The organism is Streptomyces sp. NPDC050121 (assembly GCF_044460385.1).
Classification (GTDB): Bacteria; Actinomycetota; Actinomycetes; order Streptomycetales; family Streptomycetaceae; genus Streptomyces; species Streptomyces soliscabiei.
This window is the reverse complement of the sequence record NZ_JBITJV010000001.1, coordinates 56671-170985: the sequence shown is the minus strand read 5'-3', so window position 1 is coordinate 170985 and position 114315 is coordinate 56671. Positions and strand designations below refer to the sequence as shown.

At 72.1% G+C, this 114315-nt stretch carries 89 protein-coding genes and 7 pseudogenes (2 of these 96 cut by a window edge); 43 read left to right on the top strand and 53 right to left on the bottom strand.

From position 1 onward, the window contains the following. The 6 genes from ACIBTS_RS00765 to ACIBTS_RS00740 form a co-directional block, all read right to left on the bottom strand. Positions 1 to 872: the 5' portion of a hypothetical protein gene (locus ACIBTS_RS00765; RefSeq protein WP_399315709.1), read on the bottom strand. 181 nt of this gene lie to the left of the window's left edge; only the first 872 of its 1053 coding nucleotides appear in the window; it begins with the start codon at positions 870 to 872; its stop codon lies beyond the left edge, outside the window. 149 nt (positions 873 to 1021) lie between these two features. After that, positions 1022 to 3754 (bottom strand): hypothetical protein, encoded by a 2733-nt coding sequence (locus ACIBTS_RS00760; protein WP_399315708.1) that lies wholly within the window; start codon positions 3752 to 3754, stop codon positions 1022 to 1024. Beyond that, positions 3751 to 7593, bottom strand: coding sequence for a tubulin-like doman-containing protein (locus ACIBTS_RS00755; RefSeq protein WP_399315707.1), 3843 nt, complete (start codon positions 7591 to 7593; stop codon positions 3751 to 3753). The genes ACIBTS_RS00760 and ACIBTS_RS00755 overlap by 4 nt, the downstream gene beginning before the upstream one ends. 205 nt (positions 7594 to 7798) lie before the next feature. Further along, a complete protein-coding gene (locus ACIBTS_RS00750; RefSeq protein WP_399315706.1) occupies positions 7799 to 10255 on the bottom strand; it encodes a VWA domain-containing protein in 2457 nt (818 codons plus the stop codon). A gap of 92 nt (positions 10256 to 10347) precedes the next feature. Then, complete coding sequence (locus tag ACIBTS_RS00745; protein ID WP_399315705.1) at positions 10348 to 11445, bottom strand: hypothetical protein; 1098 nt, start codon at positions 11443 to 11445, stop codon at positions 10348 to 10350. Beyond that, on the bottom strand, positions 11442 to 14546 hold the full coding sequence (locus tag ACIBTS_RS00740; RefSeq protein WP_399315704.1) for a hypothetical protein: 3105 nt from the start codon (positions 14544 to 14546) through the stop codon (positions 11442 to 11444). Before ACIBTS_RS00740 ends, ACIBTS_RS00745 begins: the two co-directional genes overlap by 4 nt. Positions 14547 to 15201: 655 nt before the next feature. Between ACIBTS_RS00740 and ACIBTS_RS00735 the strand changes: the two are divergent. From ACIBTS_RS00735 to ACIBTS_RS00715, 5 genes and pseudogenes are all read left to right on the top strand, one after another. Continuing rightward, positions 15202 to 16223: pseudogene (locus ACIBTS_RS00735) on the top strand (AMP-binding protein); the annotation flags it as partial. Positions 16224 to 16235: 12 nt separating this feature from the next. Further along, complete coding sequence (locus tag ACIBTS_RS00730; protein WP_399315935.1) at positions 16236 to 19055, top strand: Pls/PosA family non-ribosomal peptide synthetase; 2820 nt, start codon at positions 16236 to 16238, stop codon at positions 19053 to 19055. A 77-nt stretch (positions 19056 to 19132) separates the two neighbouring features. Then, on the top strand, positions 19133 to 20485 hold the full coding sequence (locus ACIBTS_RS00725; RefSeq protein WP_399315703.1) for a M1 family metallopeptidase: 1353 nt from the start codon (positions 19133 to 19135) through the stop codon (positions 20483 to 20485). A 261-nt stretch (positions 20486 to 20746) separates the two neighbouring features. After that, on the top strand, positions 20747 to 21175 hold the full coding sequence (locus ACIBTS_RS00720; protein WP_399315702.1) for a VOC family protein: 429 nt from the start codon (positions 20747 to 20749) through the stop codon (positions 21173 to 21175). A gap of 61 nt (positions 21176 to 21236) precedes the next feature. Next, positions 21237 to 21659 (top strand): YchJ family protein, encoded by a 423-nt coding sequence (locus tag ACIBTS_RS00715; protein WP_399315701.1) that lies wholly within the window; start codon positions 21237 to 21239, stop codon positions 21657 to 21659. Between the two features lie 78 nt (positions 21660 to 21737). Here the strand turns inward: ACIBTS_RS00715 and ACIBTS_RS00710 are convergent, their stop codons facing one another. Then, positions 21738 to 22439, bottom strand: a complete 702-nt coding sequence (locus ACIBTS_RS00710) for a FadR/GntR family transcriptional regulator (protein WP_319335293.1) — start codon at positions 22437 to 22439, stop codon at positions 21738 to 21740. 141 nt (positions 22440 to 22580) lie between these two features. On the opposite strand from ACIBTS_RS00710, the gene ACIBTS_RS00705 reads away from it, so the two are divergent. The 4 genes from ACIBTS_RS00705 (at position 22581) to ACIBTS_RS00690 (ending at position 26392) form a co-directional block, all read left to right on the top strand. Next, positions 22581 to 23102 (top strand): gluconokinase, encoded by a 522-nt coding sequence (locus ACIBTS_RS00705; RefSeq protein WP_399315700.1) that lies wholly within the window; start codon positions 22581 to 22583, stop codon positions 23100 to 23102. 82 nt (positions 23103 to 23184) lie between these two features. Beyond that, entirely contained in the window at positions 23185 to 24582 is a 1398-nt protein-coding gene (locus tag ACIBTS_RS00700) for a GntP family permease (RefSeq protein WP_399315699.1), read from the top strand. A gap of 7 nt (positions 24583 to 24589) precedes the next feature. Next, a complete protein-coding gene (locus ACIBTS_RS00695; RefSeq protein WP_399315698.1) occupies positions 24590 to 25354 on the top strand; it encodes a glucose 1-dehydrogenase in 765 nt (254 codons plus the stop codon). Positions 25355 to 25369: 15 nt separating this feature from the next. Beyond that, entirely contained in the window at positions 25370 to 26392 is a 1023-nt protein-coding gene (locus tag ACIBTS_RS00690) for an L-idonate 5-dehydrogenase (protein WP_399315934.1), read from the top strand. 3 nt (positions 26393 to 26395) lie between these two features. Here ACIBTS_RS00690 and ACIBTS_RS00685 read toward each other — a convergent pair. Beyond that, positions 26396 to 26744 (bottom strand): annotated as a pseudogene (locus ACIBTS_RS00685) (MerR family transcriptional regulator). Between the two features lie 59 nt (positions 26745 to 26803). Here ACIBTS_RS00685 and ACIBTS_RS00680 point away from each other — a divergent pair. After that, positions 26804 to 27700, top strand: a pseudogene (locus ACIBTS_RS00680) (NAD(P)-dependent oxidoreductase); the annotation flags it as partial. Positions 27701 to 27839: 139 nt separating this feature from the next. On the opposite strand, the gene ACIBTS_RS00675 reads toward ACIBTS_RS00680, so the two are convergent. The 3 genes from ACIBTS_RS00675 to ACIBTS_RS00665 all read right to left on the bottom strand — a co-directional run bounded on the left by ACIBTS_RS00675 (position 27840) and on the right by ACIBTS_RS00665 (position 30304). Further along, positions 27840 to 28463 carry a cytochrome b/b6 domain-containing protein gene (locus ACIBTS_RS00675; protein WP_319335314.1) on the bottom strand — a complete coding sequence of 208 codons (624 nt, stop codon included), beginning with the start codon at positions 28461 to 28463 and terminating at the stop codon, positions 27840 to 27842. Beyond that, positions 28447 to 29298 (bottom strand): molybdopterin-dependent oxidoreductase, encoded by an 852-nt coding sequence (locus tag ACIBTS_RS00670; RefSeq protein ID WP_399315697.1) that lies wholly within the window; start codon positions 29296 to 29298, stop codon positions 28447 to 28449. The genes ACIBTS_RS00675 and ACIBTS_RS00670 overlap by 17 nt, the downstream gene beginning before the upstream one ends. 85 nt (positions 29299 to 29383) lie before the next feature. Beyond that, positions 29384 to 30304, bottom strand: coding sequence for a hypothetical protein (locus ACIBTS_RS00665; RefSeq protein WP_319670277.1), 921 nt, complete (start codon positions 30302 to 30304; stop codon positions 29384 to 29386). A gap of 453 nt (positions 30305 to 30757) precedes the next feature. On the opposite strand from ACIBTS_RS00665, the gene ACIBTS_RS00660 reads away from it, so the two are divergent. Genes ACIBTS_RS00660 through ACIBTS_RS00645 form a run of 4 tightly spaced genes read left to right on the top strand, consistent with a single transcriptional unit; the run spans position 30758 to position 32967 of the window. Beyond that, a complete protein-coding gene (locus ACIBTS_RS00660; protein ID WP_399315696.1) occupies positions 30758 to 31651 on the top strand; it encodes a DMT family transporter in 894 nt (297 codons plus the stop codon). A 54-nt stretch (positions 31652 to 31705) separates the two neighbouring features. Continuing rightward, positions 31706 to 32221 carry an NUDIX domain-containing protein gene (locus ACIBTS_RS00655; protein ID WP_319670275.1) on the top strand — a complete coding sequence of 172 codons (516 nt, stop codon included), beginning with the start codon at positions 31706 to 31708 and terminating at the stop codon, positions 32219 to 32221. 30 nt (positions 32222 to 32251) lie between these two features. Beyond that, positions 32252 to 32644: a DUF202 domain-containing protein gene (locus ACIBTS_RS00650; protein ID WP_319670274.1), complete on the top strand. Its 393-nt coding sequence runs from the start codon at positions 32252 to 32254 to the stop codon at positions 32642 to 32644. Then, complete coding sequence (locus ACIBTS_RS00645) at positions 32641 to 32967, top strand: DUF202 domain-containing protein (protein ID WP_399315695.1); 327 nt, start codon at positions 32641 to 32643, stop codon at positions 32965 to 32967. The genes ACIBTS_RS00650 and ACIBTS_RS00645 overlap by 4 nt, the downstream gene beginning before the upstream one ends. 27 nt (positions 32968 to 32994) lie before the next feature. Here ACIBTS_RS00645 and ACIBTS_RS00640 read toward each other — a convergent pair whose 3' ends face one another. After that, entirely contained in the window at positions 32995 to 33972 is a 978-nt protein-coding gene (locus tag ACIBTS_RS00640) for an NADP-dependent oxidoreductase (RefSeq protein ID WP_399315694.1), read from the bottom strand. A 133-nt stretch (positions 33973 to 34105) separates the two neighbouring features. Between ACIBTS_RS00640 and ACIBTS_RS00635 the strand changes: the two genes are divergently transcribed. Both ACIBTS_RS00635 and ACIBTS_RS00630 read left to right on the top strand, forming a co-directional pair. Next, complete coding sequence (locus ACIBTS_RS00635; RefSeq protein WP_399315693.1) at positions 34106 to 35137, top strand: phosphotransferase family protein; 1032 nt, start codon at positions 34106 to 34108, stop codon at positions 35135 to 35137. A gap of 5 nt (positions 35138 to 35142) precedes the next feature. Then, complete coding sequence (locus ACIBTS_RS00630) at positions 35143 to 36357, top strand: acyl-CoA dehydrogenase family protein (protein ID WP_399315692.1); 1215 nt, start codon at positions 35143 to 35145, stop codon at positions 36355 to 36357. Positions 36358 to 36465: 108 nt separating this feature from the next. Here the strand turns inward: ACIBTS_RS00630 and ACIBTS_RS00625 are convergent, their stop codons facing one another. The 6 genes and pseudogenes from ACIBTS_RS00625 to ACIBTS_RS00600 form a co-directional block, all read right to left on the bottom strand. Continuing rightward, the gene (locus ACIBTS_RS00625) at positions 36466 to 36780 is read right to left on the bottom strand and encodes a hypothetical protein (protein WP_319670270.1); all 315 of its coding nucleotides are present in this window, start codon (positions 36778 to 36780) and stop codon (positions 36466 to 36468) included. Next, positions 36777 to 43727 (bottom strand): polymorphic toxin-type HINT domain-containing protein, encoded by a 6951-nt coding sequence (locus ACIBTS_RS00620; protein ID WP_399315691.1) that lies wholly within the window; start codon positions 43725 to 43727, stop codon positions 36777 to 36779. The genes ACIBTS_RS00625 and ACIBTS_RS00620 overlap by 4 nt, the downstream gene beginning before the upstream one ends. A gap of 111 nt (positions 43728 to 43838) precedes the next feature. Then, on the bottom strand, positions 43839 to 48242 hold the full coding sequence (locus ACIBTS_RS00615; protein WP_399315690.1) for a LamG-like jellyroll fold domain-containing protein: 4404 nt from the start codon (positions 48240 to 48242) through the stop codon (positions 43839 to 43841). A 189-nt stretch (positions 48243 to 48431) separates the two neighbouring features. Beyond that, on the bottom strand, positions 48432 to 49025 hold the full coding sequence (locus tag ACIBTS_RS00610; protein WP_399315933.1) for a TetR/AcrR family transcriptional regulator: 594 nt from the start codon (positions 49023 to 49025) through the stop codon (positions 48432 to 48434). Between the two features lie 40 nt (positions 49026 to 49065). Next, positions 49066 to 50185 (bottom strand): annotated as a pseudogene (locus tag ACIBTS_RS00605) (class I adenylate-forming enzyme family protein). 2 nt (positions 50186 to 50187) lie between these two features. Then, positions 50188 to 50952 carry an SDR family oxidoreductase gene (locus ACIBTS_RS00600; RefSeq protein WP_399315689.1) on the bottom strand — a complete coding sequence of 255 codons (765 nt, stop codon included), beginning with the start codon at positions 50950 to 50952 and terminating at the stop codon, positions 50188 to 50190. A gap of 158 nt (positions 50953 to 51110) precedes the next feature. Between ACIBTS_RS00600 and ACIBTS_RS00595 the strand changes: the two genes are divergently transcribed. Continuing rightward, positions 51111 to 52430, top strand: coding sequence for a serine-threonine protein kinase (locus ACIBTS_RS00595; protein ID WP_399315688.1), 1320 nt, complete (start codon positions 51111 to 51113; stop codon positions 52428 to 52430). A 25-nt stretch (positions 52431 to 52455) separates the two neighbouring features. On the opposite strand, the gene ACIBTS_RS00590 is transcribed toward ACIBTS_RS00595, so the two are convergent. Further along, positions 52456 to 55242: a penicillin acylase family protein gene (locus tag ACIBTS_RS00590; protein ID WP_399315687.1), complete on the bottom strand. Its 2787-nt coding sequence runs from the start codon at positions 55240 to 55242 to the stop codon at positions 52456 to 52458. Positions 55243 to 55462: 220 nt separating this feature from the next. Here ACIBTS_RS00590 and ACIBTS_RS00585 point away from each other — a divergent pair, with 220 nt between their 5' ends. Beyond that, positions 55463 to 56065: a hypothetical protein gene (locus tag ACIBTS_RS00585; protein WP_079663296.1), complete on the top strand. Its 603-nt coding sequence runs from the start codon at positions 55463 to 55465 to the stop codon at positions 56063 to 56065. 209 nt (positions 56066 to 56274) lie between these two features. Continuing rightward, positions 56275 to 57342, top strand: a complete 1068-nt coding sequence (locus ACIBTS_RS00580; protein WP_399315686.1) for an RNA ligase (ATP) — start codon at positions 56275 to 56277, stop codon at positions 57340 to 57342. A 73-nt stretch (positions 57343 to 57415) separates the two neighbouring features. On the opposite strand, the pseudogene ACIBTS_RS00575 reads toward ACIBTS_RS00580, so the two are convergent. Beyond that, positions 57416 to 58227 (bottom strand): annotated as a pseudogene (locus ACIBTS_RS00575) (IS200/IS605 family accessory protein TnpB-related protein); the annotation flags it as partial. 131 nt (positions 58228 to 58358) lie between these two features. Next, positions 58359 to 58847: a redox-sensitive transcriptional activator SoxR gene (gene soxR, locus ACIBTS_RS00570; protein ID WP_399315685.1), complete on the bottom strand. Its 489-nt coding sequence runs from the start codon at positions 58845 to 58847 to the stop codon at positions 58359 to 58361. An 86-nt stretch (positions 58848 to 58933) separates the two neighbouring features. Between soxR and ACIBTS_RS00565 the strand changes: the two genes are divergently transcribed. Then, entirely contained in the window at positions 58934 to 59395 is a 462-nt protein-coding gene (locus ACIBTS_RS00565; RefSeq protein ID WP_399315684.1) for a MaoC family dehydratase, read from the top strand. Positions 59396 to 59440: 45 nt separating this feature from the next. Here ACIBTS_RS00565 and ACIBTS_RS00560 read toward each other — a convergent pair whose 3' ends face one another. The 3 genes from ACIBTS_RS00560 to ACIBTS_RS00550 all read right to left on the bottom strand — a co-directional run bounded on the left by ACIBTS_RS00560 (position 59441) and on the right by ACIBTS_RS00550 (position 61611). After that, entirely contained in the window at positions 59441 to 60067 is a 627-nt protein-coding gene (locus ACIBTS_RS00560; RefSeq protein WP_319335364.1) for a TetR/AcrR family transcriptional regulator, read from the bottom strand. 90 nt (positions 60068 to 60157) lie between these two features. Next, on the bottom strand, positions 60158 to 60400 hold the full coding sequence (locus ACIBTS_RS00555; RefSeq protein ID WP_079663292.1) for a YiaA/YiaB family inner membrane protein: 243 nt from the start codon (positions 60398 to 60400) through the stop codon (positions 60158 to 60160). A gap of 59 nt (positions 60401 to 60459) precedes the next feature. Next, positions 60460 to 61611 carry an acyl-CoA dehydrogenase family protein gene (locus ACIBTS_RS00550; RefSeq protein ID WP_399315931.1) on the bottom strand — a complete coding sequence of 384 codons (1152 nt, stop codon included), beginning with the start codon at positions 61609 to 61611 and terminating at the stop codon, positions 60460 to 60462. An 80-nt stretch (positions 61612 to 61691) separates the two neighbouring features. On the opposite strand from ACIBTS_RS00550, the gene ACIBTS_RS00545 reads away from it, so the two are divergent. Together ACIBTS_RS00545 and ACIBTS_RS00540 are read left to right on the top strand one after the other, a co-directional pair. Continuing rightward, the gene (locus tag ACIBTS_RS00545) at positions 61692 to 62333 is read left to right on the top strand and encodes a TetR/AcrR family transcriptional regulator (protein WP_399315683.1); all 642 of its coding nucleotides are present in this window, start codon (positions 61692 to 61694) and stop codon (positions 62331 to 62333) included. A gap of 34 nt (positions 62334 to 62367) precedes the next feature. Next, positions 62368 to 63090: an ArsR/SmtB family transcription factor gene (locus ACIBTS_RS00540; protein ID WP_399315682.1), complete on the top strand. Its 723-nt coding sequence runs from the start codon at positions 62368 to 62370 to the stop codon at positions 63088 to 63090. Between the two features lie 94 nt (positions 63091 to 63184). Here the strand turns inward: ACIBTS_RS00540 and ACIBTS_RS00535 are convergent, their stop codons facing one another. From ACIBTS_RS00535 to ACIBTS_RS00495, 9 genes and pseudogenes are all read right to left on the bottom strand, one after another. Continuing rightward, positions 63185 to 63538 carry a hypothetical protein gene (locus ACIBTS_RS00535; protein WP_399315947.1) on the bottom strand — a complete coding sequence of 118 codons (354 nt, stop codon included), beginning with the start codon at positions 63536 to 63538 and terminating at the stop codon, positions 63185 to 63187. Positions 63539 to 63564: 26 nt separating this feature from the next. After that, positions 63565 to 63708, bottom strand: a pseudogene (locus tag ACIBTS_RS00530) (sugar ABC transporter ATP-binding protein); the annotation flags it as partial. A gap of 192 nt (positions 63709 to 63900) precedes the next feature. Continuing rightward, on the bottom strand, positions 63901 to 64620 hold the full coding sequence (locus ACIBTS_RS00525; protein ID WP_399315681.1) for a class F sortase: 720 nt from the start codon (positions 64618 to 64620) through the stop codon (positions 63901 to 63903). Then, positions 64607 to 65365 (bottom strand): hypothetical protein, encoded by a 759-nt coding sequence (locus ACIBTS_RS00520; protein WP_399315680.1) that lies wholly within the window; start codon positions 65363 to 65365, stop codon positions 64607 to 64609. The genes ACIBTS_RS00525 and ACIBTS_RS00520 overlap by 14 nt, the downstream gene beginning before the upstream one ends. Before the next feature lie 104 nt (positions 65366 to 65469). Further along, positions 65470 to 66762: an MFS transporter gene (locus tag ACIBTS_RS00515; protein ID WP_399315679.1), complete on the bottom strand. Its 1293-nt coding sequence runs from the start codon at positions 66760 to 66762 to the stop codon at positions 65470 to 65472. Between the two features lie 28 nt (positions 66763 to 66790). Continuing rightward, positions 66791 to 68221 (bottom strand): CitMHS family transporter, encoded by a 1431-nt coding sequence (locus ACIBTS_RS00510; RefSeq protein WP_399315678.1) that lies wholly within the window; start codon positions 68219 to 68221, stop codon positions 66791 to 66793. A gap of 124 nt (positions 68222 to 68345) precedes the next feature. Further along, the gene (locus ACIBTS_RS00505) at positions 68346 to 70586 is read right to left on the bottom strand and encodes a molybdopterin oxidoreductase family protein (protein WP_399315677.1); all 2241 of its coding nucleotides are present in this window, start codon (positions 70584 to 70586) and stop codon (positions 68346 to 68348) included. A gap of 83 nt (positions 70587 to 70669) precedes the next feature. Continuing rightward, positions 70670 to 71290: a TetR family transcriptional regulator gene (locus ACIBTS_RS00500; protein ID WP_399315676.1), complete on the bottom strand. Its 621-nt coding sequence runs from the start codon at positions 71288 to 71290 to the stop codon at positions 70670 to 70672. A 64-nt stretch (positions 71291 to 71354) separates the two neighbouring features. Beyond that, on the bottom strand, positions 71355 to 71939 hold the full coding sequence (locus tag ACIBTS_RS00495; RefSeq protein ID WP_399315675.1) for a hypothetical protein: 585 nt from the start codon (positions 71937 to 71939) through the stop codon (positions 71355 to 71357). Positions 71940 to 72122: 183 nt separating this feature from the next. Here ACIBTS_RS00495 and hmgA point away from each other — a divergent pair, with 183 nt between their 5' ends. From hmgA to ACIBTS_RS00475, 4 genes are read left to right on the top strand one after another with little or no spacing between them, the layout of a single operon-like run. Continuing rightward, positions 72123 to 73463: a homogentisate 1,2-dioxygenase gene (gene hmgA / locus ACIBTS_RS00490; protein ID WP_319670251.1), complete on the top strand. Its 1341-nt coding sequence runs from the start codon at positions 72123 to 72125 to the stop codon at positions 73461 to 73463. Positions 73464 to 73489: 26 nt separating this feature from the next. Continuing rightward, entirely contained in the window at positions 73490 to 74239 is a 750-nt protein-coding gene (locus tag ACIBTS_RS00485; RefSeq protein WP_399315674.1) for a GntR family transcriptional regulator, read from the top strand. Positions 74240 to 74265: 26 nt separating this feature from the next. Next, entirely contained in the window at positions 74266 to 75438 is a 1173-nt protein-coding gene (locus ACIBTS_RS00480; RefSeq protein ID WP_399315673.1) for a type ISP restriction/modification enzyme, read from the top strand. 19 nt (positions 75439 to 75457) lie between these two features. Continuing rightward, complete coding sequence (locus tag ACIBTS_RS00475; protein ID WP_399315930.1) at positions 75458 to 76702, top strand: CaiB/BaiF CoA transferase family protein; 1245 nt, start codon at positions 75458 to 75460, stop codon at positions 76700 to 76702. Positions 76703 to 76766: 64 nt separating this feature from the next. On the opposite strand, the gene ACIBTS_RS00470 is transcribed toward ACIBTS_RS00475, so the two are convergent. The 3 genes from ACIBTS_RS00470 to ACIBTS_RS00460 all read right to left on the bottom strand — a co-directional run bounded on the left by ACIBTS_RS00470 (position 76767) and on the right by ACIBTS_RS00460 (position 78562). After that, positions 76767 to 77048 carry a hypothetical protein gene (locus tag ACIBTS_RS00470; RefSeq protein ID WP_079663280.1) on the bottom strand — a complete coding sequence of 94 codons (282 nt, stop codon included), beginning with the start codon at positions 77046 to 77048 and terminating at the stop codon, positions 76767 to 76769. 126 nt (positions 77049 to 77174) lie between these two features. Then, a complete protein-coding gene (locus ACIBTS_RS00465) occupies positions 77175 to 78023 on the bottom strand; it encodes an anti-sigma factor domain-containing protein (protein WP_399315672.1) in 849 nt (282 codons plus the stop codon). Beyond that, complete coding sequence (locus ACIBTS_RS00460; RefSeq protein ID WP_399315671.1) at positions 78020 to 78562, bottom strand: sigma-70 family RNA polymerase sigma factor; 543 nt, start codon at positions 78560 to 78562, stop codon at positions 78020 to 78022. The genes ACIBTS_RS00465 and ACIBTS_RS00460 overlap by 4 nt, the downstream gene beginning before the upstream one ends. A 209-nt stretch (positions 78563 to 78771) precedes the next feature. Between ACIBTS_RS00460 and ACIBTS_RS00455 the strand changes: the two genes are divergently transcribed. The 4 genes from ACIBTS_RS00455 to ACIBTS_RS00440 all read left to right on the top strand — a co-directional run bounded on the left by ACIBTS_RS00455 (position 78772) and on the right by ACIBTS_RS00440 (position 85539). Then, complete coding sequence (locus ACIBTS_RS00455; protein ID WP_319670247.1) at positions 78772 to 80280, top strand: DUF4331 domain-containing protein; 1509 nt, start codon at positions 78772 to 78774, stop codon at positions 80278 to 80280. Positions 80281 to 80428: 148 nt separating this feature from the next. Then, positions 80429 to 82087 carry a tetratricopeptide repeat protein gene (locus ACIBTS_RS00450; RefSeq protein WP_399315670.1) on the top strand — a complete coding sequence of 553 codons (1659 nt, stop codon included), beginning with the start codon at positions 80429 to 80431 and terminating at the stop codon, positions 82085 to 82087. Further along, positions 82084 to 83850 (top strand): nickel transporter, encoded by a 1767-nt coding sequence (locus ACIBTS_RS00445; protein WP_399315669.1) that lies wholly within the window; start codon positions 82084 to 82086, stop codon positions 83848 to 83850. The genes ACIBTS_RS00450 and ACIBTS_RS00445 overlap by 4 nt, the downstream gene beginning before the upstream one ends. 60 nt (positions 83851 to 83910) lie before the next feature. Continuing rightward, on the top strand, positions 83911 to 85539 hold the full coding sequence (locus ACIBTS_RS00440; protein WP_399315668.1) for a serine/threonine-protein kinase: 1629 nt from the start codon (positions 83911 to 83913) through the stop codon (positions 85537 to 85539). A gap of 4 nt (positions 85540 to 85543) precedes the next feature. Here the strand turns inward: ACIBTS_RS00440 and ACIBTS_RS00435 are convergent, their stop codons facing one another. Further along, positions 85544 to 86350 carry an SGNH/GDSL hydrolase family protein gene (locus ACIBTS_RS00435; protein WP_399315667.1) on the bottom strand — a complete coding sequence of 269 codons (807 nt, stop codon included), beginning with the start codon at positions 86348 to 86350 and terminating at the stop codon, positions 85544 to 85546. A gap of 625 nt (positions 86351 to 86975) precedes the next feature. Between ACIBTS_RS00435 and ACIBTS_RS00430 the strand changes: the two genes are divergently transcribed. From ACIBTS_RS00430 to ACIBTS_RS00410, 5 genes are all read left to right on the top strand, one after another. Next, complete coding sequence (locus ACIBTS_RS00430; RefSeq protein WP_399315666.1) at positions 86976 to 87806, top strand: glycosyltransferase family 2 protein; 831 nt, start codon at positions 86976 to 86978, stop codon at positions 87804 to 87806. After that, positions 87803 to 88801: a glycosyltransferase family 2 protein gene (locus ACIBTS_RS00425; protein WP_399315665.1), complete on the top strand. Its 999-nt coding sequence runs from the start codon at positions 87803 to 87805 to the stop codon at positions 88799 to 88801. The genes ACIBTS_RS00430 and ACIBTS_RS00425 overlap by 4 nt, the downstream gene beginning before the upstream one ends. After that, positions 88798 to 89583, top strand: coding sequence for a polysaccharide deacetylase family protein (locus ACIBTS_RS00420; protein WP_399315664.1), 786 nt, complete (start codon positions 88798 to 88800; stop codon positions 89581 to 89583). Before ACIBTS_RS00425 ends, ACIBTS_RS00420 begins: the two co-directional genes overlap by 4 nt. Positions 89584 to 89747: 164 nt before the next feature. Then, positions 89748 to 90857, top strand: coding sequence for a DUF5925 domain-containing protein (locus tag ACIBTS_RS00415; RefSeq protein WP_399315663.1), 1110 nt, complete (start codon positions 89748 to 89750; stop codon positions 90855 to 90857). 16 nt (positions 90858 to 90873) lie between these two features. Continuing rightward, positions 90874 to 91647, top strand: a complete 774-nt coding sequence (locus ACIBTS_RS00410; protein ID WP_399315662.1) for a DUF72 domain-containing protein — start codon at positions 90874 to 90876, stop codon at positions 91645 to 91647. Positions 91648 to 91704: 57 nt separating this feature from the next. On the opposite strand, the gene ACIBTS_RS00405 is transcribed toward ACIBTS_RS00410, so the two are convergent. Next, positions 91705 to 92073, bottom strand: a complete 369-nt coding sequence (locus tag ACIBTS_RS00405) for a GntR family transcriptional regulator (protein ID WP_319670237.1) — start codon at positions 92071 to 92073, stop codon at positions 91705 to 91707. 72 nt (positions 92074 to 92145) lie between these two features. On the opposite strand from ACIBTS_RS00405, the gene ACIBTS_RS00400 reads away from it, so the two are divergent. Beyond that, positions 92146 to 93108, top strand: coding sequence for a GNAT family N-acetyltransferase (locus ACIBTS_RS00400; RefSeq protein WP_399315661.1), 963 nt, complete (start codon positions 92146 to 92148; stop codon positions 93106 to 93108). Beyond that, complete coding sequence (locus ACIBTS_RS00395) at positions 93089 to 93598, top strand: DUF402 domain-containing protein (RefSeq protein ID WP_319670235.1); 510 nt, start codon at positions 93089 to 93091, stop codon at positions 93596 to 93598. The genes ACIBTS_RS00400 and ACIBTS_RS00395 overlap by 20 nt, the downstream gene beginning before the upstream one ends. Before the next feature lie 68 nt (positions 93599 to 93666). Here ACIBTS_RS00395 and ACIBTS_RS00390 read toward each other — a convergent pair whose 3' ends face one another. Continuing rightward, positions 93667 to 94281: a class I SAM-dependent methyltransferase gene (locus tag ACIBTS_RS00390; protein ID WP_399315660.1), complete on the bottom strand. Its 615-nt coding sequence runs from the start codon at positions 94279 to 94281 to the stop codon at positions 93667 to 93669. A gap of 138 nt (positions 94282 to 94419) precedes the next feature. Here ACIBTS_RS00390 and ACIBTS_RS00385 point away from each other — a divergent pair, with 138 nt between their 5' ends. Then, positions 94420 to 94554, top strand: a complete 135-nt coding sequence (locus tag ACIBTS_RS00385; RefSeq protein WP_099937639.1) for a hypothetical protein — start codon at positions 94420 to 94422, stop codon at positions 94552 to 94554. Positions 94555 to 94573: 19 nt separating this feature from the next. Here ACIBTS_RS00385 and ACIBTS_RS00380 read toward each other — a convergent pair whose 3' ends face one another. The 3 genes and pseudogenes from ACIBTS_RS00380 to ACIBTS_RS00370 form a co-directional block, all read right to left on the bottom strand. Continuing rightward, complete coding sequence (locus tag ACIBTS_RS00380) at positions 94574 to 95035, bottom strand: GNAT family N-acetyltransferase (protein WP_399315659.1); 462 nt, start codon at positions 95033 to 95035, stop codon at positions 94574 to 94576. Positions 95036 to 95217: 182 nt separating this feature from the next. After that, entirely contained in the window at positions 95218 to 96093 is an 876-nt protein-coding gene (locus tag ACIBTS_RS00375) for an esterase/lipase family protein (protein ID WP_399315658.1), read from the bottom strand. A gap of 166 nt (positions 96094 to 96259) precedes the next feature. Further along, positions 96260 to 96915, bottom strand: a pseudogene (locus tag ACIBTS_RS00370) (DNA polymerase thumb domain-containing protein); the annotation flags it as partial. Between the two features lie 79 nt (positions 96916 to 96994). Between ACIBTS_RS00370 and ACIBTS_RS00365 the strand changes: the two are divergent. Next, positions 96995 to 97219 (top strand): hypothetical protein, encoded by a 225-nt coding sequence (locus ACIBTS_RS00365; protein ID WP_399315657.1) that lies wholly within the window; start codon positions 96995 to 96997, stop codon positions 97217 to 97219. Positions 97220 to 97374: 155 nt separating this feature from the next. On the opposite strand, the gene ACIBTS_RS00360 is transcribed toward ACIBTS_RS00365, so the two are convergent. The 3 genes from ACIBTS_RS00360 to ACIBTS_RS00350 form a co-directional block, all read right to left on the bottom strand. Beyond that, positions 97375 to 98358: a DNA polymerase thumb domain-containing protein gene (locus ACIBTS_RS00360; RefSeq protein ID WP_399315656.1), complete on the bottom strand. Its 984-nt coding sequence runs from the start codon at positions 98356 to 98358 to the stop codon at positions 97375 to 97377. Continuing rightward, the gene (locus ACIBTS_RS00355) at positions 98355 to 101828 is read right to left on the bottom strand and encodes a DNA polymerase III subunit alpha (protein WP_399315655.1); all 3474 of its coding nucleotides are present in this window, start codon (positions 101826 to 101828) and stop codon (positions 98355 to 98357) included. Before ACIBTS_RS00355 ends, ACIBTS_RS00360 begins: the two co-directional genes overlap by 4 nt. A gap of 242 nt (positions 101829 to 102070) precedes the next feature. Then, positions 102071 to 102604, bottom strand: a complete 534-nt coding sequence (locus tag ACIBTS_RS00350; RefSeq protein WP_399315654.1) for a DUF3732 domain-containing protein — start codon at positions 102602 to 102604, stop codon at positions 102071 to 102073. Between ACIBTS_RS00350 and ACIBTS_RS00345 the strand changes: the two genes are divergently transcribed. From ACIBTS_RS00345 to ACIBTS_RS00330, 4 genes are all read left to right on the top strand, one after another. Next, entirely contained in the window at positions 102575 to 102865 is a 291-nt protein-coding gene (locus ACIBTS_RS00345; RefSeq protein WP_399315653.1) for a class II fructose-bisphosphate aldolase, read from the top strand. The genes ACIBTS_RS00350 and ACIBTS_RS00345 overlap by 30 nt on opposite strands. Before the next feature lie 109 nt (positions 102866 to 102974). Beyond that, the gene (locus ACIBTS_RS00340) at positions 102975 to 103658 is read left to right on the top strand and encodes an aspartate/glutamate racemase family protein (protein ID WP_399315652.1); all 684 of its coding nucleotides are present in this window, start codon (positions 102975 to 102977) and stop codon (positions 103656 to 103658) included. A 209-nt stretch (positions 103659 to 103867) separates the two neighbouring features. After that, positions 103868 to 104680, top strand: coding sequence for a 2-oxo-tetronate isomerase (gene otnI / locus ACIBTS_RS00335; protein ID WP_399315651.1), 813 nt, complete (start codon positions 103868 to 103870; stop codon positions 104678 to 104680). 393 nt (positions 104681 to 105073) lie between these two features. Further along, positions 105074 to 105427: a cupin domain-containing protein gene (locus tag ACIBTS_RS00330; RefSeq protein ID WP_366887723.1), complete on the top strand. Its 354-nt coding sequence runs from the start codon at positions 105074 to 105076 to the stop codon at positions 105425 to 105427. A gap of 174 nt (positions 105428 to 105601) precedes the next feature. Here the strand turns inward: ACIBTS_RS00330 and ACIBTS_RS00325 are convergent, their stop codons facing one another. From ACIBTS_RS00325 to solA, 8 genes are all read right to left on the bottom strand, one after another. Then, positions 105602 to 106585 carry a D-2-hydroxyacid dehydrogenase gene (locus ACIBTS_RS00325; protein ID WP_399315650.1) on the bottom strand — a complete coding sequence of 328 codons (984 nt, stop codon included), beginning with the start codon at positions 106583 to 106585 and terminating at the stop codon, positions 105602 to 105604. 1 nt (position 106586) lies between these two features. Further along, positions 106587 to 108038 carry an NAD-dependent succinate-semialdehyde dehydrogenase gene (locus ACIBTS_RS00320; protein ID WP_399315649.1) on the bottom strand — a complete coding sequence of 484 codons (1452 nt, stop codon included), beginning with the start codon at positions 108036 to 108038 and terminating at the stop codon, positions 106587 to 106589. Positions 108039 to 108079: 41 nt separating this feature from the next. After that, complete coding sequence (locus ACIBTS_RS00315) at positions 108080 to 109360, bottom strand: NAD(P)/FAD-dependent oxidoreductase (RefSeq protein ID WP_399315648.1); 1281 nt, start codon at positions 109358 to 109360, stop codon at positions 108080 to 108082. Positions 109361 to 109620: 260 nt separating this feature from the next. Then, a complete protein-coding gene (locus tag ACIBTS_RS00310) occupies positions 109621 to 110388 on the bottom strand; it encodes an amino acid ABC transporter ATP-binding protein (RefSeq protein WP_399315647.1) in 768 nt (255 codons plus the stop codon). After that, the gene (locus tag ACIBTS_RS00305) at positions 110385 to 111341 is read right to left on the bottom strand and encodes an amino acid ABC transporter permease (protein ID WP_399315646.1); all 957 of its coding nucleotides are present in this window, start codon (positions 111339 to 111341) and stop codon (positions 110385 to 110387) included. Before ACIBTS_RS00305 ends, ACIBTS_RS00310 begins: the two co-directional genes overlap by 4 nt. 7 nt (positions 111342 to 111348) lie before the next feature. Continuing rightward, the gene (locus ACIBTS_RS00300; RefSeq protein WP_399315645.1) at positions 111349 to 112368 is read right to left on the bottom strand and encodes an ABC transporter substrate-binding protein; all 1020 of its coding nucleotides are present in this window, start codon (positions 112366 to 112368) and stop codon (positions 111349 to 111351) included. A 93-nt stretch (positions 112369 to 112461) separates the two neighbouring features. Continuing rightward, positions 112462 to 113142 (bottom strand): haloacid dehalogenase type II, encoded by a 681-nt coding sequence (locus ACIBTS_RS00295; RefSeq protein ID WP_399315644.1) that lies wholly within the window; start codon positions 113140 to 113142, stop codon positions 112462 to 112464. 119 nt (positions 113143 to 113261) lie between these two features. Beyond that, positions 113262 to 114315, bottom strand: the 3' portion of a protein-coding gene (gene solA, locus ACIBTS_RS00290; RefSeq protein ID WP_399315643.1) for an N-methyl-L-tryptophan oxidase. 83 nt of this gene lie beyond the right edge of the window; the window shows 1054 of its 1137 coding nt (coding positions 84-1137); its start codon lies beyond the right edge, outside the window; it ends in the stop codon at positions 113262 to 113264.

The window sequence follows — 114315 nt, the reverse complement described above, 5'->3', positions numbered from 1 at the left end:
GGGATACGGCGCAGCGAGGCGCGTTTGCGGCCCATCGCGGCGTCGAAGTCGCGCCGGTAGGGGTCGAGGGGGTCGGGCTGGGCCGCGGCGGGGAAGTCGGATCCGGCACCGGGCATGAGGAGTTGCAGCAGTGCTCCCGGCTGGGGGCGGTCGGCGGCGCGGGGCGCGAAGACCGGGGCGAGGGTCTGGGCGAGGGAGGGGTGCGCCGGGAGGTCGGAGGACGGGCCGTCGGGGTGTCCGGGGCGTCCGGTGACCAGCTGGTGCATGACCTGGCCCACGCTCCACAGGGCGTCGCGGGCGTCCGTGAGTCCCTCGCCGTGCCGTTGTTCGGGGGAGGCGTAGGGCGGGATGCCGAAGGGCCGGCGCGGGCGGCCCAGGTGGGTGACGGAGCCGAAGTCCCAGAGCTGGATGCCGTGGTCGTCCCAGCGGACGGCGGCCGGGACGAGGCCCTGGTGGACCAGTCCGACGGCCTCCATGAGCCGTACGGCGAGGACGAGATCGCGTTCGATGACGCGCTGCTGGCTGGTGGACACGCCCTGGGCGAGGGCGGCCACCGAGCGTCCGCGGGGCGCCGCGTAGACGATGAAGGGTTCGGTGGCGTTGATGTCGTAGCCGATCGGTACCGGGAAGAGGCCGCTGTAGCGGGTCCCGGAGTAGGCGCGGTGCACGGTCAGGACGGCGGCGGTCTCTGCCTCGATGGTGCTCTGGGCCGCCTCGTTGGCGAGTTCGGCCTCGGGCAGCCGGACCTGGAGGCCGGACCAGTCGTCGCCGAACTGCACGCGTCGGCCGACGGCGGGCGGGCGGACCATGCGCGGCAGGTCGGGGCCGAAGCGGGCCTCGACCCGGCGGAGGGCGCCCTGTGGGGAGATCATGCTCAGTTCGTCGAACTCGCCGTCGGCGCGTGACCGGCCGTCGGGTTCACCGGGTTCTCGGTGTTCTCCGGGCTCTGGGCGTTCTCCGGGCTCTCGGCGTTCTCCGCGTTCTCCGGGGGTGCCGCCGTGCGGTCCCGGGCGTCGGTCGTTCACCATGTGGCTCCCCCACTGTCACCGTGCGACAGGCCGCTGTCGGCCTTGTCGTCGTCCGCGGCCCGGACGCGGATCCGTACCGTCTCGACCGCCCCCGGGCGCAGGGCGGTGAGTTTGATCGCGCCGACGAAACGACCGGACGACATCCATACGGCGTCGTCGGGCGCGGGCGCCGGGGCCGCGCCCAGCGCGGTGCGTACCGCCCGCGGTGCGAAGCGGATGACGTGCATGGCCGTCGGGTCCCGGCTGAGCAGCGGCAGCTGGGCCGCCGAGCACAGCGGCCGCAGCCGGTCGGCGGCCTCGGGCGTCAGCGCGTCCTGCAGGGGCCGCAGGCCGCTGCCGAGCAGGGCCATGGCGTCGCCGCGGTGGCGGCCGTGGCGGGCGAAGGGAGGCACCGCTATCACCCCGCAGCGTTCGAGGTGGCGGCGGGCGGTGCCGAATCCGTCACGGACGGCGTCCGCGAGGGTGTCGGCGGCCCGGTGCGCGGTCGAGGCGGGGGCGGTGGCGCCCCAGAAGCGGCGCAGCGCGTCGACGGTGGCGTCCGCGAGGTCGGCGACCAGCGTGGGCAGGAGTTCGGGGCCGCCGTCGGCGGCGGTGTGCACCAGCCAGTGCGGTGCGTCGCAGGACGCGGGCCGGTCGTCGGCGGGGCCCGCCGCCGGCGGCTCGGGCGGGAACGGGGCCGGTGTGGGGGGTGGCTGCTCGCCGTTGCGGGGCTTGCGCCAGGGCTCCTCGTCCCAGGGGACGTCACCGGTGGGGGCCTCGCTCCAGGGGTCCTCGGGCCAGTCCTCGTCCGACCAGGTGTCGGCGGGCCAGCCGTCGCCGGTCCGGCCGGCGCGGCCGGGGTAGTCCCGGGGCAGGAAGGCGTCGGGGTCGGGCCGGGCGGGGACGGTGGGGTCGTGCGCGGTCCGGCTGCCGTGGGCTTCGGTGGCGCTGCGGCGCAGTACCACCGCCAGAGCGCGGGCGGAGTCGGCGCATCGGGTGCGTTCGTCGGCGGCCCACCACTGCTGGCGCATCGCCTCGGCCAGGACGGAGTCGATGCCGTCGAGTCCCTGGCGCAGCACGGCGAGGCCGGTGCCCTCGCACCATTCGTCCACGGCCCGCACCCAGTCGGAGCAGACCATCAGCAGACAGGCGGAGGCGGCCACCGCCGCGCCGATCACGCCGATCCACGGAGGCGGGTTCAGCAGGTGCCCGAGCAGGAACGCGCCGGTGGCGCCGAGGACGACGGCGACCGTGCGGGGGCCCGCAGCCTGGCGGATCGGCCCGCGCACGGCCGGGTTGGGTCGGCGGCCGGCGGCGAGGGCCCCGCCGACCAGCAGCACCAGGACCGGCACCACGGCCAGGACGGTGCCCGGCCACCGGCCGAGGCCGGCCAGGGCGATGAGCGCGCCGAGCCCGGCGAGCCGGCCGAGCCCTGCGGAGGCGAAGCCGAAGGGGTGGGAGACGCCGACCCGGCCGGGCAGGTCCGTCGGGCAGCGCTGGTCGAGGCGGGTGGCCAGGCCGGCGGCCGGGACCGTGGCGACCTGTTCGGACAGTGAGGTGAGCCGGCCGGCCACCGTGTGCAGGGCCAGGCCCCGGGAGAGCAGGCCGAGGGTGAAGGCGCCGAGTTCCTCCTCGGTGGCCCGGTCGGGCCGTCCGGTGGAGCGGGGCGCGGTGGGCGGGGTGACCCCCAGCCGGTCCAGTAGGGCGGCGGACTCGGCGGGCGGGACGCCGGGCGCCCCGCTCTCGCGCAGGACGCGGGCGACGACCTCGCGGTAGCGCCACAGGCCGCGGGAGGCGTCCTCGACGGACAGGGGCAGGGCCTGCGCGGCGTCCTTGCCGGTCAGCAGGGCGAGCGGCCGGGCGAGGTCGGACCAGGCGGTGTCGGCGGCGTCCAGGGCCCGGGCGCAGGCGTCGCGTTCCGCGGCGACCGGCCCGCCGGGGCGCAGCAGGCGCTCCGGGGAGCGGACCGAGCCGCCCGGCAGCAGTTCGGCGAGGGCCCTGGGCAGGTCCTCGGGTGCGGGGGCGGCGGCGTCGGCGGTGAGCTGTGCGGCGGGGTCGCCGGCGAACCGGGCGAGGGCCGCGCGCCAGGCCCGGTCGCGGGCCTCGGCGGGCAGGTCGTAGGCGAGGACGTGGGCGGAGAGCGCGACGGTGGCGGACGGGCAGCGCAGGGCCTTCTCCAGCACCTCGTCGAACAGCTCGGGCGGGCGCAGCAGTTCGACCAGCAGGGCGACGGCGGCCTCGCCGGCGGCGGAGCGGCGGCTAGCGGGGACCCGGTCCGCGGGCCGGTCCGGGTGCAGGCCGGGGTGGAGGTCCGGGTGCGGTTCGGGCCGCGGGTCGGGGTCCTGTGCTCCGCACTGCGGGTCGGAGACCCAGAGCACCGCGGCCCCGGCCGTGCGCAGCACGGTGGGCAGGCGCAGCCGGCGGCCGGCTCGGGGCGCGCCGGTCAGCTCGCCTGCCGGCGCGCCGGGCGGCGGTTCGGCGGAGGGCACGTCGCCGACCGCGACGCACAGCACCTGCGGTGCGGACTGGGCGGGGTAGCCCATCACGCGTTCGTAGGCCGCGGTGTGGGCGGTGAGGCCGACGGCGGTGTCCAGGATCAGCAGCCGCAGCGGTCCGTAGCCGCCGGGACGGGCGCGGCCGAGCTGTTCCTGCACGGTCCGCCGGGTCGCGGCGGGGTCGGCTGGGTGGCCCGGCGGCGGCCTCAGATCGAGGACGAGCACGCCGTCGTCCGGCGTCACGTCGTTCACCGCGGGTCTCCCTTCCAGGGATCGTGCTCGCCAGCCTCGTTCCATTCGTCCTGGCCGTCGCTGTCGGCGATCCCCCAGGGCACCGAGGTGTCGGCGCCGGGCCAGGGCGCCTCCGTGGGGGGCCGGTCCGGGTAGGGCGGGTAGCCCACGGGCTGCTCGGCGGCGGGGACGGTACGGCCCGCGGTGGGCACCTGCGGCGGCCCGAGGGGGGCGCCGGGCCAGGGGGGCGGCGAGCCGTCGGGCGCGGCGCCCGGGCGCTGGTACGGCGGATCGTCGGCGGTCGCACCGGGCCGGTGGGAGGGGCCGGCCGGTGACCCGCCCGGTCCGTCGGTCCGGGGGGCGGGCCGGCCGTGGTCGTCCGCCGAGGCGGAGGGCCACCAGGGCGAGCCGCTGTCCGTCCCCGCCGGCGGGTTGCCGGCCGCCGAACCCGGCCAGTGGGGTGCGCCGGTCGCCGCATCGGCGGGGGCCGGACGGTGCCAGGGGTCGGGGGGCGTGGGCGCCGGGCCTGGCTGGGGCGCGTGGTCCGGCGGGCCGCTCGGCGGGTTGCCGGCCGCCGGGCCCGGCCAGTGGGGTGCGCCGGTCGCCGCATCGGCGGGGGCCGGACGGTGCCAGGGGTCGGGGGGCGTGGGCGCCGGGCCGGAGCCGGGCTGGGGGGCGGGGTCGGGTGGGGTCTCGCCGGGGTGGTCGCGGACGGGGCTGGCGCCGCCGGTGAGGCGGCCCATGCGGGTCCACTCCTCCAGGGCGCGCAGCGTCGACTGGACGGCGTGGGCCTCGTTGGGGAACGCCAGGTCGAGGGCGCCGGGCAGCGACACGGACCAGAACTCCCGCAGCGGGCGCAGCCATTCGGCGATCCGGCCGCCGTACATCCGCTCCCGTTCGGCCAGCAGGTCGAGTTGGCGCGGCGCCACCTCGTGGACGAGCTTGAGGTAGAGCGGCGAGGGGCGGCTGCCGGAGGTGCCGAGGCCGTTGGGGAGGGTGTTCATCAGGACCCGGCAGTAGTCCTCGACGATGGCGTCCTCCTCCAGCAGCGCCCAGCGCTCGTAGGCGCGCAGCAGGCTCGCCCAGCTGGAGACGCCGTCGCGGTGGTCGTCCAGCCGGAGGGTGAGGCCGGGGGCCTCGGGGCCCATCTCGTCGTGCAGGCGCAGCGTCACGCGCTGCGGGGACGCGGGGTCGCCCTGGACGTCGACCCGCCCGTTCCAGATGACGCACAGCAGGCGCTGGAGGATGTGCCTGCGATCGTCGGGGGTGCAGGCCAGCCAGTCGTCCTGGTGGCCGAGCCGCTGCCGCCAGCGCAGGACGTCGTCGTCCCGGCGGTCCTCCTGGGCTCGGGCCCACTGGCGCATGACCTCGCGGGCGCCGGGCACCTCGGTCAGGCTCATCTCGCTGCGGAACAGCACGACGGTGATGGAGTCGGTGTCGACGGGCCGGAAGACGATGCTGCGGCGGCCCTTGGGCAGGTGGAGGGCCTTCTCCAGGTAGTCCTCCAGGACGGTGCGACGGCCGTGGGTGCTGGGGTAGGTGATGAGGACCTTCAGGGGGCCGTTGCCCTCGGGGGTGAAGCCGGCCGGGAGGAGTCCGGCCAGCTTGTAGGTGAACTGCTCCAGCGCGGGCTTGCTGACGCCTCGGGCGGCCTGGCCCTCGCCGACGGCCGCGGACAGGAGCGTGCCCATGCTGGGCAGCAGCGGCTGGGCCCGCTGCTGGGTGCCGGGCTCGGCGAAGAGCTGCTCGACCCGCTTCTGCAGGACGGTCTTGACCTCCGAGACGGCGGCGGCCGGGTTGCGCCGCCCCGCGGTGAAGGCCGCCTCCCAGCGGTCGGCCGAGACCAGATGGGTCAGCAGGTCGGCCTCGTCGCCGCCGCGGCCGAGCTGGGCGCTCTCCACGAGTCGGTCGATGAGGTCCTCGTAGAAGTCGCGCAGGCTGTTCTGCGGGGGCAGCAGGTAGGAGACGCCGGCCCGGTCGTCGTAGAGCTCCTTCAGCCCGGCGGCCCAGGCCCGGGGTTCCTCCTCCAGGTGTTTGTCGAAGGCGTCGGCGAGCTGGCCGATGTCGTGCCGGAGGTCCTCCGCGGAGCGGCGCCAGCGGGGTTCCTGTTCGTCCCAGGCGCGGTGCCAGATGTCCTTGGCCCGCCACGCGTACCAGCGGTCCTGCTCGTCGAGGGCGGCGCGGACCTCCTCGTCGCCCCAGCGGGCCCGGGACAGTCCGCCGGCCCGGCGGCGGATGCGGGGCACGGACGGGGGCTGTACGTCGACGCCGGCCGGCCGGGACGGTTCCTGACGGCGGTTCTCCAGCATGCCGAGGAAGCCGAGTCCGGCGGCGCCGGGCTGTCCGGGCACGCCCTTGACGACCGCCTCCAGGCTCAACAGGTCGACCTTGCGCAGCAGTTGCTCGGCGGCCACCCGCGGCACGAACGCGTCGGCCAGCGCGGGCACCTGCCGCTTGAGGCGGGTTTCGAGGTCGCCGAGCAGGCGCTGCATCTCCTCCAGCCGGTCGCGCAGCGCCTGCTGGATCTCCGAGGTCCCCTTGGGCACCGGGTCCGGGTCGGGCACGGGCAGCGCCTCGCGCCGCCAGAGGGGCGCGATGCCGGCGGCGGTGAACATCTCGTGGACCAGGGAGCGGACGTCCAGGGCTGTGTGGGCGCTCGCGTCGGTGAGCCGCCGGACGGCAAGGGCGAGCATCCGGGCCGCGACCAGTTCGGCGAGTTCGTCGAGCGGGGAGGTCATGGCGGCGACCAGGCTGGTGGAGATGCCCCGGTGGCCGATGCCGGTGGCGGAGCGGGTGCGGCGGTCGACCTCGGCGTTGATGAAGTTGGAGGAGAACGTCTGGTCGTCGTGGTCGGTGCCTCTGGCGGTGTCGCCGAGGTCGGTGCCGATCAGCGACATCACCAGGGAGACCATGGAGCGGCGCAGGTCGTCGGGGCGGATGCCCGCGGTGGGGCTGAACAGGAAGGCCGTCGGGACGGTGCCGGTGCGCAGCCGGACCGGGTGCATCTGCGGGTAGCGCATGGCGGTCGGGTCGGGCCGGCCGGTGTCCCCCAGGTTGGCCTTGGGGTCCGGCACGTTCTGCTCGTCCACCAGCCGGGACAGGTCCACCACGGCCCGGGCGGCGTTGAGTTCGGCCCGGCGTCCACCGCCCTTGCCCGGCGGGAAGGCCTTCGGCATGACGACCAGCGGGTAGACGCGGGCGGACAGCCGCTTCTCCTTGAAGACCTGCCCGATCAGGTACAGGTAGTCCAGGAAGATCCCGGCGCCGGTGCCGCCCGCCACCGAGAACGCCACGAAGACGTCACAGCCGTTGAGCGGTCCGCCGCCCAGCTCGCTGAGTTCGCCGCCGGACAGGCCGATCGCGTCGATGGCCCGGCGCAGCGGGTCGAGCACCGGGGCCGGGCCGTCGCGCAGGGTGGCGAACAGGGCTGCGCGGCCGACGGTCGGCAGCTGTCCGGCGCCGCTGCGCAGCGGGGTGACCTTCGGTTCGTCGTCCACCGGGGGCAGCCAGCCGGCCACCTCCGTGCGGAGCACGGCCCGCAGCATCTGGGTGACCTCGGGCGAGCTGTCGAACTCGGCGGGCAGCAGGTCGTGGGTGGCGCGCGCGGTGCGGGAGTACGCCTGCCGCAGTGCCGGGTCGGCGCTGAGGTGGGGCAGCTTGGCGAGTTCGGCCTCGCTGTAGTCGGCGTACACGAACTGGACGCAGTCGGGCAGTTGGTGCGGGAGTCGGCGGCCGTCGCCGGTGAGGGCGGTGCCGTCGGGCCCGCAGAGTTCGGCGCGCAGACGGCGTTCGAGTTCGGCCCCTACCAGGCCGCCCGTACCGCCCAGGCCGACGAACAGCATCGGCTGGAATATCTTCATCGGTGCGATCCCCTCCGCCCGGGCGGCGGTTGACGGCCCGGCAGCGTGTCTGTGTGGCCCGGCCGCCTGGGCGGGGCCGGTGGTGTGGTGTGCGCGGGAAGGCGGAGCTGCCAGGGCCCCAAGGACCCCAAGGCCCGAGAAGCCTCAAGGGCCTCGGGACCTCAAGGGCCTCAAGGGCCTCAAGAGCGGGTGACCCGCCGTCCGGTCACAGATCGGGGTCGTAGGCGTCGGCTCCGGCTGCGGGCACCCGGGGGGTGTCGTCGTGGACGGCGCGTGCGGGGGGCTGGCCGTGCGCGTCCCGGCGCGGCCCGGGGGCCGTGCGTGCGGGACGGCCCGGGCGGGCGGGCCGGTCGGCGGGTTCGGAACGGGCGGGCCGGGGGAACGGCAGGCGCAGGCCCAGGCCGGCCGAGGGGCGCCGGACGCGGCTGCGGGTCGAGTCGACCTGCAGCCGCAGCTCGCCGGTGAGCGGCGCCGTCCTGCCGTACGCGATCGCGGTCCCGGTGGTCTCGGGGGTCCGCAGCCGTGCCATGCGCTGGGCGTCCCGGCGGACGGCGAAGCGGCCCTGCCGGTCCGGCACCAGCCGGGGGTCGGTGCCGCCGCCCGCGACCACGCCGAAGCGGTACTCGGGGCCGTCCGTGCGCACCTGGATCGTGCTGACGGGCCGTTCGCCCTGGCCGTCCTCGTCCGGGACGAGCAGGGTGAGGACCAGTCCGCGCACGTTGTGGACGCGCTTTCGCTCCAGCAGCCGCCAGCCGGTCCAGGCGGCCGCGGCGACCAGCAGCAGGCCCAGGGTCAGCAGCAGTTTCCAGTGCTGTTCCGGCCAGCCCGGCATCGGTGTCACGCGCAACGTCAGCAGCCGGGCGTCCAGCACCCGCGCGGGCTGCCCGGTGTCGTACACCACGATCTTGGCCGAGACCGGGCCGGGGCGTACGCCGGATCCGACGCGCACCTCGGCCCGCACGGTCCGGGTCTGCCCCGGGTCGAGGCGCACCCGGGCCGGGGTCACGGTGAGGTCGCCCCGGGAGCTGTCCTCCAGGATGAGGTGCAGGATCCGCGCGCTCGTGGAGTCGTCGGACGCCTTCAGGGTCACCGGCACGCTCTCGCCCGCGTGCACGGTGGCGTCGAAGACGCCGACATGGGCCTGCACCTGCGCGTTCTCCGCGGCCACGCCGGTCACGAAGGGCCGGTGGTCGGCGGTGAGCCCGATGGCGGTGAGGACGCCGGTCACCTTGAGGCGGTCGGTCGCCGTCCGCGGGATCGTGACGGTGCCGGTGAACCGGCCGTCGCCCGCGTGCTCGTCCTCGCCGCGCCCGTCGTCGGCGAGCCGGACGGGCCGGGGGGTGAACCCGGCGCCGTCGAGCGTGGCCGAGACCTTCAGTACGTCGAGGTCGGCCGGCTCGCCGTTCCAGGTCTGGAGCTGGAGGCCGACGGTGGCCTGCTCGCCGGGGTGCGGGGTCGCCGGCGTCATCACGATCGACGAGCGCAGCGCGCCGCGCCACTGCACGCCCACGCTGGCGAGCCGGTCGCGGTGTCCCTCGGGCGCGCTCAGGTCGACCGTCCAGGTGCCGGGGCGCGGGGCGACCATGCGCAGCGACTCCACCTCCTGCTCGGCGCCGGTGAGCTCGTAGGAGGACACGCCGTCGTCGCGGGTGCCGTCGATCTCCTGGCCGCCGGGGGCGCGGATGCGGACCCTGACCGCCGGGTCTCCCTTGGAGACCACGATGGTGGCCAGCGTCGCCAGCGGCGAGATCCGCAGCTTGATGGTGGCGGGCGGGGTGTCCTGGGCGGTGGCCTCGTAGATCATGCAGCGGGCGCTCGCGAACGCCTTCTGGACCGCCTCGCCCAGCGCCGTGGAGTCCTTGACGACCTGGGACGCGGGCCTGGCCTGCGCCAGGTCGACGCAGGCGCCCTGGTAGCCGCCGGCGGCCATGGCGTGCAGCGCGTCCGGGTCGGGCGAGCCGAAGCCGAGCGGCCAGATCTGCACCTTGGCCGCTCGGGCCTCGGCGAGGGCCGCCCGCAGTTCCCGGCCGCCGTTGGCCTTGCGGCTGGCGGCGTCCGCGCCGTAGGCGGGGCTGTCCGAGACGTCCAGGACGCCGTCGGTGAGCAGGAAGAGGATCCGCGGGCCGGCGACCGACTCCTCGGAGAGACGGGCGATGCCCTGCCGGATCGCGGCCGGGAAGTCGGTGCCGGTGCCCTCGCCCTTGCCGCGCCGGTCGAGCTTTCCGACGCAGTCGCCGATCTTCTCGCGGGCCACCGCGTTCAGGGCCGTGGGCGGGCACACCTCGTCGACGGCCTGCTGCTCGTCGTTGTCGGCGCTGGCGAAGCCGAGCACCGTCAGCCTCGAGCGCGGGGATATCTCGGCGAGCGCGATGCGCTGCGCGGCGTCCCGCTCGCGGTCCACGTCGTCGGCGCTCAGGCTGTTCGACTCGTCGACCGCGACGGCCAGGTTGATCGCGTCCGACGCGTCGCCGGCAGCCCGTCCTGCCGCCCCAGCAGCCCCGGGCGCGCCGGATGCCGGGACGCCGGCTCCGATCAGCAGCACCGCGGCGAGCAGCGCGGCCGCGGCGCGGGCGGAGCGGCGCGCAGGACGCTCGGGACGGGCACGGAAACCTCTCGAACATTTGCTCAGATTTCGGACATCACCGCTGGACAGGTTCCCCACGTTCCCCACTTCGCCTTTCGACTGTGTCCCGCCGTACCTCGACCCCGACCCCGACCCCGGCCCCCGTCCGCAGAGCGCCGCGGACGGGTTGCTCACCCCTGCGGACCCGGCGAACCCGGAGCCCCCGGCGACCCCGGCGTCGTGTTCCAGTAGTCGTCGTCACGGCGCCTGCGCCGGGTTCCGCCGTCAGGGGCGGGCCGGTGCTCCGCCTCGCGGTCGGAGTCCGGCCACGGCGGGGTGTCCTGCGGCTCCGGGCGGGCTCGCGGTGCCGGCGGCGGCGCCGTAAGTTCCCTCGGCGGCGGCACGAAGGGGCCGGGCACGGCCGGGGGCGGGTGGCCGCCCGGGGTCAGCGAGGCGAGGACCCTGGTCCGCAGGAACCCCTCCAGCTCGGGGCTGGTGATCCGGCCCTGGTCGAGCATGCGGAGGAAGAACTCCTGCGTCTCGCGGCGCCCCTGGGCCTCGTCCTCGCGCATCATGGCGATGACGTCGGCCACCTCCTCCCTGTTGCCCATGGCCATCAGGTAGGCGAGGCGGCCCTCCGCCGAACTGGTCGTCACCTGGTAGAAGTCCGCCAGGCGTTCGGTCACCGCCTGGTGCTGCGCGGCCTGTCTGCGGGCCTCGGCGACCTGGGTCTTGCGCATGTCGTCGGTGTCGACCTCGACGAACAGCTGGGTGCGCAGGCCCACATCGGCCCCGAGGCCGGCCCAGCGTTCGGCCTCGGTCTCCGCAAGGATGGCCTGGTTGGCCCGCTGCGCGTCCTCCACCGCGAACCGGCCGGAGACCTGCCGCAGCCGGGAGACGATCTCCGGTCCCAGGTCGCGCTCGACGCTGGCCAGACGGACCTCCGCGACGCGCTGGTAGTCCGTCACCTCCCAGCGCAGCGTCACCTTCGTGCGGAAGAAGGTGGCCCCGTCGGCCGCCGGCAGATCGACGGTGAAGACCGTGGTGTGCCGCCCGCGGGCTATCTCGCAGACGCTGACGGGCCGCGCCCAGTAGCGCCGGGGCGCGAGTATCCGCGTGCCCTGCGAGGTCATCAGGCTGCACCCGCCGCCGTCGTAGTAGACGACCGAGGCGATCTCGGCGCTCGTCTGCTGGAACCTGCCGCTCCCCTGCAGCACCCGGGCGCGCAGATAGGGCCCGGCGATGATGTCCGGCAGACCGTCGGTCCCCGGCTGCCCGTTGTCGGTCACGGCTGCTCCCCTCCTCGGCCACGCAGGCCTGCCCCCACCGCGTCGAGCACATGGCCGACGAAGCGTTCGTCCATCGGCTCTCCCGGGTCGGCGGCCAGCGCCTCCAGCACCCAGGTGAGCCGTTGCCAGTCCCGCTCCTCGCGGACGAGGAGGGGGAGGAACCACACGAGCGCACGCAGCAGTTCGCCGCCCGCCGCGGTCGCCGCGTCCTGCTCCGCCGCGCGCAGCCAGGACGACAGTCCGTCCAGGGCACGCTCGCCGGACAGATGGCTGTCGAAGACCCGCCAGAGCAGTGCGGCCAGCGGACCGGCCGCCGCCGGTACGGTGACGGCGATCGCGAGCGCCAGGGGCCAGTCGCGCAGCCGGCCCAGCTCCGCGTCCACGGCCGCGACGTCGGCGCGCGGCACGGCCGGGCGGCCCGGGACCGTCCGCCACAGCCCGGGGAACCGGACGCCGGCGGCCCTGCCCGTCGACGGTCCCATTCCCACCCGGCCCGGCCGGCGGGGCTTGCGGGCCGGCCCGGACGGGTAGACCGGTGCCGTTTCCCCCTCACCCGGCTCACCGTCTCGGTCGACGTCGACGCCACCGGCGACGTCGCCACCGCCGACGCCACCGCCGCCTCCGTCGCGCCGATCGCTCCGCGGGTCGAGATCCGGGCCGGGCCCCTCGGGCTCCCAGTAGTCGTCGCAGGGCGCGATGCACAGCCGTACGCCGGTCAGGAGAGACAGCTCGCGGCGGTCTCCGGCCGCCTCGACGGCCCATTCGCCCAGCAGCGTCAGCGTCTCGGCGGCCCTGCTGCCCGCGGCCAGCCGGGCCAGGGCGTAGGAGGCGACCTGGAGGTGCCGGCCCTCGTCCCTGACGCCTAGGCGGCCGAGCAGTTCCACCGCGGTGCGGGTGTCGGGCTCGATCCTGCCGTGGCCGAGGGCCAGCGCGGCCGTCCAGCGCAGACCGGTCTCGTCCGCGTGCGCCCACTCGTCCACGACGGCCCGGACCGCCGTCCGGCACGGCTCGCGGCGTCCGGCCTGGTCCAGGGCGGTGGCGGCGGCGTACCGCCTGCGGGCGGAGCGCGCGCAGGCGAGCGGGGAGACGAGCTCGACGAAGCCGTATCCGGGGTCGGCGGTGCTCAGTTCGCCGGCCGCGAGCGCGGCGCGGACCCAGACCTGGGGCCGGGGGTCGTCGGCGAGGGCGCGCAGCCAGCGGACGATCGGCGCGCGGGCCGCGTGGTGGCTCTGCCACACCTCGGCGAGCACCGCGCCGGCGAAAGCCTCCCCCTGGTAGCGGACGGTGCGCACCGGCAGCGGCACTCCGGCCAGGCTCTCGTCCTCGCTCTCGCCGAACTCGGCGCGGGCGGCGGCGAGAAGGCCGTCCCAGTCCTCGGCGAAGACCGGGCGTCCGGGTTCCTGCCCGGGGGTCCGGGCGGTCAGCAACTCTGCGGCCAGCAGGTCGGCGGCGTCGGCGACCGCGCTGAACGCCTCGCCGTCCAGGACCGCCAGGGCCACCCGGAAGGCGGCCTGCCGCAGCAGGGCGCGGGCCGCCTCGTCGGCGCCGTCCGTCGCGGTCGGGCGGTGGCGGGCGTCGGCGAACCAGGCCTGGACCTGGGCGCGCGCCATGTCGCCGCAACGGTCCAGGAGTTCGGCCCTGGTGAGCTCGCCGCGAAGGTGCCGTACGACGAGCGCCGCCAGCGCGTCGGTCTCGGCGGGACGGAGGCGGTCGAGCGGGATGCCCAGCGCCTGGCGCAGGAGGGGATGACGCAGGATCCGCTCGCCCCTGTCCAGCGTCTCCGGGTCCGCCTCTTTCCCCGGGGCGTCGACGAGGCGTCGGGCCAGATGCCAGGACAGCAGCTCCGGTGCGGGCACTGAGGGGCAGCGCAGGGCGTGCCGACCCGTCAGCAGGGTGCCGGCCGGGGTGGACGGGGAGGCGACCAGGACCGCGTACGCGTCCCGCCGGGCCAGGGCCGCGGCCAGGGCGTCCAGGTGCGCCTCGCTCGGCGGGATCCAGTCGCCGGGCGCGTCGGGCAGGTGCAGGACGAAGCCGCCGCCGGGCGCCACGCGTCGGGCGACGGTGGCGGGGTCGCGGAGGATGTGGCCGAGCGAGGAGACGTCCAGGCGGGTCACCTGGCCGGGGGCGAGGTCGGCGTCCGTGCCCTTGCCCCTGCCCTTGCCGGGGAGGGTGGCCCCGTCCGGGACGGCGTCCCCGTCGCCCCCGTCGCCCTCGTCCGGGCGCGTGTTGCCGTCCGGGTCGGCGGGGACAGTGAGCCTGGTTCCGGCGGTGGGTCGGGCGGCCTTGCGGACGGCACCGGTCAGCTGCTCCAGCAGGCACAGTGCGGTGGTCCGGCGTCCGGTGCCGGGCGCTCCCACGACGACGAGCACCCTGCGCTCACGCAGCGCCTCCTTCAGGACCCGATAGCCCTCGGGGGCGCGAAAGGCCCGGCCGAGCCGCATGAGTTCCTCCTCCGGCACCTCGCCGAGCACGGCGGAGCCACTCTCGCCCGCGCCCACATGGACGTCGCCGAAGTGCGCGTGGCCGAAGCGGGAGCGGTCGAACACGCTGCCGTTGCCCCGGACGGTGAACCGGGCGCGTCCTTCGGAGCGGGACCGGTTGGCGGCCCGGGCGCCACCGGCCCCACCGGCCGCGCCGTCGGCCGCGACGGGGTCCCGCATGGCCTCCCTGAAGCGCTCCCCCTCCCGCCGCTGCCTCTCCTCCCACTCGGCCCGCGCCCGCTCGGCGGCCTCGTCCCTGCCCTCGACGCCCCCGGCCCCCTCCGCCCGGTCACCGCGCCCGGCATCACGGCTCCCCTGCCCCTCGCGCCCGTCGCGGCCATCACGCCCGCCGGGCCGGTCGCCTCGTCCGTCCCGCCCGGTGCCCCGGCCGTCATGTGCGCTGTCGTGGCCGTCGCGGCTGCCGTCCCGGTCGCCGCGCGCGCTCTCTCCGTCGGCACGCTCGTCGGCCCGGTCACGGTCGGCGTACCGTTCTGCGCCGGGCGGCCCGAGTCGGTCCCGTTCGGCCGGCTGGTGCTGTGGGACCTGCGCGGCGCCCGCGTGCATGGCGCCCGCGTGCACCGGGCCCGCCTGCGCCGCCCGGCCTTGGCCCTCCGCGCTCACGCGGACGCTCCGTCGCGGGTTCGGGCCGACGCGCCGTCAGCACCCGCGCCCCACGCCCCTCGGCGCATGCGCGGTTTCGCGCCATCGGGCAGCCCCCCAGGGCCTCGGCCCCGAACGTCCGCGCCCGCCAAGAACTGGTAGACAGCCCCGCCCGCCACCCGCATCGCCCCCGTCCTGCGTGAATGGGCATCAGCATTCCGGAATCCGGAGGGGCTGGATGCGGCCGTTCACACAATGCGATGCTCGCGCGGGAGCATTCCGGAGAGCGCGCGCCCCAGGCGCACGAACCGCCCCTGTCCGCACCACTTCACGCCCCCGGAAGAGCGGGCGCACGCACTGTCGATGACGGAGCGTCAAACTGTGCGTCGCACCCTGCGTCCGACCGTCGGACGAAACGGTGATCCACGGCCGAAACGGGCACCCTCCCGCCCATGTGGGGCAAGTCTCGCCGTCGCGTGGATCGCGCAGGTCAGAGCGTTGCGGCCGACCTTTCCTTGATCCCCGAACGGGCTCCTCGAGTGGCCGGAGCAAACCGGTGACACTAGCGTCGTACTAAAATTTCCGGCTTGTTACGGAGCTGGACCGGACAACCCCAGGCAGACCTGCGGGCCCGCCGGCGCCCCGGAGGCTTCCGGGAACGAGACGCGAGGACCCGATGGCAGCGATTCACGAGGGCAGTGCTCTCGGCCTGCTCGACGACGAAATCCGCGCACAACTCGGTGACAGGGCACGTTTCTCGGGCGGCCCCGCCGCCTCTCCGCGCACGCTTGTCGACATCTTCGACGCGTCCGTGCGCTCGTACCCGGACGAGCTCGCCCTGGACGACGGCACCACGCCCCTCACCTACCGCGCCCTCGCCGTCGAGGTGGAGAACCTCCGGCGCCGGCTCGCCGCCGCCGGGGTCGGCCTCGGCGACCGGGTGGGCGTCCGTGTCCCCTCGGGCACCAACGACCTCTATGTGGCCATCCTGGCCGTCCTCGCCGTCGGCGCGGCCTACGTCCCGGTGGACGCCGAGGACCCCGACGAGCGGGCCGAGCTGGTGTTCGGCGAGGCGGACGTGCGGGCAGTCATCGGGGCACAGCACGCGATCGCCGTCCACAGCGCGCCGGCCGGCCGGGCACCGAGCACGACGCGTGGATCATCTTCACCTCGGGCTCCACGGGGAAGCCGAAGGGCGTCGCGGTCAGTCACCGCAGCGCCGCCGCCTTCGTGGACGCCGAGGCCGCGCTGTTCCTCACCGAGGAGCCGATCGGCCCCGGCGACCGGGTCATGGCCGGGCTGTCGGTGGCCTTCGACGCCTCCTGCGAGGAGATGTGGCTGGCCTGGCGGTACGGGGCCTGTCTGGTGCCCGTGCCCCGCTCGCAGGTCCGCAGCGGCGCCGACCTGGGGCCCTGGCTGGTCGAGCAGGAGATCACCGTCGTCTCCACCGTGCCGACGCTGGCCGCGCTCTGGGAGCCGGAGACGCTCAACGACGTACGGCTGCTGATCTTCGGCGGCGAGGCCTGCCCGCCCGAGCTGGTGCAGCGGCTGGTGACGGAGGGGCGGGAGGTCTGGAACACGTACGGGCCGACCGAGGCGACCGTCGTCGCCTGCGCCTCCCTGATGTCCGGCGAGGAGCCGATCCGGATCGGGCTGCCGCTGAAGGGCTGGGAACTGGCCGTCGTGGACGAGGCCGGGGAGCCCGTGCCGATGGGCGGCAGCGGTCAGCTGGTGATCGGCGGGGTCGGGCTGGCCCGGTATCTCGACGCCGAGAAGGACGCGGAGAAGTACGCCCCGCTGCGGTCGCTGGGCTGGGAGCGGGCGTACCGCAGCGGTGACCTGGTGCGCGCCGACGCCGAGGGGCTCGTCTTCCTCGGGCGGGCCGACGAGCAGATCAAGCTCGGCGGGCGACGCATCGAGCTGGGCGAGGTCGACGCGGCGCTGCAGGCGCTGCCGGGCGTCGCGGGCGCCGCTGCCGCCGTGCGGACCGCGCGCAGCGGCAACCAGCTCCTCGTCGGCTATGTCGTCACGCAGGGCGGCTGGGACCAGGCGGCGGCCGTGGAGCGGCTGCGGGCCGAGCTGCCGGCGGCCCTGGTGCCGCTCCTCGCGCCCGTGCAGGACCTGCCGACCCGCACCTCGGGCAAGGTCGACCGCAACGCCCTGCCCTGGCCCCTGGAGGGCCTGGAGACGGGCGGTCCGGCCGAGCAGCTCTACGGCACCGAGGCGTGGCTGGCGGAGCAGTGGACGGAAGTCCTCGGCATCCCCGTCTCCAGCGCCCGGGACGACTTCTTCGCGGTCGGCGGCAGCAGCCTGGCCGCCGCCCAGCTGACGACGCGGCTGCGCACCCGCTACCCGAGCGCGGCCGTCCTCGACATCTACCAGCAGCCCACGCTGCGCAAGCTGGCCCGGCATCTGGAGGAGTCCGCGCAGGAGGACGGGGCGGCCCGGGTCATCGCCCCGGTGCCGCTGCGCGCCAAGGTCGTGCAGCTCCTGCTGCTCGTTCCGCTGTTCACGCTGCTGGGGCTGCGCTGGACGGTGCCGCTGACGATCGTCGGGAATCTGCTGCCCGCGTACGGCTGGCTGCCGACCGCCCCCTGGTGGCTGGTCCTGTCGGGGGCCCTGCTGCTGTTCAGCCCGCCCGGACGGCTCGCGATCGCCGCGGGCGGTGCGCGGCTGCTGCTGCGCGGTGTGCAGCCGGGCCGCTACCCGCGCGGCGGCAGTGTCCATCTGCGGCTGTGGACGGCGGAGCGGCTGGCCGAGTTCAGCGGGGCGACCTCGCTGACCGGCTCCTGGCTGGAGCGCTACGCGCGGGCGCTGGGCGCCAAGGTCGGTCCGGACGTGGACCTGCACTCGCTGCCGCCGGTCACCGGCCTGCTGAAGCTGGGCCGGGGCGCGGCCGTGGAGTCCGAGGTGGACCTGTCCGGCCACTGGCTGGACGGTGACCGGCTGGAGATCGGCCAGGTCAAGGTGGGTGCACACGCCGTGGTCGGCACGCGCAGCATGCTGTTCCCGGGCGCCCGCGTCGGCAAGCGCGCGGAGGTGGCCCCCGGATCGGCGGTGACCGGCCAGATCCCGACCGGCCAGCGCTGGGCGGGCGCCCCGGCCGTGAAGCTCGGCAAGGCCAAGCGCAACTGGCCCAAGGAGTGGCCCGCGCGGGGCACGTACTGGCGGGTGATGTACGGCCTGACGGGTTTCGCGCTGACCTCGCTGCCGGTGCTGGCGGCGGGTGCGGCCCTGCTGGTGACGGGCGTGTTCGTGGCGCCGGGCGATGGGCTGGGCGAGGCGCTGCGGGGCGCCGCTCTCGCCCTGGTGCCGGCCACGCTCGTCTTCGGGCTGGCGTACTCGGTGATGCTGCTGATCGCCGTACGGCTGCTGAGCCTCGGTCTGCGCGAGGGCACGCATCCCACGCACAGCAGGGTCGGCTGGCAGGCCTGGACGGTCACGCAGCTCATGGACCGCTCGCGGGAGACCCTCTTCCCGCTGTACGCCGGGCTGGTCACGCCGGTGTGGCTGCGGCTGCTCGGGATGCGGATCGGCAAGGGCGCCGAGGTGTCGACCGTGCTGGCGTTGCCCAGCCTGACCACGGTCGGTGAGGGCGCGTTCCTGGCCGACGACACGCTGACCGCCCCGTACGAGCTCGGCGGCGGCTGGTTGCGGATCGGGCGCGCGGAGATCGGGCGGCGGGCGTTCCTCGGCAACTCGGGGATGACCGCGCCGGGGCGCAGCGTGCCCGACGGCGGTCTGGTGGGGGTGCTGTCGGCGACGCCGAAGAAGGCGAAGAAGGGCAGCTCCTACCTGGGGCTGCCGCCGGTGAAGCTGCCGCGGAACACGACCGACGGCGACCAGAGCCGTACCTACGAGCCGCCCGCGCGACTGCTGTGGGCGCGCGCGCTGGTGGAGCTGTGCCGGATCGTGCCGGTGTTCTGCTCGGCGGGGCTGACCGTGCTGACGGTGGCGGCGCTGTGCGCGCTGGGCGTCCGGGCACCGCTGCTGGCCGGGTTCGTGCTGCTCGGGGCGGGGGCGGCGGGCGCGCTGCTCTCGGTCGTCGCGAAGTGGCTGCTCGTCGGGCGGCACCGCAGCGGGGAGCATCCGCTGTGGAGCTCCTTCGTGTGGCGCAACGAGCTGGCGGACACGTTCGTCGAGGTGGTGGCCGTGCCGTGGCTGGCGGGCGCCGTGCCGGGCACGCCGGTGCTGACGGCGTGGCTGCGCGGGCTCGGGGCGCGGATCGGCCGGGGCGCGTGGGTGGAGAGCTACTGGCTGCCCGAGTCGGATCTGGTGACCCTGGAGGACGGGGCGACGGTCAACCGGGGGTGCGTCCTGCAGACTCACCTCTTCCACGACCGGATCTTGCGGACGGATACTGTTGTTCTCCGTCAGGGCGCCACGCTGGGCCCGGGCGGGATCGTGCTGCCCGGCAGCACGATCGGGGCCCGTACGACCCTGGGTCCCGCGTCGCTCGTCATGGCCGCGGAGTCCGTCCCGGACGACACCCGCTGGCTCGGCAATCCGATCGAGGCATGGCGTCCCTGAGGACGGGACACCCGGAGTCGGCGGGCGGTGCGCCGGCACGGGGTGGTTCGAGCACAGGTCAGGGAGCGGACGGGGAAGTGGCAGTGCAGCAGGCGGTAGGTCCGGACCCGTACTTTCCGGGCAACGGTGACTCCCGGTATCGGGTGCACCGCTACGAGCTCGCGCTGGACTACCGGCCCGGGCCGAACCGGCTGTCCGGCACGGCGCGGATCAACGCGATAGCCGGGCGGTCGCCGCTCGCCGAATTCCAGCTGAATCTGGCCGACTTCAAGATCGGCCGGGTCCGGGTGGACGGGCGGCAGCCGCACTACACGCATCGCGGCGGCAGACTGCGCGTGCGTCCCGCCAAGCCGATCCGCGCCGGGGCCGCCTTCACGGTGGAGGTGCACTGGTCGGGCAACCCGAAGCCGGTGAGCAGCCCCTGGGGCGGGATCGGCTGGGAGGAGCTGGGCGACGGGGCGCTGGTGGCGAGCCAGCCCGTCGGGGCACCGTCCTGGTACCCGTGCAACGACCGGCCGGCGGACAAGGCGTCGTACCTGATCTCGATCACGACCCCGTCGTCGTACTCGGTGGTGGCGGGCGGCCGGCTGCTGACGCGGACCACGAAGGCCTCGACGACCACGTGGGTGTACGAGCAGGCGGCGCCGACGTCGAGCTATCTGGTCGGGCTGTCGATCGGCAAGTACCAGACGGTCCTGCTGGGCGATCCGGGTCTCGGCGGAGTCCCGCAGCACGGCCATATTCCGGCGCACCTGCTGGCGGAGTTCTCGCGGGACTTCGCGCGCCAGCCCGGGATGATGCACCTCTTCCAACAGCTCTTCGGGCCCTACCCGTTCGACGAGTACACGGTGGTGGTGACGGAGGAGGAGCTCGATGTCCCCGTCGAGGCACAGGGGTTGTCGCTGTTCGGTGCCAACCATGTGGACGGGGCTCGGGGTTCGGAGCGGCTCGTGGCGCACGAGCTGGCGCACCAGTGGTTCGGCAACAGCGTGTCCATCGCCGACTGGCGGCACATCTGGCTGAACGAGGGGTTCGCGAAATACGCGGAGTGGCTGTGGTCGGAGCGGTCGGGTGGCCGCAGTGCGCAGCAACTCGCCGCCGTCGCCCACCGGTTGCTGTCCGGGCAGCCGCAGGACCTGCGCCTGGCCGACCCCGGCCGCAAGTCGATGTTCGACGACCGGCTCTACGAGCGCGGCGGCCTCACCGTGCACGCGCTGCGCTGCGCGATGGGCGACGACGCGTTCTTCCGGATGCTGCGCGCCTGGCTCGGCCTGCACCGCGGCGGGTCGGTGACGACCTCGACGTTCACCGCCCATGCGGCACGCTTCGCACCGGAGCCGCTGGACGACCTGTTCGACGCGTGGGTGTACGGGGCACCGCTGCCGCCGCTGCCGGTCCCGTCGTCGCCGCGGAGCGCGGAGTCGGCCTAGAACAGCCGCGAACAGGCCTGGAACAGCCGCGAACAGGCCGGGAACAGGCCTGGAACAGCATTGCCACGGGCCCGTGGTGATCACTAGAGTCGGCCGGGTGACTGCCGGGTCGGCCATGGGCCATGCACGAGTTGGGTTCCCGGCCTCGGCGTGAGCGCGAGGCGGGCAAGAGCCCCGCCCCCGTTTTCCGAGTCTTTCTGCCTGGCGCCCGTCGCGGCGCCCGTCCCAGCGGATCACCGGACCCGGAGACACCCACCCCATATGCCGAACGAACAGCAGCACCCGTACGCATCCGAACGACCGGCGCCTGCCGTCCAGTTGAACCACACCGCCGTCTACGCCAGAAACCGGCAGCTGTCCGCCGAGTTCCTGGCCGTGATCCTGGGGCTGGAGCTCGGCGCCCCCTTCGGGCCGTTCCTCCCCGTCGACCTCGGCAACGGCGTGACGCTCGACTACTACGAGAAGCGTGACGAGCCGATCCAGTCGCAGCACTACGCGTTCCTCGTGCCCGACGAGCGGTTCGACACCATGATCGCCCGGCTGGAAGCGGTCGGCGTCATCTACTACGCCGACCCCGGCCACACCGAGCCCGGACAGATCAACCGCCTGTTCGGCGGTCGCGGCGCGTACTTCGACGACCCGGACGGCCACAACATGGAGATCATGACCCGGCCCTACGCCCGCCCCTAGCCGAGGTCCAGCAGGCCCCGGCCGTCCCCCGCCCGGTGCGGGGTGTGCCTCGACCGGCACAATGGCGACCATGTCCCGACGCACCGCCCGGCCGCGACAGCGGGCCTTTGCCGCACCCACCGCCTGCCCCTGTGGCCTGGGCGAGCCGTACGAGGCCTGCTGCCGCCGCTACCACTCGGGCGCCGAAGCCGCGCCGACCGCCGAGGCGCTCATGCGGTCGCGGTACAGCGCGTTCGTGAAGGGGGACGCGGGGTATCTGCTGCGGACCTGGCATCCCCGGACGCGGCCGGAGCGGCTCGAGCTCGATCCGGGGATGCGGTGGACGGGGCTGGAGATCCTCGCCACGGCCGACGGGAGCGCGTTCCACACCACCGGGGCGGTGGAGTTCCGGGCGTCCTACCGGGGCGGTGCGCTGCACGAGCGCAGCCGGTTCGAGCGGGTGGCCGGGGCGTGGGTGTACGTGGACGGGGAGTTCCCCGAATAGCTCGAAGAGCCCGAATAGCTCGAACAGGTCGAACAGGTCGAACAGGTCGATTGGCCCGGACAGCGCCTCACGGCGGTGTCACGGTGCCAGGATGTCCAGTTCCTGGAGGGCGCCGACCGTGATCTCGCGGGTGAGGTGCTCCGCGCGGGCCGCGTCGCCCTCGCGGACCGCCTCCGCGACCTGGACGTGAAGGGTGACGGCGGCCGGGTCGGGGTCCTCGAACATGACCTCGTGGTGGGTGCGGCCGGCCAGGACCTCCGCGACGACGTCACCCAGGCGGGCGAACATCTCGTTGCCGGAGGCGGCCAGGATCACCCGGTGGAAGGCCATGTCGTGGACCAGGTAGCCCTCCAGCTTGTGGCCGCGTGAGTTCGCCACCATGCCGAGCGCGCACTCCGTCAGCTCGGCGCACTGCTCCGCCGTGGCGTGCTTCGCCGCCAGCCCCGCCGCGACCGGCTCGATCGCCGAGCGCAGGACTGTGAGCGAGCGCAGTTGGTGCGGGCGGTCGGCGCCGGCCAGGCGCCAGCGGATGACCTGCGGGTCGTAGACGTTCCACTCGGCCTTCGGCCGCACCGTCACGCCCACCCGGCGGCGGGACTCGACCAGATGCATGGACTCCAGGACGCGGACCGCCTCGCGCATCACCGAGCGGGAGACGTCGAAGCGCTGGGCCAGCTCGTCGGTGCGCAGGACGCTGCCCGGCGGGTATTCGCCCGCGGTGATCGCGGGACCCAGGGCGTCGAGTACTTGGCCGTGCAGACCCCGGCCCGGAGTGGTCATGCACTCAGAGTACGGGGTAGATCACGGAGCCAAAAAGTCAGACTTATTTGTCACAGACTCTTGAATTCGTCGTACCTAATCGGTTTCAGTGTCGTCGGCGTCCAACGACGTCAGGTGTCGAGGAAGACAGCGAGGCAACAGATGCGTACCCCCCACGTCGTCGTGGTGATGGGCGTCGCCGGCACGGGCAAGACCACCATCGGTCCCCTGCTCGCCGCCCGGCTCGGCGTTCCGTATGCCGAGGGCGACGACTTCCACCCGCCGGCCAACATCGCCAAGATGTCGGCCGGCACCCCGCTCGACGACGACGACCGGTGGCCGTGGCTCGACGCCATCGGCGCCTGGGCGGACGGGCGGGCCGGGCTCGGTGGGGTGGTCAGCTGTTCGGCGCTGAAGCGGTCGTACCGCGACCGGCTGAGGGCCGCCGCCCCCGGGGTCGTCTTCGTGCACCTGGGGGGCGACCGCGCGCTGATCGAGGACCGCATGGCGCACCGGCAGGGTCACTTCATGCCGACCGCGCTGCTGGATTCGCAGTTCGCCACGCTCCAGCCCCTCCAGGCGGACGAGGCCGGCGTCGCGGTCGACGTCCGCGGCACGCCCGAGGAGATCACCGACCGGGCCGCGAGGGCGCTCGACGAGCTGCCCGACGCCCGGCCCCGATAACCACCCCCAGCACCACCCCGCACCACCCCGCACCACCCAGGCAACACCCCTCCCCCATCCCCGTACCTGCAAGGGAACCCCCGTGACCAGACTCAGCGTCGAGATGCTGGCAGCGGACACCGCCGAGCCCATCACCTCGGCCGGCCACGCGCAGCTGGGCATCGCCGTCCTGGCGGGCATAGCCGTGATCGTCCTGCTCATCACCAAGTTCAAGCTTCACGCCTTCCTGTCGCTGACCATCGGCTCGCTCGCGCTGGGCGCGTTCGCCGGGGCGCCGCTCGACAAGGCCATCGCCTCCTTCACCACCGGGCTCGGCTCCACGGTCGCCGGCGTGGGCGTGCTGATCGCGCTGGGCGCGATCCTCGGCAAGCTGCTCGCGGACTCCGGCGGCGCCGACCAGATCGTCGACACCATCCTCGCCAAGGCCGGCGGGCGCTCGATGCCGTGGGCGATGGTGCTGATCGCCTCGGTGATCGGTCTGCCGCTGTTCTTCGAGGTCGGCGTGGTCCTGCTGATCCCGGTCGTGCTGATGGTCGCCAAGCGCGGCAACTACTCGCTGATGCGGATCGGCATCCCGGCGCTGGCCGGTCTGTCGGTGATGCACGGTCTCGTGCCGCCGCACCCCGGCCCGCTGGTCGCGATCGACGCGGTCGGCGCCAACCTGGGCGTCACCCTGGCGCTCGGCGTGCTCGTCGCCATCCCGACGGTCGTCATCGCCGGTCCGCTGTTCTCCCGGGTCGCCGCCCGCTGGGTGGACGTCCCCGCCCCCGAGCGCATGCTCCCGCAGCGCCCGTCGGAGGACCTTCACAAGCGGCCCGGTTTCGGCGCGACGCTCGCCACGATCCTCCTGCCGGTCGTGCTGATGCTGTCCAAGGCGCTGGTCGACATCGTCGTGGACGACAAAGAGGACACCGTGCAGCGCGTCTTCGACGTCGTCGGCTCGCCGCTGATCGCGCTGCTGGCCGCCGTCCTGGTCGGCATCTTCACGCTGGGCCGGCCCGCGGGCTTCAGCAAGGAGCGGATCTCGCAGCTCGTCGAGAAAGGCCTCGCGCCGATAGCGGGCATTCTGCTGATCGTCGGCGCGGGCGGCGGCTTCAAGCAGACGCTGATCGACTCCGGTGTGGGCCAGATGGTCCTGGACATCTCCAAGGACTGGTCGATCCCGGCCCTGCTGCTGGCCTGGCTGATCGCGGTGGCGATCCGGCTGGCGACCGGCTCGGCGACGGTGGCGACGATCTCCGCGGCCGGCCTGGTCGCGCCGCTCGCCGCCGACATGTCGACGACGCACGCGGCCCTGCTCGTCCTGGCCATCGGCGCCGGCTCGCTGTTCTTCAGCCATGTCAACGACGCCGGGTTCTGGCTGGTGAAGGAGTACTTCGGGCTCAGCGTCGGCCAGAACATCAAGACCTGGTCGGTCATGGAGACCATCATCTCCGTGGTCGCGGGCGGCCTGGTCCTGCTCCTCTCCCTCGTCGTCTAGGGGGACGGTGATGAGTCACCCGCTGTTCGACATCAGCGGCCGGACCGCCCTGGTCACCGGGTCCAGCCGGGGCATCGGCCTCGCGCTGGCCCGGGGCCTGGCGGAGGCCGGCTGCACGGTGGTCCTCAACGGACGCGACGCCGGACGCCTGGAGCGGGCCGCCGCCGAGCTGCCCGGCGACCGGGTCCACGTGGCCGCCTTCGACGTCACCGACGGCCCGTCGGTGGCCGCCGGGGTGGCGGACGTCGAGGACCGGGTCGGCCCGCTCGACATCCTGGTCAACAACGCGGGCATGCAACTGCGCGCCCCGCTCCTGGAGTTCACCGACTCCGACTGGCACCGGATCCTGAACACCAACCTCACCAGCGCGTTCCTGGTCGGCCGGGAAGCGGCCCGCCGGATGACGGAACGCGGCCACGGCAAGATCGTCAACATCTGCTCGCTGCAGAGCGAGGTGGCCCGCCCCGGCATCGCGCCCTACGCGGCCACCAAGGGCGCGCTGAAGATGCTCACCAAGGGCATGTGCGCCGACTGGGGGCCGCACGGCGTCCAGGTCAACGGTCTCGGCCCCGGCTACATCGAGACGGAGCTGACCCAACCTCTCGTCCAGGACGAGGAGTTCAGCGCCTGGGTGCGGCGTCGCACCCCGGCCGGACGGTGGGGCCGCACCGAGGACCTGGTGGGCGGGGTGCTGTTCCTCGTCTCCCCCGCGGCGGACTTCGTCAGCGGGCAGGTGCTGTACGTGGACGGCGGTATGACGAGTGTGCTCTGAAGGGGCGTGAGACAGATGCTGGGTTGTGTGATCCACGGTCAGGGCGACCTGCGCGTCGAGGAGTTGGCGTCACCGGTGCCCGGCCCGGGCGAGGTGCTCGTCGCCGTCCGCTACGGCGGGGTCTGCGGCTCCGACCTCCACTACTGGCGGCACGGCGGGGTCGGCGACTTCCGGCTGAAGGAGCCGATGGTGCTCGGGCACGAGGTGGTGGGCACGGTCCTCACCTCTGATGGTCCGTCAGGCCGTCTTCCCGGTACGGCCGTCGCCGTGCACCCCGGCACTCCGTGCGGGGTGTGCCCGGAGTGTGCGGACGGGCGGCGCAACGTCTGCCGCGACACCCGCTACCTCGGCAGTGCGGCCCGGACGCCGCACGTCCAGGGCGGGTTCGCGGCGGAGATCGTCGTCCCCGCCGAACAGGTGCGGGCCCTGCCGCCGGGGCTGGATCCGCGGCGGGCCGCGCTCGCCGAGCCCCTGTCGGTGGCGCTGCACGCGGTGCGGCGGGCCGGGCCGGTGGCCGGCCGACACGTCCTGGTCACCGGCGCCGGCCCCATCGGCTGTCTGGTGGTCGCGGCGGCGAAGGCGGCCGGCGCGGCCCGGGTGACCGTGACCGACCTGCTGCCCGCCGCCCTCGGGTACGCGCGGACCGCCGGCGCCGACACCGTCGTACGGGCCGACGATCCGGGGGATCCCGGGTGGCCGTCGGAGGCTGATGTGGCCGTCGAGGCGTCCGGGGTGGCCGCCGGGCTCGACACCTGCCTGCGGCTGGTGCGGCGCGGCGGGGTGGTGGTGCAGCTGGGCATGCTGCCGCCGGGCCAGAGCCCGTTCGCGGGGAACCTGGTGGTCAGCCGGGAGATCGAGCTGCGCGGGGCGTTCCGCTTCGACACCGAGTTCGACGACGCCCTGGCCCTGCTGGCGGCGGAGCCCGCCTTCGACGGGCTGGTCAGCGCGGTCGTACCGGTACGGCAGGCGGAGTCGGCGTTCGCGCTGGCCGCCGACCGGGGCCGCTCCTGCAAGGTGCTGCTGGACTTCGGCGGCTGAAGGTCACCTCGCGTGCAGGGGTCGGCCCACGAGGGAGTCGAGGATGTCACGGGCGGCGGTCAGGTCGTCGATCGTCGCCGTGATCCGCTCCCGTTCCCGCGCGATCCCGTCGAGGAGCTCCGGACACCGGCCGACCAGGACGACGTCCGGGTCGTCGGCGCAGGGGACGATCTCCGCGATGACAAAGGTGCCCAGGCCCGCGGAGAGCAGGATCCGGATCCGCCGGACGGTCGTGACGTCCCGTTCCTCGTACTCGCGGTACCCGCTGAGGGGCCAGGAGCCCCTGCTCCTCGTAGTAGCGCAGGGCGCGGGGGCTCGCGCCGGTCCGGCGGGAGAGTTCACCGATCCTCATGGGCCCGAGTCCAACAGGGACTTGACTCTCACGTCAATGTGAGGGTCCAGCATCGGGCCATGACCCCTTCCACCACCACGGCATCGACCCTCGCGTCGGCCACCGCGCCCGAGCGGCGCCCCGTCTCCGTCATCGGCCTGGGCCCGATGGGCCGCGCGCTCGCCTCGGCCTTCCTCACCGCCGGCCACCCGCTGACCGTCTGGAACCGCACCCCGGGCCGGGCCGGCGACCTGGCGGAGCGGGGCGCCCGCGTCGCCGCCTCCGTCGGGGAGGCGATGCGCGATGGGCAGGTGATCGTCGTCTGCCTGATGGACTACACGGCCGTACGCACCGTCCTCGACCCGCCGCCCGCGAACCGGGCGGGGCGGGTCCTGGTCAACCTCACCAGCGGGACGCCGGCGGGGGCGCGGGCAATGGCGGACTGGGCGGCCGGGCACGACATCGGCTACCTGGACGGCGCGATCCTCACCCCGACCCCGACGATCGGGACGCCGTCGGCCGCGCTGCTGTTCAGCGGGGCGGCGACGGCTTACGAGGCCGTGCGGGAGACGATGGCGGCCCTCGGCGGCACGGGCACGTACCTCGGTGCCGACCCCGGGCGGGCCCTCGCCCACGAGGTCGCCCTGCTGGACCTGTTCGCGACCTCGGTGCACGGCATGGCCCACGCCTTCGCGCTCGCCTCGGCCGAGGGCGTGGCGCCCCGTGACCTGGCGCCGGCCGCCGTGGGGATGAGCGGCCTGCTGGCCGAGATGATCCCGCGCTGGGCGGACCAGCTGGAGGCCGGCCGGTTCCCCGGCGAGCGCTCCACCATCGCCTCGGCGGCGACGACGCTCGCGCACCTGATCGACTCGGCCGCCGCCCATGGCCTGGACGTGGGCGCCCTCACCGCGGCGAAGCGGGCAGCCGACCGGGCGGTCGCCGCCGGCCACGGCGCGGACGGCCTGGCCCGCTTCGCCACGGTCCTGCGCACCCAGGGCTCGCACGCGGAGGGGAGGCGAGGCGAGGCGAGGCGAGGCGAGGCGAGGCGAGGCGAGGCGAGGCGAGGCGAGGCGAGGCGAGGTGAGGTGAGGAGTGTCGGCCAGGGCGTGTTTCGCCCTACGGGCGCCACAGCCGGTGTTCCCGTTCGGCCCAGGTGCGGCTCACCGAGCCGGTGCGCATGCCGCGGCGGGCCTCCGGGTCGCCCAGGGCCATGCCGATGTGGCCGCCCAGGACGACGCCGATGGTCAGGGCCAGCCAGTCGTGGACGAAGGTCGCGCTGGTACGCCACATGATCGGGGTGAGATGGGTGAACCACATGAGCAGGCCCGTGCCGAGCATCACGAGGGTCGCCCCGGCGATCCAGGCCGCGTAGATCTTCTGCCCGGCGTTGAACTTGGCCGCCGGACGCGACTCCCGCCGTTTGTCCCTGCGCAGGGCCGCGCTCAGCCAGCGGCGGTCGTGCGGGCCGAAGCGGTTGAGGTGTCCGAGGTCGGCGCGGAAGGCGCGGGAGGCGAGGCCCGCCAGGACGGGCACAGGCAGAGCGAGGCCCGCCCACTCGTGGACGCGGACCACCAGCTCGCGACGGCCCACGAGCTGGGCGAACTCGGGGATGTACAGGAAGGCGGCCGTCACCACGCACACGCCCATCAGCAGGGCCGTGGTGCGGTGCACCCACCGCTCGGCGCGGGTGAAGCGGCGCACGGTCGGGGCGGCGGGCGGCGCCTCAGCTCGTAGGCTCATCGTCCCGTCCGTTCGACCGGCCGACCCAGGCGTCGACGTCGTAGCCGCGGTTCTCCCAGTAGCCGGGCTTCACCTTCTCGGTGACCGTGATGCCGGAGAGCCATTTGGCGGACTTGTAGAAGTACATGGGTGCGACATAGAGGCGGACGGGGCCGCCGTGGTCGTGGCCGAGGTCCTTGTCCTGCATGCGCAGCGCCACGAGGACGTCGGGGCGGCGGGCCTGGGCCAGGGTGAGGCTCTCGGTGTAGGCACCGTCGAAGCAGGTGAAGCGGATCGCGCCGGCCGTGGCCTGCACACCGGCCGCGTCGAGGAGGGTGGAGAGCCGGACGCCCTCGAAGGGGGTGCCGGGGACCCGCCAGCCGGTGACGCACTGGACGTCCTTGACCATCCGGGTCTGCGGCAGGGCCTTGAGGTCGGCCAGGGTGTAGGCGGTGGGGCGGTCGACCAGGCCGTCGACGGTGAGCCGGTAGTCGGTGGCGTTCTTGTGCGGGACGGAGGAGGTGACCGAGTAGTAGCGGAAGCCGCCGCCGTTGGGGAGGAGGCCGGTGAGGCCGGTGGGGTCCTTGTCGGCGGCGCTGCCGAGGAAGGCCTCCAGGCCGCGCTGGAGCGGGGGCGCTGCGATGACCCCCACGGCGCCGAGGGCGAGGGTGCCGAGGAAGACGCGGCGGCCGACCGGGGCGCCTCGCTCGCGGGGCGTCTCGGGGGCTCCGGACGGCTCGGGCGGTCCGGCGGGCTCGGGCGGTCCGGCGGGCTCGGGCGGTCCGGCGGGCTCGGGCGGTCCGGCGGGCTCGGGCGGTCCGGATGCTTCGGGGGGTCCGGATGGTTCGGGGTTCACCTTTCCATTCGAGCACTCGGGGGGCCGGCGGGGCCAGGGATCCAGGGTGGCCGTCAGAATTCCGTCATCACTTCTTACCGGGCTCTCAGCTGCCCCGGACGGCGGCGGCGCGGGCCGCGTGGAAGGCCGCGTACGGGTCGCGGTGCGGGTAGGACCAGGGCTCGGGGGTGGCGTGCCGTCCGATGCGGTGGAAGAGGGCGGCGGCCTCGGCGCCGCTGCCCTCGCAGACCTTGGCGTGGGCGAGGAAGTTCAGGTCGATCAGATGGCGGGGGTGGCCGTCGTGCTCCCGGCCGTCGTGCTCCCACTCCAGCCACCAGTCGAAGGCGGCCTTCATCACGTCCCGGGCCCGGCCGTCCCGCCAGTGCCCGGAGGCGGCGGGGTCGGCGGGCGCGAAGCCGTGCGCGGCCAGGACGCGGTAGCGCTCGGCGTGGGCGACGACCGGGAGGATGGCCAGCGGGGAGTCGGCGGGGGCCTGCTCGGCGGCCCAGGCGGCGAAGTCGTAGACCTCGTGCAGGGGGTCCGGCCCGCCGTCCGGGCGGCGCTCGGCGAGCCGGGCGACCATCAGGTGGTGGGCGTGGTGGTGGTCGCGGTGCCGGGAGCGGACCTCCTCGAAGATCCGGACGGCCCGCGGCCCGGCGTCGCGCTCCAGCCGGAGCAGGCCGAGCCAGGGGGTGGGGTCGGCGGGCGCGAGCGCGGCGGCCTGTCGGCAGGCCGCCCGGGCGGCGGCTGCGTCCTCCTTGCCGCGCAGCGCCCGGGTGACCCGGGCCAGGGCGAGCAGGACGGCGGCGTCGGCGCATTCGGGTTCGTCGAGCAGCCACTCCTGGGCCCAGGCGGCCGCGTACGGTTCGAGGGCGAGGACGGCGACCCGATGGGCGCGGCGGTCCCAGTCGTCGCCGGTGCGGGCGAGCAGGGAGCGGGCGGGCTGTCTGCGGCCCTGGGCCAACGCGGCTCGGGCGGCGCCGAGTCGGGTGTCGTCGAGGGCCGGGTCGGAGGTCGGTAAGGGCACCGCGGGACTTCCTCGTGTTTCCTCGGCGGCGGCTCTGGCGTCGGCCCACGAGCGGCCGATCACTCACAGCCAATCCGTAGCCAGCGCTTACCGTCAAGCGCCGGAGATCTGTGACAGGTGTCAACTGCCGGTGGATGCAGGGAACTTGAGGATTCTCCGCTGCAGGTGGGACCCGCCGCGGCCGAGGGACGACGGTTGCGGTGTGGCGTACGCCATGGCGTGGCACGGCCGCAGCGCACACCATGGTCGTACGGCCGCCGCGCACCCCCGGCCCTGTCCCCGGGTGCTTGCGGCCGAGTCAACCGCCCGGTTCCGGGTACTCCCGGAAGCAGGCTTCCGGATCCCCCGGAGCAGAGTTCTGGGCACTCCCAGGGGCACCGAGGGCGCCGGGACGCTACAGTCGGCCCCTACGCACCCCGTCCGTGGTCCGACCGGATGATCGAGGTACGCAGCGTGTCGGTTCTGGTTCTGGTACTCGCCGTGAGCGCCGCCTGCTGCCTGGGCTTCGGGTTCGTGCTCCAGCAGAACGCCGCACAGAAGGCGCCGCTCGGCGACTTTCTCTCGCCGCGGCTGCTGCTCGACCTCATGAAGGTGCCGCGCTGGCTGGGCGGCATCGGCCTGATGGTGGCCGGCATGGTGCTGGGCGCGATCGCGCTCGGCCAGGGCGAGATCTCCCTGGTGGAACCGCTGCTCGCGACGAACCTGCTCTTCGCCCTCGCGCTCTCCCGCCACCAGACGAAGCAGTCGCTGGGCCGCCAGGGCTGGGCGGGCCTCGCCCTGCTCGCGGGCGGGGTGACCACCTTCATCGTGGCGGGCGAACCGCGCGGCGGCAACGCCGTCACGGATCCGCTGCGGCACTGGCTGATCATCGGCGTGATGATCGGAACGGCCCTGCTGCTGACCACGTACGCCAAGCGCTCCCGGCTGAGCGCGGGCCCGGTGCTGCTGTCCCTCGCGGCCGGCCTGCTGTACGGCGTCCAGGACGCGCTCACCCGGGTCAGCGGCCAGCGTTTCTCCGCCGACGGCCTCGCCGAGCTGCTGACGAGCTGGCAGCCGTACACGGTGCTCGCCCTCGGCGTGACCGGGCTGGTGCTGGTGCAGAGCGCCTTCGAGACGGCGCCCCTGCGGATGTCGCTGCCCGCGCTGACCGCGGCCCAGCCGCTCGCCGGGATCGTCTGCGGGGTCGGCTTCCTCGGCGACCGGCTGCACACCGACACCGGCGCGCTGGCCTGGGAGGCGGCGGGCCTGGCGGCGATCGTCGCGGGCATCGTGCTCCTCGGACTGCACCCGGCGATGCCGCGCGGCACGGCGCCGCGCGAGCAGGTGCCGAACTTCCAGGCGCAGTAGCCCTGGGTGTATTGACCCGCAGCCCGAGCCTTGGGCAGCTGCTTGGATGGGTCCATGAGCGCTGCTGACGAGATCCTCGACATCGTCGACGAGCACGACCGCGTCGTCGGACAGGCCCCGCGCGGGCAGGCGTACGCCGAGGGGCTGCGCCACCGCTGTGTGTTCATCCAGGCCCGGGACGCCGAGGGCCGGATCTTCGTGCACCGCCGCACCCCGACGAAGCTGGTCTTCCCCTCCCTGTACGACATGTTCGTCGGCGGGGTGGTCGGCGCGGGCGAGAGCTACGACGACGCCGCCCTGCGGGAGGCCGAGGAGGAGCTGGGCGTGAGCGGCCTGCCCCGCCCGGAGTTCGTCTTCAGGTTCCTCTACGAGGACGGCGCCGCCGGGAGCTGGTGGTCGGCCGTCTACCGGGTCCGCTGCGAACTGCCGGTGAACCCGCAGGCGGAGGAGGTGGCCTGGCACGACTTCCTGCCCGAGGACGAGGTCGAACGGCGCCTGTCCGGGTGGGAGTGGGTGCCGGACGGGCTCGCGGCGTACGAGCGGCTCCGGGAGCATCGTGCGGCGCGCTGAGCCGGGCGGGCGACGGGTAGGGTCCTGCGAGTGATCGAGTTCGTACAGAACGTCCGGTTGTGGTTCGCGCCCGAGCAGATCCGGGAGGAGGGCAGCACCCCCGACTACCGGTTCTCGCTGGCGAACGAGCGCACGTTCCTGGCCTGGCTGCGCACCGCGCTCGCGCTGATCGGCGGGGGCTTCGCGGTGGACCAGTTCCTGCCGGACCTGCGCTGGGGCTGGCGGGTCGGGCTGGCGCTCGCGCTGCTGGCGGCGGGCGTGCTGTGCTCCCTGCGTGCGGTCAACCACTGGATGCGCTGCGAGCGGGCGATGCGCCGGGGCGAGGACCTGCCCGCCTCCCGCTTCCCTGCGCTGCTGGGCGTGCTGGTCGCGGTGGTGGCCGTGGCGATGGTCGTGGTGGTGCTGGTGGGGTGGGAGGGGTGAGCGGCGGGGTCCTGCCTCCGGTGCGCGACCCCGGGCTGCAGCCCGAGCGGACCCGGCTCGCCTGGCGGCGGACGACACTCGCGAGCACCGTGGTCGCCGTGCTCGCGCTGAAGGCCGCGCTGCACGACGGCGCGTCGGTGCCCGGGATCCTCGCCGGCGCGCTGGCCTGCGGTCTGTGGCTGGCCTTCCTGCTGCTCGCCCACCGCAGGATCCACGCCCTGGCCGCCACGTCGAGCCCGGCGGCCCTCACCCCTCGGCACGCCACGGCGGCGGCGCTGTGCGCGGTGGCCACGGCGGTGTGCGCCGTGGCGCTGGTGTTCTGAACTCCGTCCCCTGCCCGGCGCCCGCCCCTACCCGGCGCCGGCCCCTGCCTCGGCGCCTGCGGCGGCGTCTTCCGCGTCCCAGTCCACCGTGACCACGATCTTGCCCCGGGTGTGACCCTCCTGGCTCAGCCGGTGGGCGTCGGCCGCGCGCTCCAGCGGGAAGGTCTCGCGGACGTGCACGGACACCACGCCCTGTTCGGCCAGTTCCGCCAGCCGGGTGAGGTCCTCGGCGTCGGGCCGCCCCCAGTAGTACCGGCCGCCGTAGCCGAGGACCTCCCCGTCGACGATCGACACCAGGCGCCCTTCCGGGGCCAGCAGGTTGGCGGAGACCCGCAGGGTGTCGCCGCCGACCGTGTCGAAGGCCGCGTCCACGCCCTCGGGGGCCAGCCCGCGCACCCGTTCGGACAGTCCCTCGCCGTAGGTCACGGGCTCGCCGCCCAGCGAGCGCACGAAGGCGTGGTTGGCCTCGCTCGCCGTACCGATCACCCGGGCACCCAGATGCCGTGCGAGCTGTACGGCGATGGAGCCGACGCCGCCCGCGGCCGCGTGCACGAGCACGGTCTCGCCCCGTTTCACCTGCAGGGCCCGGGTCAGCGCCTGGTAGGCGGTGAGCCCGGCCAGCGGCAGGCCCGCGGCCTCCTCCCAGGTGAGGTTGCGCGGCTTGCGGGCGAGGGTGCGCACGGGGGCGGCGACGTACTCGGCGAAGGTGCCCCGGGAGAGGAAGTCCTCACGGACGTAGCCGATGACCTCGTCACCGACCGCGTACTCCGTGACGGACACCCCGGGCTGGACGACGACCCCGCAGACGTCCCAGCCGGGCACCACCGGGAACACGGCGTCCAGGATCGGGTCCAGGTGCCCCTCGCGGCACTTCCAGTCGACGGGGTTCACGGCCGCCGCCCGGACCTTCACCAGCACCGCGTCGGGGCCGACCCTGGGGTCGGGGACGTCCCCGTACTCGAGCGTCTCGGGGCCGCCGTAGCGGGCGTAGCTGATGGCCTTCATGGGTCCGACCCTCCGGGGTACCGGCGCGCCGCGCAAGCCGGATCACCCGATATGTTGGGTGCCACCACTGGACTCCATACCGACCGGTCGGCATGATGGGCTGGTCCCGTTCACCCGTCCGTAGGAGCGACGCATGAGCCCCGACCACCCACCCGGACTCGACCTCGACCGGCTGCACGCCCTCCTGGAGCGCGAGCGTCCCGGTCTGGTCCACGGCCCTCTCACCGGCCGGCTGATCGAGGGCGGACGGTCGAACCTCACCTACGCGGTCTCCGACGGCGAGTCGAAGTGGGTCGTACGGCGGCCTCCGCTCGGGCACGTCCTGGCAACCGCGCACGACATGAAGCGCGAGCACCGGGTGATCAGCGCCCTGCATCCGACGAGCGTGCCGGTGCCGCGTCCGGTGCTGCTGTGCGAGGACCCAGAGAACGAGGCGGCGCCCGGGGCGCCCTTCTACGTCATGGAGTTCGTCGACGGCACCCCCTACCGCACCGCCGACGAGCTCGTCCCGCTCGGCGAGCAGCGCACCCGGGACGCGGTGCTGTCGCTGGTGGACACGCTGGTCGAACTGCACGCGGTGGCCCCCGCCGCGGTGGGCCTGGCCGACTTCGGCCGGCCGGAGGGCTTCCTGGACCGGCAGCTGCGCCGCTGGGGCAAGCAGCTGGACGCCTCCCGCAGCCGCGACCTGGCCGGGATCGACGAGCTGCACGCGGCGCTCGGCCGCGCGCTGCCCTCCTCCCCCGCCCCAGCGGTCGTGCACGGCGACTACCGGCTCGACAACGTCCTGATCGGTTCCGACGACCGCATCAAGGCCATCCTCGACTGGGAGATGTCGACGCTCGGCGACCCGCTGACCGACCTGGGGCTGCTGGTGATGTACAGCGTCCCGCTGGAGCTGCCGGGCTCCCCGATCTCCACGACCGCCTCCGCCCCCGGGCACCCGTCGCCGGCCGAGCTGGTCGAGCGGTACGCGGCGCGCTCCGGACGGGACGTCTCGGCGGTCTCCTGGTACACGGCGTTCGCCTGGTTCAAGCTCGCCGTGATCCTGGAGGGCATCCACTACCGCTACACCCTCGGCCAGACCGTCGGGCGCGGCTTCGACCGCATCGGGGAACTCGTCCCCGTCTTCATCGAGCACGGCACGACCACTCTCCAGGAAGGCTGACCGGCATGGACTTCGCGTTCGACGCCCGCACCGAGGAACTCCGCGCCAGGCTGCTCGCCTTCATGGACGAGTACGTCTACCCGGCCGAGGCCGTCGCCGAGGAGCAGCGCGCGCTGCTGGCCTCGCCGTGGGACACCCCGGCCGTGGTGGAGGAGCTGAAGGCCGAGGCGCGCAGGCAGGGCTTGTGGAACCTGTTCCTGCCCGACGCCGAGCACGGCGCGGGTCTGACGAACCTCCAGTACGCGCCGCTGGCCGAGATCACCGGCCGCTCCCCGCAGCTGGCGCCGACGGCCCTGAACTGCGCCGCGCCGGACACCGGCAACATGGAGGTGCTCGCGCAGTTCGGCGACGAGCAGCACAAGAAGCAGTGGCTGGAGCCGCTGCTCGCCGGGGAGATCCGCTCGGCGTTCGCGATGACCGAGCCGGAGGTCGCCTCCTCCGACGCCACCAACATCACCACGCTCATCGAGCGGGAGGGCGACGAGTACATCGTCACCGGCCGCAAGTGGTACATCTCCGGGGCGATGAACCCGGACTGCAGGATCTTCATCGTGATGGGCAAGACGGACCCCGAGGGCGCCGACATCCGCCGTCAGCAGTCCATGGTGCTGGTGCCGCGCGACACGCCCGGCGTCACCGTGAAGCGGGCCATGAAGGTCTTCGGCTACGAGGACCACTACCACGGCGGCCACGCCGAGGTGGTCTTCGACCACGCGCGCGTGCCGGTGACCAACCTGATCGGCGAGGAGGGCGGCGGCTTCGCCATCGCCCAGGCCCGGCTCGGCCCCGGCCGCATCCACCACTGCATGCGGCTGATCGGCATGGCGGAGCGGGCGATCGAGCTGATGTGCCGCCGGGCCGTCTCCCGGGACGCCTTCGGCAAGGCGCTGGCCCAGCAGGGCGTGGTCCACAACTGGATCGCGGACGCGCGCGTGACGGTCGAGCAGCTGCGGCTGCTGGTGCTGAAGACCGCCTGGATGATGGACACCGTCGGCAACCGGGGCGCCCACACGGAGATCCAGGCCATCAAGATCGCGACGCCCCGCGCGGTCGTCGACATCATCGACCGGGCCATCCAGCTGCACGGCGCGGGCGGTGTCAGCCAGGACTTCCCACTGGCCGAGCTGTACGCCGGGGCCCGCACGCTGATGATCGCCGACGGCCCGGACGAGGTGCACCAGCGGTCGCTGGCGCGACGGGAGCTGAAGAAGTACCTCTGAGCGGAGGTACCTGCGAGAACCAGGCACCCGTGAGCGGGCGGAGCCCCGCCGGAACCTCTTGGGTTCCGGCGGGGCTCCGCCCGCTTTCTCAGACCGCGAGCAGGTTTCTCAGACCGCGAGCAGGGCGCTCTCGATCGCGTGCCGAAGGTGCGGCCGCGCGTCGCCCGCGTCGGCCTTTTCCAGCAGCACCGACAGGAAGTCCGCGTCGGGGTATCCCTGCGCCCCGTCGTCCTTCATCGCCCGCACCTGCGACCACAGGGCGATCATCATCTCGTTGCAGGCCTGGGCCTGCCGCATCCCCTCCGGCCGGTCCCCGACGAACGCCTCACGTGCCGAGATCCCGAGCCGGTGGCCCATGACCAGCAGGAACGTCTCCTTCGACGCCGAGTTCAGGACCTCGAGAACCCTCTCCCGGATGGTCATTGGTCCATGTCCCAGAAGTCCTCGTCCGACATGGGCCGAGAGCTGCCGTAGGTTTCGCGCGGCAGTGAGTCGACGTCGTACCCACGCGAACGCAGCACCGCGATTCTGGTGTTTCCGTTCATGATCGTTCCGTCCGGCTTCGCGATCAGCGGCTCGTGCGCTCCCGGCCTGAGCGAGTGGACGATGTCCTTGGTGTCCTGCTTGTGCCAGAAGTCCAGCGAGCTCCTGTCGAGGGAGCTGTCCGGGTGCAGCGACTTCAGCGGCGGATCGCACGGAGTGGCGTTGTGCACGAGCACCGGCGTCTTCCCGGCCAGCACATAGTACGTGTGCAGGTCGGCGACGGTGACGTTGTGCACGGTGGCCTGCTCGGTCCACCGCCGGACCGCGGTGATGCGTACCTCGGTCCCTCGGGAGGTGCGGAGCAGTTCACCCGCGGCGAGGTCGGTGGCCTTGATCCACTTGCCGAGCGCCGGCACCCAGAACGGGTGGCCGTCGGTCGCGGTGACCGAGGCCGTCACCTTCTTGCCGTCGACCTCGAGGGCCAGGGTGATCCCGACCAGGTGCTTCAGGCCCTTGCCGGTGATCTCGGCGGTGACCGTCCTGACCGTGGTGCGACCGGTCCTCGGGTCGGTGGCCAGGACCTTGTCACCGGTCCTGACGTCCTCGATGGGCCTGGCCGTGCCGTCCGCCATGAGGACTTCGGTGCCGGGGAGGAAGCTGTTGCACGGCCGTGGGCGTTCCGCGCCCGCCGCTCCGCCCAGGTACGCCAGCAGGACGTCGCCGACGATGCCCTCGATGACCTTGCCCCGGGCCACCTCCTTGGCCTCGTCATCGCACTGGTCGGCGTGATAGGCGCAGTAGGTGGCGGCGATCTCCTTGGCCACCGCCGGATCGGCGTCGTCCCCCTTGTCGAGGATGTACTTGTACGCCTGCCGGCAGCCTTCACGTCCGTAGCACGCGCTGCCCTTCTCGGCGCCCTCGTAGACCGGGTTGTCCCAGAAGTCGTCCGAGAACTCCCCGATCATGCTGCGGGAGAAGTAGTCGGACAGCTTGGCCATGTCGTTCGTGACCGGCGTGTTCGACGCCACCCATGCCCGCTTGCGGGCCTGCTGCCGCTTGTAGATGTTGCCGCGGTGGTAGTCGGACGTGCCCGTCTTCGGGTCGTAGCCGACTTCCTGCTGTTGGTGCTTGCTGCAGTACTTGACGTCGTACTGGCAGGAGTTGGGCCGGGAGCCGATCTCCGTGCCCGCCGGGTCGGAGTGGGTCAGCGGGTTGTTGTCGGCGTAGGTGTAGCCGTGCATCTGCTGCGGGTCGGTGGCCGTGAAGAGCGGGTCGACCGACAGGAACCGTCCCGTCGCCGGGTCGTACTCTCGGGCGCCCAGGTGGGTCAGGCCCGTCGCGGCATCGACGGTGCCTCCGACGAAGCCCCTGGTACCGGGCCAGCCGGCGGGCTCGGTGCCGCGCAGGCCCCCGAAGGGCTTGGTGCGCCGCTGGGCGAGGGCCTGGCTGGTGGCGTCGACGGACAGCTGGCCGGTGCCGTGGTGGTCGGCCAGGGTGAAGGAGATCTTGCCGTCGTCGCTCTGCACCGCCTGGTGGCCGCCGCCGAGGTCGAAGTAGCGGGTGGCCTTGGCGGTCGTGGCGCCCTTGGCCTGGGTGACCTCGGTGGTGCCGAGGTAGAGCGTCGTCCCGGTCGGGGTGCGGCCGATCAGCCGGTTGCCGTCGGCGTCGTACAGGTACTCGGTGACCTTGTCGCTGCCGCCCTCCACCGGCTCGGTGACCTTCGCCAGGTGCCCCTCGGCGTCCCAGAGAAGCGTCTGGGAGGTGCCGTCGCCGAGCTGCCGGGTCTGGGTGTCGCCGATGGCGTCATAGGTGTAGCTGTCGGTGGACTTGACCGTGCCGGTGGTGGTGTCGACCGAGCTCAGCCTGTGCGAGCCCGGCTTCGGGTAGGTGTAGACACGCTTCGTGTCCGACCCGCCGGTGGTGGTGTGCCCGGTCTCGGTGAGCCGGTTGCCGACCACGTCGTAGGTGTAGGAGTCCCAGTAGGGGGCCGGGCCGCCCAGCACGCCGGTGGTGGGGGTGCTCGCGCAGGCCGTGGTGGACTGCGTCCACGCCTCGGTCGTGCGGCCCAGGTGGTCGTAGGCGAAGCACTGGTTGTCGGTGCCGGAGCGGGAGGTGTCCGAGACGGACAGGACGTTGCCCGCCTCGTCGTACTTGTAGGTGTTGTACTGGTCGACGCCCGCGACGTCCTGCCGGTCGACGCGCGAGGTGGCCAGCCGCTGGGTGCCCCACTCGTAGGTGTTGGTCTCGTACGTCGTCTTGCCGCCGTTCGCGGCCAGCGAGTACTGCAGCGGCTTGCCCGTGAAGCTGTAGGACGTCGAGCCGGTCAGGTTCAGCGGGCCGCTGACGCCGACGGGCCGCAGGGTGCCGTCCTCGTAGGTGTAGGCCACGGTGTTCGCCGCCAGCGCGCCCGCCTTGGGGTAGCCGACGCCCTGGATCGTGCCGGAGGCGTTGTACGTGGTCGCCGACAGGTAGGTGCCGGCCAGCGCGCCCTCGGTGGAGGGGATGGTCACCTGGGTGCGCAGCGGCCGGTAGAGCCGGTCGTAGGCGAGGACCTTGGTGCTGTACGCCTGTCCGCCGCTGTAGCGGACGGACTCCGCGAGATGGCCCTTGGCGCCGCTGACGGTGTCGTAGATCCACTTGGCGCGCAGGGTACCGGTGGCACTGTTCTCGCGCAGTTCGGTCGGGCGGCCCTGGCCGTCGTAGACATGGGCGAGGACGCTGCCGCGGGCGTCCTTGGTGGTGGTCGCGAGCCCGCGGTCGTCGTAGTCGGTGTGGCCGGCGCCCTTGTCGGGGTCGGTGGTGTCGGTGAGCCGGCCCAGCAGGTCGTACGTCCACGTCCAGGCGTTGCCCGCCGGGTCGGTGACCCTGGTCAGCTCACCGCGCGGCGAGTAGCCGTACGACGTGGTGTCGTAGGCGGCGTCGGCGGCGCGCGCGTGGAGTTCGCGGACCTCGGTGTTCTGGCCGCGCGAGTCGGTCAGCGTGGTGGTGGCGGTGCCGCCGGCCGGCGGGATGACCGTGGTGCGGTCACCGCCGTAGATCGTCTTCGTGACGCCGAGGACCGTGCCGCCGTCGCCGTTGCCCGCGACCTTCTTCAGCTCGGTCTCGCGGCCGAGACCGTCGTGGGCGTGCCAGCTCTGCGTCTCCACGCTCAGCGCGTCGTCGACCTTGAAGAGGGTCGTGGAGGGGGCGGTGGTGTCGGTGTAGTAGGAGGCGAACTCCTTGGCGGTCAGGCCGCGTTCGTCGTAGAAGGTGTCCGTCAGGAGGGTGCCGCCGTTCGGCCCCGGCGCCTGGGTCTGCCGGGGGCGCAGGAAGCCGTCGTAGAGGACGTACGAGGTGTTCTGGGCGCCGTTGTCGCCGATGGTCCTCGTGCCGATCGCGACCGGCTTGCCGTCGGTGATGGTGTACGTGAACTCGTAGCTCGGGCTCTGGCCGGTGGTGCGGTCCGGGAGCCACACCTTGGTGTTGCGGCCCAGCGGGTCGTACGCGTACGTGGTGACCTTGCCGTTGGTGTCGGTCTCGGTCAGCGGCTGTCCGCGCAGTGCCTCGAAGGTCTGCGAGGTGGTCGTGGCGGTGCTGCTGTCGCCCGGGGTGACGGGCGGCATGGTGACCGTGGTGCCGGTGGCGAAGCCCGAGGTGGGGGTGAACGCCGTGGTGGTGGTACGGCCGTCGGTGCGGGCGGTCCGGGTGAGCGCGCCCGCCGAGGTCACCGTGACGTCGGCGGTCAGGTCGGTGGAGGTGAGCATGCGGCCGTAGGAGTCGAACGTGGAACTCGACTCCAGGTAGACGGCCGTGCTGCCGTCGTACTTCTTGAGCTTGGCGACGCGGGTGGCGTCGCCCTTCGTGGCCGCCGCGCCGTAGGCGCCGCCGTCGTAGGCGGTGCGGGTGTCGGTGAGGACGTCGGCCGGGCGGCTGGTGGCGGCGCCGCACGCCTTGGCCACCGTCTCGACGCGCACCGGGGTGTTGAGGACGGCGCTGCCGGCGACGTAGGTGGTGCGGGTGCACTGGTCGTCGGCAGTGGTGCCGGTGTCGCCGGCGTCGTCGGTCTGGGTGACCTGGCCGGTCGCCGGGTCGAAGGTGTCGGTGGTGGAGGTGGTCCGCCAGGCGGCGCCCGCCCCGTCGTCCAGGGAGGTCCAGGTCCTGGCGTTCTCGGTGCCGCTGAAGTCGGCGGTGACGGTGCCCCAGTCACGGACCTTCTTCGCGGTCTCCTTGTGCCACGGGCGGCTCACCGTCTTGGAGAGCACCTTGCCGCCGGGGCCGGAGTAGTTGACGGATCTGTAGGCGAACCCTGCCGTCGAGGAGTGGTCGGTGATCGGGTCGCCCTCGCCGGAGCCCAGGGTGACACTGACGTCCTTGGTACCGCCGCTGGTGGTCTTGCGGTCGCCGTCCATGCCGCGCAGGAAGTAGGAGTCGGTCTGCGACTTCATCGCCGACGCGCCGCCCTGGCCGCCGGTGCGCACCCGGACGTGGCCGTAACCGCGCCAGTCGGACCAGGTCTTGAACTTGTCCTTGGTCATGCCGTCGGCGTCGTCGTAGTGCCAGGCCGCGCCGTCCAGGTAGTCGTACATCGTGACCTGGTCGGGGGCGCCGCCCGTGCGGTCGGTCGAGGTGACCGTGTCCACCACGTACTTGTTGAACCACTGCCGCTCGGGGTCGGTGGTGGAGCTGCCGCCGATGTACTGCGGGAAGCAGCGGGTGGTGTTGGTCTCCGGGGTGGGCAGCGCGTTCGCGTCGCACACCGGGGCCGAGTAGCCGACGTCGATCTGGCCGCCGGACTCGTCGGCGACGGAGGACAGCCGGGCCTTGATGAAGGGGGCCCAGCCGTCGCCGGTCTTGTCGAGCCGGTTGGCGAGCTGCGTGTAGGCGAAGGTGACCTTCGGCAGGGTGATCGAGGCCGTGCCGTCGTAGCCGGTGCGCTGCACGGAGTCCAGCAGCAGCTGGTAGTCGATGTCGGCCTGGCCCCAGCGGTGGGCGAGCCTGTAGCCGTCGACCTTGCTGTAGGCGCCGGACACCAGGACCTCGGTCGTGACGTCGGTCAGCCGCTTGCGGGTGAAGAAGGCGGGCGAGGAGCGGCCGTTGTCACAGTCGGTGCCCGCCTCGCAGTTCAGGTCCCACGGGGTGTCGTACCAGTAGAACGCGTCCTTGGAGATCGAGGAGCAGTCGGTGTTGCTGTCCGGGATGCAGCGCTCGGAGCTGGTGAAGTCGACCTTGGCGAGCGGCTTCGCCGAGTACACGGCCGTGGACTTCAGGCCGTACTCGATGCGGTCCAGGGTGCCGCCGCGGACATAGGGGGTGTCGTCGGCCGCCTTGAGGTTGCGGCCGTAGGAATTGGTCTCCTTGTCGTAGTAGTAGGCGACGGCGTTGCCGTGCGTGTCCACGACGTAGTCCAGGTTCCAGCGCCAGCCCTGCTGGCACCAGGAGTCCGCGAACGCGGCGGCGTGGCAGGGCTCGCCGGAGTCGTCGCCGTAGACGGGGACGGTCCAGGCGGAGTCGGTGGTCTCGCTGCCGCTCGCCCAGCCGGGCAGCCGGTTGTAGCCGAAGTAGTACTGCGTGCCGTCGGGCGTCGTCACCCGCCAGTACTCGTCGTTGCGGGCGCCGTTGGAGCGCACGTCGGACGTCGAACCGTAGATCCGGTCGACCTTGGTGCCGTCGTCGTCCTTCAGCTTGAAGGAGTTGGTGCCGCTCGGCACCAACTCGCCGCCCGCGCCGTTGAGTTGCAGCACGGCGTTGTCGTAGCCCCAGCACAGGTCGCCGGGCTCGTTGCCGTCGGCGTTCTTGACGTCGTCGTCGGAGCAGCCCTTGTAGCGGCGCTCGATGTACCCGGGCGACAGGTCGAAGCCGTCGCCGACCCAGGAGGACTGGTTGTTGGTGTTGCCGGTGCGGCCGTCGACCCCGCCGGAGGAGTACGACAGCGAGAGCTTCGGGGCGAGCCCGCCGGGAACCTGGGGCACCGCCATCGGGTACGACCAGGCGAAGGAGCCGCTGTTGAGGTCGGTGCTCCAGTTCGCGGACGCGGACAGGGAGGTGGCCTTGAAGTCGCCCAGACCGCTGCCGGAGCCGGCGACCGCCGCGAGGACGGTGGTCGAGGAGGCGCTGAGCGTGACCGCCTTCGCGGTCAGGGTCTTCGTCTCGGGGTCGTTGACCGTGTCGACCGGCTCGGCGGTGCGGCAGCGCGCCTGCTGCGGGGTGCTCAGCACACAGGCGGGCAGTTCGACGAGCCGCAGCCGGTCGGCGTAACCGCCGCCGTACGCCCCGGCGAAGGAGGAGTAGTCCAGGCCCGCGCGGACCTGACCGGCGCCCTGCGCGCTGCCGGCGTGCAGGGTGAAGACGGGGCCGTCGACGCCGGCCTTCTTCGCGAACGCGCGGTCCAGGACGCGGGCGGCGACCGTGCCGGTGGCCGCCTTCCTGGCGTTCTCGGAGTGCTTCGCGTTCTCGGTGTTCTTCGGGTTCTTGCTGTTCTTGCTGTTCTTGCTGTTCTTCGTGTTCTTGGCGGTGCCGTCGACCCGGGCGTCCAGCGTCAGCGCCAGGCCCTTGACCCGGGGCGCGGACTTCGTCGTCGCGGTGGCCGGCGTCTTCGACAGGTCGACCGTCGCCGCGCCGGGCTTCGGCCAGGCGGTGGCCGGGGCTTCCTGCGGCGTGCGGGGGGTCTTCATGACCTTGCGGGGCACGGCCTTGCCCGCCGGGCCGCCGGCGAGCGGCTTCTCGGCGGCGGGCAGTGCCGGCTTGCGCCAGCCGTCGGCGAGGGCCGGTGCGGCGACGCCCTGGAGCAGGGTCGCGGTCATCACCGCGGCGGTGGCCAGGGCGATCTTGCGTCGTGGGGTGCGCAGCGGTCCTCGCGGGGTGCGCGAAGGCCGAAGAAGGCGGAGAAGTACGCGTGGTTCGGGTCTCATGGTCATCCCTCGTGGTCCACGGCCGGGTGGGTGGAACGGGGTCGCCCCCCGCGACGCCCGGCCCGTTCGTTCCGGGCCGGGCGTCGCGGGGGGATGGGTGGACGGATGGGATCAGTCGTCGCCGGGTACGGCGGTCGCCACGCCCGGCATGCCGACGGCGAGCCGGCTGATCTGCGCGTCGCTCAGCGCACCCTGGAAGGTCCACAGGTCCGACACGGTGCCCGGGAAGTACTCGCCCCAGGTGGTGGCACCGGTCTTGGCACGGCCGAGCTGCAGGTTCTGCGCGGCCTTGAACGTCACGACGTTCTCGGCGGACGAGTCGATGTCCGTGCAGCCCGTCACATCGGGTTCGCCGTTCTCGTCGGCGTCGGCGCAGGCGACGTCCTGGAGCTCGCCGTTGACGTAGAGCCGCAGGTCGCGGGCGAACCCGTCGTAGACGACCGCCAGATGGGTCCAGTCCTGGACGCTGTAGAACTGTCCGTTCTCCACCTGGGTGGCGGTGGCGGTGGAGCTGTCGGCGTCGGCGGTCTCGATGCGCCAGCGTCCCGGGTCGGCGCCCCCGGAGCCGGGCACATACCGGACCGCGAAGGCGCTCTTGGCAGTGCCGGGCGCGCTGAGCAGGGTGACGTTCCCGGTGGGCTGGGCCGCCGCCTGGACGAAGCCGCTGACGGTGAAGCTGGCGCTGGTGTCGACGGTCGGGACGCCGGTCGCGGTGGCCGCGTAGTCGTCGACGCCGTCCAGCGTCAGACCGCCGTCCACCCAGCCGGAGCCGGTCGCGGCCCCGTTGTACAGGGTCATGCCCGCGCCGGTGGCGGAGGCGTCCGGGGTGACCTGCGGGCTGCCGGTGGCCGACTCGAACTTCCAGCGGGAGCCGACCAGCGGACGCTGCTTGAACAGCTGGCGCACTTCGTCGGCGGACACCGCCCGGTCGAACAGCCGGACGTCGTCCGTGTCGCCCTTGAGGGGGCTGCTCACGGCGCCGGCCGTGGTGAGCCCGCTGCCGATGGTGAGCGGCCCCTCGGAGGACCAGCGGGCGGTGTAGGCGGTGCTGGCCTGCAAAACGCCGTTGACGTACAGCAGGAGCTTGCCGGCGTCGGCGTCGTAGACGCCCACCACCTGGTTCCATTCGCCGAACCGGCCCGCCGCGCAGTTGGTGCCCGCGGCGCAGACGGTCTGGGTGGCGCGGACCAGGGCCGCGTCCGCGGTGTCGGCCTCCGGCCGGGTGAAGACCCAGCCGCCCAGAGCCGAGGAGTGATAGAGCTCGAAACTCCTTCGCACGGAGCCGAGTTGGGAGACCGCGATCATGGATCGGGCCTCCTTGTCCTTGGGCAGCCGCACCCAGGCCGAGACCGCGAAGCTCTGGAAGGTGTCCAGGACCGGGCGGCCGGTGGTGGCGTAGTCGTCCACGCCGTCGAACGTCACGGCGTGTCCGTTGACCCCGGCGGTGCCGGCGGTGGCGCCGCCCTTGAGCACGGCGTCGGTGGCCTGGCCGCGGCCGGTCACGGCGGTGGCGGCGGGGTCGGTCTCGTCCAGCGGCCAGACCAGCTTGGCCGGACGGCCGGTGTCGACGGGCTGCTTCGCGGCGAGCTTGGTGACCTGGGCGTCGTTGAGCTGGTAGTCGAAGAGCTGGACCTCGTCGAGCGAGCCGGGGAAGAAGTCGGCGAGCGTGCCGTAGTGCTTGCCGGCGCCCAGGATGGTGCCGCCCCGGGCGTCCCAGGGGGTGGTGAACGCGGCGCTGCCGACGAGCTTGCCGCCCACGTACAGCTTGATCTGGTGATTGGGGTTGTCGAAGACGCCGACCAGGTTGGTCCACTCGCCGAGACGGGCCGTGGTGCACGCGGTGTCGCCGGCGGCGCAGGCGGGCTGGACGGCCCGGGAGGCCGTGCCGCCTGAGGAGGCGTCGTCGGCGTGCCGCAGGAAGACCCAGCCGCCCAGAGCCGAGGAGTAGTAGATCTCGAAGCCGCTGTGGTTCTGGCCGGGCTGGGACAGCGCCACGCTGGGGTGGCCCGGGTCGGCGCCGGGCAGCTTGGCCCACAGCGACACCGAGAAGCTCTTGCCGGTGTTGAGGACCGGCGAGTCGGTGGCGGCGTAGTCGTCGGTCCCGTTGAACGACAGGCCGGCTCCCGAGACGCCCGGCCCGCCGGGTGTGGCCCCGTGCAGGGTGGCCGGCCAGTCGCCGCCCGCCCCGGCAGCGGCGCTCGCCCCGGCGTTCTCGTCCATCTGCCAGGCCAGCCGCTCGGGTTGGCCGGAGCGGACCCGGAAGGTGTAGGTGGTGGGTTCGGAGCCGTTGCCGGCCGCGTCGAAGGCCTGCGCGGTGATGAAGTTGACGCCCGGCTTCGTCGGCATGAACGAGATCGTCTTGACGCCGCCGCCCGAGGTGGTCAGCACGTTGGCGCTGCTGGGCGCCGCGTTGACGCCGAACCAGTACTTGGTGACGTCGGTGGAGGTGGTGTCGACGGAGAAGGTGCCGTACCGTCCGACGCCGTCCCACCAGGGGTCGTCCGGGTTCTCGGGGTCGGACGCGCCGTACTGTGCGGAGCTGATGGTGGGTCCGACCGGCACGGAGGTGTCGTACATGAAGTGGCAGCCGTGGGAGCCGGTGTAGCTCCAGGCGGACCACTGGGCGCCGTCGTAGGAGTGGACGTGCCAGTCGACGTGCTTGTTCTTGGGGATGCTGCTGGGCAGCGGGAGCGAGAAGTCGGAGCCGCTCTTCTTGCTGGTGGTCCTGGCCGAGGTCCAGCGGGCCTTCCAGCCGGCGCCGTCACCCGCGTCCCAGGACGCCTGGAACTGCACGGAGACGGCGTCCCCGTCGGGGTCCGTGACGTCGTTGGCGCGGATCGTCGCGGCGGAGCGGATGCGCACCATCTTGTCGGAGGCCACGCAGGGGCCGCCCGGGCTCATGGTGAGCTGGGAGAGGGTGATCTTGTTCGGTGCGCGGTTGTAGCGCACGCGCAGGTAAGCGTCGTCGGAGAACCGCTTCCAGGTGTAGCGGTCGCCCTCGTCGCTGGCGCGCATGCCGAGCGTGATGTTGGACCACTTCTTGGCGGCGGCGTCGGCGATGGCGTCCTTCACGTCGAACTCCGCGTCGGCGGCGGCGCAGCCGTCGGCGCCGTAGGCGAAGCTGACGGTCTTGAGCCGGTCGATCCAGAAGTCGGAGTTGTCCTGGCTGTTCCAGGTCGTGGACGAGGAGATGCCCTTCGTCCGCCAGAGCTGGACCTCGCGCTTCTGGCAGGAGGCCGCGTGGGTCTCCCGGACGACGAACTCCGCGGACAGGATGGTCCGGCCGGCGAACTTCGTGGTCGGGATCTGGTAGAAGAGCCGCTTCACGTCGTAGGGGGCGCAGTAGTCCCAGCCGCAGTAGCCGAGGCCCGCGTCGGGGTCGCCGTTGAACTTCCACTGCGGGGAGCTCGCCCAGTACCGGGACACCATGGTCCAGGAGGTGGCCTTGGGCGAGTACCACTGCGGGTCGATGTAGACGGGGTAGACGGTGTCGGAGCCGGTCAGCAGCGCCTTGTCCGGGGTGAGGACGAGGGCGTCCTTGCCGGAGACGTCGACGCCGACGCGCTCGACCCGGCCGGACTCGGCGGCGGTCGGCTCGTCCTCGGCACCGGCCGCGGGGGCGGTCGACTCGTCCGTGGCGGCGCTCGCCGTCCGGGCGGCGGTGCGGGCGACGGCCGCCGTGACGGAGGAGGCGGCCCCCGTCCGGGGCGTCGTCCGGGTCGTCGTCCGGGCGCTCGCGGGGTCGGCGGAGGCGGTGGCCGGTGCGCCCTCGGCGACGGGGCTGGAGTCCCACATCACCGGGGTGGGCGCCTCGAAGACGACTCCGCCCGCGCCCTTGTCGACGGCCCTGAGGCCGCCGGTCGGCGTCTCGGACACGGCCATGCCGTCGGCGTTCAGCTTCAGCCGCAGCTCGGCGAGCGCGCTGCTGTGCGCGGCCTCGGCCGACTTGACGACGAGGAGCTGGGTGAAGCCGTCGGGGCGGGCCGCGAGGCGCAGGTCCACGTCCGGCAGGATGTCGGGGTAGACGGCCGTGTCGCCGTCCAGTCGCGGTGCGGGCACCGCGCCGGGCCAGGAGAGTTCGAGCGTGCGGCCCGCCCGCTCCAGGCGCACCAGCGGGTGTCCGGTGCCGCCGCCGGAGAACTCCAGGCCGACGGTGGCCGCCTTGGGCGCGACCATGCCGCCGTCGGCCTTGGCCAGCGCGGTGTCGATCGCCTGCCAGCTGCCGTTGATCCGGGTCCGCACCGGGCGCAGGTACTCCCGCGCCTCCAGATGGCCGTCCGCGGTGGCGTACACATCGCTGCTCTCCCCGCGCAGCGACGCCACCTCGACGCTCTTGCCGGATCGTTTCGCTGCCGCGACGGCCTCCTCCTCGGAGGCCGCGGAAGCGACGCCGGCGCCACTCGTCGTACTGCTTGTCGTCCCGCTCTTCGCGGCCGCCGCCTTCGCGGCCGGCAGGCCGGTCTGCGGCCGGGCGGCCGCCGTGGGGACCGCTCCCAGCTGCAACAGCCCGGCCACCAGGGCGACCCCTAGGCCGAGTACCGCCCCACGGCCGGCTCTCGGCTGTTTTCTGCCACCACTCGACATCCGTTCACACTCCCCCGCTTTGGCATGATCAGCTCATAGCGCGCGCCAACGTACGATCGGATCATGGCCCGGGGGTGAAGCGTCAACAGCGGAATGGTTAATTCCGGGTAAGGGCGGGCGTCAGAGACGCAGTGCCCGCAGCAGCAGGTCGGCCAGGTGATCGGCGACTTCCTGGGGACTCATCGGACCGTCCGGGCGATACCAGGTCGACAGGTGATGCACCGACCCGAAGTGGTAGTCCACGACCAGGTCTGCCGGGGTCGCGGTGGAGAAGACACCGGCCCGCTGGCCCTCCTCCACGAGCGCGCGGAAGCGTTCGTGATACCGCCGACGCTCGGCACGGACCTGCTTGTTCTTCTCGGGGCTCAGGTGATGCATCGAGCGGAAGAAGATCATCGCGTCGTCGAGGTTCTCGATCGTCGTGACGACGACGTCCGCCGCCGCGCCCCGCAGCCGCTTCTCGATCGGCTCGTCGGCGTTCGCGAAGGCGTCGAGGCGCTCCTGCTGGACGCGCAGCACGCGCGCGTACACCTCGTGCAGCAGGTCGTCCTTGGAGCCGAAGTAGTGGTACAGCGCTCCCTTGGTGACGCCGGCCGCCTCCACGATCTCCTGCACCGAGGTGCGGTCGTAGCCCTGCTCGGCGAAGAGCCGGGTGGCGGCGGCAAGGAGCCGTTGCGGAACAGGAGCCTCCGCACCGTCCGTCGTCCTGGGCACTGCCGCCACCTGCCTTCCTCGATGCATCACTGACTTCGCGCTACTGACCGTCCTGCGCACGGGAACGCAGTTCCCGACGGAGGATCTTCCCACTCGCCGTCTTGGGCAGGTCGGGCAGGATCTCGACCTGACGCGGATACTTGTAGGCCGCCAGTCTGTCCTTGCAGTAGGCGGCGAGCGTACCGGCATCCGCGTCGGCCCCGGGACGCAGGCTGACGTACGCCTTCACGGTCTCCCCGCGGTACCCGTCCGGCACCCCGACGACGGCCGCCTCGCGCACCGCCGGACGGGTGTACAGCACGTCCTCGACCTCGCGGCCTCGGGCCGCCGCCAGCACCCGGGCACCACCTGCGGCCCCCGCACGACGATCTCCCCCTGCTCGTCGACGATGCGTACGACGGTGTCGGGCCCGGGAAGACCGACGGCGAGGGTCCCCGACGCCGGATCGACCGGCGCCTCCAGCTGCGGCGAGACGGCGGCGCAGGGCACCGTGCACTCGGTGAGCCCGTAGCCGTTGCGGATGTACGGCCCGAAGCCGGCCCGGAACTTCTCCACCGGGGTGGGGGCCGCGCCACGGCCCCCACCAGCACTTTGTGGCCCTGCCGGGCACCGACGAGGAGGTCGTCGGCGTCCGCGGCCTGCGGCAGCCGCTCGAACGTCAGCACGCGCGCGTCGCCCCGCGTCTGGAAGTCCAGCTCGCAGCCGGTGAGCACGATCCGCACCGACGAGCCGGCGACCGTCTCCCGCAGATACGACTCCCAGGCCCGGTCGGAGCAGATCAGCGCGGCCACCTCGCCGTCCCGCAGCACGTGCGCGACCTCGCCCGACTTGTACATCGGGTTGACGGGCACCACCGTCGCGCCCGCCTTCCAGGCGCCCAGCAGGGCGAGGACGAAGTGCGGGGAGTTCTGCAGCAGGACGGCGACCCGGTCGCCGCGCTGCAGCCCGCGGGCGGCGAGGTGACCGGCGACGGAGTCGCTGAGCTCGTCCACCTCGCGGTAGCTGAGCCGACCGTCGAAGTAGGCGAGGCAGGTGCGGTCGGGGGCCTCGGCGACGGACCTGCGGAAGGCGTGCACGAGGGAGTCGGCCGGGTCGATCGGGGCGCGCTGGGCGTCGTCGAGGAGGGCCAGCCAGGGCTTGGCCGCGTAACGGGAGGGCATGGTCACTCGGCGGCCTCCCACTTCTGCTGGAGGTGGTTCATGTTGGTCAGCCAGCGGTCGGGGTCGCCGGCCCGCACCTGGTAGTACCCGGCGACCTCCGGGTGCGGAAGGATCAGGAAACGGTCCTCGGCGATCCCCTTGAACAGGGCGGCTGCGACGTCATCCGGCTCGATCGCGGTCGGCTTGAGCACCAGGTCGCCCGCGCTGCCGGTGGCGTCCAGCATGTCGGTGCGCACGCCCTGGGGACAGATCGCGTGGACGCTGATCCCCCGGTGCCGGTAGGTCAGCGACAGCCACTCGGCGAACGCGTACGCCCCGTGCTTGGTGACGCTGTAGGGGGCCGCGCCGATCATGGTGAGCAGCCCGGCCGCCGAGACGGTGGAGACGAACCGGCCCCGGCCGCGCTCCAGCCACTCGGGCAGCAGCGCGTGGGCCGCCCGGACATGAGCCATGACGTTGACGTCCCAGGCCAGCGCCCACACGGCCGCGTCGGCCGCCTCCGAGCCGCCCGAGGCGACCCCGGCGTTGGCGCAGTACACGTCGACGGTGCCGCCGAGCGCCTCCCGGGCCTGCTCGACGATGCCGGCGGCGTCACCGGGGACCGCGATCCCGCCGATCTCGTCGGCGACGGCCTGCGCCCGCCCGGCGTCCAGGTCGTTGACGACGACCCGGGCCCCCTCGGCGGCGAAGCGGCGGGCCAGCGCGGCCCCGATCCCGCCCCCCGCTCCGGTCACGACGACCCCGGCATCCTGCACGGCTTCCACCATCGGTCTCCTTCGACACGAAGCGAATCGGCTCGAGCGCCAGACTAACCGGTCGGTATGTGTCGGGAAAGGGTCGGCCGCCTGACGTATGGCCAATCGCGCCTGTCGGCAGGACGATGCGCGCACTCGGTACACCGCTTCAGGGGAGAAGGGGGCCTGTCATGGCGGATCCTGCGATGAGCGTGACTCCTTACTGGGAGCTGACCTTCGACGCCGACGGGGACGTCGACGGCGGCCGGCGGGACCGGCTGCTGAGTGACGTGAACCGGCACGGGGTCCATGACCTGATCGTCTTCTCGCACGGCTGGAACAGCGACCGTTCCGGCGCGAGTCGGCTCTACAGCCGCTTCTTCGCCCCGATCCCCGCGCTCGCCCCGGCCGCGAAGATCGGTTACGTGGGCGTCGTATGGCCGTCGATGCGGTTCTCGGACGAGCCGATCCCCGACTTCCCGCGGTCCGTGGCGGCCGGCCCGGCGCACTGCCCGGCGCTGGACGAGGGCACCCGCCGCGCCCTCCTGGAGACCTTCCCGGGGCGGGCCACGGTGGTCGACCGGATCGCGCGGATGCTGGAGCAGCGGCCGCCCGAGGAGGCCGAACTGGAGGAGTTCGGGCGGCTGGTGCGACTGCTGGTGGACGTGGTGCCGCCGGGACCGCAGGCGCTGTTCGCGGCGGACACCCTGGCGGAGGGGGTGCCGCAGGACGAGCCGGAGATGTTCACCGGCTCCACGGCGGCGGCCTGCGAGGAGTTCGCGCGAGCCCTGGCCGGACTCGAGTCCCCGTGTGGCGCCGAGGAGTTCAGCCTCCCCAACCCGTGGGACGGGGCGCACGAGCTGCTGCGTCAGGCGACGTACTACGCGATGAAGCGGCGCGCGGGGACGGTGGGCGAACGGGGACTCGGGCCGTTCGTCGGCCGACTGGCGAGCGTGGCGCCCGGCGTCCGTGTGCACCTGGTGGGGCACAGCTTCGGCGGGCGGCTGGTGTCGTTCGCGCTGCGCGGACTGCCCGAGGGGGTGCGCACGGTGAAGTCGGTGACGCTGCTCCAGGGCGCCTTCTCGCACTACGCCTTCGCGACCAGGCTGCCGCACGACGCGCGCGCGGGAGGGGTGCTCCAGGGCCGGCAGGACCGCATCGACGGCCCGCTGGTGTGCTGCTACTCCTCCTTCGACGCGGCGCTGGGCACGATGTACCCGCTGGCCTCCCGGATGGCGGGCGACGAGCGAGGGGCGGTCGAGGAGTTCGGCATCGGGGCGGCGCTCGGCGCCAAGTGGGGCGCGATGGGACACGACGGGGTGCAGGCGGTGCCGGGCACCCGCGCGTACACACTCGCCGAGGCGCTGGCCGCTGCCCTGCCGGCGTCGGGCTGCGTGAACGTGGACGCGGCGGCCGTGGTCCGGCGCGGCGGGGCGCCGTCCGGGGCGCACAGCGACATCGTGCACCCCGAACTGGCGCGGTTGGTGCTGGCGGCGGGCCGGATCCGTTAGGACGCGCCCCGCCGCCGCTCAGGGCCTACCGGTGTGAGGTGAACTCCACCACCTGCTGGAAGGTGGGCCGGTTCTGCCAGCTGATGTTGCCGTGCTTGATGCCTCCCAGGGTGCGCTGGACGATCGAGTCGGCGCACCACTGGTTGCCCGCCGCGCACAAGGTGTCGCCGGGGTAGACCTGGGCCGCGGTCTTGCCGGCCGCCGTCTTCAGGGTGTTGATCAGGACGTCCCGGCAGCCGCTGAGGGTGCCGCCGCCGCAGTACTTCTGCGTCAGAGCGCCCTGCACGCTCTCCCCGAGCACGGCCCGGATGTCCTTGTCGACATAGCTCCACCAGCCGTACTGGAAGGAGCTTCCGGCGTGCGCCCCGGTCGGGCCGTGGGCGGCCGACGGGGACTCGTCGACGGGCAGGTTGGCCGTGAACGCCGTGTACAGGCCGGTGCCGAGACCGGGTTCGAACTCGGCCTTGACCAGCAGCGGCCACCAGGCGTCCAGGATGCGGATCGCGTCGGCGTCGGCGTACGTCTTCGAACCGGCCGTGGTCTCCGTGCGCTTGCCGCCCGCCGTCAGCCAGGTCTGCAGCTTGGTCACCGCGGCCGCGGCCGTGGTGTCGGTGACCGTGGAGCTGTTGATCACCTTCAGCAGGTCGGGCAGGACGTCCTCGGCGCGCAGGTCGGCGAGCGCCGCGTCCGCCATCGCCTTCGTCAGCGAGGCACGCGTGACGCCACCGGCCGCGACCAGCTTCTTCACCCGGTCCTCCAGCAGGTTGCCGCGGTGCACGGACCCGTCGCCCCAGGAGGCTGTCGCATAGTCCTTGGCCTGCTTGTTGTTCCAGGAGATGTAGTAGTCCTGGTCGATGGAGTTGGGGTGCGCCGAGGCCGGGGTGTACTCGGCCGTGTTGGTGGCCGGCACCCAGTTCTTCCACTCGTAGGCCGCCTGCGCCCACACCGGGAACTCGGCGTCGACGCCGCTCGCGCGCACCGGGTTGTTGCCGCTGTTGTAGTAGGCGGTGTGCGTGGAGTCGGCGTAGAACCAGTTGAAGGTGTAGTTGATGTGCTGCACCGCGCTCTGGAAGTCCTGCGGGCTCTTGACGTAGTCCGGGTCGTTCAGCATCTGGAAGCCGATGATCGAGTCGGCCTCGTGCAGATACGACGAGCGCAGGGTGGTGTAGGCGACCTTCTTGCCGCCCACGGTGGCCCGGTACGACACGGGTCCGTACTTGGTGCGGTAGACGCGCATCGTGTACGAACCGGCGGCGGTGCCGTCGGCGGTGGTCGGCTTCCAGGCGTTCTTCTGTTCGACGACGTCCATGGCCGTGCAGACGCCGTGGTACAGGTAGTGGTAGTCGTCCTGGCACAGTTCGACCGCGTAGGTGTCGATGATGTCCTGGCCTGAGGTCGTGGCACTCCACGCGTAGTCCTGGCCGCGGCCGAGTTCGACGTACATGCTCAAGCCCGCGAACGAGGCGCCGCGAGCGCTGATGCCGGGCCCCTGGATCTCCTGCAGCATGAGCAGCTGTGGGGCGAAGTAGCCGGTCTGCGGCCCGAAGACGGCGATGGGGTGACCACTGGCCGTGGCCTTCCCGCTCACCACGAGGGCGTTGGACATGCCCCGCCGGGCCGAGCTGAGGGCGGTCGCGGTCGCCTTGGCGGAGGCGGCGGTGGCGCTCGCGGCGGCCCCCGTCCCCGTCGCGTCGTAGATCAGCGGTTCCGCGGTCACCGACCCGGCGTCGGGCAGCGCCTCGCCCTGCGGGCTCGCGGGCTTGCCGGCGTACGGGAAGCTCTCGCCGTTGTGGACGGTGAGGACGGCCTCGGGGTCGTTGCGCTCGCGGAACGCCTCCCAGACCTGGGTGCCCTGCGCCACGCCGTACTTGTCCTGCGCGGCGAGCAGCGAGATCGCGTTGTTGACCTCGCCACCGCCGCCGGAGCCGAAGAGCGAGCCGATGACCGAGGCCAGCGCCACCAGGTCGGTGATCTTGAAGTGATCTATGGTGCCGGCGTTGGTGATTGAGTCCTTGTGGCCGGTCAGGACGTATTCACCGGGGAAGTAGCGGCCGCTGTCGGAGGCGTCGATATAGGCGTTGACGCCGGCCAGGTACGCGTTGGCGTCGTCGAGAGCCTGTCGGCCGCGGGCGCCGTTGGTGGCGATGGCGTTGTCGATCTGGGCTTGGAGGTCTGCCTCGGTGTACGGAGCGTCGCGCCAGAACTGCTGTTCCAGACCCTGGTTGGAGGGAGCCCCGCCCGCGAAGTTGGTGACCTGTCCCCGTCCGACGTGCCGGAAGACGTCCATGAGCCACAGCCGGTCCTGGGCCGCCGCATACCCGGCGCCGAACTCGGTGCCGTATCTGGTGGTACCGGTGATGTGCGGTACGCCCGTCTTCTTGTCTCGGACGATCGTCACGTCACTGCGACCGGCGGGGCTCAGGGTGGAGGCGACTTGATCGGAAGGGACGCCGAACGACGCGTCGTTGAAGAACGTGTTGATCGTGGCGTTGGTGAGCGTCGGGTAGCCCTTGGCCAGGTTGGCGTAGGGGCCGAGCTGGTCCTCGGCGTGGTCGGGCTGGGTGCCGAAGGCCTGGTTGAGCAGGATCTGGGCGAGGGTGGCGTTGCCGTTCTCACCGGGCGGCAGGATGTCGGAACACTGTCCGCCGCAGTAGTCGCCCGCGGCCGTGGCCTCGGCGGCGACCGCGACTTGGGAAAGCGGGGACAAAAGACCGGCAATCAGCGCGCATACGGAAGCGGTCTTCAGGAACCCGGGGAATCTGCCGGGAGTTCTCAGTCTGTCGAGAGTGGTACGAGGGGTGCGCCGTGACATCGGCTGCTCCTAGCGACGGGGGTCGGCGGAAGGTTACCGCCGGTATCCCCGGGATTGAAGATGAACATGCGTCACTTTTCAGAGTCGCCACCGCGGACCGGGAGGTCGCCGGAAATCGGATGGAGCCGAATCGCGTGTCGATACGTCTATTCGACGACGTCCGTACGACGACGCCGAAGTGACCGAAGTACAGGTGCAGATGTGACGGAGGTGCAAGGCGATGGCCGGTTTCCGGAGTCTGGCGAGACAGGTGCGAGACCCGCGCTGCGATCTGGCGCTGCGGCGGTACTCCCTGCGCAAGTGCCTTGAGCGGTTCGCCCCCTACGGGCACCGGGCGACCTGGGACCACCTGTCCTCGCGGGCCGGGTTCGGACCCGAGGACCGCTCCCCCGACCCGGCGCGGCTCGTGGCCGCGTTGGACGAGTTGGAGGAGGCGCGGGCCGTATGGCTGGCCTACGAGGTCGAGTTCGCCGAGCGCCGCAAGAAGGAGAAGCACGACGGGCTGCGCAGGCCCGGCAGTGTGGACGACTGGCACCGGCTGACCTGGGGCGGTTTCGGTGTCGCCTGGTGCGACGACCCGCGGCTGCACCCCCGTGAGCCGCTGGCCGAGGTACTGCGCAGGCTGATCGCCGCACTGGAGCGGGCCCCGGGCTCGGGCTGCCCGGTGTGCGGCGGCGAGCGCCTGCCGTGGAAGTACGACCTGGATCACGAACCGTCGGCGGGTCCGGTCTGCGCGGACTGCGGAATTCTCGTCCCGCGCCCCGTACTCACGGCCGAGGCCCTGGCGTACGCCAGGCGTGGACGCCTGCTGGTGTCGGCCTGACACCGGCCTGAGCTCTGCCCAAGGACGGCCGGCACGGCCGCCCTGAGAGCACGGCGGGGGTGCGCCGGGGATGCCGCACCCCCTGTTTCGGGGAGTCGGGAAGAGCCCGGGAACGCTACCAGTCGCTAATCGGGTCGCTCCACCCTTTTCCGGGCGGGGACAGTGGAGGTCGATGACCCAAGACCCCCCGACTCCCTGAAGGAGCCCTGATGTCGACGCTGCGCGTCACCGCCGAAGTGCTGACGGTCCACGACCACCCCAACGCCGACGCCCTCGAACTGGCCCAGGTCGGCCTGTACCGGGCCGTGGTCGCCAAGGGCGCGTACCGCACCGGCGACGCCGCCCTCTACATCCCCGAGCAGTCGGTGCTCCCCGTCGAGCTGGTCGAGGAGCTGGGGCTGACCGGGCGGCTGGCGGGCAGCAGGTCGGACCGGGTCAAGGCGGTGCGGCTGCGGGGCGAGCTGTCCCAGGGGATCGTGTGCCGGCCGAAGGCGCTGGCCGACGTCGACCTGGCGCGGGCGGCGGCGGAGGGCGCCGACTTCGCGGAACGTCTCGGCATCGTCAAGTGGGTCCCGCCGATCCCTCCGACCATGAGCGGCGACGTCGAAGCCGCCCCCGACCTCCTGCCGTGGGTCGACATCGAGAACATCCAGCGTTATCCCGGCATCTTCGAACCCGGCGAACCAGTGGTCGTGACGGAGAAACTGCACGGCTCGGCCTGCCTGCTGACCTATGTGGCGGACGACGGCCGCGTCCACGTCTCCTCGAAGGGCTTCGGCGCGAAGTCCCTCGCTCTGGTGGAGGACCCGCGCAACTTGTACTGGCGGGCGATCCGCGGCCACGGCGTCGCCGAGACGGCGGCCCGCCTGGCCTCCCGGCTCGGCGCCCGCCGCATCGGCGTCTTCGGCGAGGTCTACGGCGCGGGCGTGCAGGACCTGACCTACGGAGCGGACGGCCGCAGCGACACCCTCGGCTACGCGGTGTTCGACGTGTCGGCGGAGATCGACGGCGAGATCCACTGGCTCGACGCACCCGACCTCCTGACCGGCGAACTCCCCCTGGTCCCCCGCCTCTTCGAGGGGCCGTACGACAGCGACCAGATCCTCACCCTCGCAACCGGACGCGAAACGATGTCCGGCCGCGAACTGCACCTGCGCGAGGGAGTGGTGATCCGCCCCTCGACGGAGCGCTACAGCCTGACAACCGGCGGCCGAGCGATCGCCAAGGCAGTCAGCGGCGCCTACCTGACCCGAAAAGGCGGCACGGAGTACGAGTGAGAAAGCACCACGACGCACCCGAGGCCGCCGACGCACCGGGAGCGGGTCGCGGTGGTGCGGCGCAGCCCGTCGGTCAGCTCGTCACAGCCAACCGTTCCTGGAGACTGAGTGGGAGTGAGTCCTGTTGCCAGGGCTCGTGCTCAGCCGGGCGCCCCGAACGGTGTTGGGCGTCCTGGTCTGCCGCGTTCGCTCCGCGTCCGGGCGGCACGGATCGTGTCCGTGGTCCGGGGATGCGGGGGCGGCCCGCGGCCGGAGGCCGCCGTTGGGCAGCGCCTCACGCCCCGGGGCCTCCGGTCGGGCCTGGACGGTCCGATGCCCCACAGCATCGCTGCGGTGTTGTGGGGGCGGTGTCGTCCTCCCCCAGTGCCTTAAAGGCCTGGGAGGTACCCCCATCCGGATCGGGTGTCCCAGGGCGCGTCTTCCGATCGCCACGGCGGCCGCGTCGTGGCGGGTGGTCTTCCTGGTCGTGGTGGTGAGGGGTTTCTGCCAGTGCTGTGCGCCCCACCGGCTGGTGTAGGCCGGGTCGACGGCGACGACCGTGATGCCGAGTTCGACGGCCATGGCGACGAGGCGGGCGCGGAGTCTGGCCACGGGCATGCCGGAGATGAGCTTGCGGAAGCGCTTCTTGCGGCCGTGTTTCTCGCGGGTGGTCTCTGCGGTGAAGTCCAGGTCCTCGACGGCGATCGCGAGGCCGTGGCGTCTGGCCCAGTGGAGCAGGCGGATGAGGGCGTGGCGGATCTGGGCGTCGCGGTGGGCGGCGGTGCCGGTGAGGTCGTAGGCGAAGCGGCGGGGTTCGCCGACGGGGTTGCCGTGTCGGTCGAGGCGCCAGGCGGCGAGGTGGTCGGCGTTGATGTCGACGCCGACCACGCCGTTCGCGCGGGCCGCGGCGCCCAGCAGTTCACAACCCCCGCTGTGAAACAGGCAGCCGTACGCCCAACACGCGACGGGCTCGCCGCACCACCGCGACCCCGACCCACCCACGCACCCCCGACCCACCCAAGCGCCCCGAGGCGCTCTCAGCGCTCCCGACAGGCGCGCTCACGCTCAGGCTTCCGCTCCACCAACAGCCTTGACCCGGCGGCCCGTTCGCCGAACACGTCGTCCGGATTGGACAGCACACACGTGGCGAGGGACAGACACCCGCAGCCGATACAGTCCGTGAGGTGATCGCGAAGCCGGTTGAGCTGCTTGATGCGCTCGTCCAGCTCCGCACGCCAAGCCTCCGACAGACGGGCCCAGTCCTCCCGGGTCGGCGTGCGCTCCTCGGGAAGTTCGGCGAGCGCGGCACGAATGGTGGCCAGGGGAATCCCGACCCGTTGCGCCGCCCGCACGAAGGCGACCCGCCGCAGCGTGTCCCGGTGGTATCGCCGTTGGTTGCCGGACGTGCGCCGACTGGTGATCAGGCCTTTGGACTCATAGAAGTGCAGGGCGGAAACGGCGGCGCCGCTGCGCGCGGCGAGCTGGCCGACCGTGAGCTCATGGATCTTCTCGGGAATCTGCGGCACCCCTCGAACCCTACCGGCCCCGTCCGCTAGCATGCTAAGCAGTCGCTTAGCACGGGGCACGACGTCACGCGAGAGGGCCGAGACACATGGCAGAGCCGAGGATCTTCACGTCCGCCGAGGAACTGAAGGCGGCGGTGGGCGAGCAGCTGGGACACACCGACTGGCTGGAGGTCGACCAGAAGCGGATCGACCTGTTCGCGGAGGCCACCGGCGACCACCAGTGGATCCACGTCGACCCGGAGAAGGCCGCCGCCGGCCCCTTCGGGACCACCATCGCGCACGGCTACCTCACCCTCTCCCTGCTGCCGCTCTTCGGCCCCCAGCTGATCAAGGTCGAGGGCGTGAAGATGGGCGTCAACTACGGGACGAACAAGGTGCGCTTCCCGTCCCCCGTCCCCGTGGGCTCGCGCCTGCGCGCCACCGCGACGATCACCGGCGTGGACGACGTACCGGGCGGCGTCCAGGTCACCGTCGCCTTCACGGTGGAACGCGAGGGCGGGGACAAGCCGGCATGCGTGGCGGAGTCCGTGTCCCGCTACTACCTGTAGCAGGCCCCCGCCGCTACCTGTGGTAAGCCCCCGACGCGGGCAGGCTCACTTCGCCGCACCCACCATCCGCAACACGAGGTCGGCGTACAACGCGCCGACCTCGTCAGGCGTACGGGACCCGTTGACGTTGAACCAGCGGGCCACATCGATGCACAGGGACAGCACCGCCAGCGTCGTCCCCCGCACGTCCGGCACGTCGAACTCGCCGCTCGCCACGCCGTCCTCGATGATCCCGCGCACCTCCGCGTCGACCTGCCGGCGCAGATCGAGGATCTCCGCGCGGGCCTCAGGACCGAGCGCGTCCAGTTCGTACTGGACGACCCGCGCCGTGGTGCGCCGCCCGGCGTGCCAGCGGACGAAGGAGCTCACGGCGTCCGCGAGCCGCCGGGTGGCGTCGCCCTCGCCGGCGGCCGCCGTGCGCAGGATGTCCAGCGCCCGGTCGTGACCGATCCGGCTGATGCGGTGCAGCAGCTCTTCCTTGGTCTTGTAGTGGATGTAGAGAGCGGCCGGGCTCATCCCCGCGCGGCCCGCGATGTCACGGGTCGTCGTCGCGTGATAGCCGCGCTCGGCGAAGGCCTCCACGGCGGCGACGAGCAGCCGCCGGGCCGCGTCAGGGGTGACCTCTTCCCACGGCTCGACCTCGCCGCCGGCCGTCTCCTCCGCCGTACTCATCGCTGACCCGCCCCTCTCGCTACAGGAGCTCCACCATACCGCCGAAGCTGAGCGCTCGCTTAGCGCGGCCGCTCAGAGCATCTCGAAGGGTCAGAGCTTCTCGAAGGGGCTGTACACCCGGCCCGCCGCGTCCTGCTTGTCCCTGATCACCTTGGCCAGCGTGAACGCGGACGTGACGAGGTACAGGACGGCGATCGCGAGAAAGCCCCGCACCCAGGCGTCGGCGTTCAGCTTGAAGATGCCGATGGCGGTGGCCGCCATGGCGACGGCGAAGGACGCGACCGCTTGGCCGTAGAAGGCGGCGGTGCTCTGCTTGACGGGTGTCTCACTCATGGGGGAAGCCTCGCCAAAGGAGACCGCCCCCACCATCCGTCCCCCTACTCAGAAGGTACTCAGAACGCCGAGACCCCCGTCAACGCCCGCCCGATGAGCAGCTTCTGGATCTGACTGGTGCCCTCGTAGAGGGTCATCACCCGGGCGTCACGCAGGAGCTTGCCCGCCGGGTACTCGTCGATGTAGCCGTAACCGCCGAAGACCTGGAGGGCGTTGTTGGCGGCGCGCACGGCGGCCTCGGAGGCGAAGAGCTTGGCCTTGGAGGACTCCACCGCGAACGGCAGCCCCCGGTCGATGAGATCGGCGACCCGCCAGGTCAGCAGCCGAGCCGCGTCGACGTCGACCGCGATGTCGCTGATCAGCTCCTGCACCAGCTGATGCCGGGCGATGGGCTTCCCGAACTGCTCCCGCTCCCCCGCGTACCGCACCGCCGCGTCCAGGGCGGCCTGTGCGATGCCGACGCAGCCCGCCGCGACCGACATCCGCCCCTTGGCCAGCGCCGACATCGCGACGGAGAACCCCTTCCCCTCGGGCGCCAGCATCGCGGAGGCGGGCACCCGGACGTCGTCGAGCACCAGTTCGGCGGTCGCCTGGCCCCGCAGACCGAGCTTGCCGTGCAGGGTGCGGCGGCTCAGCCCCGGTGTATCGGTCGGCACGAGGAAGGCGGAGACCCCCTTGTGCCCCGGCGCGTCGGTCGACCGGGCGAACAGCAGCACGACGTCCGCCCAGGTGCCGTTCGTGATGAACATCTTCGTGCCGTTGACGACGTACTCGTCGCCCTCCCGCACCGCCCGCGTCGAGAGGTTCCCGGCGTCCGAGCCGGTGCCGGGCTCGGTCAGCCCGAAGCAGCCGATGTACGCGCCGGACGTCAGCCCCGGCAGCCAGCGCCGTTTCTGCTCCTCGCTCCCCCACACGGCGACGCTCTTGGCGACGAGCCCCAGCGAGACGGAGACGATTCCGCGCACGGAGGAGTCCCCGCGCCCCAGCTCCTCGGTGACCAGGCAGTACGCGAGATGGTCGCCGCCGGAGCCGCCGTACTCCTCGTCGATGGTCAGACCGAGGAAGCCGACCTCGCCGAGCTTCTTCACGATGGACCGGTCGACGTCCTCCGCACGGTCCCAGGCGACGACGTGCGGGGCGATCTCGCGGTCCACGAACTCCCTGGCGAGCCGCCGGACGGCGGCCTGCTCCTCGCTGAGCCCCAGGTTCACCACGAGATCACCCCACACCGGAAAGTCGTCCATTAAATTAGCACTGCTAGTTTCTGCTGCGCAGCCCTACTATGAGCGCCATGGCCCGACCGCGCAAGCCCCTCCTCAGCACCGACCGGATCGTCGAGACCGCACGGACGCTCGTGGACGCGGAGGGCCTGGCCGCCGTCTCCACACGCCGACTGGCCGCCGAACTGGGGGTGAGCGGGCCCTCGTTGTACAACCACTTCCGCACGAAGGACGAGATCCTGGAGGCCGTCGCCGACTCGGTGAGCGCGCAGGTCGACCTGTCGATGTTCGAGGACGACCGAGCATGGCGGACCGCGCTGCACGACTGGGCCGTCTCCTACCGGGCGGCCCTGCGCGACCACCCCAACATCGTCCCGGTGCTCGCCCAGGGGCCCGGCCGCCGTCCCGCCGGACTGCGCCTCGCCGACGCGGTGTACGGCGCGATGGTCCGCGCCGGATGGCCGCCCGCTCAGGCCACGTCCATCGGCGCACTGATGCGTTACTTCGTCATGGGCTCGGCGCTCGGCTCGTTCGCCGGGGGCTTCGTCGACGACAGCACCGCCTACGACCCCGCCGACTACCCCCACCTGGGACAGGCCCACCTGCTCGCCGAACAGCAGGAGAAGATCGACGAACGGGCGTTCGAGACAGGCCTCACGGCGCTCCTCGACGGGCTCGCACAGCAGTACGAGCAGGTGCGTCGGACCAGCTGAGACACTTCGGCCGGCGCCGAACTGTCCGTGCCCCATGCTGAGACGCATGACCTCCAGAGACCCTCGGGCGACCCGGCTGGCGCGGCTCGCCGGGCTGATCGCCGACGAGACGCGGGCCGCGTGTCTGCTGGCGCTGCTCGACGGGCGGGCCTGGACCGCGAGTGAGCTGGCGCGGCACGCGGGGGTCGCCGCGTCGACGCTGAGCGAGCACCTGGGCAAGCTCGTCGCGGGCGGACTGCTCGTCGAGGAACGGCAGGGCCGGCACCGGTACGTACGCCTCGCCGACGCCCGGGCCGCACAGCTGGTGGAGGACCTGGCCGCGCAGGTGGCCCCGGGGGATGTCGTACGGCCGCGCGGTCTGCGGGAGTCGAGCGCCGGTTCGGCGATGGCCCGCGGCCGCACCTGCTACGACCATCTGGCCGGGCGGCTCGGCATCGCGGTCACCGACGCGCTGACCGCGCGCGGGCTGCTGCGCCAGGACACCGGGTTCGCGATCACGGAGGAGGGGCTCGGCTGGTTCGACGCGGCCGGTATCGCCCTCGACCGCGGGAGCCGCCGGCCGCTCGCCCGGGCCTGCCTCGACTGGACCGAGCGCCGCCCCCACCTGGCGGGCGCCGCAGGCGCGGCCCTGTGCCGGCACGCCCTCGACACGGGGTGGTGCGTGCGCATCGGCTCGGAGCGGGCCGTGAAGGTGACTCCGTCGGGAAAGCGGGCGCTGGGAGAGCTGCTGGGCATCGACGCGGTCGCCCTGCGCTGAACTGTGCCGGGTCACCGGGCAGGCGCAGGTGAGGTGCCCGCAGTGCCGGTCCGAAATCCGCGAGCCCCGGCTTCGCCGGGTCGGAGTTGCCCTGTCAGCGGCCCCGGCACCTCGCCAGCACCAGCCACGACATCAGGACGACCAGCGCGGGCACCGCGTACGCCGCCGGGATGTCCTCCAGGCCGATGCGTTCGGCCACCAGGGCGCTCAGGTCGAGATCGCCGATGGTGCGGCCCTCGGGGGTCGCGGGCGGCGCGTCCTGCTCCGTCGGCTCGTCCAGGACCACGACCGGGCCGGCCCGCAGGCTGCCCGCCCGGTCGCGCCGCGACACCGCCACCCCCGCCAGACACAGCGCCCCGCCCGCCAGGGCCGGCGCGGCGGCCGTACCACGGTCGTCGGCATCGGCGGCAAGGACCAGCGGACGCAGCCGGAGAGGGTGCGGCCCCAATGGAGTCGCGGCCGGTCATGTTCGGGTAGAGCGCGAAGTTCTCCGCAGCCGGAGGGTCCCAGCAGGACCAGGAACTCGCCGGGCGCGATGTCCAGCGGCAGCCGGTCCACCACCCGGACGCCGCGGGCGTGAACCTTGCTGACGTCGTGCAGGGAGATGGCGCGTGTCATGAAAGGTGTCCCCACGAGGCTTGTGAGTCACGGAAGTCAACGGACTGTACGCGGTCGGGGGAGGAAATGAGGCCGGATCGGACGCTTCCGCCCTTGGGGCGAGAAACCGGACTGTCTGATTCGACGGGCGCCGGACCCCGGGCCCGGCGTCGGCCGGGCCGGTGGGGGCAGCGGGGACGGTCCGGCGCCCGGTCAGCGGGTCGCCGTCAGATGGGCGAAGACGACGACGTTGCTGGTGTATCCCGTGGCCCGTCGGAAGAGGCCGCCGCAGGTGAGTACGCGCAGCTCGGGGCGTTTGCTCGGGCCGTACACCTCCTTGTCGGGGAAGGTGTCCTTGTCGAAGACCCGCACCCGGTCGACGGTGTAGACGGCGGTGCGGCCGTCGGCCCGCCGGGCCTCGATCCGGGCGCCCCGGGGCACGCGCGCGAGGCCGGCGAAAACCGCGGGGCCGGTCTTGGTGTCGCGGTGTCCGACGACGACGGCGGTACCCCGCTCCCCCGGGGTCGGGCCGCCCGCGTACCAGCCGACGAGCTTGGGCTTGTCGAGCGGCGGGGTGCCGAGGTGCCGGTCGGGGCCGAGCCGCAGGGGCACGATCGGCGCGTCGATGCCCAGGGACGGCACGCGCAGGGTGGTCGCCGGGGACCGGGGCAGCGGGCGCGGAGACGACTTGGGGCGCTCGGCCGGCTTCTCGCCCGCGTCGCGGCCCTCTTCGTCCGCGCCGTCCCCGGGGGCCGAGTCGCCGGGCGTCCCGTCGGACGCCGCCGCGCCGGCCCGGGCCGGTGCGACCGGTGCGTCGGGCCCGCCGCACCGGACCCCGACCGTCACCAGGACGACCGCGAGCACGGCCGTCCTGGTGAGGCGAAAGGCACGGGTCCGGTGCCAGGGCCTGCGTGCGCGCCTACGCGGCGCCATGGTTGCGCCGGCGGATCAGTCGGAAGTACGCGACCGAGCCCACGGCCATCAGCCCGACGGCCGCGGCGCCGGCCAGCGGGGTGAAGGAGGCGGAGGTGTCGGCGAGGCCGCCGCCGCCGGCGTGGACGCCGCCCTCGGGGCCGCCCTTCTCACCGCTCCAGGTGGCGCCGCCCTGCTGACGGTCGTCCTGGCCCCGGCCGCTCTGGCCGCCGCCCTGGCTGTTCGGGCCCACGGCCTGACGGCCGTCGTCCGTGATCGGACGGTTCGGGCCCTGGTTCGGGTCGTGCTTGATTCCGTCGGACCGGTTCTCCCTGCAGTTGATCTTGAAGACCTTCACCTTGGGCGAGGGCACCACGGGCGCGCCCGGGGCGGCGGCGATGCTCCACTCGAGCGTGTACGACCCTTCGGCCAGCCCCAGCGTGTCGGTGTGCCCGGCGCCGTCGGTCAGGGCGATGTTGCCGGTCACCGTGGCGGTGTCGGGCGCCGGGGGCCGCGCCTTGATGGTGTAGGCGACGGTGGTCAGCTCGCCGAAGTTGGCGGCGTCGAGGTAGAACCGGCAGGCCACCGGGTCGTCCTTGGAGACGCCGGGCGGTACCTGCTCACGGTGGATTCTGATGTCGCCTGCCTCCCCCACGGCCACGGCGGTCGGTGCCGAGAGGCAGGTGAATCCGGCCGCGGCGAGCACCGTGAGAGCCGTGACGCCGAGGCGGGAGCCGAGGGCGGGCGGGAGCGTCGAGCTGGACATGCGCATTCCTCCGAGTCAGGACGATTTTCATACAAATCGTTCTTGGTACCTGACTCTCTTTCACATCGACGCTGCCGACTGTGGGAGGGCCGCCCGACGCGCCGTCAGAGATCGCTCGACCGGCGCAACCCCGACCGGCACAGCCCCGACCGGCGCAACCCCGGCCGGGGCCGCCGCCCGGGCCGCCGGTCGCCGTCCCCTCCGCCGTCCCCTCCGCCCTCCCCTCCCGGATCCCCCGGCGAGCGCAGCGCCACCCCCGACGACAGCAGCAACAGCGCCCCCAGCATCACGAACGGCGCGGCCACGCCCGCGACCCCGGCCACCAGACCGGCGGCACCGGGCGCGGCGACCTGGCCGAGCCGGTTGCCGGTGAGCCGCAGCGCGAGGGCGGTGGACCGGGCCCCGTCCGGGGCCGCCTGGACGACCGTCGTCATGGACAGCGGCTGCCCGACGCCGAGGCAGAACCCGAGCACCGCGAGGATCGCCCCGAGCGCCCAGACCGGCACCGGCAGCGCGATCCCCGCGCAGAGCAGGGCCGCCAGCAGACAGGTCACGGTGAGCAGCAGCGTCCGGCCCAGCAGCCGCAGCAGCGGGGTGAGGACCAGCCGGCAGGCTATGGAGGCGGCCGCGCGGACGCTGAGCAGGACGCCGACGACCGACGGCGCGATGCCCCGGTGTTCGCCGACCACCGGCAGATAGGCGGTGAGGATGTCGGTCGCGGACAGCACGGAGAGGCTGATCAGGATGCCGGCGGGGACGCCCCGCGTGTGCAGGATGCGTCCGACGGGGATGCGATCGCCTTGCGCCGTACGGGACTTGGAGGTGGTGTCGCGGTGCTCGATGCGCCACAGCGAGGTGAACGCGACCGCGCAGCCCGCCCCCGCGACGAGCAGGGCGAGCGCGCTGCTGCCCGCCATGTCGTCGCCCCCGATCAGCGCTCCGGCCGCGATGGGGCCGACCAGTTGGCCGAGGGACGCGCCGATGGTGAAGTGGCCGAAGTTGCGGTCCTGTTCGTGCGGCGCGGACTGGCGGGCGACGAGCGACTGGGAGCCGATGACGAAGCAGAGGTGGCCGAGTCCCATCACCCCGCTCCACAGCGCCATCGCCCCCAGGGAGCCCGCGAGACCGCTCAGCACACAGCCGCCGGAGATGAGCACCACGCCGACGGGCAGCAGGGGCGCGCAGCGGCCGTGGTCGGTGCGGCGGCCGAGCGGGACGGCGGCGAAGAGCGGAAGCAGCGCGTACACGCCCGCGATGACGCCGATCGCCCGCTCGTCCGCGCCGAGAGCGAGGGCCCGGTAGGAGACGGCGGGCCTGGCCATCGACACCGCCCCCTGCGCGAAGCCGAAGGCGATGACGAGACGGAGCAGCCAGCCGCGGTTCCTGCCGGGCCTCACGAGTTCCTCCAGTTGCTCGGCGGACGGGTCAGATGATCCCGAACAGCAGGCCTGCGCCGAGGATCACCAGGCAGGTCAGCGCCGCCCACTTGACCACGAACCGCGTGTGGTCGCCGAACTCGACCTTCGCCATGCCGACGAGCACGTAGACGGCCGGGACCAGCGGGCTCGACATGTGCAGGGGCTGGCCGACGAGCGAGGCGCGGGCCATCTCCAGCGGCGTGACTCCGTGGGCTGCGCCGGCCTCGGCGAGGACCGGCAGGACACCGAAGTAGAAGCCGTCGTTCGACATGAAGTAGGTGAGCGGGAGGCTCAGGACGCCGGTGACGATCGCCATGTGCGGGCCCATGCCGTCCGGGATGTTGTCCACCATCCACTTGGCCATGTGGTCGACCATGCCAGTGCCCTTGAGCACACCGGTGAAGACGGCGGCGGCGAAGACCATGCCGGAGACGTTCAGGGCGTTGTCGGCGTGGGCGGCGAGCCGGGCCCGCTGGTCCGGGATCCGGGGGAAGTTGACGGTGAGGGCGAGCGCGGCGCCGAGCAGGAACAGCACCGGGATCGGCAGCCACTCCATGATCATGGCGGTCAGCAGCGCCACCGTGAGCAGCGCGTTGAACCAGTACAGCTTGGGACGCAGGGTGGCGCGGTGCGGGTCGAGGCCCTGGAAGCCGTCGTCGGGCTCGTCGTCGTCGCCGAGGGCGGCGGCGCCGGAACCGGCGGCCGGGGCGGCGCCCTTGGCGGCGCCGGAGCCGCCGGACCCGCCGGCGCCCACGAGGACGGTCTCGGTCCGCTCGGCCTTCTCCTCGGCCTTCTCCTCGACGAGGACCTCGTCCAGCGTCAGCACGCCGAGCCGGGTGCGCTCGCGGCGGCCGAGGACGTAGGACAGGGCGAACACGAAGAGCAGGCCCACGGCGAGGGCCGGGATCATCGGCACGAAGATGTCGCCGGCGTCCAGCTTCAGCGCGGTGGCGGCGCGGGCGGTCGGGCCGCCCCAGGGCAGCGTGTTCATCACGCCGTTGGCCATGGCGGCCACACCGGTCATCACGACCAGGCTCATCTTCAGGCGCTTGTACAGCGGGTACATCGCCGAGACGGTGATCATGAAGGTGGTGGAGCCGTCGCCGTCGAGGGAGACGATCGCGGCAAGCAGCGCCGTGCCGACGACGATGCGGAGCGGGTCGGCCTTGCAGAACTTCAGAATGCCCCGAACGATCGGGTCGAAGAGGCCGACATCGATCATCACACCGAAGTAGACGATCGCGAACATGAGCATCGCCGCCGTCGGGGCGAGGCTGGTGACGCCGTCGATGACGTAGTCACCGAGCCTCGCGCCCTTCCCGACGAAGACGCAGAACAGTGCCGGGATCAGCACGAGCGCCGCGATCGGCGACATCTTCTTCAGCATGATCAGGACCAGGAAGGTCGCGATCATGGCGAAGCCGAGGATAGTCAACATGAGTGGATACCTAACGTTCGCCCTTGAACATCCCACCTGGGGGTCGGCGGTGCGTTGACGTTAGGTCTGTTCAAACGGTGTTAACAAGACATTGATGCGCGAGCAATAAGCGCAAAACTCCAGGTCACGGCTTTGTGATGATCGCCGAGACCTCGATGGGCACACCGTTGAGGACCGCGTTGCCCGACAGCGGGTCCAGCAGAGTGCCGTCGAGGAGCTGGTTGACGTTGACTCCGGGGTCGGCGGCGGCATGGCTCAGCCGGGTGCCGGGCCGGTCGTGGCCCCAGCCGTGCGGCAGGCTCACCACACCCCGCCGCACGCCGTCGGTGACCTCGGCGGGCGCGACCACCTCGCCCCCGGCGCCCTTCACCCGCACCCGCGACCCGTTCTCGACGCCCAGCCGCTCGGCGTCCTCGGGATGGATGTGCAGGGTGCAGCGGTTGGTGCCGCCGGTGAGGGCGGGGACGTTGTGCATCCAGCTGTTGTTGGACCGCAGATGGCGCCGCCCGACGAGGACGAGCCCGTCCGGCCGCCGCCGCAGCCCCTCGCGCAGGCGCGGGAGATCGTCGACGATCGGCCGCGGGAGCAGCTCGATGCGCCCGCTGCGCGTCTTCAACGGCTGCGGCAGCCGGGGCTGAAGCGCTCCGAGGTCGATGCCGTGCGGGTGCTCCAGCAGCTCGGTGAGGCTCAGCCCGTCGGGGCGGGCGCCGAAGCCGTCGCCGTAGGGGCCGAGGCGCAGCATCATGTCGAGGCGGCGCTCGGGGCCGCTGACGCCGGTGAGCAGGGCGGCGAGTTCCTTCGGGTCGCGGCCGTGCACGGGTGAGTGCGCTTCCTTGACGGCCTTGCCGAGGGTCTGGCCGATGACCAGGTCGTCGACGGCGGCCGGGTCGGCGCCGTGCATCCCGGTGGCGGCCAGGGTCAGCCGGGCGAGGATCTCGGTCTCGGCCATCCGGCCGGGCTCCAGCGGGACGGCCGGACGGTTGTAGCGGACCTGGTTGCGCACGGCGAGGGTGTTGAAGGCGAAGTCGTGGTGCGGGCTCTGCGAGGGCGGCGGCGGGGGCAGCACGACGTCGGCGTGACGCGAGGTCTCGTTCAGATACGGGTCGACGCTGACCATGAAGTCGAGGGAGTCGAGCGCCTTGTCGAGCCGGTCGCCGTCCGGGGCGGACAGCACGGGGTTGGCGGCGACCGCGACGAGCGCGCGGATCGGCTCGCCCTCCTCGGTCGCGGTGTCGATCTCCTCGGCGAGCGCGGACAGCGGCAACTCGCCCTTCGCCTCGGGGTGCCGGCTGACCCGGGAGTGCCAGCGCGCGAGCTGGAAGCCGTGGCCGGGCCCGGCCGGGCGGGGGGTGCGGTCGGTGGCGGCCTGTGGGAAGAGCGCGCCGCCGGGCCGGTCCAGGTTGCCGGTGAGGATGTTGAGGACGTCGACGAGCCAGCTGGCGAGGGTGCCGTACGGGACCGTGCAGCTGCCGATGCGGCCGTAGACGGCGGCGGTGGGGGCGGCGGCGAGTTCGCGGGCGAGAGCGCGGATGAGCGGGGCCTCCACGTCGCAGGCGGCCGCGACCGCTTCGGGAGTGAACTCCCGTACGGCTTCGGCGAGTTCGTCAAGGCCTTCGAGGTGCGGGGTCAACTCGCCGGGCGCGACGAGGAGTTCCTCGAACAGCACCTGTGCCATGGCGGCGAGGAGCAGTGCGTCCGTGCCCGGTCGAATCTCGATGTGGCGGTCGGCGAGCTTCGCGGTGCGGGTGCGGCGCGGGTCGATGACGGTGAGGGTGCCGCCGCGGGCCTTGAGCGCCTTGAGCTTGCCGGGGAAGTCGGGGGCGGTACACAGACTCCCGTTGGATTCCAGGGGGTTGGCGCCGATGAGCAGGAGGTGGTCGGTGTGGTCGAGGTCCGGCACCGGGATCGCGTTCGCATCGCCGAAGAGCAGCCCGCTGGAGACGTGCTTGGGCATCTGGTCGACCGTGGAGGCGGTGAACAGGCTGCGGGTGCCGAGGCCCGCGATCAGGACGGGCGGGTAGAGCGCGCCGGCCATCGTGTGCACGTTGGGGTTGCCCAGGACGACGCCGACGGAGTTGGGCCCGTAGCGCTCGACCACCGGGCGGATCCCGGCGGCCACCGCGTCGAAGGCCTCCTCCCAGGTGGCCTCGCGCAGCTCCCCGTCCCGGCGTACGAGGGGTGTCCGCAGCCGGTCGGGGTCGCTGTCGACGGCACCGAAGGAGGCGCCCTTGGGGCAGATGAAGCCCTTGCTGAAGACGTCCTCCCGGTCGCCGCGGGCGCCGGTGACCGTCGTCCCCTCGATGGTGAGGGTCAGCCCGCAGGTGGCCTCGCACAGGGGACAGATTCGCAGGGCGGTGCGGGACACGGGTCCTCCTGGGGGCGGCGTTGCCTTCTCCCGGTGAGCATACCGACCGGTATGAACGAGGGGGAGGGGGTCGGCCGCGTCCGTCAGTCCAGGGTCCGCGCCAGATACGCCCGCAGCAGCTCCCGCGTCTCGTCGATCACCTTCGCGTCGCCCTCCGGATCCACCCGGAAGGCCAGGTGGACGAGGGTGTCCGCGGTCTCCACGGCGATCAGGAAGGTGCGGCGCAGATCGTCGTCCACCTCGCGGCCGAGGTAGCCGGAGAGCAACTCGGTGAGGCGGTCGGCGACCCGGTGGTTGGGTTCGGTGTGCCGGGCGCCGACCGGGATCTGGTTGCCGAAGTCGACGAGGGAGAAGCCGGGCGCGGTGCGCTTCATGGCCAGGTACTCGTCCAGCACGGCGTCCATCGCGGCCCGCCAGTCCGCCCCGCTCCCGGCCTCCTTCAGGCGGTCGGTGACGCGCTCGGAGTAGCGCTCCAGGTTGCGCTGCGCGAGCGCGTCGGCCATCTGCCGCTTGTTGCCGAAGAAGCGGTAGACGGAGCCGATGGGGACACCGGCGCGCTCGGCGACGGCGCGGGTGCTCAGGGCGTCGTAGCCGACCTCGTCCAGCAGGTCGGCGCAGGCGTCGAGGATTCTGGTCAGCCGTTCGGCGCTGCGCCGCTGCACGGGCGCACGACGAAGCGATGTCGCTTGGGGCACGGACTTCATGATGCCTTTCCGCCGCTGCCTGGTGAACCTCGCCCCCGGGTACGGAGAAAGATGCCTGATGCACTCACGGCGACGGCGATCCGGTCCGGGACCCGGTCGGCGATCCGGTCCGGGATCCGGTCGGCGACCCGGTCGGGGACCCGGCGGGCGACGGCTCCGACTCCGTGACGTCCGCCGTGGCCTGCACCGGCTTGCCGCCCACCGCCCACACCGTGCCGTCGTCCGCGTAGAGGCGGGCGGTGACCTCGTGCGTGCCGTGCGGGAGGAAGCCGGCCGGGATGCGGTACGCCGGGCCCCGCAGGTCGGCGACCTGCCGGTCGTCGACGTAGAGCCGGGCGATGCCGCGGCCGGTGGCCGCCTTCTGCGGCGCCCCGGCGGGCGAGAAGCGGAAATGGGCCAGTTTCAGGCGCACGTCCCAGCCGCCGTCGGCGTCCGGCTGGACCTCCACGCCGACCTCGGGCGCCCCCTTCTTCGCGACCTCGCGGTAGTGGCGCCCGTCGTCGTCCGTGTGGTCCAGCACCTTGCCCACGGGCGAGGGCGACGCCACGGTCCCCGGCTCGTGGGCACCACTGGAGCCGCAGCCCACGGATCCGGTCAGCAGCAGGACACAGACCGCGAGCGCGGCGGGGAGGGCACGCGTCCACGACATGCTCGGGACACTAGAGCACCCGTCCGACACGCGGATCCCCCTGGAGTCTGGTTCTGGCCGTGCCGTGATCGTCCTCCAAGAGGAGGACCCGAGGAGGATCGGCGGATGACCGACGGCCCCCTTGCATCCGTGAAAACGCAATCCTACGGTGATGCATAGGAATCAGCGCGCAAGGGAGCGACGATGAGCAGCGGGGACGCACGCAAGACGGCCGAGGGGCTGACCTACCTCTGCGGGTTCGGCAACGAGCACGCCTCCGAGGCCGCCCCCGGCGCCCTGCCCGAGGGCCGCAACTCGCCGCAGCGCGCCCCGCTCGGCCTGTACGCGGAGCAGCTCAGCGGCACCGCGTTCACCGAGCCGCGCGCCCACAACCGCCGCTCGTGGCTGTACCGGATCCGCCCGTCGGCCGCGCACCCGGCGTTCGCCCGGCTCGGCGACGGCGCGCTGCGCACCGGGCCGTTCACGCAGACGGTCCCCGACCCGAACCGGCTGCGCTGGGATCCCCTGCCCGAGCCGTCCGCCGGCACGGACTTCCTGGCCGGAATGTGGACCCTCGGCGGCAACGGCGACGCCGCCCAGCGCACCGGCATGGCCGTGCACCTGTACCACGCGAACGCCTCGATGGACCGCGTCTTCGGCGACGCCGACGGCGAGCTGCTGATCGTCCCCGAGCGGGGCGGGCTGCTGCTGCGCACGGAGTTCGGGCTGCTACACGCCGAGCCCGGCGAGGTGGCGCTGATCCCGCGCGGGGTCCGCTTCCGCGTCGACCTCCTTGACGCCTCGGCCCGCGGTTACGTCTGCGAGAACTACGGCGCCCCGTTCCGTCTCCCCGAGCTCGGCCCGATCGGCGCCAACGGCCTCGCCGGCGCCCGCGACTTCCGGGCGCCCGTCGCCGCGTACGAGGACGTCGAGGGCCCGGTGGAGGTCGTCAACAAGTTCTGCGGCCACCTCTGGGGCGCGACCTACGGCCACTCCCCGCTCGACGTCGTCGCCTGGCACGGCACCCATGTGCCGTACGTGTACGACCTGCGCCGCTTCAACGTCATCGGGTCCATCTCGCACGACCACCCCGACCCGTCGATCTTCACGGTGCTGACGTCCCCGTCCGACACCCCCGGCCTCGCCGGCGTGGACTTCGTGGTCTTCGCCCCCCGCTGGCTGGTCGGCGAGGACACCTTCCGGCCGCCGTACTTCCACCGGAACGTGATGAGCGAGTACATGGGCCTGATCGAGGGCGCCTACGACGCCAAGACGGCCGGAAAGGGAGGCTTCGTGCCGGGCGGCGGCTCGCTGCACAACATGATGTCGGCGCACGGCCCGGACCGGGAGACGTTCGACCGGGCGAGCACCGCCGAGCTGAAGCCGCAGAAGATCGACGACGGGCTGGCGTTCATGTTCGAGACGCGCTGGCCGCTCACCCTCACCCCGCAGGCGGCCCGTGCGGACCATCTGCAACCGCGCTACGACGACGTCTGGCAGGGCCTCGAACGCCACTTCCGTCCGTCCGACAGCACATTGCACTGAACGGTGCCGACCGGTACGGATAGCCCGTGACCTCCTTCGCCCCGGACTCGATCGTCCTCACCCGCAAGCTGCCGCTCTGGTACCAGGTGTCGCAGTCGCTGCGCGCCTCGATACTCGGCCGCTCGCCCCGGGATCCGCTCCGGCTGCCCACCGAGGAGCAGTTGGCGGGGCACTACGGGGTGAGCGTGCTGACCATGCGGCAGGCACTGAAGGAACTGGAAGCCGAGGGACTGATCACCCGGCACCGGCGGCGCGGCACGTTCATCGAGCCGACCGCGCAGCGCGGCGCCCCGGTCCGGCTGCTCGGCTCGGTCGACGCGATCGTGGCCCAGCAGTCCGGCATGGCGACGCAGCTCCTCGCACACGGCCGCGCGGCCGTCCCCGCCGAGGTCGCCGAGCACTTCCCGGACCTCGCCGAGGTGGCGACATATCACCGCCTCAGAAGCGACGAGGAGACCGGCGAGCCCACCAACCACGCCCGCAACTACGTCCGTCCCGAACTCGCCGACCGCATCGACCCCGACGACCTGGTCCGCTGGCCCATGACGAAGGTGCTGCGGGACGTCGTGGGCGCCGACATCAGCCGGATCACGGACACGCTCGAGGCCCGGCTCGCGGACCCGGAGACCGCCCGGCTGCTGCGGGTCCCGCTGCTGAGCCCGATCCTGCACTACACGGGCGTCACCTACGACGCGGCCGGGCGGGTCCTGGACGCGGCCGTCATCCACTACCGCGGCGACCGTTTCTCCTTCACGGTCACCCTCGACGCGACGTGACCCGCCCTCCGGGGAGCCGTCGTACCATGCCACGCGTGACGCACGACGACGCTCCGCCGCTGGCGGACCTCATGCCGTGGTCCGTCGCACCGCCGCGGCTCGGCCGGGGGTGGCCGACGGCGCCCGATCCGACGTCCCTGAAGGCCCGCTGGGACACCCTGGTGAAGGCCGAGGGCGACGAGCGCGAGGCCCTGTTCGAGCCGACCCGCGCCCGCACCCTGCACACCGCGGTCGGGCAGCTCCCGGGCCGGGCCGGCGGCGGCACGGAGCGGCTCGTCCGCGCCTTCGGCCCCTGCCCGGAGCCCGTACGGGTGCTGGCGGCGCCCTTCGACGAGCAGTGGCTCATCCCCGACCACCGGCTGATCGACGCGGCCCGCCCGGAGCTCTGGCGGGTGGCGGACGACGCACAGGTGTTCGTGGTCGAGACGCCCCAGAGTCCCGGGTGGCCGCTGCTCGCGACCTCCCTGCTTCCCCTCCTGCGCCCGGGCCGCGTCCGCCCGCTGTACCGGCGGCCGGGCGGCAGGGAGCCGAACCTGGCGCCGGGCCTGCTGGACCGGCTCGGGCGGCGGCTCGGCCACTCCCCCGATCCGGTGGACTTCCTGGCGTGGACCCTGAGCGCCGTCCGCCCCGATCTCACCGTCCCGCTCACCGGGGACCGCGAACTCTGGGCGCGTGGCGTCGAGTCGGGCCACCGCGCACTGTGGCTGCTGCGCCGGGACGGCGAGCGCCCCAAGCTGCCCGGCGGCCGCCGCCCCTACGTCCGCGCCCCGCTCCCGGCCCGCCCTCTCGCCCTGCACTACGACCGCGACGAGGAAGCCCTCCACCTGGACGAGGGCCGGGTCTCCCCGGTCCCGCCCGAGGCCTGGGACTTCGAGACGGACACGGGCGAGCGGGTCCTGGAGCGGTGGTTCACGGCGCGGACCGCGCAGGAGGCCGAGCCGGGCACGCTGGCCGCGATCCGCCCGGCGACCTGGCAGCAGTCGTGGACCTCCGAACTCCTGGAGCTCATCACGGTGTTGACGCTGCTGGCGGACGTCGGCGCGCGACGCGAGGAGTTGGAGACGGCGGAGACGGACGCGGTCACGGCGGCGGAGCTGCGCGCGTCGGGCGTTCTGCCGGTCCCGGACTCGGCACGCCGCCCGGCGACGGTCCTGGACCACCACGAGGAGGGCCCGGAGGGTCAGTTCGCGCTGATCTAGCATCCACCCCATGGACCCCATGGACCAGCTCCCGCCACCCGCATCGGCTCCCCAGCCGTCTCCTCAGCCGTCTCCCCTGCCGCTGCCCCTGGAGGGCCTCACTGTCGTGGCCGTCGAGCAGGCCGTCGCGGCGCCGTTCGCCACCCGGCAGCTCGCCGATCTCGGGGCGCGGGTGATCAAGGTCGAGCGGATCGACGGCGGTGACTTCGCCCGCGGCTACGACACCGCCGCCGGCGGTCTCGCCTCGCACTTCGTGTGGTGCAACCGCGGCAAGGAGTCCCTCGCCCTGGATCTCAAGGACCCACGGGGCCTGGACGTCGTACGGCGGCTGGTCGCGGACGCGGACGTGTTCGTGCAGAACCTCGCGCGGGGGGCGGCGGCCCGCCTCGGTCTGGACGCGGCCACCCTGTGCGCGGCGCACCCGCGGCTGGTCGCCGTGGACATCTCCGGGTACGGGGCGAGCGGGCCGTACGCGGACAAGCGGGCCTACGACATGCTCGTGCAGTGCGAGGCGGGGCTGGTGTCGGTGACCGGGACGCCCGAGCAGCCGGTGAAGGCAGGGATCCCGGCGGCGGACATCGCGGCGGCCATGTACGCCTTCTCGGGCGTCCTGGCGGCGCTGGTGCGGCGGGGCACGACCGGGCGGGGCGGTCCGGTGGAGGTGTCGATGCTGGACGCGCTCGCGGAGTGGCTGGGGCATCCGCTGCACCATGCGATGCACGGGGGCACTCCCCCGGCCCGCACCGGTCTCGCACACGCCGTGATCGCGCCCTACGACGCCTACTTCACCGCCGACGGCGGGCGGGTGCTGCTGTCCGTGCAGAACGACCGGGAGTGGCGGCGGCTGGCCGAACAGGTCGTCGGACGGCCCGAGTTGGGAACGGATCCGGCATATGCGACGAACGCGGCACGGGTGGCGAACCGGGAGCTCACGGACGCACTGGTGGCGTCGGCACTGGTCGCGCTGGGCGCGGACGAGGCGCTGGCGCGGCTGGAGGGCGCGGGGATCGCGTGCGCACGCCTGAGGGATCTGCACGAGCTGGCGGAGCATCCACAGCTGGCGGCCCGTGAGCGGTGGCGGGAGGTGGGGACGCCGGTCGGGCCGTTGCGGGCGCTGCTGCCCCCGATCACGCTGCCGGGCGGGGAGGAGGCACGCATGGGGGACGTGCCCGCGCTCGGGGAGCACACCGAAGCAGTGCTGCGTGCCGTGGGGATGACGGACGAGGAGATCGCAGCGCTGCGCCGGGACGGTGTGGCCGCCTGAGCGCGGGACTCAGTACGTTCGGTGCGTTCAGTACACGTTCAGTACATGAGGACGTGCCGGCCGGTCAGTGCTTGTTGCCGCCGAACAGGGAGCGGCGCAGTCGGCGCAGGGGTGCGAAGAGCGAGACGCGGCTCACCCGTGCCCGCGTCGCCTTGGGGCCACGGTCACGCACGGGCTCACGCGCGGTCAGCTCCCGCATGAGCGAGGTCGCCTCGACCGTCTCCCGCTGTGGTATGGCGGGGCCCGCCAGTACCGAGAGATGGCGGTCCAGGCGCGAACTGGTCGCGCTGCTCCCGCAGGTGATCGCAGGGACCCTCGCCCTGCTGCGCATCGTTATCTGTTCCATGTCACTCCCCACCCGTACGAGTCCACCCGGCCCGGGCAGGGTAACCCTATCGCCCCGTCGAGGCACACATGTATCGAGCTCACAGGATTCACCTTCCCCATAAGGGGGTTGACGACTCCTCTCCGATCACTCTCCGAATCCGACCGATTTCAGGGTGAGTTGGACAACCGGCTGCGTGGTGGGCTGTGGCGATCCCCCGTCGGGCTCGACGGTGACAGCGAGTGACGTCGCCGCCCTGTCGAGACCGGTGGCGACCAAGGGCGTGTCGCCGTCGAAGAGCCCGAGGGAGCGTGGTTGCGCGCCAGGGCGCATGAGCCACAGCTGATGCACCTGCCCGGTGGGCAGGCCCCCGTATCCGCTCAAGGTGACGACCGCCTGCGCCTCCGAAGCGGAGGCGATCACTCCGATACTGCGGCCCCGGGCGTCCTTGCCGGTACTCGCCCGCGCGTCCGGAGCTGCGAGAACGTGGGCGATCTCACGTGACTGGGCGCGCTCGGCGTCCAACTGGCCCTGCGTCCGGCCGACCTGGACGGCGAAGAGGGAGGCGACGACGAGGGCCGCGGCGGCGGTGGCGGTGGCGAGCGGCGCGAAGAGCCGACGGCGCGCACGAGGCGCTCCCCCACGGTTGAACGCGTGGGAGGAACCCCCGGAGCGTTTGGGCGGCGGCTGCGTGCCCCAGACGTGCGGGGGCAGTTGGGGCGAGTGCTCCCGCACCGGCGCCCGCGAGGTCTCCTGTGGGGTTCTCTGGACGGCGGCCAGCACCCGGTCGCGCATCGCGGCCGGCGGCGGCGCGGCCTGGGACCAGGCGAGCCGGACGGCGTCCTCGGCCAGTGTCCGTACCTCGGCGGAGCAACGGTCGCAGCCCTTCAGGTGCTTCTCGAACCGGCGGCGCTCGTCGGCGTCGAGGGCGTCGAGCGCGTAGGGAGCGGCCAGCGAGTGCACATCCTCGCGGCGAAACAGGCCGAGCACACTCATGCGGCCCCTCCCAGGCACTCGCGCAGTCGCGTGAGCCCGTCACGCATCCGTGTCTTCACCGTGCCGAGCGGCAGCGAGAGCTGGTCGGCCACTTCACGGTACGTGTAGCCGTCGTAGTAGGCGAGCGTGACGGACTGCCGCTGAAGCGCCGTCAGCCGGCCCAGGCAGCGGCGCACCAACTGGCGTTCCAGGCCCGCCTCGACCTCTTCCGCCACCTGGTCGAAGGCGGGGTCGTGGTAGCGCCGGCCTTCGCGCTGCTCGCGGTCGACGGCCGCGCGGGCGCTGCGTACCCGGTCGACGGCACGGCGGTGGGCGAGGGTGAGGATCCAGGAGAGGGCGCTGCCGCGGTTCGGGTCGAAGCGGGCGGCGGAGCGCCAGGCCTCCAGGAGCACCTCCTGGGCGACCTCCTCCGACTGCGCGGGATCCCTGACGACCCGGCGCACGAGCCCGAACACGGGCCCGGACACCAGCGCGTAGAGCTGTTCGAATGCATACTGGTCGCCTCGCGCCACGAGCACCAGAAGCTCGTCCGCCTCCATCCGGTCCCCCTCTCTGCGGCCGCCGCACCCGGGCCGCCCCGTCACACCAGGCATTCGCAACGAACACACCTCCGGTGGGTGGTACGGATCAGCGGGCCCGAAACGCGGGTGAGCAGGAAAGAAAAAGTTTTTTGGTTTCGACCAATCCGAACCCGCCCTCCGCTCCGTATCTCTGTCCGTCAGGCAAGTTGGCACAGAGGACGGACGGCATGACAGCTATCTCGCGGAGCGGCAACGGACGCAGGAGCGTCGCGACCCTCATATGCGGTGCGTTGGCCGCCGGGGGGCTCGCAGCCGCCGGCGCCGCCACGCTGGCTCCGGGGGCGGCCTACGCCTCCAGCCACCGTGAGGCCCCTCTCATCTCGGGGACCCCGCAGTACGACAACTCGGACCTCTACGCGTTCGTCAGCCCGGACCACCCGGACACGACGACCATCATCGCGAACGTCATCCCCTTCGAGGAGCCCGGCGGAGGCCCGAACTTCTACCAGTTCGCCGAGGACGCCCAGTACGACGTCCGCATCGACAACAACGGTGACGCCAAGGAAGACCTGATCTTCCGCTACACCTTCAAGACGAACGTCAAGAACCGGAAGTCGTTCCTCTACAACACCGGCGTGGTCGACAGCCTGCAAGACCCCGACCTGAACGTCACGCAGACCTACGACCTGGAGCTGATCAAGCTCAAGAAGGGCAAGGTCGAGCACGAGACCAAGCTCGCGGACGACGTGCCGGTGGCGCCGTCCAACGTGGGCAAGGCCTCGATGCCGAAGTACTCGAAGCTGCGCGACGAGGCGATCTACAAGCTGTCCAACGGCTCGAAGACGTTCGCCGGCCAGGCCGACGACCCGTTCTTCGCCGACCTGCGCGTCTTCGACCTGCTGTACGGCGGTGACCTCTCCGAGGTCGGCAACGACACCCTCAAGGGCTACAACGTCAACACGATCGCCCTTCAGGTGCCGAACGACCTGATCGCCGAGTCGAAGCACCAGCCGATCGTCGGCATCTGGTCGACCACCCAGCGCGAGAACGCCGAGGGCTACTACACGCAGGTCTCGCGGCTGGGCAACCCGCTGGTCAACGAGGTCGTCAACCCGATCAAGGACAAGGACAAGTTCAACGCGTCCAAGCCCAAGGACGACGGCCAGTTCCTGAAGAACGTCACCAACCCCGAGCTGCCGAAGCTCATCGAGGCGATCTACAAGATCAAGGCGCCGAAGGAGCCGCGCAACGACCTCGTCGACGTGTTCCTGAAGGGCGTCAAGGGCCTCAACCAGCCGCCGTACGTGACGCCTTCGGAGGAACTGCGCCTCAACACCTCCATCAAGCCCACCGCCAGCCCCAAGCGGCTCGGTGTCCTCGACGGTGACAACGCGGGCTTCCCGAACGGCCGCCGCCTCACCGACGACGTGATCGACGCCTCGCTGCAGGTCGTCGAGGGCGAGCTGGTCGGTTCCAAGAACGACCTGGGCGACGCGGTCGACAAGAACGACAAGTACTTCGAGAAGTACTTCCCCTACATCGCCCTGCCGACCGAGGGTTCGCGCGGCGCGACCGCCAAGGGCGGCGCCGACGTCAAGAGCCAGCTCGGTGACGCCCTCACGGGCTCCGACGACAACACCACGCTGATCGCGTCCTCCGCGGGCGCCGGCGCGGCGGGCATCCTCCTCATCGGCGGTGGGCTGATGTGGTGGCGCGGGCGGCGGCGGGCCTACTAGGCCCTCCCGCGAGACGGGCCGGGGAGAAACCTGCGCTCCCCGGCCCACCCCACCGACCGGCGCGGCCCGCGTACTCATCCCCCACGACGCGGGCCGCGCCACCCCCACGCGAGCAGGCTGATCCACCCCAGGCGACCTAGGAGAGGGCATGTCCCCGCGGACGAACGACGGCGAACCGGAGCGGGCGGCCTCCGGCCTGCCGGCAGCGGCTTCAGATCAACCCGCCCCGAACTCCGGGCGGGCCCCCGAGGACGCCTCCCTCGTGACCGGCGCAGCCGCGGGCGACGTCGTCGAGGCGAACCCCGAGCACACGGCCGCAGGGGACACCGAGCCGAATTCACCCGACGCGCACGCGACTGCCGCGGCCACGACCGCCGGTGAGGTGACCCCCGGCGCGGACGCCGCGACCGGCGGCGACGCTGCCGGATGTGGTGACGATCGTGTCGCCGCCGTTCGTCGTGTGGGCGCCGCCGGGCGCCGGTGGCGCGGGGTCCAACTCGGGGCGTGCGCCGCGATGCTGGCCGTCGCGCTCACCGCCGGGGCGATCGCGCTCGGGGCGGCGCGGGACGGACAGGACATGCCCGTCGCGACCGCCGCGGCGGTCTCCCCCGGGCTCCTCGCCAGTGGCGATCTCGACTCGGGCATCACCGCGCTTCAGACCCATCTCCGCGCCCAGACCAAGGACTTCGGCGGTTGGGCCACCCTCGGCCTCGCCTATGTCGAGCAGGCCCGCACCAAGGGCGACCCCTCCCGCTACCCGCAGGCCGAGCAGGCCCTGAAGCGGTCCCTCGCCCTGCGCCCCGACAACGACCAGGCCCTCGCCGGCCGGGCCGCCCTCGCCGCCGCCCGGCACGACTTCGCGAACGCCCTGACCTACGCCGACCAGGCGTTGCAGCGGAACCCGTACAGCGAACGCGCCCTGTGCTCCCGTATCGACGCCCTCGTCGAACTCGGCCGCTACGACGACGCCGAGCAGGCCGTGCGGACGGCCGACGAACGGCGGCCCGGGGTACCGGTGTTCACCCGCTACGCCTACGTCCACGAGCTGCGCGGCGACGTCACCACCGCCCGCCGGGTCCTGGACCGCGCGCTCGCCGCGTCGACCTCCCCCGGCGACATCGCCTATGTCGCCTCCCAGCTCGGCCAACTCGCCTGGAACCAGGGCGACTACCCCACCGCGCTCACCCACTACGCCCGCGCCCTCGCCGCCGACGAGAACTACCTCCCGGCGCTGGAGGGCCGCGCCCGCGCTCAGGCGGCGAGCGGCCAACAGGACCAGGCCATCAAGGGGTTGGAGCTCATCGTCGCCCGCTATCCGCTCCCCGGCCCGCTGGTCGAGCTCGGCGAGCTGTACGAGGCCCGGGACGGCGAGGGCGACCGGGCGAAGGCCCAGGACCAGTACGCGCTCGTCGACGCGTGGACGGCGATCGCCCGCGCCAACGGCGTCAACGCCGACCTCGACACCGCGCTCGCCGCCGCCGACCACGGCGACAAGGCGACGGCCCTGCGCGCGGCCCGCGACGACTGGTCCCGCCGGCACACCGTGCACACGGCGGACGCCCTCGCCTGGGCCCTGCACGTCAACGGCAAGGACGCCGAGGCGCTCCCCTACGCCCGGCAGGCCACGGCCACCGGCTACCGCAACGCGGCCTTCCTCTACCACCGCGGTGTGATCGAGAAGGCCACCTCGCACCCCGCCGACGCCCGTACCCACCTCTCCGCCGCCCTGAAGCTGAACCCGGGCTTCTCCCCGCTGGGCGCCCGCGAGGCCCGTACGGCACTCAAGACGCTGGAGGCGAGCAAGTGAGGTCGCGTCGTCGTCTGTTCGCCTCCTGCGCGGCCGTGTTCACGGCCGGCTGCGCGCTCGCGCTGGTTCCTTCCGCCGGCGCGAGCGCGCACCCCCTCGGCAACTTCACCGTCAACCGCTACGACGGACTCGTCGCCACCCCCGGACAACTGCGCGTCGACCACGTCGAGGACCTCGCCGAGATCCCGGCGACCCAGGCGAAGCCGGACATCGAGCGGCTCGGGATGACCGAGTGGGCCCGGCAGCGGTGCGCGACGGCCGCGAGCGGCAGCAGACTCACCGTCGACGGCCGTGCCGTCACCCTCACGGCGGGCAGCAGCAAGGCGGTCGTACGGCCCGGTCAGGCGGGGCTCAACACCCTGCGCGTCGAGTGCCGGCTGACGGCCCCGCTGCCCGACGAGGACACCGTCACCCTCGGCTTCCACAGCGAGGGCGCCTCCAGCGGCCCCGGCTGGCGTGAGATCACCGCCCGCGGCGACCGTATGACGCTCACCGACTCCGACGTGCCCGAGAAGTCGACCTCGGGCGAACTCACCGGCTATCCCAAGGAGTTGCTCTCCTCCCCGGCCGACACCTCGACCGCGTCCGTCAAGGTGCGGCCCGGTGGCGCGGCCCTCGTCGAGGACAAGCGGGACGCTCCGGCCGCGTCCGTGCTGCCGCGCGGCGCCGACCGCTGGACGCAGGCCCTGGACGACCTGGTCGCGCGACAGCACTTCACCGTCGGCTTCGCCGCGCTGGCCCTGGTGATCGCCGTCGGGCTCGGCGCGATGCACGCCGTCGCGCCGGGACACGGCAAGACCATCATGGCGGCGACGGCAGCCGCCCGCGGCGGCAAGGCCCGGATGAAGGACGTCCTGCCACTCGCCGCCTCCGTCACCATCACCCACACCCTGGGCGTCGTCGCCCTCGGCCTCCTCGTCACCGCAGGATCGGCCGCGGCGCCCTCGGTGATCGCCTGGCTGGGCCTGGCCAGCGGCGCACTGGTGCTCTTCGCGGGCACGAGCCTCGCCCGCCGGGCCTGGCGCAACCGCGGACACGGACTGGGGCACGGCCACGGACATGGACATGGACATGGACATGGACATGGACATGAGCACCAGCACGATCACGGGGACGGACACGGGCACGATCACGGCCCTGACCACGAACATGACCATGACCATGACCACGGGAACGGGCACGGGCATGACCACAGTCACGCGCCTGCCAAGCCCCCCGCCCGTCAACTGGCCCTAGTGGGCGCCCCCACCCCGCACACGCATACCCATCAGGCCTCCGAGCCCGCCCAGGACCACGGTCACGACCATGACCATGACCACAGCCACGATCACCACGACCACGAGCAAGAGCACGACCACCAGCACGGCCGCACCCACACGCACACCCACGGCGGCCACACCCACACCCACGCCGTCGCCCCCACCCTCCGCGGCACCATCCTGCTCGGGTTCGCCGGAGGCATGGTCCCCAGCCCGTCCGCCGTGGTCGTACTGGTCGGCGCGGCGGCGCTCGGTCAGGCCTGGTTCGGACTGCTGCTCGTCGTCGCGTACGGCGTCGGGCTCGCGCTGACCCTCACCGCCGCCGGGTTCGCCGTCGTCAGGCTGGGCGCGGGGGCGACCCGCCTCCTGGACCGGCAGCCGCGCTGGACGACCCACCCGGCCGTGACGCTCGTCCGCCGCAACATGCCCCTGTGGTCGGCGTTCCTCGTCGTCGCCCTCGGCGCCGGGCTGGTGCTCAAGGGGGCCGCATCCGTACTCGGCTGAGCTACGTTGGGGGAGTTGCGGGGGTTTTCGCCCGGACACGAACAGCGGAATGGGGGCGCGGTGTCCGAAGAACCGGGCAGTGAACGTCTGATCGCGGGCCGCTACCGTCTGCTGACCCCGCTCGGCGAGGGCGGCATGGGAACGGTGTGGCGGGCCCATGACGAGGTGCTGCACCGCGAGGTCGCCGTCAAGGAGGTGCGCGCCCCGCACGGACTGTCGGCCTCGGACGTCGAGCGGATGTACGCCCGGCTGGAGCGCGAGGCCTGGGCCGCGGCCCGGGTCGCGAACCGGAACGTCGTGACGGTGTACGACGTGGCCACGCAGGACGGGCGGCCCTGGATCGTCATGGAGATCGTGCGCGGGATCTCCCTCGCCGAACTGCTGGACGCGGAGGGGCCGCTGGAACCGGCGCGGGCCGCGCACATCGGGGCCGAGGTGCTGTCCGCGCTGCGGGCCGCGCACGAGGCCGGGGTGCTGCACCGGGACGTGAAGCCGGCGAACGTGCTGCTGTCGAACGACGGCCGGGTGGTGCTCACCGACTTCGGCATCGCGACCGTCGAGGGCACCTCCGCGCTGACCATGACCGGCGAGGTCATCGGCTCCCCCGAGTTCCTCGCGCCGGAGCGGGCGCTGGGGCGTACGCCGGGGCCCGAGTCGGACCTGTGGTCGCTGGGCGTGCTGCTGTACGCGGCGGTCGAGGGCAACTCCCCGTTCCGGCACGACACCCCGCTGAGCACCCTGCGTGCGATCGTCGACGAGGAGTTGCCGCCGCCGTACCGGGCCGGGCCGCTGGCACCGGTGATCGAGGGGCTGCTGCGCAAGGATCCGGCCCAGCGGCTGCCGGCCGACATGGCCGAGCGTGACCTGCGGATCGTCGCGGCGGGCGGCGACCCGCTCGCGGACGCGACCGGTGCGACGGCGCAGGTGCCGTACACGCCGTACACGCCGTATCCGCCGACGGCGGCGACCCCCGCCGAGCCTCTCCGCCAGGGGCCGCCGACGCCGCCCCAGCCCTGGACGGCCGCCCCGGCGACGACCGACTCGCCCCGGCCGGAGCGCAACCGACGCGCCGGGGTGGTCCTGGTGGCCGGGGTGGCGGTGCTGGCGCTGGCGGTCGCCGGGCTGACTTACGGGCTGCTGAACCGTGACGACGGCAGCGGCGCAGGCGGCACCGGCGGCGTCACCAACAGCGGTACGGAGATCGCGAGTTCGCCTCCGACGCGGCCGGAGTCGAGCGAAAGGACCAGCAAGTCGCCGAGTCCGAGTCCGAGTCCGAGTGAGAGCGCCTCCTCCGAGGCGCCGGCGCAGACCGTCGCGGTCACCGTGAGCGGGGCGCACACCGAGTACTCCGGTTCGTGTCCGCCAGGGAACGCCGACGCGCCCGCCTTCACGGCGACGATCACCGTGGGGCGGCTGCCCGCGACGGTGTCCTACCGCTGGGTGACGAAGGACGGCGAGCTCTCCGGGCAGACCTGGAAGACGCTCGAGTTCCCGTCGGGCGGGGGCAGGTCCAAGCAGGACAAGGTGATCGTGTCGACGTACGCGCAGAGCGGGACGTATGAGAACGCGATCGGCGTCGAGGTGCGGGAGCCGGTGAAGACGACGTCCGACTCGGTGCCGTTCTCGGTCACCTGCGAGGGGGAGACCCCGTCGGCCGGGGCCTCCCCTTCGTCCTCGCCGTCCGAGTGACGGCTCAGGCCGCGCTGTTCAGGACCGGCAGGTAGCCACCCGACTGACCGGATGCGGTCGGGTGGTAGGACTCGCCGATGTCGAGCAGGTTGAGGCTGTGCAGCCAGGAGCTGCCGGAGCAGATCTCGTGGCCGGTGAACGTGGTGCGGACGTCGCCGAAGGCGAAGCCGTGGGCCGCGGCGCGCTTGGCGGTCGCGGCGTCGAGGTAGTCGGCCGCGTTGTTGATGGCGGAGCGCTTGGTGTCGGACAGGCCCAGGCAGAGCGTGCCGACTTCGTAGAAGCGGGGGTAGCCGATGACGACCACGTGCGCGTTGGGCGCCTTGGCGCTGATCGTCGAGTAGAGGGTGTCGAGGTTGCCGGGGAGCGTCGAGTCGACGTAGGCCTTGGCGGTGTTGATGCGGTTGAGGCAGGTGCTGTCGGAGCCGGTGACACAGGTCGTCATGACGTCGGCGAAGCCCGCGTCGTTGCCGCCGGCGGTGAGGGAGACCAGGCCGGTGGAGGAGTTCAGGCCGCCGAGCTGGTTCGCCAGAACATCACTCGTACGAGCGCCTGAACAGGCCGCGAAGGTGAACGAGGCGGGGGCGTGGGCGGCGTTCCAGAGGTACGGGTACGCCTTGGTGCTGCGCTTGCAGTCGCCGCTGGAGCTGAGGTAGCTGCCCGCGCCGACGCCGGAGGAGTAGGAGTCGCCGAGCGCCACATAGCCGCCGGTCGCGGCTGATGGGGACGCGTGCGCCGCGGCCGCCCCGGTGAGGGCGGTGCCGACGGCGAGGAGGAGTGAGCTGACGAATACGACAAGTCGGGAACGTCTCATGGAACCTCCCTTTAGCAGGATCTCTGCCACAACCGTCGTAGCAACTACGCGTGTTGACGGGAAGTGTCCATGCCAAGACTTTCTGTGCCCTGACGTGATCGTTCACGGCCTCTTTTCGCTCGCGCCATTACGTGCGCACATCAGGTTTATTGACAGCCCCTCAATTCCCTTTTCTCCCATAGCCATACATCTGTTTCGGTCGGGACGCATCATTGTGTAACGGTCAAACGAACAAAAAGGTAAGAGGTCCGCCAAGGGCTTGCCATCCGGGCTTAATCATCAATACCGTCATACTTCTCACTCGCATCGGACCGTCGGCATCGGCTCCAGGGGAGGGCTCAGGGACCGCGGCGGCATCCGGGACGAGAGCGCGGTAGGGGGGTGCCGAGCTCGGTGACCGCAGTGGTGACCGGGCCGTGCCGCGCAGTCGGCCGCCGTCGTTTCGCCGGTGGCCGGTCAGCTTTGCCAGCTCACCCGGTGTGCGCGCGGAGCGTGCCGCCATGTCGTGCCGCACGGCCGTGGCCGTGCCGTTCGTGGGTGAGACACCAAACCCCCCTTTCGAACCGGACGTGGATTCCGGGCCGCCCAGGGGCGGGCGGCCCACCGGACGAGAGGGACCGAAGTCATGAGTTCCGTTCTGCAGCCGGCGACCTCGGGCGAGGATGTCCAAAGCCCGCACGCCGTCGACAAATACCGGCCCATCTCCTCTCACCTGGCCATCGCGCCGCCGGTGAGCGTGGTCATCCCCGCGATGAACGAGGCCGAGAACCTTCCGTACGTCTTCAAGACCCTGCCGGACTGGATCCACGAAGTGGTCCTGGTCGACGGCAACTCCACCGACGCCACCGTCCAGGTCGCGCGTGAGCTGTGGCCCGGCGTCAAGGTCGTCGGCCAGCAGGGCCGGGGCAAGGGCGACGCCCTGATCACCGGCTTCGAGGCGTGCACCGGCGACATCATCGTGATGGTCGACGCCGACGGCTCCGCCGACGGCAACGAGATCGTGTCGTACGTCTGCGCCCTCGTCTCCGGCGCGGACTTCGCCAAGGGCTCCCGCTTCGCCAACGGCGGCGGCACCGACGACATGACCTTCATCCGGTGGCTGGGCAACCGGGTCCTGTGCGCCATCGTCAACCGCAAGTTCGGCGCCCGCTACACCGACCTGTGCTACGGCTACAACGCGTTCTGGCGGCACTGCCTGGACAAGGTCGAGCTCGACTGCACCGGCTTCGAGATCGAGACCCTGATCAACATCCGGGTCGTCAAGGCCGGGCTGAAGGTCCAGGAGATCCCCAGCCACGAGTACCTGCGCATCCACGGCGTCAGCAACCTGCGGGCCGTCCGCGACGGGCTGCGCGTCCTGCGGGTGATCCTCCGGGAGCGGTCCAACCGGCGGGCGCTGCGCCGCCTGGTCCGCCGCTCGCCGATGCTCGACTCGGTCCGGGGAGAGGCGTCTTGAACACGATCGACGTCTCCGTCGTCATCTGCGTGTACACCGAGGACCGCTGGGAGGACATCCTCGCGGCGGTCGCCTCGGTGCGCGCGCAGACCCACCCGGCCGTGGAGACCCTGCTCGTCGTCGACCACAACCCGACGCTCCTGGACCGGCTGAGAAGCGAGTACAAGGAGACCGACGAGGTACGGGTGCTGCCCAACGCGGGCCCGCGCGGTCTGTCGGCCGGCCGCAACACCGGCATCGCCGCCTCGCACGGCGAGGTCGTCGCCTTCCTCGACGACGACGCCGTCGCCGAACGGGACTGGCTGCGCCGGTTCGCCGACCCCTACTCCGACCCCCGGGTGCTCGCCGTGGGCGGCCGGGCGGTGCCGGTGTGGTCGTCGGGGCGGCGGCCCGACTGGTTCCCCGAGGAGTTCGACTGGGTGGTGGGCTGCTCCTACCTGGGCCTGCCGCCCGGCCGGGTCCGCGTGCGCAACATCCTCGGCGGGAACGCCTCCTTCCGGCGCAGCGCGTTCGAGTGCGTGGGCGGCTTCGCCACCGGCATCGGACGCGACGGCAGCAAACGGCCGATGGGCGGCGAGGAGACGGATCTGTGCATCCGGCTCAGCCGCGCGAGACCCGACGCGATCCTGCTGATGGACGACCGCGCGGTGATCCACCACAGGGTGCCCGAGGGACGCGAGCGCTTCGGGTACTTCCGCACGCGCACCTACGCCGAAGGCCTGTCCAAGGCGCTCGTCGCCCGCAGCGTCGGCGTCGACAAGGGGCTGGAGACCGAACGCCGGTACACCACCCGGGTGTTGCCGGCCGGTGTGGTCCGCGGGCTGCGCGACCTGCTGCTGGCCCGCCCCGGCGGGGCCCGGCGGGCGGCCGCGATCGTCGCCGGGGTGCTGCACGCGGCCGGCGGGTACGTGGTCGGCAGCATGCGCGCGCGGCGGGCGGGGACGACGTTCGCCGTGGTGCCGATCTCCCTGGACGACGTGGAGCGGGCCGCATGACGCCGGGGGGTGTGCCGATCCTCATGTACCACGCGGTCGCCGCCGACCCCAGCGACGCCACCCGCACGCTCTCGGTCAGTCCCGAGGCGTTCGCCGAGCAGCTCGCGGTGATCGCGGACCGGGGCCTGACCCCGCTCACCACGGCGGACCTGGCGGCCCGCTGGCGGGCGGGCCGGCCGCTGCCGGACCGCCCGGTGCTGATCACCTTCGACGACGGCTACGAGGGCGTGCACCGGCACGCCCTCCCGGCCCTGGCCGCGCACGGCTTTCCGGCCACCCTGTTCGTCTCCACCGGCTGGATCCGGGGCGCCCACGACACCGGCGGCGGCCTGGACACCATGCTGGACTGGCGTCAGACACGCCGACTGGCGGACGCGGGCGTCGAGATCGGCGGCCACAGCCACACCCACCCGCAGCTCGACCAGCTCGACGACGTGGCGCTGCGCGCCGAGCTGACCCGCTGCCGGGACATCGTCGCCGGTGAACTGGGCGCCCTGCCCGTGTCGTTCGCCTACCCGTACGGCTACTCCAGTCGCCGGGTGCGGGCGGCGGTGCGCGGCCACGGCTTCGCCCAGGCGCTCGCCGTCGGCAACTCCCTCGCCCGCCGCGCGCAAGGGCCGTACGCCCTGCGGCGGGTGACGGTACGGCGGGCCACGGACACCACGGAGTTCGAACGACTGCTCGACGGCCGGGCGATCGGCCGTACGTTCGCCCGGGACCGGGCGCTGACCAAGGGGTACGCGATGGTCCGGCGGACCCGGCGACTCCGGCGACTGGTATGAGGGCGGTGGCCCCGGCGGAGCCCGTCGGGGCCACCCACCACAGCCCGGACCCGACGGCCGGATCCGGGACACGGGGCGCACCGGGCACATCCGACACACCGGGCACACCACGCGCACTGCGGAAACCGGGTGCAGACGGGGCCCATGTGCCGGATCATGGCCGCATGTCTGCCCAGCCACAGGACGCTCTGCCGATCCGGCTCACCGTCGACGACTCCGACTCCCCGTCCGATGTCGTCGACGCGCTGTTCCTCGGCCGCTTCGCGACGGGCGAGCAGCCGTACTCGCACGCCGCGAACATCGACCGCGTACGCTCCGGCGCGACCCTGCTGCCGCCGCAGGCCCGCGTGCTGCGCGTCGCCCGCGACGAGGACCGCAGCGCCACCCTGGCCGAGGGGGACGGCTGGACGCTGCTGGTGTCCCGCTGGAACCGCGGCGCCGACGTCACGGTCACCGCGACCACCGCCGAACTCGCCGCGAAGGTGCTCGACGAGGCCACCGAGGGCGCGGCGGACGAGCCCGAACCCCAGCCGGAGAACGTGACCATGGGGTTCTGGTACGTCTCCCCGCGACGCGGCCCGCACCGCACCACCCGGCAGATCTCCGCGGGCACCTGGGACGAGGTGCGCCCCAACTACACGGCCCCCGTCGCCGAGGCGTTGGACCGGCTGATGGGGACGACCCCCGAGGACATCGCGGGCCGACTGCTCCTGCTGCACGGCCCGCCCGGCACCGGCAAGACCTCGGCGCTGCGCACCCTGGCCCGGTCCTGGCGGGACTGGTGCCAGGTGGACTGCGTCCTGGACCCCGAACGGCTGTTCTCCGACGTCGGCTATCTGATGGACATCGCGATCGGCGAGGAGGACGGCACGGGCAAGGCCCGCTGGCGGCTGCTGCTCCTGGAGGACTGCGACGAGCTGATCCGCGGCGAGGCCAAGCACACGGCGGGCCAGGCGTTGTCGCGGCTGCTGAACCTCACCGACGGCCTGCTCGGCCAGGGCCGCAACGTCCTGGTGGGCGTGACGACCAACGAGGACCTGGAGCGCCTGCACCCCGCCGTCGTCCGCCCCGGCCGCTGTCTGGCCCGGATCGAGGTCGGCCCGCTGACCCAGCGGGAGGCCGTGGACTGGCTGGGCAGGGAGGCCGCCGCCCGGGAGGAGGACATCGGCCGCGAGGGCGCCACGCTGGCGGAGTTGTACGCACTGCGCCGGGGCACGTCCCCGACCTCGCTGCCCGAGCCCCGGGGGCGGTCGGACGCGGGACTGTACCTGTAGGTGTTTTGATGGAGGTATGACGCTGTACGTCGGCACGTCGGGCTGGCAGTACAAGGACTGGAGGGGCGTCCTGTACCCGGCCGACGTGCCCCTGCGGCGGTGGCTGGAGGAGTACACGGAGCATTTCGCCACCGTCGAGATCAACAACGCCTTCTACCGGCTGCCGTCGCGGGAGACGTTCGCGTCCTGGGCCGGGCGGGTGCCGACGGACTTCACGGTCGCGGTGAAGGCGAGCCGCTATCTGACCCACATCAAGCGGCTGAAGGACCCCGAGGAGCCGGTGCACCGGCTGATGAGCCACGCGGCCGGCCTCGGCGCCCGGCTCGGCCCGGTCCTGCTCCAGCTGCCGCCGACCCTGCGGGCCGACACCGAGCTGTTGGACGCCTGTCTGTCCTGCTTCCCCTCGGGCACGCGGGTCGCGGTGGAGCCGCGTCACGACTCGTGGTGGACCCCCGAGGTGCGGGAGGTCCTGCGGTCCCGGGGCGCGGCCCTGTGCTGGGCCGACGTCCTCTCCCGCCCGGTCACCCCGCTGTGGCGGACCGCCGACTGGGGCTACGTCCGCTTCCACCAGGGCCGCGCCCAGCCGTGGCCGCGCTACGGGCAGCGCGCCCTGGAGAGCTGGATCGACCGCGTCGCGACGACCTGGCAGGACGGGGACGACGTGTACGCGTACTTCAACAACGACCCCGGCGGCGCAGCGGTCGGGGACGCGGCGCTGTTCGGCAGGACGGCGGAGCGGGCCGGCCTGACGGTGACCCGCACCCCTCGCGCGCTCGCGGCCCGCAGCTGATCACGCCCGCACGATCACACCTGGCCGATCACGCCCGCTCGGTCACCTCATGGCCGATCAATCCTGGTAGGCCGCCCGCAGGGCGTCCCGTACGGCCGCCGACGCCTGCTCCTGGGTGAGCCCGAGCCGCCGCACCCGCTCGGCGTAGGCCTGCGCCGCGGTCGCCGCCTCACGCTCCGCCGCCGACCCCGCCGCGGCCACGAACGTGCCGCCCCGCCCCCGGGTCTCGATCACCCCGTCCGCCTCCAGCGCCCGGTACGCCTTGGCGACGGTGTTCGCGGCGAGGCCGAGCGACTCGGCCAGTCCCCGCACCGTCGGCAGCCGGTAGCCGACCGGCAGAGCTCCCGACCGCGCCTGCCCGGAGATCTGCGCCCGCACCTGCTCGTACGGCGCGGCGCTCTCATCGATGTGGATCTTCAAGGTCACGGGCCGATTGTCCCGTACCCGCCGGAAAATTGAGAGGCATGGGGACGCCGCTCCCCCGTAGCGTCCGTTCACATGACCGTCATCGTGCGCGATCTGCGCCCCGACGCACGCGCAGACATCGAGGGCTTCATCCGGGTCCGGCATCTCGCTCTGCCCTATGTGTTCTTCAGCCCGGCCTCCGTGCTGCACGGCCTCGCCCTGTCCCATCCCGACGCCCACGCCCGCAAGCTGGTCGCGGTGCAGGACGGCCAGGTCATCGGAACGGCCCAGGTGGGGCTCGCCCATGAGAGCCCCGAACCCGGACAGGGCTCGCTCAACGTGTACGTGGACCCGGCGTGCAGCGGACGCGGCGCGGGCGCGCTGCTGGTCCGCACGGCCGAGGAGCATCTGTCGGCGCACGGGGCGACGAAGCTGTTCAGCTGGGTCCTGGACGAGCCGGGCAACCGTGCCTTCGCCGAGCGCCACGGCTACCGGGCGAGCCGCTCCTCGCACTTCCTGCGCCTGGACCTGGCCCACGCCACGCTGCCGCCGCTCCAGGAACCCCCGCCCGGCGTCGAACTGCGCACGGCCGCCGACTTCGCCGACGACCCGCGCCCGCTGTTCGCCCTGGACGCGGAAACGGCGTCGGACGAACCGAGCGACATCGCCACCGAGTTCACGGACTACGAGGCCTGGATCGAGGAGTACTGGAAGCACCCCCACCTGAACCTGGACCTGACCTCGGTCGCCGTGGCCGACGGCCGGCCGGTCGCCTTCAGCGTGGCCCACACCGAGGGCGGTCTCCCCCACTCTCGAACAGACTCGAGCGGGGGGACCCCCATCAACACGGGCATGACCGGCACCGCCCGCACCCACCGCGGCCGCGGGCTGGCCAAGCTCGTCAAGAACGACTCGCTGCACCGCGCCCGCGCCGCGGGGTGCCGGGAGGCCTACACGGGCAACGACGCGGACAACGGGCCCATGCTCGCGATCAACAAGTGGTTCGGGTACGAGATCTGCGCGACGGAGGTGCGGTATGTCCGCGAACTCGGCTGAGTCGGCCGCCCCGGCGGGTCAGGTGGACGTCGTCCTGGTCAAGGGCGGCCGGACGAAGATCCGTTACGCGGCCGAGCTGCTGTCGGACGACGGCACCAGGATCGCCGTGCGCGCCCCCTGGGCCGGTGACGGCGTACGCGACTTCGGGTTCGTACGGTTCGAGGCGGGTGACGTGTTCACCGAGTACTACTGGCGGGACCGCTGGTACGCGGTGAAGGAGGTCCGCGACCGGGCGGGCGCCCTGAAGGGCTGGTACTGCGACATCACCCGCCCGGCCACGCTCTCCGGCACCGAACTGACCGTCGAGGACCTCGACCTGGACCTGTGGCGCTCCGCCGACGGGACGGACGTCCGGCGGCTGGACGAGGACGAGTTCGAGGAGAGCGGGCTGGCGCGGACCGACCCGACGGCAGCGGCGGCCGCCGTGGCCGCTCTGAACGAGCTGGAGGCACTGGCGCACGGCGGCGACTTCGAGGCCCTGCTGAGGTGAGGTCCTGCTGACGTGAGGGCCTGCTGACGTGAGGGCCTGCGGGTTCGGCTGCGGTGCGGGCGGCCGCTTCACACCGTCGCCACCACCGCGTACCGCTCGTCGTCCACGGCCTGGCCCCACAGTCCCGCGTCCTGTGACAGCCGTTCCACGCGCGCGTGCTCGGTCAGCGGGGCCACCAGGGCGGTGAGCCGGTCCGCCGGTATGCCGACCGGGGCCACGGTCCCCCAGACACCCTCGACCAGCACGAGTCGGCCTCCCGGCCGCAGCAGGTCGCGCCAGTGCCGCAGGGCCCGTGCGGGGTCGGGCAGGGCCCACAGCACATGCCGTACGAGCACGGTGTCGAAGCGCTGCTCGCCGACCGGGGGCGCCGCCGCGTCACCGAGGAGGAACACCGCGTCACGCCCGGCGAGTTTGGCGCGGGCCAGGTCGATCATGGGCCGGGACAGGTCGACCCCCGTCACCCGGTGCCCCTGTTCGGCGGCGAGGAGCGACAGACTGCCGGTGCCGCAGCCGAGATCGAGAACGTCACCGCCGCGCTCGGGCAGCCAGGTGCGCAGCCGCCGGGCCCAGGCGGCGCGCACCTCGGGGTCGCGCAGGCCGTGGTCCGGCTCCTCGTCGAAGGCGGGCGCCGCCGCGTCCCAGTCGACGCCGACCGAAGTCGCTTCGTCACTCTTTTTCGTCATGTGCCCAAGAGTGACACCCACCACTGACAATCGAATCGTGACAGCCGCCACTGACAGATCGAGGGCGATGAGGAACTCTCCCCGAAAGGGTCTACCTCCGTGAGAACGCGGAACCCGGTGGCCCTGAAGGAGGCAGCCATGCGCCGTACCACCGTGCAGAAGCCCCTGAAGAAGACGGACTCCCGCCGGCTCCGCGACGAGGCCGAGGAACGGCCCGCCGGGCGCCCCGAGGTGCGCAAGGACATCGCACGCACCTGGTGGCCGGACGGCTGACGCCCGCCGCCGGGCGCGATCAGTCCAGCCGCTTGCGGTAGCGGAGGCGGTCGTACGGTCCGTCCATGCGACGCTCCACGAGCTGGTAGCCGTACCTCGGGTAGATCTTCTGGTTCTCCCACATCATGGCGTTCGTGTAGAGCCTGACCTCGGACAGGCCGAGCGCACGCGCGTGTGCGTCCACGAAGTGCAGCAGCCGCCGTCCGACGCCCTTGCCGTGGGCGTCGGGGTGGACGGCGATGCTGTCGAGGAACAGATGGTCCGCGAACGCCTCGACCACCACCAGACCGACCACGGCGCCGCCGACCGGATCGCCGGTGACGTACACCTTCCCCGCGGCCACGTTCGCCGCGTGGTCCGCCTCCATGGGCAGCGGCACCTGCCCGATGCGCTCGATGTAGTGCGTGTACGCGGCGTCCGTGACGGCTTTCACCGCCGGTACGTCGGCCGCCGTCGCGGGCCGGATCTCCTCGCTCGTCATACCGTGCACGCTACCTACCCGAGCTACCTACCTGAGCTGAGGCTCAGCATGTCCTTAAGGCGACCCTAAAGATCGCCGTCGACCGCCCCCGAGCAGGCGTTTTCACGGTTTCTTGGTCTTGAGGACTCCGGGGCCTGACCGGCGGCTCAGGTCGGACAGGCCCCGGCGGGACGATCCGCGGGTCAGCTCAGGGCGGACGCGCAGGTGGTGGGGGTGGCGTGGGCCGGGTCGAGCGCGTTGGCCACCTCGTGGAAGGCGATCCGGTCGAACAGCCCGATCGCCACATGCTCGGAGAGGTCCAGCGGGCACAGGTCCTGGAGCAGGACGTTGTGCACGTCGGAGCCGCTGAGGTACTGCGTGCGCCACGGCGTGACCACCTCGTCGTGCTGGGTGGCGATGACCGTGTAGTGGACGCCGGCGACGGTGTCGCCGCCCGCGTTGAGCCTGGTGAGGAAGTCCGACCCGACGATCTGGTCGGCGAGGCCGGGGGTGGCGGCCGAGAGCAGGTCCTCGGCGCCCGGGAAGTAGGGCAGCAGGTTGGTGAGTCCGCTGAGGGTGGTGCCGTGGTTGCTGGGGGCGAGGCCGACGAGCGCGTTCACCTTGGCGGCTCCGCCGAGGAACTTCAGGTAGTGACGGGGCATCATGCCGCCCTGCGAGTGGCCGACGAGGTCGGCCTTGGCGGCGCCGGTCGCGGTGAGCACCTTGCCGACGAAGACGGAGAGCTCGCCGGCCGAGGTGTCGATGGGGCCGAGTCCGTCGAAGAGCGGGACACCCGGGAGCCGGCCGTAGTCCATGGAGAAGACGCAGTATCCGCGGACCGTCAGGTAGGGGGCGAGGGCCAGCCAGTTGTCGACGGAGTTCCCGAAGGTGCCGGGCACGAGGACGACGGGGCGGGGGTGGGCGGCGGAGGGCTTGCAGCGGTAGTCGTTCCAGCCGCTCGACGGGGCGGTCGCGGCGGAGTCGGCGTAGGCGGCGGTCGCGGTGGCGGGGACGGTGGCGGCCGCGGCGGCCAGCAGCAGTGCGGCAAGCGGTCTGAGCACGCGCTTCCAGGGCAGCATCGGGTGATCTCCTTGCGGCTCAAGGGAGGTGCGATGGCCTTACCCTGTGATCCGGATCACGAGGATGCTGTTCATTCGTCAAGTTACGGTCGAGTAGCAGAAGTGTGAAGTTACGCGTCAGTAAAAACTTCCAGTGGTAGTAAGCGGCGTTCGGGGTGACCGATCGTCACGCCGCCAGCGTTCCCGGCTTCACCGCGTCCGGGCCGAACTTCGCCCGCACCTGGTCGGCCACCTCCTCGACCCGGCGGACCTTCTCGTCGACAGGGTCGAAGGTGAGCTGGTAGGAGGCCTGTTCGGCGGGCCCGAGGGCCTCCGCGCGCAGGGCGATCGCACGGACCCGCGCGCGCTGCAGACCGAGCGCCTCGTACAGTCCGTACGCCGTCCTCGTCAGGGCCGCGGAGTGCGCGGTCGGCTCCTTGAGGGTGTGGCTGCGGGTCGTGGAGGAGCAGGAGGTCGGCGTAGCGCACGGTGAGGGGTCAGAGTGCGGCAGACCTTCTCCAGGGCGCGCAGCCGGGCGCCGAGTTCCTCGGCGGCCGAGAGGAGGGCGCGGCGGTGCCGGTCGGGGTCCAACTCGTCCAGGAGGAAGGGGCGTTCGGTGGCAAGGGACTGGGAGACGGCGTTCGGGACGACCCGGTCGCGGTCGATGCCGTTCGCCTTCTCGTACAGGTCCCGGCCCGTCTTCGCGCCGACCAGGCGCTGAAGCGTGGACAGGGGTGCGGCGGCGACCCGGCCGAGGGTGTCGAGGCCGTACTCGCACAGGGTGCGGGCGGTCGCCGTACCGACGCCGGGCAGCGCGGTGACGGGCTTCTCGGCGAGGAACTCCCCCGGGGTCTCGCCGAACGTGAAGCTGCTGGTGGGCCGCGACGTCGCGGCCCGGCGTCTGCGTACCGCGGCGGACGGCGTGGCCGAGGCGCTGGCGAACGACAACAACCGCGAGGCGGTGCTGTCGGCCCTGTCGCGGGTCTTCTACCGGTACGTCGACGCCCCGGCGTCCGACAGTCTGGCGGGCAAGATCTCCGCGCTGCGTCGGCCTTCCCCTGTCACGACGGTGGCCCTCGGGCTTGGCGGTGCGGCGGCCGCCGTGCGGCCCACTCGTGCCTACGGCGAAACCGGACATCACGCGTGACACGCCGCCCCGCGTGGCGCAGGCCGGCCTGGTTCGCCAGGCCGGCGGCCCGTATCGCCTTCCAACACCGGCTCGCCGGCTGTGGCCAGCAGGTCCGCGCAGGCCCGATCAGACCGACCGCCTTGAGGGTGCTACCGCTCTCGGGAAGCGTCTGATCATGCGACATGGATCGCCGCCGCTCCTGCCGGTTGCACCGCCTCCGTACCGAACCGCTCTCGGGCGCGATCGGCGGCGGCCTCGATACGGCGGGCCTTCTCGTCGGTCGGCTCGAAGAGCAGTTGGCGGGAGGCCCGTTCGGCGGCGATCAGGTTCTCCGCCCGCAGAGAGATGGTGCGGACGCGGGCGCGTTGAAGAGCGAGCCGGTCGTGGAGGTCGTAGGCGAGTGCCGTCAGAGAGCGCGTGTGGGCGGTGGGTTCGGGCAGCTTGCGGGTGCGCGTCGTCGTCGAGCGGTCCGCGTAGCGGACGGTGAGGGTGAGGGCGCAGGCCGCCTGGGACTCGCCGCGCAGTTGCAGGCCGAGACGGTCGGTGAGTGCCAGCAGGGCAGCACGCTGCCGGCCCCGGTCCAACTCGTCCTGAGCGAAGCGGTGTTCGACGCTCAGCGAGCGGGGCGGGGCCGAGGGGATCACTGGCGTCGGGTCGAGACCGCGGGCCGCGTCGTGGAGGTTGCGGCCGGCGGTGACGCCCAGGATGCGTTGCAGTGTGCCGAGTGGTGCGGCGGCGATCCTGCCGACGCTGTCCAGGCCGTACGAGGACAGAGTGCGGGCGGTCGCCGGTCCCACGCCCTGCAGGGCCGCGGTGGGTTTCTCCGTGAGGAAGTCGGCGACCGTGTCGATGTCGTCGGGCAGGGTGCGGACCGCCGAGGGCGGGCCGTCGGCCGCGACCATGCGGGCAAGGAGCGGGTTCGAGGCGACACCGACCGTCGAACGGAGTCCGTACAGCCCGCCCGTGCGCGCTCGGATGCGCTCGGCCAGTGCCGTGGCGTCCGTGCCGAAGTAGCGCAGGCTGCCGGATACGTCGGCCAGTGCGGCATCCGGTGGCAGCGCCTGCACCAGGGGGGTGTACTCGGCCAGCAGGGCGAGCAGACGGCTGTAGAGCTGCTCGTCCCGCAGGTCGTGGAAGTGGATGTAGAGGATGCTCATCCTGCGCTCCCGGGGCTCTGGTGCCATAGCTTGCGGCTCTGTTTGACGGACTCGCCGGGCGGCTGCAGATCCGCCCAGGGGTGCAGTGCGTAACCGGTTTCCAGTCGGAGGCTGCGGCTGTCCGCAGCTCTGCCCGGTGGCGAATCAGCCCGATCGGCCTGGGTGAGCCGTTCCGTCACCGCTGACAGGCCGCCTTCGCGGCGCAGCTCGGCCAGTTCGGTGAGGTCCCAGGCGGCTGCGCCGGTCACCGACAGCGCCTTTCCGCTGCCTCCGCCACGGCGCTGCACCACTCCGCGCACGAGCAGCAGCCAGGAATGGAAGACGGTGTGGGCGCAGGCCTCGTGGCTGTCCTCGAAGAACGCGCAGTCCACCAGGCCTGTCGTGTCGTCGAGCGTGGTGAAGATGACGCGTTTGCCGGAGCGGACCGGCGGGGTCTGAACGGCTCCTTTCGCCCCGGCGACCAGCACGACTTGGCCGTGCGGCAGGTCTTTGAGCCGCTTCGCGGGGATGACGCCGAGTTCTTCCAGCAACTCCCGGTGATCACCCATGAGATGGCGGGAGGTATCCATGCCGAGCACTCCGAGCTCGGCTCCGAGCCGTTCGGCGTCGTCCAGGTCGGGCAGGCCGGCGGGGGCGACCGTACGGTGGCCGCCGTCGGCCTCCCCCAGCGTCAACTGGCCCTGCGCGGAGCCCCGTCGGCCGTGATGTAGCTCGGCGAGGTGCAGCAGCAGGTCGCGGCGGTTGCGGCCAAAGATGTCCAACGCGCCGACCTGGGCGAGACGTTCGGCGACAGGCCGGGACGGCCGGGCCCGGGAAGCGAAGTCCTGGAGCGAGCTGTAGGGGCGCCCTGCGACGATCCGCGCCGCCTCGCTCTCACTCATCCCCCGCACGTCACAAAGGGCGAGCCGGATCCCATGAACGGGCCGACCACCCTCCACATCGGACACCAGTTCGATTCGATAGGCGGCATCCGACGCGTTCACATCGAGCGGCAGGATCGGCACGCCGCGCCGTCGGGCATCCGCGAGCAGCAGCCGCTTCGGATACATCCCCGGGTCATGGGTAAGAAGCCCCGCATAGAAGGCGGCGGGATGATGAGCCTTCAGCCACGCGGACTGATACGAGGGCACCGCGAATGCCACCGCGTGCGCCTTGCAGAAGCCGTACGCCCCGAACGCCTCGACGATCTCCCAGGTCCGCTCCACGACCTCCTCCTCGTATCCCCGCCTGCGAGCCTCCTGCGCGAACCACGCCCGTACTCGTCCGACCTGGTCCGCGTCGGACAGCGCCCGCCGCGTGTAGTCGCCGAAGGCCAGGGTGCAGCCGGTCATGACCGACAGGATCCGGATGATCTGTTCATGGAAGACCACCACGCCGTACGTCTCCCGCAGCGCGGGCTCCAGGTCGGGGTGCGGACAGCGGGGTGCCTGGCGCCCGTGTCTGGCCTTGATGAACGGATCGACCATGTTGGCCGCGACAGGTCCTGGCCTGAAAAGCGAGATGTCGACCACGAGATCGTGGAAGGTCTCGGGCTGCAACCGGGCGATGAGGTCACGCTGACCAGGCGATTCGGTCTGAAAGCAACCCAGCGTCTGCGAGGACTTGATCAGCCGGAACGTCTTCGGGTCCTCCGGTGGCACCTGGGCGGTGTCGTCCAAGTCGACACGGTGCCCGGTGGTCCGCTCGATCTCGGCGACGGCGTGCGCCATGGCGGACTGCATCCGCACGCCCAGCACATCCAGCTTGAGCAGCCCGAGGTCCTCCACGTCCTCCTTGTCGAACTGCGACATGGGGAGGCCCTCACCGCTGGTCGGCATCACCGGGGTGCGGTGCAGCAGCGTCGCGTCGGAGAGCAGGACACCGCACGGGTGCATGGCGATGCCGCGCGGCAGCGCGTCCAGAGCCTCGACCAGGTCCCACATGTGCGGGCCGTACGCCTCCGGGTCGATGCCACGCAATTCCGGCAACTCCTGCAGAGCGGCACGGGCATCCCGGGCCCGGATATGAGGAAACGATTTTGCAAGACTGTCCACCTCGGCCGGCTCCAGACCGAGGGCAAGACCGACATCGCGTACGGCGTGCCGCACCCGGTAGGTCTCCGGCATGGACACGGTGGCCACCCGTTCCGGGCCGAAGCGGTCGATGATCGCCCGGTAGACCTCCAGCCGGCGGGCGGACTCCACATCGATGTCGATGTCGGGCAGCTCCGCGCGTCGGTCGGACAAGAAGCGCTCCATGAGCAGACCGTGCTCGACGGGATCGGCGGCGGCGATCCCGAGGAGATGGTTGACCAGGGAACCCGCGCCGGAGCCGCGGGCGGCGACCCGGATGCCGAGTCCACGGGTGTCGGCGACGACCTGGGCGACGGTCAGGAAGTACGAGGCGTATCCCAGTCTCTCGATCAGGCGCAGTTCGTCCTCAAGGCGCTCCCAGCGGCGGCGGTCGCGGTCGTAACGGTGCAGCAGCATTGCGGCGGCGCACTTCGAACGCAGCACCCGCTCGGGCGTGCGCCGGTGACCGCCGACGAGTTCCGGCTCGGGGAAGTGCACGCGGCCCAGTCCCAGGTCGTCCTCAGGGTCGACACGGCATGCGGCGGCGGTCTCCTCGGTGACCTCAAGCAGCCGACGGGCCGTGTTCGCGCGATATCCGGCGGCTTCAGCGACCTGCTCGGCGATACGCGCCATGTCTGTTGCCGGCTTCAGCCACCGCTCGCCACCGTCACGCTCGCCGCGTGGGTCGATCGGCACCATGCGGCGGGCGGAGTCCAGGACGTCCGCGACCAGGCCCTGGCCGGGGTCGGCATAGCGTACGGCGTTACTCAGGACGGGTGTGATCCGCTGGTCGGCGGCAAAGCCGAGGGCTCGGGCCGCGAGCCGCAGCGAACCGGAGCCGGTACCGCTGCGGCCATGGCGGACGACCTCGATGCGCAGCGCCGCGTCCCCGTACCGCTCCCGCCAGGGCGCGAGCATCTGGGCGGCGCGGTCCGGCCGCCCAGCGGCCAGGGCACGGCCGACGTCCGAGGTGGGGCCGAGCAGCACGGTGAGGTGTTCCCCGCCGAGGGTGTCCCAGGGCAGCACAGGGCGCCGGTCTCCCGCGGTGTCCGCGTGCGCGGCACTCACCAGCCGGCACAGCTCGGCCCAGCCGCGGGCCCCGTCCCGGGCAAGGAAAACCACACGCTGGGCCGACTCGTCGACGAACGCGCCGCCGCGAGCCGGTGCGCGTCGCCGCTCTGTGCGTCCAGCCTTTTCGGGAGGCGCCTCCACCGCGAGATCCACTCCGAACAGGGGGCGGACGCCGGCCCGGCCTGCGGCCTTGGCGAAACGGACGGCCCCGCTGAGGGTGTCTCGGTCTGTCAGAGCGACCGCGTCCATTCCCCGCTCGGCGGTCCGCTCCGCAAGCTGCTCAGGGTGCGAGGCGCCGTATCGCAGGGAGAACCCGGAGACGGCGTGCAGATGCGTAAATCCGCGCACCTGGACCACCTCGCCACTGACTGCCCCCTATCTCCGTTGCCACTCCGGCCCCTCCGGGGTGATGACACCACCCTAGACCAGCATCGAACGTTTATGCGATTCGAAGAGTGTGCTGCTGCACTCGTGCACCTGGGAGACCTAAGCACTCACCCGGAGCCAGGCCGGCGAGTACCAGACGTCTCTCCACCTGCCGAGAACAGGGATGCGTGATGACGTTCTCGGGCGGCCGCATGTCCGTGCCGTCACTCGTCGGCGTCGTAGGTGATCCAGTGCTCAGGAACGAGAGCTTCGCCGTTGCTGCGCCGCCGGCGCGCCCGGACGGCACTGCGAAAGGGCTCGTCGTCGAGATCGGCGTGTTCGACGACTATGACCTGAAAGCCGCCTCGGAGTGCCTCGACGCTTGCCTGGATCGTCTTGTAGAGATTGAGGAGAGTGGCGCGGGCGGTTCCGAACCCGCCGTCGCGTGTCTCATCGGGAAATCCGGCTTGCGAGGGCTGGTCGAGGATGAGGAAGCGTGGGACGGGGGGGCTGCCAATCTCGGCGAACCACTCGTGCAGGCTCAACATGGTCGCGATGTGGTAGCCCAGGTAGTTCTGCCCGCTTCCCATCTCGGACATCTTGGTGGGCCGCGGGCGAGTGTCGGCGATGAGCGTCAATGCCTGAGGATCGAGCCGAATGGGCTCGTCGTGGTGCTCCAGCTCCAGGGCGGTCGCTTTGGCCTGGATCTTCTGGTTGACCAGGGACAGATGACTGCTGAGCAGGTCCTCGTCCTGCACGGCGCCAGCGGTCTGCCCGTCGAGGAAGTGCACGGCGCCCTCGCCCGAGGCGTCGCCAAGGTCAACGTCAACGCCGAACTGCGCCGCGCCTACCTGGAGGCCACCCGCGTGACCCTCCCGTCCGCGTTGCCCGGCGCCGACGTCGTCTCCCTGTGGGCGGCGGGCCGCGACGCGGTCCGGGACGCCGCCCTGGATGTCATCAGCCGCCTGAGCCCCCACGCCGAAGGGGGAAACCCGCGGGCTCGACCCTTTCTCACGTGAACGCATGACCTGAACTCAGCCCCGCTGACCTGGACCGCACCGCTTCGCCTCGTGCTCTCGTGCCCTCACCGGCACGCGGCCCGATACCTCACCCTGTTTTGGAGACAACATGTCCACCACGCCCTCGATCGCCGTGCTGCACACCAGCCTGCTGTTCATCAACCCCGATTCGGTCATCAACGAACACCTCGCGGAACTCGCGCCGGACGCCCACGTCCTGCACTTCGTCGACAGCGACGTGCTGGCTGCCGTGGTGCGCGACGGTGAGGTCTCACCTGCCAGCACGCAGCGCATGGTGCACCTGGCCCAGGCCGCGGAGGCCGCCGGGGCCGATGTCATCTTCTCCGCCTGCTCCTCGGTCGGTCCGGCCATCGAGGTGGCCCGACGCCTGGTCTCCGTCCCGATCGTCAAGATCGACGACACGATGACCGCGTCAGCGGTCGAGACCGCCGACGCCATCGGTGTCCTTGCCACGGTCCCCACGACGCTGCCGCCGACCCGTGCCCTCGTCGAGGAGAAGGCCCGGGCGGCCGGTCGCGACATCACCGTCCGAGAACAGCTCTGCGAGGGCGCCTTCTCGGTGCTGACGTCCGGTGACCGCGACCGCCACGACGCGATGGTGCTGGACGGGGCACGGGCGCTGGCCACCGAGGTCGACGTGATCGTGCTGGCCCAGGCGTCCATGGCACGGCTGGCTCCCGCGATCGCCGAAGCCGTCGGCAAGCCTGTGCTCTCCAGCCCACGAAGCGGAGCGGTGGACGCGGTGCGTGTGCTGAACGAGCAGGCGGGCTGAACCCGTCCGTGCCACAGCCAGGGCCTTCGAGACCATGGAATGGCAGGGAGGCTGCGGAGCCCGATAATCGCGCCGCATCACTGCGGTCCAGCTTTGATGAAGCGCGGATGGCCGCCTGGTCGGCCTGCTCCGAGATCACCGCCCAGATCTTCCGTCTACGCCGTCAACCACTGCCCTTGGCCGTCCCCGGCCGGAACACAGGAGCCAGCTTGCCGAGGTTCGCAGCGAACCTGTCCATGATGTACACCGAGCACGATTTCCTCGACCGCTTCGCCGCGGCCTCGGCTGATGGCTTCCAGGGGGTCGAGTACCTCTTCCCCTATGCATACGACGCCGCCGAGCTGCGCCGCCGGCTCGACGACCACGGCCTGGTGCAGGTGCTCTTCAACGCACCTGCAGGAGCGTGGGAGTCCGGAGAGCGCGGGATGGCGGCACTGCCCGGACGTGAGGCGGAGGTGCGTTGCGGGGTGGACCGGGCGCTGGAGTACGCGGGGGTGCTGGGCTGCCCTCGGGTGCACCTGATGGCTGGGCTGGTCCGACTGGACGCGACACCGGTCGAACGGGCCAAGCACCGCGACACCTACCTGACCAACCTGGCCTGGGCCGCGGAACGGGCCAATGCGGCGGGTGTCGACATCCTGATCGAGCCGATCAACGGCCGCGACATGCCGGGGTATTTCCTGAGCACCCAGGCCGAGGCCCACGCCGTGGTGCAGGAGGTGGGAGCCTCCCGTCTCAAGGCGCAGCTCGACCTCTACCACTGCCAGATCGTCGAGGGCGACCTCACCACGACACTGCGCCGCGACCTGCCGACCGGCCGGGTCGGTCATCTGCAGATCGCGGGCGTGCCCGACCGGGGTGAGCCCGACCAGGGTGAGTTCAACGTCCGCCACCTGTTCGACGTGGTCGACGAGCTGGGTTTCGACGGGTGGACCGGCTGCGAGTACCGCCCCCGCGCCGGCACGAGCGAAGGTCTTGGCTGGCTCCACGACTACCGGAGCCGACGAGGGAAAAACACATGAGCACCTTATGCTCGCAGACCCGTCCATGCCGCTGGATGCGCCCGCGGCGCCCGATCCGCTCCTGGCCATGAATGCCCCTCTGGCCTCCCGCCCGACACAACGTCCGAACATCGTGCCCACAGCGGACAGATCACATGTGGGCTCCGTGCGGGGCGTCAGAAACACTCGATGGGCCGGGGCAGTCGCACGCTCCGCACCGCTGGTGCGGGCCGCCGCCCATCAGGTCGCCTTCGATGCCGATCGTCCGGCACTTAATGTCGGAGTCAACACCCGTGGCGGCAGCCGTCAGTCCCTGCTCCGAGACGTGCGATGAGTCTGGTCGAACTCGACCCGGTGACGCCTGGTACGTCCGCTCCCGATTTTCGTCGTTGTCACATCCAGTAGAGGAAAGAAATGTCGCTCCTGAAGACCATCGATCCCAACCCCTCCTTCGCGCCCCAGGAGTCGGGCCCGCTGCCGGAACGCCTGATTTCCGGTAACCCGACTTACAAGACCTGGGCCCAGGACGCCGCCCGCGGGGAAACGATCAAAACGGGCGTCTGGGAAGCCACGCCCGGCGAGACGCACTCGATCAAGGGCGAGCTCTTCGAGTTCTGCCACATCCTTTCCGGCGTCATCGAACTCACACCGGAAGGCGGCGAGCCGGTGATCTACAAGGCAGGCGACAGCTTTGTCATGAAGCCGGGCTACGTAGGTGTCTGGAAGACCATCGAAACCGTGCGCAAGATCTACCTGACCGTTTCATAAGGCCCGGCTCAGCGAAGCGGTACGGGGCAATGGGACCGGGCGGCTACCGCCCGGTCCCATCCATGCTGCTCGGCGTCCGGGCCCAGCCGGGTGCCGCAAGTCGGAGAGAGAAAAGGCGGGTAGCACGCGCCCCGACCGGTAGGAGTCACCGGTCGGGGCGCGTGCTACCCGCCTTCAGCCTGGGGGCGTGTCGTCGACCACGTATCCGCGCTGCTTGTCCACCACGTTGCGCAGCGGCCGGCCCTCGAGGTGCCGGGCGAAGTTGTCGAGGAACACCTCGATGAGAGCCTCCCGCTCGCTGGTGGTCTCCCCCGCCGTGTGCGGGGAGATCATCACTCCGGGCATGTTCCACAGAGGTGATTCGGTCGGCAGCGGCTCCCGGGCGAACACGTCCAGGGCCGCGCCGGCGAGCCGTCCGGAGGCAAGGTGGTCGACCAGCGCCTCCTCGTCGACGAGTCCGCCCCGGCCTACGTTGATCAGCCGGGCCCCCGGCTTCATGGCCGCCAGCACGGGGGCGTCGACCATTCCCCGGGTGCCCTGCGTGAGGGGAGCGGCCAGGACGACGTAGTCCGCTTCTGCCAGGGCGGAGCGCAGGGTTGCCGCACCGTGGACCGTGCCGAAGTCGGGGTCGTCCGCGCGGGACGCGCGGCCGGCGCCGCTCACCCGCATCCCGACGGCGCGCAGCAGCCGGGCGATGGCCCGGCCGATGGGCCCCGTCCCCCAGACCAGCACAGTGCGTCCGGTGATGCCGTCGCTGGGGCGCGGACGCCACTCGCGGCGCCGCTGGTGCTCCCACGTGCCGGGGAAGTCCTTGGCGAGGGCGAGGATCAGGCCCAGGACGTACTCGGCGGTCGGCTGCTCGTAGACCCCGCGGGCGTTGGTCAGGACAATCTGCGGATCGTCCACCAGGGCGGGGAACAGCAAGGAGTCCACTCCTGCGGAGGACGCGTGGACCCAGCGGGGCGCCTTCTGCGGATCGTCGGGCCACGCCTCCCGGATGGCCGGGGTGATGGTCACCCAGGCCAGGAGGACGTCGGCGCCGGGGAGGAGGTAGGGCAGTTCCTCCTCGGTCGCGTAGACGGTGTCGGCGAGGCTTTCGATGCGTACTGTGGCGGGGGGCCGGTTGCCGCGGTAGAGGACGACGAGTCGCTCGCGCATGTCAGGCTCCGACGGGGACGGCCATGTACTTGTACTCCAGGAACTCGTCGATGCCGACGAGTCCGCCTTCGCGACCCAGGCCGGACTGCTTGACGCCGCCGAAGGGCGCGGCGGGGTTGGAGACCAGTCCGGTGTTGATACCGATCATGCCGCTTTCGAGGCGTTCCGCGACACGCAGGGCACGGTCGAGGTTCTGGGTGAACAGGTAGGCGGCCAGGCCGAATTCGGTGTCGTTGGCCGCGGCGACGACCTCGTCCTCGGTCTCGAAGGCGCGGATCGCGGCGACGGGGCCGAAAATCTCATTGTCGATGATCGCGGAGTCGGGGGCGATGCCGGTGAGGACGGTGGGCGGGTAGAAGCAGCCCGGTCCCTCGGGGAGTTCACCGCCGGTCAGGGCGGTGGCACCGCGCTTGACGGCGTCCCGCACCAAGTCGTGCGCCTTGCTGCGGCCGGCGAGGTCGATGAGGGGGCCGACGTCGGTTCCGGGTTCGGTGCCGGGCCCGACGGTGAGGGCGGCCATGCGGGCGGTGAGGCGCTGGGCGAACTCGTCGGCGACGGAAGTCTGGACGAAAAGGCGGTTGGCCGCGCAGCAGGACTCTCCCATGTTGCGCATCTTGGCGACCATGGTGCCCTCGACGGCCACGTCGAGGTCGGCGTCGTCGAAGACGATGAGGGGAGCGTTGCCGCCCAGTTCCATGGAGGTGCGGATGACAGTGTCGGCGCACTGGGCCAGCAGGATCCGCCCGACCTGGGTGGAGCCGGTGAAGGAGAGCTTGCGGATCTTCCCGCCGCGAAGGAGGGGTTCGACGACGCCGGCGGCGTCGGAGGTGGTGACGATGTTCAGCACCCCGGCCGGCAGGCCCGCTTCGGTGAGGATCTGAGCCAGGGCGAGGCTGGTCAGGGGGGTCTGGGGGGCGGGTTTGAGGACGATGGTGCAGCCGGCGGCGACGGCGGGGCCGATCTTGCGGGTGCCCATCGCCAGGGGGAAGTTCCAGGGGGTGATGAGCAGACAGGGGCCGACGGGCTGACGGGCGACCAGCAGACGGTTCCTGCCGTCGGGGGCGGTCATCATGCCGCCGTCGATACGCACGGCTTCCTCGGAGAACCAGCGGAAGAACTCCGCGCCATAGGCGACCTCGGCACGCGCCTCGGCCAGGGGCTTGCCCATCTCCAGGGTCATCAGCAGCGCGAGGTCCTCGGTGCGCGCGATGATGATGTCGTAGGCGCGGCGCAGGATCTCGCTGCGCACGCGCGGCGGGGTGGCGGCCCAGGCGGCCTGCGCGGCGACCGCCGCCTCGACCGCACGCCGACCGTCGGCGGGTGAGGCGTCGGCGACCTGGCACAGTTCCTCGCCGGTGGCCGGGTTATCGACGGACAGGGTCCGGCCGGACTCCGCGTCCTGCCAATCGCCGCCGATGAACAGCTGCTTGGGAACATCACGGACGACAGTCATCGTGGGTATCTCCTTGGAGGTGTAGAGAGGCTGCCGACCGGTCAGCGGATGCGGTCGAGCGTCTTGTAGTAGGCGCCCGCGAAGGGCAGGAACCAGGCAGTGCCGTTGTAGAGGGGTATGCGGGGCGGGGCGATGTCGCGGACGGGATTGACCTCGGGGTGGCCGTCCATCACCTCGGCCATGACGTGCCCCATGTGGGTGGCCATCTGCACGCCGTGGCCCGCGTATCCCATGGAGTAGTAGACGCCGTCCTCGGTTTGTCCGGCGTGCACGATGCGGTCCATGGCGAAGCCGACGGAGCCGCCCCACACGTATTCGATCTTCGTGCGGGAGAGTTGGGGGAAGATCTCGCACATCTCGCGGAACAGGACGGCCCCGCTCTTCTTGTCCGAGGTGGGGTCGGAGGGTGCGAAGCGGGCGCGGCCGCCGAACAGCAGCCGGTTGTCCGGGGTGAGCCGGAAGTAGTGGCAGACCTTGTTGGAGTCGACGATGAGGCGGGCCTTGGGGATGATGTCCCGGGCGAGTTCCTCGCCGAGCGGCTCGGTGACGATGATGAAGCTGCCCACGCAGACCTGCTGGCGGCGCAGCCACGGGAAGTTCTTGTCGGTGTAGGCGTCGGTGGCCATCATGACCTGCCCGGCACGGATGACACCGCGCTCGGTGCTGACCTCGAACCGGCCGGCGGCGGTGCGCCGTACGCCGATGGCAGCGTTGCGCTCGTGGATCTCGACACCGGTGCGCTCGCACGCCTCGGCCATGCCGCGCACGAAGCGGCCGACGTGCAGGGCCGCGCTGAACGGGTCGAGCAGGCCGCCGTGGTAGGCGTCGGATCCGATCTCGGAACGCAGCTCGGCCTTGCCGATCAGAGTGGTCTCGTGTCCGAAGTGCTTGGCCAGGAGGCGCTGTTGTGCCTTCTTGCTCTCGAAGTGGGCGGGGCGGGACGCGACACCCAGGCGTCCGACGCGGCGGAACTGGCAGTCGATGGACTCCTCGTTCACCAGCCGCTCGACGGTGTCCACGGCCTCGCCGTAGGAGTTGTAGATCTCGCGGGCCCGCTCCAGTCCGTACCGGCGGATGGCCTGGCCCACGCCGATGGTGAAGCCCAGGTTGGCCATACCGCCGTTGCGGGCGGAGGCACCGGAGCCGATCTGGCCCTTCTCGACGAGGGTGACGCGGGCGCCCTTGCGGGCGGAGTGCAGGGCGGTGGACAGACCCGTCAGGCCGGCGCCGATGACCACCAGGTCGGTGTCCTCGGTCAGCGGCTTGCCGGATCGGTCGGGAAACGCCCCGGCGGTTTCTATCCAGTAGGGAATCGTCTTCATGTCGGTCCTTAGCGGGGAGTTTCGAAGGAGGCGCGGCCGGGCAGCACCAGGGGCCCGGCCGACGGCGATGTCAGTTGCGAGGGTGAGGACGCCAGGGCGATGAGGACCGCGCTGACGGCTGTGACGGTCGGGGCGACGTCGAAACAGCGTGGGGTTGGAGACCAGGACCGGCAGGGGCGCGGGAGTCACGTTCACCGCAGTCGGTCAGCGTCTCCTCCAGCCTCGCTGCCGGAGCCGCTGCCACCTGCCGGTGCCACTGGCTACAGCACCCTTTCGAGGAAGGCCTGGGTTCGCTTCTCACGGGGGTTGGCCAGCAGTTCGCGTGCGTCGCCGCGTTCGACCGCGACGCCTTCGTCCATGAAGAGCACTTCGTCGGCGACCTCGCGGGCGAAGGCCATCTCGTGGGTGACGAGCAGCATGGTCATTCCGTTGCCGGCGAGGTCGCGCATGACGGCGAGTACTTCGCCCACGCGCTCGGGGTCCAGCGCACTGGTGGGTTCGTCGAACAGCATGATGGTGGGTTCCATCGCCAGCGCGCGGGCGATGGCCACGCGCTGCTGCTGGCCGCCGGAGAGCTGGGCGGGGTACTTGTGGCCACAGCCCTTGAGGCCGACCTTGGCCAGCAGTTCTTGTGCCTGCTCCCGGCAGGTGGCGCGGTCCTTTTTCTGCACCAGCACCGGTCCGGACATGACATTGCTTTCGGCGGTCATGTTGGGGAACAGGTTGAACTGCTGGAACACCATGCCGATGCGGGCGCGCTGCTCGGCCAGCCGCTTGGGGCGGACGGCGTGGTAGGCGTCGTCCTTCTCGACGTAGCCGAAGTCCTCTCCATTGACCCGCAGGACTCCGCGGTCGACGGTCTCCAGACCGTTGATGCACCGCAGCAGGGTCGATTTGCCCGATCCGCTGGGTCCGATGATGCAGGAGATCTCCCCGGCCGCGACGGTCAGGTCGATGTCACGCAGGACCTGGTGACGTCCGAAGCTCTTGCACAGCTTGCGTGCGACGATCGTTCCGTCGGCGTTCACAGCAGGGACTCCCTCGTGGTGGGAACTGGCTGGCCCGCCCCCGGCTCGGCCGACGTGGCGGCCGGGGTCAGCTGCGCCCGGGTGGAGCGGGAGAAACGGCGCTCGATCATGGACTGGGGCACGCTCAGCACCAGCGTCATGATCAGATACCAGAGGCTGGCCACGATCAGCAGCGGAATCGTCTGGTAGTTCCGGGCGTAGATCGACTGTGCGCTGTTCAGCAGGTCGGCGACGCCGAGCACGCTCACCAGCGAGGTCTCCTTGAGCATGCCGATCACCTGGTTGCCAGTGGCCGGGATGACCGCCGGCATGGTCTGCGGGATGATCACATGCCGCAGCTTGGTGAACCCCGACATGCCCAAGGACTCCGCCGCCTCGTGCTGTCCGCGACTGACCGAGGCGAAGCCGCCGCGGATGATCTCGGACATGTAGGCGGCCTGGTTGAGCGTCAGCCCCACGATGGCCGCGGTCATCGGCGTCATGATCGCGTTCACGTTCACCGGCGTGGAGATGTCGGTGAACGGGATGCCGATCGAGAGGTTCGGGTACAGCGCCGCGATGTTGAACCAGAAGACCAGCTGTACGAGCACCGGGGTGCCACGGAAGAAGGTGATGTAGAGCTGGGCGAGCCCGGAGACGGGCCGCTGGTGCGACATGCGCATCACCGCCAGCACCAGCCCGAGCAGCGTGCCCAGGGCCATGCTCGCCGCGGTCAGGAGGAGCGTGATCAGCAGGCCGTTGAGGATGGTTTCAGTGGTGAAGTAGCTGAAGACCACCGGCCAGCGATAGTTCTCGTTCGTCACCGCGGTCCACACCAGACCGGCGACGATCGCGATCGCGACGGTCCAGGCGACGTAGTCGCGCGGACGTTTCGGCGTGATCCGCTTCTTTTCTTCGGCCAGTAGTTGTGGCACCGGTCGGCTCCTGGTCGTCGTGGTCTCGATCACGTCCATCGGCGTCTCAGTCCTGCGGGACGGCCATGGCCGCGGCCTTGATCCCGAGGTCCTTGAGACCCCAGCGGTCCAGCGCCTGGGTGTACTTGGGGCTGTCGATGATCGACTGGATGGCAGCCTTGATCGCGGGGGTCAGCGGCGAGTCCTTCTTCAGCGCGACGGTCGCGGGCTTGGTGGCCACCAGGGGCTTGAGGACGTCGAACGTCTTGGGCTGCTGCGCGGCCGCCCACTCCAGCGAGATGAAGTCGTACATCACCGCGTCGATCCGCTTGGAGACCAGCTGGGTCAGCGCGTCGTTCACACTGGGCAGGCTCACCGACTTGATGGCCGGCTTGCCCTTGCTCGTACAGTCCTGCTTGGACAGCTGGGGCAGCCACTGGAGCTCCGCGGTGCTGCCGGAGGGGACGGCGACGCGGTGCCCGCACAGAGTGTGGGTGCCCAGGTTCTGCGGGTTGCCATAAGGGACGGACACTCCGGTCCCGGAGTTGACGTAGTCCACCATGTCGAGCACCTTCAGCCGGTCGCTGGTGGCGCCCATGGTGGAGGCGGTGAAGTCGTACCGGTTGGCTTGCAGTCCGGTGATGATGGTGTCGAACTTGACGTTGTTGATCTCGAGTTTCAGGCCGAGCTTGGCAGCGATCAGCCGGGCCATGTCCGGGTTGAACCCGATCGGGGTCTTGTTGTCCGATGCCATGAACGTGGTGGGCGGGTACGCCAGGTCCATGGCCACCGAGAGCGTGCCCTTGGCCTTCACCGTCGCGGGCAGCAGCTGCACCGCGTTCTGGTCCGGCTTCACGCCCACCGAGATGTCGTCGGTGTGCTCGGCCGACGAGCCGGATCCCCCGCCCTGCGTCGTGCTCTTCGCCGCCGCGTTCTGCGCGGTGCCGGTCGCCCCGCACGCGGCGAGCGCGAGGGCCAGAGCGGTGGTGGCGATCGGGATGCTCAGGTGTCTGTTGACCTGCATCGCGGCGGCCACGGCGCCTGCGGTGCGGAATACGTTTCTGCGGCCTGTCCGGTTGGTTTCCATGGCGGTGCCTCCTGGGGATACGGGGATATACGGGGAATCCGTGATGCGGGGACGACGTGCGGATCGGACGGGGGGGCGGGTGCGCGTCGCGCGTCAGATGCCCAGCATCTGATTGAGCTCGTCCAGGGACTTGACGGTCACGTAGTCGTAGCCGTGGGTGACCGGGTCGCAGCCGCGGTCCAGCAGGACGAGGTTGCGGAAGCCCATGTCGTGCATCGGCATCAGGTCGTAGCGGGTGTGCGAGGAGACGTGCACGAAGTCCTCGGGGGACGCCTCGAGCTGGTCGAGCATGTACTCGAACGCGGCGTAGCGGGGCTTGTAGTAGCCGGCCTGCTCGGCGGTGAAGACGGCGTGGAAGTCGGCGCCCAGCCGCGGCACGCTCTCCGCGAGGAAGGAGTCGTCGGCGTTGGACAGGATCACCAGCTTGTAGTGCTCCCCCATCTTCTTCAGCGGCTCCGGCACGTCCGCGTGCGGCCCCCAGCTGCGCACACCGTCGGCGAGCCGCTTGCCCGCGTCCGGGGCCGCCTTGACGCCCCACTTGCGGCAGACCCGCTCGAAGGCGGCCTGCAGCGTCTGCTCGTAGGGGTAGTACTTGTCGAGGACCGCGTCGTAGCGGTAGCCGCGGAACTCCTTGACGAACTGATCCCACTGCTCGGCGGGGATCTGGTCGCCGACGAGCTCACGCGTGATGGGGGTCATCGGCCACTCGATCAACGTGCCGTAGCAGTCGAACGAGACGTACTTCGGGCGGAACTGGAACGAGGGAAGGGGCATGGAAGTGCTCCGTTTTCTTGCGTCGGGGAACTGATCAGGGCCGGCACGGACCCTTTTTAGGCATGCTCACGACAGAGACGTCAGGAGTGGGGGGTGAGGACGTCGACATCCGCCGGGGATCAGGCGGCGCCGACTCCTGCCGGAGCAAGGAAGTCGACAGGGTGCTGCGTGGTGCCGTCGAGCGCCAGGTCGGCGGCGATCTCGCCCATCGCGGGCGAGAACTTGAAACCGCTGCCGGAGAACCCGGCCATGACGATGATGTCGTCCTCGCCGGGGAGATGGCCGACGATCGGGTTTCCGGACTCCGTGTAGCCCTCCATGTAGGCCGACATCCTGATGGGGTCGGGGTTCAGGTCGGGCATGAGTTCACCGATGAGCTCGCGGAAGACACCGAGTTCTTCGGGGCGGACGGTACGGTCGAGCCGATCGGGCTCGGGCACCGGCGCATGGTATTTGAAGGAGAGACCGAGCTTGACGGAGATGCCGTCGGGCGACGGGATTCCGAAGCAGTCGTGGGGTGCGGCGCGCACGAAGGAAGGGGCACCGCCCGCGAACCAGTCGTGGCGGGTGGGCAGGTGCCAGGAGCAGACCACCCGGCGGACGTCGACGGTCCGGGGGAGGTCCGGGAGCAGGGTGTTGATCCAGGGGCCCACGGTCACCACGGCGGCGTCCACGTGGTCCGTGCCCAGGTCGGTGACGATCTGCACCCCGCCGCCCGCCGCGGGGACGACCTCGCGCACCGTGGTGTAGCGGTGCAGCCGGGCGCCCAGCTGCTCGGCGCGGGCGGCGGCGGCCTGGATCGACGCCTCCGGCCTGATGACGGCACCCAACCGGTCGAGGACGGCGGTATGTCCGTCCGGGAGACGGTGCTGGGGGTAGCGGCGGGCGAGTTCCTCCCGATCCAGCACCTCGTGATCCAGCCCCTGGACGGCGCTGATGGAAAGGAGAAGGCGCATGGACGGTGAGGCGGTCTCCCCCATCACGAGGCTGCCGCTGCGGCGCAGCAGCGACCGGCCGGTCTCCGCCTGGAGCTGCCCCCACATCCGGTCCGCCAGCCGCAGCAGCGGAATGTACGCGGGCTCGCCGAGGTGGGCGGCTCGGTAGATCCGGCTCTCGCCCCCGGCCGCGCCTCGGTCGTGACCCGGTGCGTAGCGGTCGTAGCCGATGACCTCG

What these genes read in the sequence shown, in the direction of transcription:
- ACIBTS_RS00500 (WP_399315676.1), bottom strand. Translation starts at nt 71,290, where the DNA reads ATGAAGTCCGTGCCCCAAGCGACATCGCTTCGTCGTGCGCCCGTGCAG.
- ACIBTS_RS00480 (WP_399315673.1), top strand. Translation starts at nt 74,266, where the DNA reads ATGCCACGCGTGACGCACGACGACGCTCCGCCGCTGGCGGACCTCATG.
- ACIBTS_RS00410 (WP_399315662.1), top strand. Translation starts at nt 90,874, where the DNA reads ATGACGCTGTACGTCGGCACGTCGGGCTGGCAGTACAAGGACTGGAGG.
- ACIBTS_RS00520 (WP_399315680.1), bottom strand. Translation starts at nt 65,365, where the DNA reads ATGTCCAGCTCGACGCTCCCGCCCGCCCTCGGCTCCCGCCTCGGCGTC.
- ACIBTS_RS00540 (WP_399315682.1), top strand. Translation starts at nt 62,368, where the DNA reads ATGCTGAGACGCATGACCTCCAGAGACCCTCGGGCGACCCGGCTGGCG.
- ACIBTS_RS00655 (WP_319670275.1), top strand. Translation starts at nt 31,706, where the DNA reads ATGAGCGCTGCTGACGAGATCCTCGACATCGTCGACGAGCACGACCGC.
- ACIBTS_RS00475 (WP_399315930.1), top strand. Translation starts at nt 75,458, where the DNA reads ATGGACCAGCTCCCGCCACCCGCATCGGCTCCCCAGCCGTCTCCTCAG.
- ACIBTS_RS00455 (WP_319670247.1), top strand. Translation starts at nt 78,772, where the DNA reads ATGACAGCTATCTCGCGGAGCGGCAACGGACGCAGGAGCGTCGCGACC.
- ACIBTS_RS00730 (WP_399315935.1), top strand. Translation starts at nt 16,236, where the DNA reads ATGGGCGGCAGCGGTCAGCTGGTGATCGGCGGGGTCGGGCTGGCCCGG.
- ACIBTS_RS00525 (WP_399315681.1), bottom strand. Translation starts at nt 64,620, where the DNA reads ATGGCGCCGCGTAGGCGCGCACGCAGGCCCTGGCACCGGACCCGTGCC.
- ACIBTS_RS00430 (WP_399315666.1), top strand. Translation starts at nt 86,976, where the DNA reads ATGAGTTCCGTTCTGCAGCCGGCGACCTCGGGCGAGGATGTCCAAAGC.
- ACIBTS_RS00340 (WP_399315652.1), top strand. Translation starts at nt 102,975, where the DNA reads ATGTCCACCACGCCCTCGATCGCCGTGCTGCACACCAGCCTGCTGTTC.
- ACIBTS_RS00590 (WP_399315687.1), bottom strand. Translation starts at nt 55,242, where the DNA reads ATGTCACGGCGCACCCCTCGTACCACTCTCGACAGACTGAGAACTCCC.
- ACIBTS_RS00395 (WP_319670235.1), top strand. Translation starts at nt 93,089, where the DNA reads ATGTCCGCGAACTCGGCTGAGTCGGCCGCCCCGGCGGGTCAGGTGGAC.
- ACIBTS_RS00360 (WP_399315656.1), bottom strand. Translation starts at nt 98,358, where the DNA reads ATGAGCATCCTCTACATCCACTTCCACGACCTGCGGGACGAGCAGCTC.
- ACIBTS_RS00460 (WP_399315671.1), bottom strand. Translation starts at nt 78,562, where the DNA reads ATGGAGGCGGACGAGCTTCTGGTGCTCGTGGCGCGAGGCGACCAGTAT.
- ACIBTS_RS00630 (WP_399315692.1), top strand. Translation starts at nt 35,143, where the DNA reads ATGGACTTCGCGTTCGACGCCCGCACCGAGGAACTCCGCGCCAGGCTG.
- ACIBTS_RS00435 (WP_399315667.1), bottom strand. Translation starts at nt 86,350, where the DNA reads ATGAGACGTTCCCGACTTGTCGTATTCGTCAGCTCACTCCTCCTCGCC.
- ACIBTS_RS00305 (WP_399315646.1), bottom strand. Translation starts at nt 111,341, where the DNA reads ATGGACGTGATCGAGACCACGACGACCAGGAGCCGACCGGTGCCACAA.
- ACIBTS_RS00690 (WP_399315934.1), top strand. Translation starts at nt 25,370, where the DNA reads ATGCTGGGTTGTGTGATCCACGGTCAGGGCGACCTGCGCGTCGAGGAG.
- ACIBTS_RS00595 (WP_399315688.1), top strand. Translation starts at nt 51,111, where the DNA reads ATGGCGGATCCTGCGATGAGCGTGACTCCTTACTGGGAGCTGACCTTC.
- ACIBTS_RS00715 (WP_399315701.1), top strand. Translation starts at nt 21,237, where the DNA reads ATGGCGACCATGTCCCGACGCACCGCCCGGCCGCGACAGCGGGCCTTT.
- ACIBTS_RS00755 (WP_399315707.1), bottom strand. Translation starts at nt 7,593, where the DNA reads ATGAAGATATTCCAGCCGATGCTGTTCGTCGGCCTGGGCGGTACGGGC.
- ACIBTS_RS00345 (WP_399315653.1), top strand. Translation starts at nt 102,575, where the DNA reads ATGACTGCTGAGCAGGTCCTCGTCCTGCACGGCGCCAGCGGTCTGCCC.
- ACIBTS_RS00420 (WP_399315664.1), top strand. Translation starts at nt 88,798, where the DNA reads ATGACGCCGGGGGGTGTGCCGATCCTCATGTACCACGCGGTCGCCGCC.
- ACIBTS_RS00510 (WP_399315678.1), bottom strand. Translation starts at nt 68,221, where the DNA reads ATGTTGACTATCCTCGGCTTCGCCATGATCGCGACCTTCCTGGTCCTG.
- ACIBTS_RS00555 (WP_079663292.1), bottom strand. Translation starts at nt 60,400, where the DNA reads ATGAGTGAGACACCCGTCAAGCAGAGCACCGCCGCCTTCTACGGCCAA.
- ACIBTS_RS00295 (WP_399315644.1), bottom strand. Translation starts at nt 113,142, where the DNA reads ATGCCCCTTCCCTCGTTCCAGTTCCGCCCGAAGTACGTCTCGTTCGAC.
- ACIBTS_RS00625 (WP_319670270.1), bottom strand. Translation starts at nt 36,780, where the DNA reads ATGACCATCCGGGAGAGGGTTCTCGAGGTCCTGAACTCGGCGTCGAAG.
- ACIBTS_RS00385 (WP_099937639.1), top strand. Translation starts at nt 94,420, where the DNA reads ATGCGCCGTACCACCGTGCAGAAGCCCCTGAAGAAGACGGACTCCCGC.
- ACIBTS_RS00580 (WP_399315686.1), top strand. Translation starts at nt 56,275, where the DNA reads ATGTCGACGCTGCGCGTCACCGCCGAAGTGCTGACGGTCCACGACCAC.
- ACIBTS_RS00470 (WP_079663280.1), bottom strand. Translation starts at nt 77,048, where the DNA reads ATGGAACAGATAACGATGCGCAGCAGGGCGAGGGTCCCTGCGATCACC.
- ACIBTS_RS00300 (WP_399315645.1), bottom strand. Translation starts at nt 112,368, where the DNA reads ATGGAAACCAACCGGACAGGCCGCAGAAACGTATTCCGCACCGCAGGC.
- ACIBTS_RS00600 (WP_399315689.1), bottom strand. Translation starts at nt 50,952, where the DNA reads ATGGTGGAAGCCGTGCAGGATGCCGGGGTCGTCGTGACCGGAGCGGGG.
- ACIBTS_RS00635 (WP_399315693.1), top strand. Translation starts at nt 34,106, where the DNA reads ATGAGCCCCGACCACCCACCCGGACTCGACCTCGACCGGCTGCACGCC.
- ACIBTS_RS00380 (WP_399315659.1), bottom strand. Translation starts at nt 95,035, where the DNA reads ATGACGAGCGAGGAGATCCGGCCCGCGACGGCGGCCGACGTACCGGCG.
- ACIBTS_RS00545 (WP_399315683.1), top strand. Translation starts at nt 61,692, where the DNA reads ATGGCCCGACCGCGCAAGCCCCTCCTCAGCACCGACCGGATCGTCGAG.
- ACIBTS_RS00415 (WP_399315663.1), top strand. Translation starts at nt 89,748, where the DNA reads ATGTCTGCCCAGCCACAGGACGCTCTGCCGATCCGGCTCACCGTCGAC.
- ACIBTS_RS00705 (WP_399315700.1), top strand. Translation starts at nt 22,581, where the DNA reads ATGCGTACCCCCCACGTCGTCGTGGTGATGGGCGTCGCCGGCACGGGC.
- ACIBTS_RS00330 (WP_366887723.1), top strand. Translation starts at nt 105,074, where the DNA reads ATGTCGCTCCTGAAGACCATCGATCCCAACCCCTCCTTCGCGCCCCAG.
- ACIBTS_RS00675 (WP_319335314.1), bottom strand. Translation starts at nt 28,463, where the DNA reads ATGAGCCTACGAGCTGAGGCGCCGCCCGCCGCCCCGACCGTGCGCCGC.
- ACIBTS_RS00495 (WP_399315675.1), bottom strand. Translation starts at nt 71,939, where the DNA reads ATGTCGTGGACGCGTGCCCTCCCCGCCGCGCTCGCGGTCTGTGTCCTG.
- ACIBTS_RS00640 (WP_399315694.1), bottom strand. Translation starts at nt 33,972, where the DNA reads ATGAAGGCCATCAGCTACGCCCGCTACGGCGGCCCCGAGACGCTCGAG.
- ACIBTS_RS00720 (WP_399315702.1), top strand. Translation starts at nt 20,747, where the DNA reads ATGCCGAACGAACAGCAGCACCCGTACGCATCCGAACGACCGGCGCCT.
- ACIBTS_RS00315 (WP_399315648.1), bottom strand. Translation starts at nt 109,360, where the DNA reads ATGAAGACGATTCCCTACTGGATAGAAACCGCCGGGGCGTTTCCCGAC.
- ACIBTS_RS00560 (WP_319335364.1), bottom strand. Translation starts at nt 60,067, where the DNA reads ATGAGTACGGCGGAGGAGACGGCCGGCGGCGAGGTCGAGCCGTGGGAA.
- ACIBTS_RS00375 (WP_399315658.1), bottom strand. Translation starts at nt 96,093, where the DNA reads ATGCTGCCCTGGAAGCGCGTGCTCAGACCGCTTGCCGCACTGCTGCTG.
- ACIBTS_RS00710 (WP_319335293.1), bottom strand. Translation starts at nt 22,439, where the DNA reads ATGACCACTCCGGGCCGGGGTCTGCACGGCCAAGTACTCGACGCCCTG.
- hmgA (WP_319670251.1), top strand. Translation starts at nt 72,123, where the DNA reads ATGAGCAGCGGGGACGCACGCAAGACGGCCGAGGGGCTGACCTACCTC.
- ACIBTS_RS00320 (WP_399315649.1), bottom strand. Translation starts at nt 108,038, where the DNA reads ATGACTGTCGTCCGTGATGTTCCCAAGCAGCTGTTCATCGGCGGCGAT.
- ACIBTS_RS00465 (WP_399315672.1), bottom strand. Translation starts at nt 78,023, where the DNA reads ATGAGTGTGCTCGGCCTGTTTCGCCGCGAGGATGTGCACTCGCTGGCC.
- ACIBTS_RS00620 (WP_399315691.1), bottom strand. Translation starts at nt 43,727, where the DNA reads ATGAGACCCGAACCACGCGTACTTCTCCGCCTTCTTCGGCCTTCGCGC.
- ACIBTS_RS00565 (WP_399315684.1), top strand. Translation starts at nt 58,934, where the DNA reads ATGGCAGAGCCGAGGATCTTCACGTCCGCCGAGGAACTGAAGGCGGCG.
- ACIBTS_RS00325 (WP_399315650.1), bottom strand. Translation starts at nt 106,585, where the DNA reads ATGCGCGAGCGACTCGTCGTCCTCTACCGCGGCAACCGGCCCCCCGCC.
- ACIBTS_RS00390 (WP_399315660.1), bottom strand. Translation starts at nt 94,281, where the DNA reads ATGACGAAAAAGAGTGACGAAGCGACTTCGGTCGGCGTCGACTGGGAC.
- ACIBTS_RS00450 (WP_399315670.1), top strand. Translation starts at nt 80,429, where the DNA reads ATGTCCCCGCGGACGAACGACGGCGAACCGGAGCGGGCGGCCTCCGGC.
- ACIBTS_RS00400 (WP_399315661.1), top strand. Translation starts at nt 92,146, where the DNA reads ATGACCGTCATCGTGCGCGATCTGCGCCCCGACGCACGCGCAGACATC.
- ACIBTS_RS00585 (WP_079663296.1), top strand. Translation starts at nt 55,463, where the DNA reads ATGGCCGGTTTCCGGAGTCTGGCGAGACAGGTGCGAGACCCGCGCTGC.